This window comes from Pseudomonas sp. R3-56 (assembly GCF_051132075.1).
GTDB lineage: Bacteria > Pseudomonadota > Gammaproteobacteria > Pseudomonadales > Pseudomonadaceae > Aquipseudomonas.
The window spans coordinates 1,759,118-1,874,460 of the sequence record NZ_CP071657.1 but is presented as its reverse complement, the minus strand read 5'-3'; the positions used below and the strand labels follow the sequence as shown (position 1 = coordinate 1,874,460).

The 115,343-nt window shown below is 61.1% G+C and carries 106 protein-coding genes (2 of these 106 running past the window's edge); 18 read left to right on the top strand and 88 right to left on the bottom strand.

From position 1 onward, the window contains the following. The 4 genes from J3P96_RS08610 to J3P96_RS08595 form a co-directional block, all read left to right on the top strand. Positions 1–442, top strand: the 3' end of a protein-coding gene (locus J3P96_RS08610; RefSeq protein WP_434656509.1) for an N-acetylglutaminylglutamine amidotransferase. 1,331 nt of this gene lie to the left of the window's left edge; 442 of the gene's 1,773 nt are visible here — the last part of the coding sequence; its start codon lies beyond the left edge, outside the window; it ends in the stop codon at positions 440–442. Between the two features lie 3 nt (positions 443–445). After that, positions 446–2,191: an N-acetylglutaminylglutamine synthetase gene (ngg, locus tag J3P96_RS08605; protein ID WP_434656507.1), complete on the top strand. Its 1,746-nt coding sequence runs from the start codon at positions 446–448 to the stop codon at positions 2,189–2,191. Between the two features lie 163 nt (positions 2,192–2,354). Then, complete coding sequence (locus J3P96_RS08600) at positions 2,355–3,545, top strand: osmoprotectant NAGGN system M42 family peptidase (protein ID WP_434629286.1); 1,191 nt, start codon at positions 2,355–2,357, stop codon at positions 3,543–3,545. 230 nt (positions 3,546–3,775) lie between these two features. Then, positions 3,776–4,003: a YheU family protein gene (locus J3P96_RS08595; RefSeq protein ID WP_305499664.1), complete on the top strand. Its 228-nt coding sequence runs from the start codon at positions 3,776–3,778 to the stop codon at positions 4,001–4,003. Here the strand turns inward: J3P96_RS08595 and csrA are convergent. From csrA to J3P96_RS08580, 3 genes are all read right to left on the bottom strand, one after another. Further along, positions 4,000–4,191, bottom strand: a complete 192-nt coding sequence (csrA, locus tag J3P96_RS08590) for a carbon storage regulator CsrA (protein ID WP_305499663.1) — start codon at positions 4,189–4,191, stop codon at positions 4,000–4,002. The genes J3P96_RS08595 and csrA overlap by 4 nt on opposite strands. Before the next feature lie 146 nt (positions 4,192–4,337). Next, positions 4,338–4,670, bottom strand: a complete 333-nt coding sequence (locus J3P96_RS08585) for a YnfA family protein (RefSeq protein ID WP_434572686.1) — start codon at positions 4,668–4,670, stop codon at positions 4,338–4,340. Between the two features lie 63 nt (positions 4,671–4,733). After that, positions 4,734–5,543, bottom strand: a complete 810-nt coding sequence (locus tag J3P96_RS08580) for an SDR family oxidoreductase (protein WP_434656505.1) — start codon at positions 5,541–5,543, stop codon at positions 4,734–4,736. A gap of 382 nt (positions 5,544–5,925) precedes the next feature. Between J3P96_RS08580 and J3P96_RS08575 the strand changes: the two genes are divergently transcribed. Next, on the top strand, positions 5,926–6,078 hold the full coding sequence (locus J3P96_RS08575; protein ID WP_018606531.1) for a DUF3309 family protein: 153 nt from the start codon (positions 5,926–5,928) through the stop codon (positions 6,076–6,078). 57 nt (positions 6,079–6,135) lie between these two features. On the opposite strand, the gene J3P96_RS08570 is transcribed toward J3P96_RS08575, so the two are convergent. From J3P96_RS08570 to ccmA, 12 genes are all read right to left on the bottom strand, one after another. Next, the gene (locus J3P96_RS08570) at positions 6,136–8,229 is read right to left on the bottom strand and encodes an LTA synthase family protein (protein WP_434656504.1); all 2,094 of its coding nucleotides are present in this window, start codon (positions 8,227–8,229) and stop codon (positions 6,136–6,138) included. 382 nt (positions 8,230–8,611) lie between these two features. Continuing rightward, on the bottom strand, positions 8,612–9,487 hold the full coding sequence (speE, locus tag J3P96_RS08565; RefSeq protein WP_434656503.1) for a polyamine aminopropyltransferase: 876 nt from the start codon (positions 9,485–9,487) through the stop codon (positions 8,612–8,614). Between the two features lie 262 nt (positions 9,488–9,749). Continuing rightward, on the bottom strand, positions 9,750–10,157 hold the full coding sequence (locus J3P96_RS08560; protein WP_305499657.1) for a hypothetical protein: 408 nt from the start codon (positions 10,155–10,157) through the stop codon (positions 9,750–9,752). Between the two features lie 14 nt (positions 10,158–10,171). After that, the gene (gene ccmI / locus J3P96_RS08555; RefSeq protein ID WP_434656501.1) at positions 10,172–11,374 is read right to left on the bottom strand and encodes a c-type cytochrome biogenesis protein CcmI; all 1,203 of its coding nucleotides are present in this window, start codon (positions 11,372–11,374) and stop codon (positions 10,172–10,174) included. Then, entirely contained in the window at positions 11,367–11,840 is a 474-nt protein-coding gene (locus tag J3P96_RS08550; RefSeq protein WP_434572677.1) for a cytochrome c-type biogenesis protein, read from the bottom strand. Before J3P96_RS08550 ends, ccmI begins: the two co-directional genes overlap by 8 nt. Next, positions 11,837–12,373 carry a DsbE family thiol:disulfide interchange protein gene (locus J3P96_RS08545; protein WP_095963989.1) on the bottom strand — a complete coding sequence of 179 codons (537 nt, stop codon included), beginning with the start codon at positions 12,371–12,373 and terminating at the stop codon, positions 11,837–11,839. Before J3P96_RS08545 ends, J3P96_RS08550 begins: the two co-directional genes overlap by 4 nt. Then, a complete protein-coding gene (locus tag J3P96_RS08540; RefSeq protein WP_434656500.1) occupies positions 12,370–14,358 on the bottom strand; it encodes a heme lyase CcmF/NrfE family subunit in 1,989 nt (662 codons plus the stop codon). The genes J3P96_RS08545 and J3P96_RS08540 overlap by 4 nt, the downstream gene beginning before the upstream one ends. A gap of 3 nt (positions 14,359–14,361) precedes the next feature. Then, on the bottom strand, positions 14,362–14,823 hold the full coding sequence (gene ccmE, locus J3P96_RS08535; RefSeq protein WP_434572675.1) for a cytochrome c maturation protein CcmE: 462 nt from the start codon (positions 14,821–14,823) through the stop codon (positions 14,362–14,364). After that, a complete protein-coding gene (gene ccmD / locus J3P96_RS08530) occupies positions 14,820–14,996 on the bottom strand; it encodes a heme exporter protein CcmD (RefSeq protein ID WP_007939192.1) in 177 nt (58 codons plus the stop codon). The genes ccmE and ccmD overlap by 4 nt, the downstream gene beginning before the upstream one ends. After that, a complete protein-coding gene (locus J3P96_RS08525) occupies positions 14,993–15,748 on the bottom strand; it encodes a heme ABC transporter permease (protein ID WP_434656498.1) in 756 nt (251 codons plus the stop codon). Before J3P96_RS08525 ends, ccmD begins: the two co-directional genes overlap by 4 nt. A 95-nt stretch (positions 15,749–15,843) precedes the next feature. Continuing rightward, positions 15,844–16,512 carry a heme exporter protein CcmB gene (gene ccmB / locus J3P96_RS08520; protein ID WP_434572671.1) on the bottom strand — a complete coding sequence of 223 codons (669 nt, stop codon included), beginning with the start codon at positions 16,510–16,512 and terminating at the stop codon, positions 15,844–15,846. Next, on the bottom strand, positions 16,509–17,144 hold the full coding sequence (ccmA, locus tag J3P96_RS08515; protein WP_434656496.1) for a cytochrome c biogenesis heme-transporting ATPase CcmA: 636 nt from the start codon (positions 17,142–17,144) through the stop codon (positions 16,509–16,511). The genes ccmB and ccmA overlap by 4 nt, the downstream gene beginning before the upstream one ends. A 198-nt stretch (positions 17,145–17,342) precedes the next feature. Here ccmA and J3P96_RS08510 point away from each other — a divergent pair, with 198 nt between their 5' ends. Beyond that, positions 17,343–18,914 carry a flagellar hook-length control protein FliK gene (locus J3P96_RS08510; RefSeq protein ID WP_434656495.1) on the top strand — a complete coding sequence of 524 codons (1,572 nt, stop codon included), beginning with the start codon at positions 17,343–17,345 and terminating at the stop codon, positions 18,912–18,914. Then, entirely contained in the window at positions 18,911–19,240 is a 330-nt protein-coding gene (locus tag J3P96_RS08505; protein ID WP_434572665.1) for an EscU/YscU/HrcU family type III secretion system export apparatus switch protein, read from the top strand. Before J3P96_RS08510 ends, J3P96_RS08505 begins: the two co-directional genes overlap by 4 nt. An 882-nt stretch (positions 19,241–20,122) precedes the next feature. Here the strand turns inward: J3P96_RS08505 and J3P96_RS08500 are convergent. The 65 genes from J3P96_RS08500 to J3P96_RS08180 form a co-directional block, all read right to left on the bottom strand. After that, the gene (locus J3P96_RS08500; protein ID WP_434601459.1) at positions 20,123–20,518 is read right to left on the bottom strand and encodes a DUF2802 domain-containing protein; all 396 of its coding nucleotides are present in this window, start codon (positions 20,516–20,518) and stop codon (positions 20,123–20,125) included. 1 nt (position 20,519) lies between these two features. After that, entirely contained in the window at positions 20,520–21,005 is a 486-nt protein-coding gene (locus J3P96_RS08495; RefSeq protein ID WP_003199144.1) for a chemotaxis protein CheW, read from the bottom strand. A gap of 72 nt (positions 21,006–21,077) precedes the next feature. Continuing rightward, complete coding sequence (locus tag J3P96_RS08490; RefSeq protein WP_434656494.1) at positions 21,078–21,962, bottom strand: chemotaxis protein CheW; 885 nt, start codon at positions 21,960–21,962, stop codon at positions 21,078–21,080. Between the two features lie 96 nt (positions 21,963–22,058). Then, a complete protein-coding gene (locus J3P96_RS08485) occupies positions 22,059–22,850 on the bottom strand; it encodes a ParA family protein (protein ID WP_434656493.1) in 792 nt (263 codons plus the stop codon). 49 nt (positions 22,851–22,899) lie between these two features. Beyond that, positions 22,900–23,784: a flagellar motor protein MotD gene (motD, locus tag J3P96_RS08480; protein ID WP_434572659.1), complete on the bottom strand. Its 885-nt coding sequence runs from the start codon at positions 23,782–23,784 to the stop codon at positions 22,900–22,902. A gap of 15 nt (positions 23,785–23,799) precedes the next feature. Next, positions 23,800–24,540 (bottom strand): flagellar motor protein, encoded by a 741-nt coding sequence (locus J3P96_RS08475; RefSeq protein ID WP_434572657.1) that lies wholly within the window; start codon positions 24,538–24,540, stop codon positions 23,800–23,802. Beyond that, positions 24,540–25,676, bottom strand: coding sequence for a protein-glutamate methylesterase/protein-glutamine glutaminase (locus J3P96_RS08470; protein ID WP_434656492.1), 1,137 nt, complete (start codon positions 25,674–25,676; stop codon positions 24,540–24,542). Before J3P96_RS08470 ends, J3P96_RS08475 begins: the two co-directional genes overlap by 1 nt. 48 nt (positions 25,677–25,724) lie before the next feature. Beyond that, a complete protein-coding gene (locus J3P96_RS08465) occupies positions 25,725–27,983 on the bottom strand; it encodes a chemotaxis protein CheA (RefSeq protein WP_434656491.1) in 2,259 nt (752 codons plus the stop codon). Positions 27,984–28,013: 30 nt separating this feature from the next. Next, positions 28,014–28,799, bottom strand: coding sequence for a protein phosphatase CheZ (locus J3P96_RS08460; RefSeq protein WP_434629252.1), 786 nt, complete (start codon positions 28,797–28,799; stop codon positions 28,014–28,016). Positions 28,800–28,817: 18 nt separating this feature from the next. Next, on the bottom strand, positions 28,818–29,189 hold the full coding sequence (locus J3P96_RS08455; RefSeq protein WP_003183998.1) for a chemotaxis response regulator CheY: 372 nt from the start codon (positions 29,187–29,189) through the stop codon (positions 28,818–28,820). Positions 29,190–29,356: 167 nt separating this feature from the next. Next, positions 29,357–30,100: an RNA polymerase sigma factor FliA gene (gene fliA, locus J3P96_RS08450; RefSeq protein ID WP_014337177.1), complete on the bottom strand. Its 744-nt coding sequence runs from the start codon at positions 30,098–30,100 to the stop codon at positions 29,357–29,359. After that, positions 30,097–30,927, bottom strand: a complete 831-nt coding sequence (gene fleN, locus J3P96_RS08445) for a flagellar synthesis regulator FleN (RefSeq protein ID WP_003184001.1) — start codon at positions 30,925–30,927, stop codon at positions 30,097–30,099. The genes fliA and fleN overlap by 4 nt, the downstream gene beginning before the upstream one ends. 116 nt (positions 30,928–31,043) lie before the next feature. Beyond that, the gene (gene flhF, locus J3P96_RS08440; protein ID WP_434629250.1) at positions 31,044–32,393 is read right to left on the bottom strand and encodes a flagellar biosynthesis protein FlhF; all 1,350 of its coding nucleotides are present in this window, start codon (positions 32,391–32,393) and stop codon (positions 31,044–31,046) included. A gap of 11 nt (positions 32,394–32,404) precedes the next feature. Next, the gene (gene flhA / locus J3P96_RS08435) at positions 32,405–34,534 is read right to left on the bottom strand and encodes a flagellar biosynthesis protein FlhA (RefSeq protein WP_434656490.1); all 2,130 of its coding nucleotides are present in this window, start codon (positions 34,532–34,534) and stop codon (positions 32,405–32,407) included. A gap of 231 nt (positions 34,535–34,765) precedes the next feature. Further along, complete coding sequence (gene flhB / locus J3P96_RS08430; RefSeq protein ID WP_434572644.1) at positions 34,766–35,902, bottom strand: flagellar biosynthesis protein FlhB; 1,137 nt, start codon at positions 35,900–35,902, stop codon at positions 34,766–34,768. A 3-nt stretch (positions 35,903–35,905) separates the two neighbouring features. Then, entirely contained in the window at positions 35,906–36,682 is a 777-nt protein-coding gene (gene fliR, locus J3P96_RS08425) for a flagellar biosynthetic protein FliR (protein WP_370871115.1), read from the bottom strand. A gap of 10 nt (positions 36,683–36,692) precedes the next feature. Further along, positions 36,693–36,962, bottom strand: coding sequence for a flagellar biosynthesis protein FliQ (fliQ, locus tag J3P96_RS08420; RefSeq protein WP_003184009.1), 270 nt, complete (start codon positions 36,960–36,962; stop codon positions 36,693–36,695). A gap of 23 nt (positions 36,963–36,985) precedes the next feature. After that, entirely contained in the window at positions 36,986–37,735 is a 750-nt protein-coding gene (gene fliP, locus J3P96_RS08415) for a flagellar type III secretion system pore protein FliP (protein WP_434572641.1), read from the bottom strand. Then, a complete protein-coding gene (fliO, locus tag J3P96_RS08410; RefSeq protein ID WP_305499621.1) occupies positions 37,735–38,172 on the bottom strand; it encodes a flagellar biosynthetic protein FliO in 438 nt (145 codons plus the stop codon). Before fliO ends, fliP begins: the two co-directional genes overlap by 1 nt. Then, on the bottom strand, positions 38,173–38,631 hold the full coding sequence (gene fliN, locus J3P96_RS08405; protein ID WP_305499620.1) for a flagellar motor switch protein FliN: 459 nt from the start codon (positions 38,629–38,631) through the stop codon (positions 38,173–38,175). It abuts the gene before it with no gap. A gap of 71 nt (positions 38,632–38,702) precedes the next feature. Continuing rightward, complete coding sequence (gene fliM / locus J3P96_RS08400; protein ID WP_053120288.1) at positions 38,703–39,671, bottom strand: flagellar motor switch protein FliM; 969 nt, start codon at positions 39,669–39,671, stop codon at positions 38,703–38,705. A gap of 9 nt (positions 39,672–39,680) precedes the next feature. Continuing rightward, positions 39,681–40,184, bottom strand: a complete 504-nt coding sequence (gene fliL, locus J3P96_RS08395; protein ID WP_434572638.1) for a flagellar basal body-associated protein FliL — start codon at positions 40,182–40,184, stop codon at positions 39,681–39,683. 221 nt (positions 40,185–40,405) lie between these two features. Continuing rightward, positions 40,406–41,767: a flagellar hook-length control protein FliK gene (locus tag J3P96_RS08390; protein WP_434656489.1), complete on the bottom strand. Its 1,362-nt coding sequence runs from the start codon at positions 41,765–41,767 to the stop codon at positions 40,406–40,408. 87 nt (positions 41,768–41,854) lie between these two features. Beyond that, the gene (locus tag J3P96_RS08385; RefSeq protein WP_434572634.1) at positions 41,855–42,199 is read right to left on the bottom strand and encodes an Hpt domain-containing protein; all 345 of its coding nucleotides are present in this window, start codon (positions 42,197–42,199) and stop codon (positions 41,855–41,857) included. Positions 42,200–42,230: 31 nt separating this feature from the next. Next, positions 42,231–43,937: an ATP-binding SpoIIE family protein phosphatase gene (locus J3P96_RS08380; protein WP_434656487.1), complete on the bottom strand. Its 1,707-nt coding sequence runs from the start codon at positions 43,935–43,937 to the stop codon at positions 42,231–42,233. A gap of 5 nt (positions 43,938–43,942) precedes the next feature. Beyond that, positions 43,943–44,248, bottom strand: coding sequence for an STAS domain-containing protein (locus J3P96_RS08375; RefSeq protein ID WP_434656485.1), 306 nt, complete (start codon positions 44,246–44,248; stop codon positions 43,943–43,945). A gap of 102 nt (positions 44,249–44,350) precedes the next feature. Continuing rightward, on the bottom strand, positions 44,351–44,800 hold the full coding sequence (gene fliJ, locus J3P96_RS08370; RefSeq protein ID WP_434629236.1) for a flagellar export protein FliJ: 450 nt from the start codon (positions 44,798–44,800) through the stop codon (positions 44,351–44,353). Positions 44,801–44,806: 6 nt separating this feature from the next. Further along, positions 44,807–46,165, bottom strand: coding sequence for a flagellar protein export ATPase FliI (gene fliI, locus J3P96_RS08365; RefSeq protein WP_434656484.1), 1,359 nt, complete (start codon positions 46,163–46,165; stop codon positions 44,807–44,809). Further along, a complete protein-coding gene (gene fliH / locus J3P96_RS08360; protein WP_434656483.1) occupies positions 46,155–46,985 on the bottom strand; it encodes a flagellar assembly protein FliH in 831 nt (276 codons plus the stop codon). The genes fliI and fliH overlap by 11 nt, the downstream gene beginning before the upstream one ends. 7 nt (positions 46,986–46,992) lie before the next feature. Continuing rightward, the gene (fliG, locus tag J3P96_RS08355) at positions 46,993–48,012 is read right to left on the bottom strand and encodes a flagellar motor switch protein FliG (RefSeq protein WP_007958288.1); all 1,020 of its coding nucleotides are present in this window, start codon (positions 48,010–48,012) and stop codon (positions 46,993–46,995) included. After that, complete coding sequence (gene fliF / locus J3P96_RS08350) at positions 48,005–49,789, bottom strand: flagellar basal-body MS-ring/collar protein FliF (protein WP_305499605.1); 1,785 nt, start codon at positions 49,787–49,789, stop codon at positions 48,005–48,007. Before fliF ends, fliG begins: the two co-directional genes overlap by 8 nt. Positions 49,790–49,804: 15 nt before the next feature. Next, on the bottom strand, positions 49,805–50,131 hold the full coding sequence (gene fliE / locus J3P96_RS08345; protein ID WP_305499603.1) for a flagellar hook-basal body complex protein FliE: 327 nt from the start codon (positions 50,129–50,131) through the stop codon (positions 49,805–49,807). Positions 50,132–50,363: 232 nt separating this feature from the next. Continuing rightward, positions 50,364–51,752 (bottom strand): sigma-54-dependent response regulator transcription factor FleR, encoded by a 1,389-nt coding sequence (gene fleR / locus J3P96_RS08340; RefSeq protein ID WP_305499601.1) that lies wholly within the window; start codon positions 51,750–51,752, stop codon positions 50,364–50,366. 4 nt (positions 51,753–51,756) lie between these two features. Further along, positions 51,757–52,965 carry a sensor histidine kinase gene (locus tag J3P96_RS08335; RefSeq protein ID WP_434656481.1) on the bottom strand — a complete coding sequence of 403 codons (1,209 nt, stop codon included), beginning with the start codon at positions 52,963–52,965 and terminating at the stop codon, positions 51,757–51,759. 110 nt (positions 52,966–53,075) lie between these two features. Then, the gene (locus J3P96_RS08330; protein ID WP_305499600.1) at positions 53,076–54,551 is read right to left on the bottom strand and encodes a sigma-54 dependent transcriptional regulator; all 1,476 of its coding nucleotides are present in this window, start codon (positions 54,549–54,551) and stop codon (positions 53,076–53,078) included. A 174-nt stretch (positions 54,552–54,725) separates the two neighbouring features. Then, positions 54,726–55,022: a flagellar protein FliT gene (locus J3P96_RS08325; protein WP_434629226.1), complete on the bottom strand. Its 297-nt coding sequence runs from the start codon at positions 55,020–55,022 to the stop codon at positions 54,726–54,728. A gap of 11 nt (positions 55,023–55,033) precedes the next feature. Beyond that, on the bottom strand, positions 55,034–55,429 hold the full coding sequence (gene fliS / locus J3P96_RS08320) for a flagellar export chaperone FliS (RefSeq protein WP_434656480.1): 396 nt from the start codon (positions 55,427–55,429) through the stop codon (positions 55,034–55,036). A 131-nt stretch (positions 55,430–55,560) separates the two neighbouring features. After that, a complete protein-coding gene (gene fliD, locus J3P96_RS08315) occupies positions 55,561–56,991 on the bottom strand; it encodes a flagellar filament capping protein FliD (RefSeq protein ID WP_434656479.1) in 1,431 nt (476 codons plus the stop codon). Positions 56,992–57,074: 83 nt separating this feature from the next. After that, entirely contained in the window at positions 57,075–57,440 is a 366-nt protein-coding gene (locus J3P96_RS08310) for a flagellar protein FlaG (RefSeq protein ID WP_434656477.1), read from the bottom strand. 72 nt (positions 57,441–57,512) lie between these two features. Continuing rightward, positions 57,513–58,361 (bottom strand): flagellin domain-containing protein, encoded by an 849-nt coding sequence (locus J3P96_RS08305; protein ID WP_434656476.1) that lies wholly within the window; start codon positions 58,359–58,361, stop codon positions 57,513–57,515. A gap of 276 nt (positions 58,362–58,637) precedes the next feature. Next, on the bottom strand, positions 58,638–59,564 hold the full coding sequence (locus J3P96_RS08300) for a ketoacyl-ACP synthase III (RefSeq protein ID WP_434658129.1): 927 nt from the start codon (positions 59,562–59,564) through the stop codon (positions 58,638–58,640). Between the two features lie 237 nt (positions 59,565–59,801). Next, entirely contained in the window at positions 59,802–63,281 is a 3,480-nt protein-coding gene (locus J3P96_RS08295) for a glycosyltransferase (RefSeq protein ID WP_434656475.1), read from the bottom strand. Between the two features lie 43 nt (positions 63,282–63,324). Next, a complete protein-coding gene (locus tag J3P96_RS08290; RefSeq protein ID WP_434656474.1) occupies positions 63,325–64,395 on the bottom strand; it encodes an NAD-dependent epimerase/dehydratase family protein in 1,071 nt (356 codons plus the stop codon). Between the two features lie 8 nt (positions 64,396–64,403). Next, positions 64,404–65,321, bottom strand: a complete 918-nt coding sequence (locus tag J3P96_RS08285) for a LicD family protein (RefSeq protein ID WP_434656473.1) — start codon at positions 65,319–65,321, stop codon at positions 64,404–64,406. Positions 65,322–65,323: 2 nt separating this feature from the next. After that, the gene (locus J3P96_RS08280; protein ID WP_434656472.1) at positions 65,324–65,965 is read right to left on the bottom strand and encodes a class I SAM-dependent methyltransferase; all 642 of its coding nucleotides are present in this window, start codon (positions 65,963–65,965) and stop codon (positions 65,324–65,326) included. A 62-nt stretch (positions 65,966–66,027) separates the two neighbouring features. After that, on the bottom strand, positions 66,028–67,338 hold the full coding sequence (locus J3P96_RS08275) for an FkbM family methyltransferase (protein WP_434656470.1): 1,311 nt from the start codon (positions 67,336–67,338) through the stop codon (positions 66,028–66,030). Beyond that, positions 67,331–68,419 (bottom strand): FkbM family methyltransferase, encoded by a 1,089-nt coding sequence (locus J3P96_RS08270; RefSeq protein ID WP_434656469.1) that lies wholly within the window; start codon positions 68,417–68,419, stop codon positions 67,331–67,333. The genes J3P96_RS08275 and J3P96_RS08270 overlap by 8 nt, the downstream gene beginning before the upstream one ends. Next, on the bottom strand, positions 68,412–69,173 hold the full coding sequence (locus tag J3P96_RS08265) for a TylF/MycF/NovP-related O-methyltransferase (RefSeq protein WP_434656467.1): 762 nt from the start codon (positions 69,171–69,173) through the stop codon (positions 68,412–68,414). Before J3P96_RS08265 ends, J3P96_RS08270 begins: the two co-directional genes overlap by 8 nt. A 1-nt stretch (position 69,174) precedes the next feature. Next, positions 69,175–70,974, bottom strand: coding sequence for a thiamine pyrophosphate-binding protein (locus J3P96_RS08260; protein WP_434656465.1), 1,800 nt, complete (start codon positions 70,972–70,974; stop codon positions 69,175–69,177). 31 nt (positions 70,975–71,005) lie between these two features. After that, on the bottom strand, positions 71,006–72,907 hold the full coding sequence (locus tag J3P96_RS08255) for an N-acetylneuraminate synthase family protein (RefSeq protein ID WP_434656464.1): 1,902 nt from the start codon (positions 72,905–72,907) through the stop codon (positions 71,006–71,008). Next, positions 72,904–74,271 (bottom strand): GHMP family kinase ATP-binding protein, encoded by a 1,368-nt coding sequence (locus J3P96_RS08250; protein WP_434656463.1) that lies wholly within the window; start codon positions 74,269–74,271, stop codon positions 72,904–72,906. Before J3P96_RS08250 ends, J3P96_RS08255 begins: the two co-directional genes overlap by 4 nt. Beyond that, positions 74,268–74,963, bottom strand: coding sequence for a sugar phosphate nucleotidyltransferase (locus tag J3P96_RS08245; RefSeq protein WP_434656462.1), 696 nt, complete (start codon positions 74,961–74,963; stop codon positions 74,268–74,270). Before J3P96_RS08245 ends, J3P96_RS08250 begins: the two co-directional genes overlap by 4 nt. Then, on the bottom strand, positions 74,963–76,282 hold the full coding sequence (rfbH, locus tag J3P96_RS08240) for a lipopolysaccharide biosynthesis protein RfbH (protein WP_434656461.1): 1,320 nt from the start codon (positions 76,280–76,282) through the stop codon (positions 74,963–74,965). Before rfbH ends, J3P96_RS08245 begins: the two co-directional genes overlap by 1 nt. Further along, positions 76,275–77,333: a CDP-glucose 4,6-dehydratase gene (rfbG, locus tag J3P96_RS08235; protein ID WP_434656460.1), complete on the bottom strand. Its 1,059-nt coding sequence runs from the start codon at positions 77,331–77,333 to the stop codon at positions 76,275–76,277. The genes rfbH and rfbG overlap by 8 nt, the downstream gene beginning before the upstream one ends. Then, positions 77,330–78,100, bottom strand: coding sequence for a glucose-1-phosphate cytidylyltransferase (gene rfbF / locus J3P96_RS08230; protein ID WP_434656459.1), 771 nt, complete (start codon positions 78,098–78,100; stop codon positions 77,330–77,332). Before rfbF ends, rfbG begins: the two co-directional genes overlap by 4 nt. A gap of 237 nt (positions 78,101–78,337) precedes the next feature. Then, positions 78,338–81,259, bottom strand: a complete 2,922-nt coding sequence (locus J3P96_RS08225; protein ID WP_434656458.1) for a TIGR00180 family glycosyltransferase — start codon at positions 81,257–81,259, stop codon at positions 78,338–78,340. Between the two features lie 117 nt (positions 81,260–81,376). Beyond that, entirely contained in the window at positions 81,377–84,955 is a 3,579-nt protein-coding gene (locus J3P96_RS08220; RefSeq protein WP_434656457.1) for a glycosyltransferase, read from the bottom strand. 109 nt (positions 84,956–85,064) lie between these two features. Continuing rightward, complete coding sequence (locus J3P96_RS08215; protein WP_434656456.1) at positions 85,065–86,630, bottom strand: flagellar hook-associated protein 3; 1,566 nt, start codon at positions 86,628–86,630, stop codon at positions 85,065–85,067. 13 nt (positions 86,631–86,643) lie between these two features. Beyond that, the gene (flgK, locus tag J3P96_RS08210; protein WP_434656455.1) at positions 86,644–88,710 is read right to left on the bottom strand and encodes a flagellar hook-associated protein FlgK; all 2,067 of its coding nucleotides are present in this window, start codon (positions 88,708–88,710) and stop codon (positions 86,644–86,646) included. Between the two features lie 10 nt (positions 88,711–88,720). After that, positions 88,721–90,025, bottom strand: coding sequence for a flagellar assembly peptidoglycan hydrolase FlgJ (flgJ, locus tag J3P96_RS08205; RefSeq protein WP_434658126.1), 1,305 nt, complete (start codon positions 90,023–90,025; stop codon positions 88,721–88,723). A 14-nt stretch (positions 90,026–90,039) separates the two neighbouring features. Next, on the bottom strand, positions 90,040–91,110 hold the full coding sequence (locus tag J3P96_RS08200; RefSeq protein WP_434574135.1) for a flagellar basal body P-ring protein FlgI: 1,071 nt from the start codon (positions 91,108–91,110) through the stop codon (positions 90,040–90,042). Between the two features lie 45 nt (positions 91,111–91,155). Then, a complete protein-coding gene (gene flgH, locus J3P96_RS08195; RefSeq protein WP_434656453.1) occupies positions 91,156–91,851 on the bottom strand; it encodes a flagellar basal body L-ring protein FlgH in 696 nt (231 codons plus the stop codon). 71 nt (positions 91,852–91,922) lie between these two features. Beyond that, positions 91,923–92,708 carry a flagellar basal-body rod protein FlgG gene (gene flgG / locus J3P96_RS08190; protein WP_434572605.1) on the bottom strand — a complete coding sequence of 262 codons (786 nt, stop codon included), beginning with the start codon at positions 92,706–92,708 and terminating at the stop codon, positions 91,923–91,925. A 49-nt stretch (positions 92,709–92,757) separates the two neighbouring features. Further along, a complete protein-coding gene (locus J3P96_RS08185; protein ID WP_305499560.1) occupies positions 92,758–93,495 on the bottom strand; it encodes a flagellar basal body rod protein FlgF in 738 nt (245 codons plus the stop codon). A 351-nt stretch (positions 93,496–93,846) separates the two neighbouring features. Next, positions 93,847–95,406 (bottom strand): sigma-54-dependent transcriptional regulator, encoded by a 1,560-nt coding sequence (locus J3P96_RS08180; RefSeq protein ID WP_305499559.1) that lies wholly within the window; start codon positions 95,404–95,406, stop codon positions 93,847–93,849. 331 nt (positions 95,407–95,737) lie between these two features. Here J3P96_RS08180 and phhA point away from each other — a divergent pair, with 331 nt between their 5' ends. The 3 genes from phhA to J3P96_RS08165 all read left to right on the top strand — a co-directional run bounded on the left by phhA (position 95,738) and on the right by J3P96_RS08165 (position 98,172). After that, a complete protein-coding gene (phhA, locus tag J3P96_RS08175) occupies positions 95,738–96,523 on the top strand; it encodes a phenylalanine 4-monooxygenase (protein ID WP_434656452.1) in 786 nt (261 codons plus the stop codon). Between the two features lie 99 nt (positions 96,524–96,622). Beyond that, a complete protein-coding gene (locus J3P96_RS08170) occupies positions 96,623–96,979 on the top strand; it encodes a 4a-hydroxytetrahydrobiopterin dehydratase (protein WP_434656451.1) in 357 nt (118 codons plus the stop codon). After that, positions 96,979–98,172, top strand: a complete 1,194-nt coding sequence (locus tag J3P96_RS08165; protein WP_434656450.1) for an amino acid aminotransferase — start codon at positions 96,979–96,981, stop codon at positions 98,170–98,172. The genes J3P96_RS08170 and J3P96_RS08165 overlap by 1 nt, the downstream gene beginning before the upstream one ends. Before the next feature lie 167 nt (positions 98,173–98,339). Here the strand turns inward: J3P96_RS08165 and J3P96_RS08160 are convergent, their stop codons facing one another. Then, positions 98,340–98,909 (bottom strand): NAD(P)H nitroreductase, encoded by a 570-nt coding sequence (locus tag J3P96_RS08160; RefSeq protein ID WP_434656448.1) that lies wholly within the window; start codon positions 98,907–98,909, stop codon positions 98,340–98,342. 155 nt (positions 98,910–99,064) lie between these two features. Here J3P96_RS08160 and J3P96_RS08155 point away from each other — a divergent pair, with 155 nt between their 5' ends. Next, positions 99,065–100,519, top strand: a complete 1,455-nt coding sequence (locus J3P96_RS08155) for a TrkH family potassium uptake protein (protein ID WP_434601487.1) — start codon at positions 99,065–99,067, stop codon at positions 100,517–100,519. Here the strand turns inward: J3P96_RS08155 and J3P96_RS08150 are convergent. Beyond that, positions 100,476–101,531: an AraC family transcriptional regulator gene (locus J3P96_RS08150; protein WP_434656446.1), complete on the bottom strand. Its 1,056-nt coding sequence runs from the start codon at positions 101,529–101,531 to the stop codon at positions 100,476–100,478. The two genes, J3P96_RS08155 and J3P96_RS08150, sit on opposite strands and share 44 nt — an antisense overlap. Before the next feature lie 297 nt (positions 101,532–101,828). On the opposite strand from J3P96_RS08150, the gene J3P96_RS08145 reads away from it, so the two are divergent. Together J3P96_RS08145 and J3P96_RS08140 are read left to right on the top strand one after the other, a co-directional pair. Next, positions 101,829–102,140, top strand: a complete 312-nt coding sequence (locus tag J3P96_RS08145; RefSeq protein ID WP_434656445.1) for an Mpo1-like protein — start codon at positions 101,829–101,831, stop codon at positions 102,138–102,140. A gap of 11 nt (positions 102,141–102,151) precedes the next feature. Next, complete coding sequence (locus tag J3P96_RS08140) at positions 102,152–102,733, top strand: HD domain-containing protein (protein WP_434656444.1); 582 nt, start codon at positions 102,152–102,154, stop codon at positions 102,731–102,733. A 156-nt stretch (positions 102,734–102,889) separates the two neighbouring features. Here J3P96_RS08140 and J3P96_RS08135 read toward each other — a convergent pair whose 3' ends face one another. After that, on the bottom strand, positions 102,890–103,708 hold the full coding sequence (locus J3P96_RS08135; RefSeq protein WP_434572576.1) for a UDP-2,3-diacylglucosamine diphosphatase: 819 nt from the start codon (positions 103,706–103,708) through the stop codon (positions 102,890–102,892). Positions 103,709–103,843: 135 nt separating this feature from the next. Here J3P96_RS08135 and J3P96_RS08130 point away from each other — a divergent pair, with 135 nt between their 5' ends. Both J3P96_RS08130 and J3P96_RS08125 read left to right on the top strand, forming a co-directional pair. After that, positions 103,844–104,587, top strand: coding sequence for an AraC family transcriptional regulator (locus J3P96_RS08130; RefSeq protein ID WP_434656443.1), 744 nt, complete (start codon positions 103,844–103,846; stop codon positions 104,585–104,587). Positions 104,588–104,679: 92 nt separating this feature from the next. After that, positions 104,680–105,570: a DMT family transporter gene (locus tag J3P96_RS08125; RefSeq protein WP_305499541.1), complete on the top strand. Its 891-nt coding sequence runs from the start codon at positions 104,680–104,682 to the stop codon at positions 105,568–105,570. A gap of 19 nt (positions 105,571–105,589) precedes the next feature. Here the strand turns inward: J3P96_RS08125 and J3P96_RS08120 are convergent, their stop codons facing one another. Continuing rightward, a complete protein-coding gene (locus tag J3P96_RS08120; RefSeq protein ID WP_434572572.1) occupies positions 105,590–105,877 on the bottom strand; it encodes a SelT/SelW/SelH family protein in 288 nt (95 codons plus the stop codon). Positions 105,878–105,947: 70 nt separating this feature from the next. Between J3P96_RS08120 and J3P96_RS08115 the strand changes: the two genes are divergently transcribed. Then, entirely contained in the window at positions 105,948–108,137 is a 2,190-nt protein-coding gene (locus J3P96_RS08115) for a patatin-like phospholipase family protein (RefSeq protein ID WP_434656442.1), read from the top strand. Positions 108,138–108,265: 128 nt separating this feature from the next. Here the strand turns inward: J3P96_RS08115 and J3P96_RS08110 are convergent, their stop codons facing one another. From J3P96_RS08110 to recQ, 3 genes are all read right to left on the bottom strand, one after another. Continuing rightward, complete coding sequence (locus J3P96_RS08110) at positions 108,266–110,266, bottom strand: FimV/HubP family polar landmark protein (protein WP_434656441.1); 2,001 nt, start codon at positions 110,264–110,266, stop codon at positions 108,266–108,268. A 119-nt stretch (positions 110,267–110,385) separates the two neighbouring features. Next, positions 110,386–110,820 carry a MarR family transcriptional regulator gene (locus tag J3P96_RS08105; protein WP_305499533.1) on the bottom strand — a complete coding sequence of 145 codons (435 nt, stop codon included), beginning with the start codon at positions 110,818–110,820 and terminating at the stop codon, positions 110,386–110,388. Between the two features lie 117 nt (positions 110,821–110,937). Beyond that, positions 110,938–113,064 (bottom strand): DNA helicase RecQ, encoded by a 2,127-nt coding sequence (gene recQ, locus J3P96_RS08100; RefSeq protein ID WP_434656440.1) that lies wholly within the window; start codon positions 113,062–113,064, stop codon positions 110,938–110,940. A gap of 445 nt (positions 113,065–113,509) precedes the next feature. Here recQ and J3P96_RS08095 point away from each other — a divergent pair, with 445 nt between their 5' ends. Then, positions 113,510–114,097 carry a UPF0149 family protein gene (locus tag J3P96_RS08095; RefSeq protein WP_434629155.1) on the top strand — a complete coding sequence of 196 codons (588 nt, stop codon included), beginning with the start codon at positions 113,510–113,512 and terminating at the stop codon, positions 114,095–114,097. Positions 114,098–114,105: 8 nt separating this feature from the next. Continuing rightward, a complete protein-coding gene (locus tag J3P96_RS08090; RefSeq protein ID WP_434572566.1) occupies positions 114,106–114,504 on the top strand; it encodes a YbaN family protein in 399 nt (132 codons plus the stop codon). Between the two features lie 241 nt (positions 114,505–114,745). Here J3P96_RS08090 and J3P96_RS08085 read toward each other — a convergent pair whose 3' ends face one another. After that, positions 114,746–115,343 carry the 3' portion of a retention module-containing protein gene (locus J3P96_RS08085; protein WP_434656439.1) on the bottom strand. 6,524 nt of this gene lie beyond the right edge of the window, so the window shows 598 of its 7,122 coding nt (coding positions 6,525–7,122); its start codon lies beyond the right edge, outside the window — the gene reads right to left on this strand; the stop codon is at positions 114,746–114,748.

Here is a 115,343-nt window from a genome sequence, read left to right as displayed (position 1 = left end):
GCGCCTGGACAGCACCGTGATGCTGGTGGACGACCCGGTCAAGCGCGTCGACAACATGACCATGGCCTGGGGCCTGGAAGCGCGCACGCCATTCCTGGACTATCGGCTGGTGGAGCTTTCAGCACGGGTTCCGGCGAAATTCAAGCTGCCCGATGGCGGCAAGCAGGTACTCAAGGAAGCGGCCCGCCGGGTGATCCCGAGCGAGGTCATTGACCGCAAGAAAGGTTATTTCCCGGTCCCGGGCCTCAAGCACCTGGAAGGCAACACCCTGGCCTGGGTTCGCGAACTGCTGCTGGACCCGAGCCAGGATCGCGGCTTGTTCAACCCGACCATGCTCGACCGTTTGCTGACCGACCCCAACGGCCAGCTCACGCCTTTGCGCGGCTCGCGGCTATGGCAATTGGCGGCGCTGAACCTGTGGCTCAGCGAGCAAGGAATCTGACTGATGAAACCCCACCCGACCCTTCACAACCAACGTCTTTTGCGTGGACAACCACCGTCCTACGAACGCTTGCAGGCGCGCCTGGCCGAAGATGGCAGCGAACTGGGCGCCGCTCCGATCGCCGTGCATTGCGGCTGGGGCCGCTTGCTCATCGGCCATACCTTTCCGGACCCGGCGACCCTGGCCCAGGAGCTGCTCAACGAGCAGCCCGGCGAACGTGACATTGCCTTGTATGTCGCCGCGCCCCAGCAAGTGCTGGGGCTGGAACCTGCGCACCTGTTCCTTGACCCATCGGATACCCTGCGCCTGTGGTTCAGCGATTATCGCCAAGCCACGCGAGTGTTTCGTGGCTTCCGGATCCGCCGGGCCCAGAGCGAGAGCGACTGGCAAGCCATCAACCAGCTCTACCAGGCTCGCGGCATGCTGCCCATCGATCCCGAGCGCCTGACCCCGCGTCACCAGGGCGGCCCGGTGTACTGGCTGGCCGAAGACGACGACACCGGCGCGGTGATCGGCAGCGTCATGGGCCTCAACCACCAGAAAGCGTTCAACGACCCGGAAAACGGCAGCAGCCTCTGGTGCCTGGCGGTGGACCCGCAATGTTCGCGGCCCGGCGTCGGCGAAGTGCTGGTGCGCCATCTCATCGAGCATTTCATGAGCCGTGGCTTGAGCTACCTGGACCTGTCGGTGCTGCACAACAATCGCCTGGCGAAAAATCTCTACGCCAAGCTCGGCTTCCGTAACCTCTCGACCTTCGCCATCAAACGCAAGAACGGCATCAACCAGCCGCTGTTCCTCGGGCCGGGGCCCGAGGCGCAATTCAACCCGTACGCGCGGATCATCGTCGAGGAAGCGCACCGGCGTGGCATCGAAGTGCAAGTGGATGACGCCGAGGCCGGGCTGTTCACCCTAGTGCATGGCAGCCGGCGGGTTCGCTGCCGGGAATCGCTGAGCGACTTGACCAGTGCGATCAGCATGACCCTGTGTCAGAACAAGAGCCTGACCCACAAGGTGCTGAAAAATGCCGGTCTGAACCTGCCGGCGCAACAGCTGGCGGGCAATGCCGACGACAACCTGGCGTTTCTCGATGAACACGAGCGCGTGGTGGTCAAGCCGCTGGACGGCGAACAGGGCCAGGGCGTGGCGGTGGACCTGCGGACCATCGAGGAAGTCCAGAACGCCATCGAAACGGCCCGGCGCTTCGACAGCCGCGTGCTGCTGGAGAGCTTCCACGAAGGGCTCGACCTGCGCATCCTGGTGATCGGTTTTGAAGTGGTGGCGGCGGCGATCCGGCGCCCGGCGGAAGTGATCGGCGACGGCCAGCACACCATTGGCGCGCTGATCGAGGCGCAGAGCCGGCGGCGGCAGGCGGCTACCGGGGGTGAAAGCAAGATCCCGATGGATGCCGAGACCGAGCGAACGTTGAGCGCGGCCGGGTATGGCTATGACAGCGTGCTGCCGGCGGGTGAGCATCTGTTTGTTCGACGCACCGCGAACCTGCATACCGGCGGCGTGCTGGAAGACGTCACCGCGATCCTGCATCCGACCCTGGCCGATGCGGCGGTGCGCGCCGCGCGGGCGCTGGACATCCCGATGGTCGGCCTCGACTTGCTGGTACCGGCGGCCGATCAACCGGAATATGTGTTCATCGAAGCCAACGAACGCGCCGGCCTGGCCAACCACGAACCGCAACCCACTGCCGAGCGCTTTGTGGACCTGTTGTTTCCCCATAGCCAGGCAGTGGTCTGACTCAAATCTCTCCGTGGCGAGGGAGCTTGCTCCTGCTCGGCCGCGAAGCGGTCGCTCAGGCCCCGAGGTCTGAAAAGAAGGACCGCTTCGCGGCCCAGCGGGAGCAAGCTCCCTCGCCACAAGGTTCCCCTATGCAAAACTTAACGTTCCGCGAGGAGTTTCCATGATCAGCAAAATTCCCGAACCGGATCTCGCATACCTGCAGAAAGTCCTGTTGGAAATGCTCGCCATTCCCAGCCCGACCGGCTTCACCGATACCATCGTGCGGTACGTTGCCGAGCGACTCGAAGAGCTGGGCATCCCTTTCGAAATGACCCGGCGCGGCACGATCCGCGCCACCCTCAAGGGCCGCAAGAGCAGCCCTGACCGGGCCGTATCGGCTCACCTGGACACCATCGGCGCCTCCGTTCGCGCCATCAAGGACAACGGCCGCCTGACGCTGGCGCCGGTGGGCTGCTGGTCGAGCCGCTTTGCCGAGGGCAGCCGGGTCAGCCTGTTTACCGACACCGGGGTGATCCGTGGCAGCGTGCTGCCGCTGATGGCCTCCGGGCACGCGTTCAACACCGCCGTGGATGAGATGCCCATCAGTTGGGACCACATCGAACTGCGCCTGGACGCCTACTGCGCCACCCGCGCCGATTGCGAAACGTTGGGGGTGGGTATCGGCGACTATGTGGCGTTCGACCCCTTGCCGGAGTTCACCGAAAGCGGCCATATCAGCGCCCGTCACTTGGATGACAAGGCCGGGGTCGCCGCGTTGCTGGCGGCGCTCAAGGCGATTGTCGACAGCGGCGAGGAACTGTTGATCGACTGCCACCCGCTGTTCACCATCACCGAGGAAACCGGCAGCGGCGCGGCGGCCGCGCTGCCTTGGGACGTCAGCGAATTCGTTGGGATAGACATTGCACCGGTCGCGCCAGGCCAGCACTCCAGCGAACATGCGGTGAGCGTGGCCATGCAGGACTCGGGAGGCCCGTACGACTACCATCTGTCGCGACATTTGCTGAAGCTGGCCAAGGAGCACGAACTGCCGGCGCGCCGCGACCTGTTTCGCTATTACTTCAGCGACGCCCATTCGGCGATTACCGCCGGGCACGACATCCGCACCGCCCTGCTCGCCTTTGGCTGCGACGCGACCCATGGCTACGAACGCACCCACATCGACAGCCTGGCCGCGCTGAGCCGCCTGCTCGGTGCCTACATCCTCAGCCCGCCGGTATTTGCCAGCGACGCCCAACCGGCCCAGGGATCACTGGATCGCTTCAGCCATCAGATCGAGCATGATGCGCAGATGGAAAGCGACACCCGGGTGCCGTCGGTGGACAGCCTGATCGGGCACCGTTCGGATAGCTGAACCCGCTCGATGTTGGCTGACAGCATGGCTTTTTGGGAACGAACATAAATCCAATGTGGGAGCGGGCTTGCTCGCGAAGGCGCAGGTACAGTCAACATCAATGCTGGCAGACCCATCGCTTTCGCGAGCAAGCCCGCTCCCACAAGGATATGCAGTCACTGACAAAACCCAAGGCTAGCCGGAAAGGCCCATTGGCCGTAGCATCGCGGCATACTCCAGTCGAGGTCCCCATGCTGATCCCCTACGACCAACTCGAAGTCGATACGCTCACCCGCCTGATCGAGGATTTCGTCACCCGTGACGGTACTGACAATGGCGACGATACCCCGCTGGAAACCCGCGTCCTGCGGGTCAGGCAGGCCCTGACCAAAGGCCAGGCCATGATTGTCTTCGATCCCGAAAGCGAACAGTGCCAATTGATGCTCAAGCACGATGTGCCCAGACATCTGTTCGATTAACCGACCTTGCGGTCGGACCCGGCCTTTTTTCTCTGGATCCTGTCGTAGACCTCGGAACGATGAACCTCCACGTGCCGGGGCGCTTCTACGCCAAAGCGCACGGTGCCACCGCTGATCGACAGCACGCGGACGGAAATCTCATCACCGATGGAAATCAACTCACCTACGGTACGGCTTAATACGAGCATGGTCTTGTCCTTAAGAGTGATTGGACATTGACCATGCACGGCCTGTTTTCCGAGCACAAGATACCGGCGGGAATTCAGTAAACCCCTACAAACAACTGTCCGTTGGCTGAAGGAAACGTCCTGCAAAACCACGCCGAAACGGCAGTTTACGGCCCCGAAAAACGTGGACCGAACAGAATCACGCTGGCCCCCACGACACAGAGGGCCACGCCGACCCAGTCGGAACCCAGCGGCCGCACCCGTTCCACCACGGCCAGCCAGCCGATCGAGGCGATGATATAAATGCCACCGTAGGCGGCGTAGGCGCGACCGGCATAAGTGGCTTCGATGCGCGTCAGCAACAGGGCGAATAACGCAAGGCTGAGCAGCGCCGGCACGATCCACCAGGCACTCTTGCCCTGGCGCAACCACATCCAGAAGGCGTAGCAGCCAGCGATCTCGAACAGCGCGGCGAGAAAAAACCACAGGTAATTGAGCATTGCTATGTCCATCAGGAAGGCACGAATGGCGCCATCCTGAGGACACCGGGCAATCAGGTCAACTCAGGCCTGCCGTGCCTTGGCGCGCATCTTGTCGGCCATTGCGGTCATTTCGTCGTACAGCAGTTGTGGATTTTTCTGTTTGAGGGCCCAGGCCATGCGCCCCTGCTCGTGGGGCAGGATCATGAATTCACCCTGGGCGACATGCTGGTAGATGTAATCGGCAATGTCCGCCGCGCTGATCGGCGAGCTTTCCAGCAGTTTGCCCACCTGGGCCTTCATGGCCGGGGTCGGGCCACGGAACGAGTCCAGCAGGTTGGTCTGGAAGAACGACGGACATACCACATGCACGCCGATTTCCTGCTGGGCCAGCTCGACCAGCAGGCTTTCCGACAGCGCCACGACGCCGGCCTTGGCCACGTTGTAGTTGCTCATGGCAGGCCCCTGCATCAGCGCCGCCATGGAGGCGATGTTGATGATCTTGCCGCGGCTTTTTTCCAGCAGTGGCAGGAACGCCTTGCAGCCCTTGACCACCCCCATCAGGTTGATTGCGATCTGCCAGTCCCAATCCTCCAGCGAGAGCTCGCTGAAGAACCCGCCCGAAGCCACGCCAGCGTTATTGACGATGATATCGATGCCGCCAAGCTTCTCCTCGCAGGCCTGGGCGAATGCGGTGAGCTGGCTGTAGTCGCGCACGTCACAGCGCTGGACGAAACCCTCGCCACCGGCATCGCGCACCAGCCGGAGGGTTTCCTGAAGGCCGGGCTCGCTGACATCGGACAGGGCCAGGTGCCAGCCTTCATGGGCCCAGCGCAGCGCGATTTCGCGGCCCAGGCCGGAGCCGGCACCGGTGATCATCATGCGATTTTGCATAGGGAAACAGCCTTGTTGTTCCGGGAGAGATGCGCCGAGTGTAGCGAAGGACCCGAACAGACCCATGCACCATCAGATTGCTGAATGGCGAGGGCAAACCGTGGAGGGTTTTGATTGCCAACGCTTCCGTGGCGAGGGGATTTGTCCCCGTTGTTTGCATGAGCCAACTGGCCGAAATGGAAGGGGGCCGCTACGCGACCCAACGGGGATAAATCCCCTCGCCACCAAAGGCAGCGTCCGGCACTAATAGACTAACAACAAAAAACATTGAATTTTTTACAGGACGTTACGGTCGGACTTAATAAGCCGCCCGGATTCAACGCACGCGCGCTGGCAGTTGAAAGTTACATCACTCCAGAACTGACCAATAAGGAAATCAACAATGGGCACTATTCTTATCATCATCCTGATCCTCCTGCTGATCGGTGGCCTTCCGGTCTTCCCGCACTCCAGAAGTTGGGGTTATGGCCCGTCCGGTATCATCGGCGTTGTGCTGGTCGTGCTGTTGATCTTGTTGTTACTTGGCAAGATATAAAACACCAAGCATAAAAAAAGAGGCCTTTGAGGCCTCTTTTTTTATACGTCGCGATTATCAGTCCGGCTTGCCGTCAACAACACCGGCGGTGTTATCCAGCAGGCTCTTGGTCGCGGTTTGCAGGAACGCCTCGAGCTTGAGTTTCATCTCTGCGGTGTCAGGTGCATCCGGAATGATCTCCGCATGCGGATTGGCCCCCAGCTGATAGCGGAACAGCTTCGCTGGCATGGCCTTTTCTTCCGGCAGTACCAGGATCGTGTCGTCGCGAATGATCGCGGTGGTCTGGTCGCTGCCCGACGGCTTGATCACGCCAAAGCCGGTGTCGCCTGGCGGCAGGTTCAACAGGTCACGGCCCCAGCACTGGTTACGCACCTGTCCGCCGAGCCGTCCCATGATGGTTGGAACGATATCGACCTGGGTGCCCACGGTGTGGCTGCGCTGGCCGAATTTTTCCTGGATGCCCGGGCCGATCAGCAACATCGGCACGTTGAAGCGGCCAAGGTCCATTTCGGTGATCTGGCGCTCGTTGCCGAAGCCATGGTCGCCAACCACGACAAACAGGGTTTCCTTGAAGTAAGGCTCCTTGCGCGCCTTCTCGAAGAACTGCCCCAGCGCCCAATCGGAGTAACGCATGGCGGTCAAGTGTTCGTTCAGGCGACCACGGTCCGTGACCGGCTCGACCGGCAACGGCGTCGGCAGTGCGTAAGGCGTGTGGTTGGACAGGGTCTGCAACAACGCATAGAACGGCTTGCCGTTTTCCCGCGCCTTGAGCTCGATCAGGCCACGGTCGAACATGTCCTGGTCGGACACGCCCCAGGTCGGGTCGGAGAACACCGGGTTCACATAGTCATTACGACCGATGAAGGTGGTCATGCCCTGGTTGCTGAAGAAACCCGACTGGTTGTCCCAGGCGAAATCGCCGTTGTAGACATACACATCGTCGTAGTCCCGGGCGCTGAGCAGTTGCGGCAGGCCCGAGAGCTTGTGACTGCCTTCCGGTGTCTGCATCAGATATTCAAAACCCGGCAGGTTCGGGAAACACGCCATGGTGGCGAACATGCCCTGGTGGGTGTGGGTGCCGTTGGAGAAGAAGCGGTCGAACAGCAGGCCTTCCTTGGACAGCTTGTCCAGGTATGGCGTGATGTTACCCGGCGCGCCCAGGGCGCCCACCGAGTGACCGGCCATGCTTTCCATCAGGATCACCACCACGTTCTTGATCGGCAGTGTCTTGTCGGCCGGCGGCGTGTAGTCGCGTCTTACCGCGGCAGTCCCGGCGTCGACGAGCTTGTCGTCGGGCATCACCAGCATGTCGCGCACGGTCTGCTGCGCCAGCGACGATTCGAGGGTGGCCTTCCAGACATTGTCACGGTGTTCGGACATCCGGCTCTTGGCCGCCGCCACCAGCGAAAGCGTACCGTTGAGGCCCAACTGGTTGGCGAAGTTCGAATCGGTGGTATAGACGTCGCCCCAACGCAGGGGCGGGCCTTGGCGCAAGGTGCCACGGGCGGCGGCGACGGCCACCACCAGGCAGACCAGGAACACCGCGACGCGGCCATACCACGGGGCGATCTGGCGGGTGCCGATGCTGCCGCCACTGAACGGCCCGCGTGGCCGGGTAGCGCGATCAGCACCCTTGAAGGCCAGGGCCAGGATCAGCGTGCCGCCGGCCCAGGCCAGCAGGTAGCGCACCACCGGGAAACCGTACCAGAGCATGCTCATGACGGTTTTCGGGTCTTCCTGCACATATTGGAAGACCAGGCCGTTGAGGCGCTGGTGGAACTCGCGGTAGAAGTCCATTTCCATCAAGCCGAGAAACAGCGCGATGCTGGACGTGACGGTCAGCCAGAAACGAAAGAATCCACGTGCCGCCATCGCCCGTGCGCTGAACAGGGCCAGCAGCAGCGGGATGCACAGGTAGACCACCAGGCGCAGGTCGAAACGCAGGCCGTTGGCGAACGCTTCGACGAAGGTAGAGGCCGGTGTATCAAGGATCATCTCGCGGTTGTAGACCAGCAGCGCAACGCGCAGCAGGCTCAGCATGACCATCATCACCAACGCACAGAGCAACGTGTAGGCCAGGTGCGATTTGACGGTCGGTTGCAGCAGGCGATGCGTGGTGCGCTGCTGACTCAGGGCGTCCGGGATTGCCATGTCGTTTGAGGACCTATTGGAGTTGGAGTGACGAATAGAACAACGGCGCGCCCTCTGTTGGCCAGATATCAGGCCCGGGGCTTGCGCAAGTGCGCGAATGTCGCACGAACGGCCATGGCATTGCCATTAAATAACCGCTGGCGACAGAGCGCGGGGGATTGTCGACAAGACTTGGTGAAAATTTCGTTCAATGAATATCTGGAAACACAAAAGCACCCCAGCGCCCTTGTGGCGAGGGAGCTTGCTCCCGCTGGGCTGCGAAGCGGCCCCCAACACACGCTGAGGCAACTGGGTGTGTCAGGTAGATCCAGGAGGGCCGCTTCGCGCCCCAGCGGGAGCAAGCTCCCTCGCCACAGAAGGATCTCGCCTCAATTGCGGGGCCTCAGTCGTTGCTCGGCTTGTTGATCGCCTGCAGCACATATTGCGGCATGGCGAACGCGCCCAGGTGAATCTCGGGGTTGTAGTAGCGCGTCACGATACCGCTGCCAATGAAGCGCTCGCGCAGGGTTTCGCGAGAAAGCTTGCGGTGAGCGGTATCAGTCGAGCCCCAGGCGAAGGTCATGGCGCCGCCGATGTACGTCGGCACAGCGGCCTGGTAGAAATGCCAGTCGGCGAACAGGTCATGCAAGCGTCCGGCGGTGGTCTGCACTTCGCCCAGTTGCATGAACGGCGTGCCGTTCTGGGTCACCAGGATCCCGCCTTCGTTCAGGCAGCGATGGCAAGCCTGGTAGAAGTTCTCCGAGAACAGCACTTCGCCCGGGCCGATCGGGTCGGTGGAATCGGAAATGATGACGTCGAATTTCTCCTGGGTGGTGGCGACGAAACGCATGCCATCGTCGATCACCAGGTTCAGCCGCGGGTCGTCGTAGGCACCCTTGGAGTGGTTGGGCAGGAACTCCTTGCACATGTCCACCACCGTGCCATCGATCTCGACCATGGTGATGTGCTCGATACCGACGTGCTTGGTCACTTCACGGAGCATGCCGCCGTCACCGCCACCGATGATCAGCACGCGCTTGACGGCGCCATGAGCGAGGATGGGTACGTGGGTGAGCATCTCGTGATAGATGAATTCATCGGCTTCGGTGGTCTGGATGACACCATCCAGGGCCATGACCCGGCCCATGCGCGGGTTTTCGAAAATCACCAGGTGCTGGTGCTCGGTGCGCACTTCGTGCAGCAGCTTGTCCATGCGAAAACGCTGGCCATAGCCTTCGTAGAGGGTTTCCAGGTAGTCGCCGGTCGGGGTGGTCGTCATGGTCAGGTGCTCCGATCAATACGCGTTGGCCAGTGAAGGCTCGCAAAGGCGCGCATTCTACGACGCTGGGGATGACAGGTCGAACCTTCTACTGTCTGACGCCGCAACGCAACCTTCGTGGCGAGGGAGCTTGCTCCCGCTGGGCTGCGCAGCAGCCCCCGGAAGAACTGGGCAGGCCTGGCTGAAATACCGAGGAAAGCTCAGGGCTACTTCGTAGCCCAGCGGGAGCAAGCTCCCTCGCCACAAGGGCCGGCAATGGGCTTCAGTGAAACTTCTGTCCGAGCCCCGCCGGTACGCCTTCGATAGTGGTTTCTTCCCACGGGCCGTTCGGGCTGACGGAGCGGCTCCAGCCGTTGTTCCAACGATAATAGGTGCGCTGGCGATAGAACGTGTTGGGCTGCTTGTCCAGCACATAGACCCCGAGCTTGGCGTCCCAGTGGCTGTTGCCGCCTGGTGGTGGAGCGAAACTGGCGGAGGTGCGCGGCAGCGGCTTGGCCGGTTTGTTCGGGGTCACGGGTTTGCCGGGCGCGGTCGACGGGCCTGGTTTGGTGGTCGGCGTCGAAGGCGGAATCGGTGGCAATGGCGCCGAAGGCTCCGGTGGGCGCTGGACCGCACAAGCGCTCAGGCCCAGGACGAGGGTGAGCAGGGTCATACGAGCGATGGCGGTCATGGTGCGAATTCCTGTCATTGGTCCGGACTGTCGATAATCAATTGTTGTAGCGCCGTGGTGCTGCTCGCCAGGGGCTGGCTGCGACCGATCCACTCGCCGGCGGTGGGTTGGCCGGCTCGGGAGATGCGCGCCACCAGTTGGACTTCAGGGAAGTTCGACAGTTTCAGCTGCGGCATCATCGCATCAGCGTCACCCAGCTCGACGCTGGCCGGCAGGTCGGCGACGGTCAGGCGCCTGGCCGCTAACGGCGCGGGCGGGCCAGACACGGCGCGAGCGAAAATGAACACGCTGTCGCCCGGCTGCACCTTGGCTTTGAGGGCCGGATCGAGCTCGACACGGACCTTGAGCAGCGCCGTAGCCTTGGCGACTGGCGCCTGGGCAACCTTGCCACCGTTGGCTTGCAGTTTCTCGGTGGCGCGAGTGATGCCCCCCTGCAACGCCTCCCGCGACTTGTCGCCTTCGGGCAACTGCGCCAGCAGGCGGCCCCAGTAATCGATCGCCTCCTGATAGCGCTCGCCTTCGAACGCGGCGATGCCCAACAGGCCGAGGCTGGTGACTTCCTTCGGATCGAGCTTCAGCGCCTCGTCGGTGAGGGCCTGGACCTTGTCCGACCACTTCTTGCCGTCGGCAAAATACTGGGCCTGGGCCCACTGTCCGAGCAGCTCGGGCTGGCGGCCGGCCAGTGCCACGGTGCGCTCGAAGATCTTTGCCGCATCCGCCGGCCGATCCTGCGCCATGTAGGTCCGCCCGAGGAAATACAAACCTTCGGCGGAATCCGGTTGTGCCGCCACCGCGCGCTCCAGGCGCAAAGTCATTTCTTCCATGGACTTGGGCGCCTGGGCGAATTCACGGGTCAGCTCGACCTTGTCGCTTGCGCCGAAATGCAGGTACAGCGCCAGGCCCAATACCGGCACCAATACCGCCGCGAGCAGCGGCAACGGCTTGCCCAGTCGCGATTCGCGCGGCGCCTCGGCGCCCTCGGTGTCGGCGAGCAACTCACGGGCGGCCTCGGCGCGACCGGTGTCCAGTTGCGCGGCGTTGAGCACGCCCTCCTCCCGCTCGGCCTGCAGTTCGGCGACGCGCTCCTGGTACAGCGCCACGTTCAGCGCAGTACGGTCTTCTTCCAATTGGGCGCGGCGGCCACGCAACACGGGGATCAACAGAAAACTCAGGGCAACCAGGAGAAGCAGACCTGCGGCGAGCCAGAAATCAATCATGCTTGGTTTTATCCAACAGTTGGTCGAGGCGCTGGCGCTCTTCGACAGAAAGCGTGTCCGGGGCGGCAGTGCGCTGGACCCGGCGGCGACGCACGATCACTGCGATGACGACGAAACCACCGAGCAGCAGCCCGGCGGGGCCGAACCAGAGCAGCGCGGTCTTGGAAGACAGCGCCGGGTTGTAGCGCACGAACTCACCGTAGCGATCGACCATGAAGTCGATGATCTGCTGGTTGTCCTTGCCCTCGCCGAGCATGCGGAAGATCTCCTTGCGCAGGTCGGCGGCAATCGGCGCGTTGGAGTCGGCGATGTCCTGGTTCTGACACTTGGGGCAGCGCAGTTCCTTGGTCAGTTCGCGAAACCGCTCGCGCTCGGCATCGTTGGCAAATTCGTAAGTGTCGATGGCGGCGTGGGCCACACCCGCCAGGCTCAAGCCGAGGACGGCAGCCGCTAACCAGCGCCTCATGGCTTGGCCTCGTCCACCAGTGCCTGATATTTGCCGGCCAGCTTCTCGCGCCAGACCTGCTCGTCGATCACCCCGATGAACTTGTCCCGGATGATGCCCTTGGCGTCGATAAAGAAGGTTTCCGGCGCACCGTAGACGCCCAGGTTCAGGCCGAGGGTGCCCTCCTCGTCACGGATGTCCAGTTGATACGGGTTGTGGAACTCGGCAAGCCACTTCAAGGCATCGGCATTGACGTCCTTGTAGTTGACGCCGTAGATCACCACGCCGTTCTGGGCCAGTTTGTTCAGCACCGGATGTTCGACCCGGCAGGAAATGCACCAGGTGCCCCACACGTTGACCAGCGCCGGCTTGCCCAGCAGGTCGGCGCGAGTCAGCGTCTTGTCGCCTTGTACCGATGGCAGGGAGAACTCCGGAAACGGTTTGCCGATCATCGCCGAGGGCAATTCGGACGGGTTCAGGTAAAGCCCGCGGTACAAGAACACCGCCATCACCAGAAACAGCGCCAGCGGCAACACCATCAACCAACGTTTCATGCAGTGGCTCCCGTCACGCCCAGGGCTTCGCGCACCCGGGTTTTCACTTTGACCCGATAGCGTCGATCCAGCGCAGCCAATACGCCGCCCAGGCCGGTGAGCAGGCCACCGAACCAGATCCAGCGTACGAACGGCTTGACGTGGACGCGTACCGCCCAGGCGCCATCACCGAGGGGTTCGCCCAGCGCCACGTAGAGGTCGCGGGTGAAACCGGCGTCGATCCCGGCTTCGGTCATCACCGAGTTCTGTACGGTGTAGAGGCGTTTTTCCGGGTGCAGCACGGTGATCTGCTGGCCGTCGCGAATGACCCGTACGGTGCCTTTGTCGGACGTGAAGTTCGGACCTTCGAAATGCCTGGCGCCCTCGAAAACGAACTGATAACCGCCCAGGTCCATGGACTCGCCCGGTGCCAGGCGCAGGTCGCGTTCGGCGCTGTTCTGGCTGGACAGCACCACACCGAGGGCGCAGACGGCGATCCCCAGGTGGGCGAGTTGCATGCCCCAGTAACTGCGGGTCAGGGTCGGCAGGCCTTTGACAAGACCTTTATGGCGGGTCTTGTCGAAAATATCCCGCACGCCCGCCAGCAATACCCACGCCGCCAGCACGAATGTCGCCAGCACCGCCCAGTTGAAATCGCCATAAGCGATGCCCGCCACCACGGCCAGGGCGGCGGTGCCGAGCAGCACCGGCGTGAGCATGCCCAGCAGCCATTTGACCGGCGTGTCCTTCCAGCGCACCAGCATACCGATCGCCATCACCACCATCAGGATCGCCATCAGCGGAATGAACAATGCGTTGAAATACGGCGGGCCGACCGACAGCTTGGCGCCGGACAACGCATCGAGCACCAGCGGATACAGCGTCCCGAGGAGGATCATGGACGCCGCCACCACCAGCACCAGGTTATTGCCCAGCAGCAGGGTTTCCCGGGACCAGAGGTTGAAGCCGACCTGGCTTTTCACCACGGGTGCACGCAGGGCGAACAGCGTCAGCGAACCGCCGACCACGAACAGCAGGAACATCAGGATGAATACGCCACGCTCGGGGTCCGAGGCGAAGGCATGCACCGAGGTCAGCACGCCGGAGCGCACCAGGAAGGTCCCGAGCAGGCTCAGCGAGAAAGCCGCGATCGCCAGCAGCACGGTCCAGCTCTTGAACACGCCGCGTTTTTCGGTGACGGCCAGGGAGTGGATCAGTGCTGTGCCGACCAGCCATGGCATGAAGGAGGCGTTCTCCACCGGGTCCCAGAACCACCAGCCGCCCCAGCCGAGTTCGTAATAGGCCCACCACGACCCGAGTGTGATGCCGATCCCGAGGAAGGCCCAGGCGACAATGGTCCATGGCCGCGACCAGCGCGCCCACGCGGCGTCGAGGCGACCACCGAGCAAAGCGGCGATGGCGAACGCGAAGGCCACGGAAAAGCCGACGTAGCCCATGTAGAGCATCGGCGGATGGACGATCAGACCGATGTCCTGAAGCAACGGGTTGAGGTCGCGGCCGTCCATCGGCACTTGCGGCAGGATGCGCTCGAACGGGTTTGACGTGAGGATCAGGAACAGCAGGAACCCGATGCTGATCATGCCCATCACCGCCAGCACCCGAGCCAGCATCACTTGCGGCAACTGTCGGGAGAACACTGACACCGCGAAGGTCCAGCCGGCAAGAATCAACGCCCAGAGCAGCAACGAACCTTCGTGGGCACCCCACACCGCGCTGAATTTGTAGTACCAGGGCAAGGCGCTGTTGGAGTTGCTGGCGACATAGGCCACGGAAAAATCGTCGGCCATGAACGCGTAGGTCAGGCAACCGAACGCGAACAGCATGAACGCAAACTGCCCCCATGCCGCCGGCTGGGCGAGGCTCATCCACAAGCGGTCGCCACGCCAGGCGCCGAGCAACGGCACAACCGCCTGGACCAGGGAAAAACACAGGGCCAGGATCATCGCCAGATGGCCCAGCTCAGGAATAAACAGACCGGCATTCATCGATCAACCCTCCTTCACGGGAGCGGGAGCGGGCGCCGACTGGCCGCTGTCTTTCAGGGCCTTGGTCACTTCCGGCGGCATGTATTTCTCATCGTGCTTGGCCAGCACCTCGTCGGCCACCACCACGCCATCGGCGTTGAGTTTGCCCAAGGCAACGATGCCCTGCCCTTCGCGGAACAGGTCCGGGAGGATGCCGCGATAGGTGATGGTCACGGTCTTGTTGAAGTCGGTGACGTTGAACTTCACGTCCAGCGAATCACCGGAACGCACCAGCGAGCCCTGCTCCACCATGCCGCCAGCGCGGATGCGCGTATCCTTGGGCGCTTCGCCATTGGCGATCTGGGTCGGGGTGTAGAACAGGTTGATGTTCTGTTGCAAGGCGCTGAGGGCGAGGCCGACCGCCGCACCGACGCCGACCAGGATCGCCAGGATGATGACAAGACGTTTTTTGCGCAGCGGATTCACTGACCGTTCTCCCGACGCAGACGACGCGCCTCTTGTTGCAGATACCGCTTGCGGGCCAGGATCGGCGCCGCCACGTTGAGGGCCAGCACCGCCAGGCAGATGCCATAGGCTGACCAGACATACAGGCCGTGATGGCCCATGGCGAGGAAGTCGCCGAATGACGCAAAACTCATCGAGCGGCCTCCAGGCTGTTCTGCACTTCGGCTTTCACCCAACTGGCCCGGGCTTCGCGCTTGAGTACTTCGAGGCGCATGCGCAGCAGCAGCACCGCGCCGAAGAAGCAGTAGAAACCCAGCACGGTCAGCAGCAGCGGCAGCCACATCTCGACCGGCATCGCCGGTTTTTCGGTGAGGGTAAAGGTCGCGCCCTGGTGCAGGGTGTTCCACCACTCCACCGAGTACTTGATGATCGGGATGTTGATCACGCCGACGATCGCCAGTACCGCGCAGGCCTTGGCCGCGCTGTCACGATTGCTGATGGCGTTGCCCAGCGCAATAAGACCGAAGTACAGGAACAGCAGGATCAGCATCGACGTCAGTCGTGCATCCCAGACCCACCACGAACCCCAGGTCGGCTTGCCCCAGATTGCCCCGGTGACCAGCGCCACGGCGGTCATCCAGGCACCGATGGGCGCTGCGCATTGCAGCGCGACGTCGGCCAGCTTCATCTTCCACACCAGCCCGACCACACCGCAGATCGCCAGCATCACGTAGACCGACTGGGCGAGCATCGCCGCCGGAACATGGATATAGATAATGCGAAAGCTGTTGCCCTGCTGGTAGTCCGGCGGCGCGAAAGCCAGGCCCCAGACCAGGCCGATGCCGATCAGCAACAGGGCGGCGATACTCAACCAGGGCAGCATCTTGCCGCTGATGCCGTAAAACCACTTGGGTGAGCCGAGCTTATGAAACCAGGTCCAGTTCATTGCAGTTTCCATCACGGTTGCGGCTCGTCTTCACGAGCCGCCAGGTCAGCCTTCGCTTCCAGTGGAAGTGGTCAATTCCTGACCAGGCCGCATTATTATTCGCCGACGCTGATCTTCAGGCCAGCGGCTATTGCAAAGGGTGTCAGGGTTATCGCCAGGGCGGTCAGGCTCCCGAGCCACAGCAGATAACCGGTTGCCGGCAGGCCTTGCAGCGCCGCTTGCAAGGCGCCACTGCCGAGGATCAGTACCGGTATGTACAGCGGCAGGATCAGCAGCGCCAGCAACAAGCCGCCACGCTTGAGCCCTACCGTCAGCGCCGCACCCACCGCGCCGAGCAGGCTCAGCACCGGGGTGCCGAGCAACAGTGACAACAGCAGCACCGGCATGCACGCGGCGGGCAAGCCCAGCATCATCGCAAGCAGCGGCGAGAGCAGCACCAGCGCCAGGCCGGAAAAAACCCAGTGTGCCAGTACCTTGGCCAAAACCAGAAGGGCCAGGGGGTGCGACGAAAGGACCCACTGTTCCAGGGAACCGTCTTCGAAATCACTGCGGAAAAGCCCGTCCAGCGAGAGCAGGACCGACAAAAGCGCGGCCACCCAGACCAGTCCCGGCGACAAGGTTTGCAACAATTGAGTCTCCGGACCGACCGCCAGCGGGAACAGCGCGATGACGATCGCAAAAAACACCAGCGGATTGGCCAGTTCAGCCGGACGCCGACATAGCAGGCGTGCTTCACGGGCAAGCAACAGGCCAAAGACGCTCATACCGCCCAGTTCCCCAGGTCAATGCTGCGATAGCCGGCGGGCATCCGGGTCAACGTGTGATGGGTCGTCAACAACACCATGCCGCCGCTCTCGCAATGCCGGGCCAGGTGCTCTTCGAGCTGTGTGACGCCCTGCTTGTCCAGTGCGGTGAAGGGTTCGTCGAGAATCCACAGCGGCGGGCTGTCCAGGTACAACCGGGCCAGGGCCACGCGGCGCTGCTGGCCGGCCGACAGTGTGTGGCTGGGCACATCCTCGAAACCCTTCAGACCTACCGCCGCCAGGGCCTGCCAGATCGCCTCGCGACCGGCCGGCCGGTGCAAGGCGCACAGCCAGCTGAGGTTTTCTTCCGGCGTCAGCAGGTCCTTGATACCGGCGGCATGGCCGATCCAGAGCAGGTTGCGGGCCAGTTCGCTGCGCTGGCTGTCCAGGGGCTGGCCGTTGAGCAGCACCTGGCCTGCGGTGGGTTGCATCAACCCGGCCAGCAGGCGCAACAGGCTGGTCTTGCCGCTGCCGTTGGGGCCACTGACTTGCACCATATCGCCACGCGAGAGTCTCAATTCGAGATTTTCGAAAAGCAGCCGCAGGTCTCGCTCGCAGGCGAGGCCGATGGTTTGCAAGAGAGGACTGGTCAAGGGATCGCGGGCCTTATACGGTTCAAGTCGGCAGTGCAGCGGCCGTTAAAGTGATGCAGCATAGATGCATTGACGGCCCGTTCCACAGAGCTGCGTCAAACAAATGCAAGATTTTCGCCGCTCTCTGGAAGGCGGGCGGCATTATACATGTGAAGCCTCGCTCCAAAGAGCGCTGATTTCCCCAAGGTAAGACCGCAGATGACAGGCGACATGAACATCCCGCCGCTGCCCCAGCCCACGGCAACGACACGTATGCCGGCAGTGACTGGCGAGCTGCTGAAGTTGCTGGCGCCGGCCGAGGGGCTGATCGGCCCGGGCCAGACAGCCAAGGCCGAGGTGTTGTCACTCAAGCAGGCGGACCAGGCCTTCCAGCTGTTGCTCAAGCTGACCCTGGAAAGCGGCCGGCAGGCCACGGTGCAGGCCACCAGCGCCCAGCCGTTGCCGCAAGGCACCAGCCTGGCCGTGACCCAGCCGTCCGCCAGCAACCTGGCGATTGCCGTGCAACAGGCCGTCGCCTCCAGCGTCGCCACCTTGACGCGCATCGACACCGCGCAGCTGCCGGTGGGCACGTTGCTGCAAGGCAAGGTGCTGACCAGCCAGGTGCTGCCGCAGTTGCCAGGGCAAGCGGCGGTATATCGCTCGCTGGTGAGTTTGCTCAACACCGTCCAGGCCGGCAGTACCCTGGACATCGACAGCCCCCAGCCCCTGCGCATCGGCACGTTGTTGAGCGCTCAGGTGCAGGATGTGCAGACCTTGAAGTTCGTCCCCCTGAGCAACCGCCAGGAACAATTGGCGGTCAGCCAGCAGCTGGTTACGCAGGTGAGCCGCCAGGGTTCGCTGGACAGCTTGCTCACCGCCCTGCAAAACCTTCCCGCCAGCGAAGACGCCGGCTCCGAGCTGCGCGCGGCGGTAACGCGCCTGTTGGCCGGTCTGCCGGACGTCCAGCAACTGAGCACACCCAAGGGCCTGGCCCAGGCCATGGTCGCCAGCGGCATGTTCCTGGAGAGCAAACTCCTCGCCGGGCAGCCGCCGAGCCTCGCCCCGGACATGAAAGGCGACCTGCTGAAACTGATCGCCCAACTGACACCGGCCCTGCCCGCTTCCACCAATCTCAGCGCCATCATCGCCGCCAACACCCTGGCCCAGGCGCTGCCCAACTTCGTGCGCAGTGCCTTGGGGATGCTTGGCCAGGTCAGCGCCAAGCCGCAACCCACGAGTTTTCCGCTGCCCTCACGCCTGCTCAAAGGCCAGGACGAAGAAGGCGATCTGGAGCACCTGTTGCGTCTGGCCGCAGCCGCTGTCTCGCGCCTGCAAAGCCACCAGTTATCGAGCCTGGAGCAGACCGGGCTGACCGACGATGGCCGGCTGATGAGCACTTGGCAGTTGGAGATCCCGATGCGCAACCTGCAGGACATCGTGCCATTGCAGGTCAAGTTCCAACGCGAGGAAACCCCTGCCCGGGAGCAGCCGGACGAGCGCCGCGAACCACGCGAAGCGAAACAGCAACTGTGGAAGGTCGAGCTGGCGTTCGACATGGAGCCGCTGGGCCCGTTGCAGATTCAGGCCCAGTTGCTCGGCGGCAGCCTGTCCAGCCAGCTGTGGGCGCAAAGGCCGTACACCGCAAGCCTGATCGAAAGCAACCTGACCGCCCTGCGCGAGCGCCTGGTGACATGCGGGCTGAACGTCGGCGACCTGGATTGCCACCTCGGCACCCCGCCCCAGGGGCCCAAGACCCGACTGGATCAACGCTGGGTGGACGAAACCGCATGACAACCCATACCGAACCCCGCCAGGCCATCGCACTCAAGTACGACGGCCACCACGCCCCCACCCTCACCGCCAAGGGCGACGAAGCCCTGGCCGAGGAAATCCTGCGCATCGCCCGGGAAAGCGAAGTGCCGATCTATGAAAACGCCGAATTGGTGAAATTGCTGGCGCGGCTGGAGTTGGGCGACAGCATCCCCGAGGAGCTGTACCGCACAATCGCCGAGATCATTGCCTTTGCCTGGAACCTGAAGGGCAAATTCCCCCAAGGCTTCGACCCCCACGCGCAGGATGTCGAAAAGGACGTGACGGACCGCGGGGATGATTACTGATCAGCAACGACGCTACCCCCGTGGCGAGGGAGCTTGCTCCCGCTCGGCTGCGCAGCGGCCGCAAAAGCCTGGGGCCGCTGCGCGACCCAGCGGGAGCAAGCTCCCTCGCCACGGGGTCTGGGTTGAAATGACTATTTCTGAACATCAGAAAAACCTGTGGGAGCGAGCTTGCTCGCGAAGGCGTCCGGTCAGTCAGCATCTTTATTGACTATCACGCCGCTTTCGCGAGCAAGCTCGCTCCCACACAGAAGTCGCGGAACACGGGAATGGTTACTGACCAGCAACGGGGGTAGGAATGACTATTTCTAAACGCCAGAAAAACCTGTAGGAGCGAGCCTGCTCGCGAAGGCGTCGGGTCAGTCAGCATCTCCATTGACTGTCACACCGCTTTCGCGAGCAGGCTCGCTCCCACACAGAAATCACGGAACACGGGAATGGTTACTGACCAGCAACGGGGGTAGGAATGACTATTTCTGAACGCCAGAAAAACCTGTAGGAGCGAGCCTGCTCGCGAAGGCGTCCGGTCAGGTCAACATCTCCATTGACTGTCACACCGCTTTCGCGAGCAGGCTCGCTCCCACACGGACGTCGCGGAACACGGGGATGATTACTGACCAGCCACGACGCTACCCCCGTGGCGAGGGAGCTTGCTCCCGCTGGGTCGCGCAGCGGCCCCAGGCTTTTTGCGGCCGCTGCGCAGCCGAGCGGGAGCAAGCTCCCTCGCCACGGGGTCTGGGTAGGAATGACTATTTCTGAACGCCAGAAAAACCTGTGGGAGCGAACTTGCTCGCGAAGGCGTCGGGTCAGTCAACATCTTTATTGACTGTCACACCGCTTTCGCGAGCAGGCTCGCTCCCACAGGGTTCAGGGGGAGAAATAGCTTCAGCCGCCCTTGTGCAACTTGCTCATCAATTCCGCTTCGGCCTGCGTCAGACCACACGCCTGGGTCAGTTCGTCGACGCTGGCGCCCATGCCGACCAGGCGGGCGGCCTGGGCGAAGGACAGGCTGGAGGGGTCGCGCTGTTCCAGCTGCGCCAGTTTGTCCGGCAATGGCCCGACCACGGCACGCAGCTCATGGAGCGCTTCGCCCATGCGCACGGTGCCGTTCTGATAGTCGTCGACGCGCTTGGCCAGGTCGCGGATGCGCTGATCGCGCAGCGCATCGCCCTGGGCCTGCTGAGCGGCGATCTGCCGCTGGCCGCGTATATAGGACACGAACATTGCCAGCGTGCCTGCCCAGAAAAGGAACAGGACAATGACTGCTACCTCAAGAATCAAATCAGATACTCTCCAGTTCCGACCACTCTTCTTCGCTCATCATCTTGTCCAGTTCAACCAGGATCAGCAACTCGTTGTTCTTGTTGCACACGCCCTGAATGAACTTGGCGGACTCTTCGTTACCGACGTTCGGCGCGGTTTCGATTTCCGACTGACGCAGGTAAACCACTTCAGCGACGCTGTCGACCATGATGCCAACCACTTGCTTGTCGGCTTCGATGATGACGATCCGGGTGTTGTCGCTGATCTCGGCGTTCATCAGGCCGAAGCGTTGACGGGTATCGATCACGGTGACCACGTTGCCACGCAGGTTGATGATCCCCAGCACATAGCTTGGCGCACCTGGAACCGGGGCGATCTCGGTGTAGCGCAGCACTTCCTGAACGCGCATCACGTTGATGCCGTAGGTTTCGTTATCGAGCTTGAAGGTCACCCATTGCAGAATCGGATCTTCAGAACCCTTTTGAGACGACGCCTTATCATTCATACCCTGACCCCTCGAAAAACCGCCTGTGGCGGTGTGTGTTCTGTCCGGCGGCGCCCTGCGCCCCCGGTTGTCCTATTTCGGTTTCTGGACCGGCTTGCTGCCGCCCAGGTGTTTTGCCCCGCCGCTGGCGATCAGCTCCGCCAGTTCGGAAACGTCCAGCAAGGCGCACATGTGTTCGATCACCGTACCGGCCAGCCATGGCCGTTGTCCTCGATGGCTGCGCCATTTGATTTCGTTCGGGTCCAGGCGCAGCGAACGGCTGACCTGATGCACCGCCAATCCCCACTCGTAGCCTTGCACTGAAATCACGTATTGCAGGCCCTGGCGAAAATCATCGCGATAACGGTCCGGCATGACCCAGCGCGCGGTGTCCAGCACCTTCAGGTTGCCGGCCTGGCTCGGCAGGATCCCGAGGAACCATTCCGGCTGGCCGAACAACGGCGTCAGTTCCTGCCCCGCCAGGGAATAAATCGATCCCAGGCACACCAGCGGCACCGCCAGGGTCAACCCGGCCACATCGAACAACAGACACTCGAACGGCTCGGCGGCCCAGGCCGGACGGTCGTCGCCCTGCACCGGCGGCGGTGTGTTGCTCGGCGGCGGCAAGTGGATTTCCACTACCGGCCTCACCAGGCCCTGCAACAACGGTGCAACGGTCGAGACCGGCGCCAGGATCGGCGCGGGCGCTTCCATCACGGCCACCTTCGGCTTGACGAGCGGCGCCTCGACCGCTGCGGCAGTCATGGAAATCCGTGCATCACGGGCCTGCTCTTCGAGCACGGCCGCCTGGAACTCGTCCAGTACAGCTTCAGCTTCAGCTTCGACGACGGGCTCGGGCAACGCCTCGGTCGCGCTCGGCGGCGCTGGCAATTCTTCGGTCGCTTCCTGCAAGAGCCCGTCCAGGTAGGACTGCAAGGCCAGTTGCGGACGCGAGGTTGTCTTGATCGGGCGGTTCATGAGAACTGTGCGCCACATGAAAAGGTTATCGGCATGGATACGTCAGGACTTGAGCGCCCGCAAGCAAGCACAACGGCTGTGGAAAACTTCGTCACTTCAAGCCACCTGCTGCGGAACGAGCTGCTGGGCCAGCAAATGTTTGAGAAGCGCGCGATAGGCCAGGACGCCACGGCTCTTGCCATCGAATTGCGAAGGGGTCACGCCGGCGCGGCTGGCATCGCGCAGACGCGTATCGACCGGGATATAACCTTGCCAGATGTCCTCGGGGTACATATCGCGCAACACGCGCAGGGTACCGAGGGACGCCTGGGTGCGACGGTCGAACAGGGTCGGCACGATGTTGAACGCCAGGGATTGCTTGCGCGAGCGGTTGACCATCGCCAGGGTGTTGACCATGCGCTCCAGGCCTTTGACAGCCAGGTGTTCGGTCTGCACCGGTATCACCAGTTGCTGGCTCGCGGCCAGGGCGTTGACCATCAGTAACCCGAGCAATGGCGGGCTGTCGATGATTGCGTAATCGAAATCCTGCCACAGCTGCGCCAGACTCTTGGCGATCACCAGGCCCAGGCCGCCCTGCCCGGGCGACTGGCGCTCCAGGGTGGCCAGGGCCGTGCTCGAGGGCAACAGGGAAATCCGCTCGTCACTGGTAGACAGCAACAACTGGCCCGGCAAGCCCTCGGGCACGCTGCCCTTGTGCAGGAACAAGTCGTAGTTGCTGTGCTCCAGGCTATCGGGATCGTAGCCGAAATAGCTGGTCATCGAGCCGTGGGGGTCCAGATCGACGATGACCACGCGCTTGCCCGCCTCGGCCAGCAAACCGGCTAAAGCGATGGAGGATGTGGTTTTGCCCACACCACCTTTTTGATTGGCGACTGCCCAGACTCTCATTCGGATCGTTCCTCCCGGTCGAAACGGGTTCGACCGAGAAATAGCTCGGTTATAAAGCCGGTGACGGAGAATTGACGGCGTTCTGTCTTTCCGGCGACTTGACCGGGGTCGGTGCAGTTTGTGTGCCAGCCCGCTTCAATGCCGCATCGGGTTTTGCATTGGCGGTGCCGGTACCGGTCAGGCTGCGCCGGACATCAAGGTTACGCGACACCACCAGCACTACCCGCCGGTTGCGCGCGCGCCCTTCGGCGGTGGCATTGTTTGCCACCGGCTGGAACTCGCCATACCCCACCGAGGCCAGGCGTCCGGGATTGACGCCCTGCATGGCAAGCATGCGCACGATGCTCGCCGAACGGGCCGACGACAGCTCCCAGTTGGTCGGGTACTGCGCGGTGCGGATCGGCTGGTCATCGGTGAAACCTTCGACGTGGATCGGGTTGTCGAACGGTTTCAGGATCGCCGCGACCTTATCGATGATATTGAACGCCATGTCGCTGGGCATCGCGTCGCCGCTACCGAACAGCAGGCTGGAATTGAGCTCGATCTCGACCCACAACTCATTGCCGCGCACGGTCATCTGGTTGGAGCTGATAAGGTCGCCGAACGCCGCGCTGATGTCGTCGGCAATGCTTTTCAACGGATCGCTGCCACCGGCAATGCCAGCATCAACCTGCTCGCTGTCCTTGACCAACGGCTTGGCCGGGGTCGTCGTCTTCGGGCGTTCGTCGCCGATGGGAATCGGCTTGAGAGCACGGTCCGAATCAGTGAAAACGCCAATCAACGCTTCGGAAATGACCTTGTACTTGCCCTCGTTGACCGAGGAGATCGAATACATGACCACAAAAAAGGCAAACAGCAACGTGATGAAGTCGGCGTAGGAAACCAGCCAGCGTTCATGGTTGACGTGTTCTTCACGATGTCTGCGACGTGCCATGTTCCATGTCTCCCATCAGTCCATGAAGCCCTGGAGCTTCAATTCGATGGAGCGCGGGTTTTCACCTTCGGCGATCGACAGGATCCCTTCCAGCAGCATTTCCCGATAGCGCGACTGGCGCATGGCGATGGACTTGAGCTTGGCCGCGATCGGCAGCAGCACCAGGTTGGCGCTCGCCACGCCATAGATGGTAGCGACGAAGGCCACGGCAATGCCGCTGCCCAGCTGCGACGGGTCGGCCAGGTTGCCCATCACATGGATCAGGCCCATCACCGCACCGATGATGCCGATGGTCGGCGCATAGCCGCCCATGCTTTCGAAGACTTTCGCCGCTTCGATGTCGCGACTTTCCTGGGTGTAGAAATCCACCTCCAGGATGCTGCGGATCGCTTCCGGCTCGGCGCCGTCGACCAGCAATTGCAGGCCCTTGCGCGAGTAGCTGTCGGGTTCGGCATCAGCCACCCCTTCCAGACCCAGCAGACCTTCCTTGCGGGCGGTCAGGCTCCAGTTCACCACGCGGTCGATGCCGCCGGCCAGGTCGACCCGCGGCGGGAACAGAATCCACACCAATACCTGCATGGCGCGCTTGAAGGCGCTCATCGGCGACTGCAACAGCGCAGCGCCTACGGTGCCACCGATCACGATCAACGCGGCCGGACCGTTGGCCAACGCGCCGAGGTGACCGCCTTCCAGATAATTGCCACCGATGATGGCAACGAACGCCATGATGATGCCGATCAGGCTGAGCACGTCCATTACAGGCACGCCTCGACCAGATGTTTACCCATGTCGTCCAGGCTGTAGACCGCGTCGGCCAGGTCGGCCTTGACGATTGCCATGGGCATGCCATAGATCACGCAACTGGCCTCGTCCTGGGCCCAGATCGCGCTGCCGCCCTGCTTGAGCAGGCGCGCGCCCTCGCGACCATCAGCGCCCATGCCGGTGAGGACCACCGCCAGAACTTTGTCGCCGTAGGATTTCGCCGCAGAACCGAAGGTAATGTCCACGCAAGGCTTGTAGTTCAGACGCTCGTCACCTGGCAAGATTTTCACCGCGCCACGGCCGTCGATCATCATCTGCTTGCCACCCGGCGCCAACAGCGCCAGGCCCGGCCGCAGAATGTCGCCGTCCTCGGCTTCCTTGACGCTGATACGGCAGAGTTTGTCCAGACGCTCGGCAAATGCCTTGGTAAATGCCGCGGGCATGTGCTGGATCAGCACGATGGGCGCCGGGAAATTCGCCGGCAGTTGGGTCAGGACCCGCTGCAGCGCCACCGGACCGCCGGTGGACGTACCGATGGCAACCAGTTTGTAGGCCTTGCGCTTGGGTGCCGGCGACGCCGCGCTGGCCGGTGCCGAGCGCGCCGGTGCAGGTGCCGGAGCACTGCGAACCGGGGCCGGATTGAAGCTGCTTGACGCGGATGCAGACGCGGGCGCGGACATCGGCGCAACAACCGGCGCGGGCGCCGGTGGGCTGTAGGCACTGACCCGGCGATTGCTGCGGGAAATGCTGTGGACTTTCTCGCACAGCAACTGGCGGACCTTGTCCGGGTTGCGCGAGATGTCTTCGAAATTCTTCGGCAGGAAGTCGACCGCCCCGGCGTCCAGCGCATCGAGGGTGACACGGGCGCCTTCATGGGTCAGGGACGAGAACATCAACACCGGGGTCGGGCAGCGCTGCATGATATGCCGCACCGCCGTGATGCCGTCCATCATCGGCATCTCGTAGTCCATGGTGATCACGTCCGGCTTGAGCGCCAGCGCCTGATCGATCGCCTCTTTGCCGTTGGTCGCCGTACCGACGACCTGAATGCTGGTGTCCGCCGAAAGAATTTCCGAGACGCGGCGGCGGAAGAACCCCGAATCGTCCACCACCAGGACTTTAACTACCATAAACACTCCGTTAGACGAGGCGCGGCGCCAGGCCGCACCCCTCCAGAATCAAATACGCCGGGCGGCGTAGCGCTTGAGCATGCTAGGCACATCGAGAATCAACGCGATGCGGCCGTCGCCGGTGATGGTGGCGCCGGACATGCCCGGGGTGCCTTGAAGCATCTTGCCCAACGGCTTGATGACCACTTCTTCCTGGCCCACCAACTGGTCGACGACGAAGCCGATCCGCTGGGTGCCCACCGAAAGGATCACCACGTGGCCCTCGCCCTGCTCGACATGAGCGGCGGAGCTGACCAGCCAGCGCTTGAGGTAGAAAAGCGGCAGCGCCTTGTCCCGCACGATGACCACTTCCTGGCCGTCAACCACGTTGGTGCGAGACAGGTCGAGGTGGAAGATCTCGTTGACGTTGACCAGCGGGAAGGCGAAGGCCTGGTTGCCCAGCATTACCATCAGGGTCGGCATGATCGCCAGGGTCAACGGGACCTTGATGACGATTTTCGAGCCCTGGCCCTTGGTCGAGTAGATGTTGATCGAGCCGTTGAGCTGGGAAATCTTGGTTTTCACCACGTCCATGCCCACGCCACGACCCGACACGTCGGAGATCTCGGTCTTGGTCGAGAAGCCCGGAGCGAAAATCAGGTTGTAGCACTCGGTGTCGCTCAGGCGGTCGGCCGCGTCCTTGTCCATCACGCCACGTTTCACCGCGATCGCGCGGAGTACGTGCGGGTCCATGCCCTTGCCGTCGTCGGAGATCGACAGCAGGATGTGGTCGCCCTCCTGCTCGGCGGCCAGGATCACCTTGCCGCTGCGGACCTTGCCCGAGGCCTCGCGCTCTTCCGGCGACTCGATGCCGTGGTCGACCGCGTTGCGCACCAAGTGGACCAGCGGGTCGGCCAGGGCCTCGACAAGGTTCTTGTCGAGGTCGGTCTCTTCACCCACCAGTTCCAGGTTGATCTCTTTCTTGAGCTGGCGAGCCAGGTCACGAACCAGGCGCGGGAAGCGCCCGAAGACTTTCTTGATCGGCTGCATCCGGGTCTTCATGACCGCGGTCTGCAGGTCAGCCGTGACCACGTCGAGGTTCGACACGGCCTTGGACATCGCTTCGTCCTGGCTGTTGAGGCCCAGGCGCACCAGGCGGTTACGCACCAGCACCAGTTCGCCGACCATGTTCATGATTTCGTCCAGGCGCGCGGTGTCGACCCGAACGGTGGTCTCGGCTTCGCTGGCCGGTTTCTCCGCAGGCGGCGCAGACGGCGCACGGGCTGGTGCCGGCGCTGCGGCGGCGGCAGGCTTGGGTGTCTCGGCCTTCGGCTCCGGTGCCTTGGCAGCGGGCTTGGGCGCGGCCTTGGCGGCCGGCGCAGCAGTGGCGGCGGCAGGCGCGGCGGTGGCCGTGCCGACTTCGCTGAACTTGCCCTTGCCGTGCAATTCGTCGAGCAGGGATTCGAATTCGTGGTCGCTGATCAGGTCGCCACCGGCGGCGGCCGCGGTTGGCTTGGCCGGGGCTGGCGCAGCAGCGATGGCCGAATCCAGCGCATCGACGGCAAAGGTGCCCTTGCCATGCAACTGGTCGAGCAATGCTTCGAATTCGTCGTCGGTGATGTCGGAGTTATCCCCCGCAGCCTTCGGCGCGGCCGGGGCCGCCGGGGCGGCAACGGCATCAGGAGCGAACTGGCCCTTGCCGTGGAGCTGGTCGAGCAACGACTCGAACTCGGCGTCGGTGATTTCATCACTGCCAGGGGCAGCAGCAGCGGCTGGCGCAGCGGTTGCGGCGGGTGCGGCCGGAGCCTCGGCCTGGGCCTTGACGGCACTCAGCGAGTCCAGCAGCGATTCAAATTCGTGGTCGGTAATGTCACCCGATTCCTCGGCAACCGGCTCTTCAGCCACAGCCTCGGCAACCGGCGCGGCTTCGTCAGCCGACTGCGGCTCGGCCAGCCGCGCCAACGCAGCGAGCAGCTCAGGCGTGGCCGGGGTGATCGGCGAACGCTCGCGCACTTCGCTGAACATGCTGTTGACCGCATCCAGCGCTTCGAGCACGACGTCCATCAATTCCGAGTCAACGCGACGCTCCCCCTTGCGCAGGATGTCGAACACGTTTTCGGCAATGTGGCAGCACTCCACCAGCTCATTGAGCTGGAGGAAGCCGGCGCCTCCTTTTACAGTGTGGAAACCGCGAAAAATTGCATTGAGCAGATCCGCATCATCTGGTCGGCTTTCCAGCTCGACCAGCTGTTCGGACAGTTGCTCTAGAATCTCGCCGGCCTCAACCAGGAAATCCTGAAGGATCTCTTCATCGGCGCCGAAGCTCATTAATGGCTGCTCCTAAAATAGGGCTAAAACTCAAAATCCAAGGCTGGACAGCAAATCGTCCACATCGTCCTGACCGGACACAACGTCTTCTCTTTTATCGGCATGAATCTGCGGACCTTCACCCTGAGAGAGATGTTTTTGTGGATCTTTTTCAGCAAGCATCGCCTCGCGGTCGTGTTCGATGCCGGCAAAGCGATCGACCTGGCTGGCCATGAGCACCAGTTTGAGCAAATTGCTTTCCACTTCGGTGACCAACTGGGTCACGCGCTTGATCACCTGGCCTGTCAGGTCCTGGTAGTCCTGGGCCAGCAGGATGTCATTGAGATTGCTCGCCACGGCGCGGTTTTCGCTGCTGCTGCGCGTCAGGAAACCGTCGACCCGACGGGCCAACTCGCGAAACTCCTCGGCACCGACTTCGCGACGCATGAAGCGCCCCCAATCGGTACTCAACGCCTGGGCTTCCTCGCTCAGGCCGTTGACCAGCGGAGTAGCGCTTTCCACCAGGTCCATGGTGCGGTTGGCCGCGGCTTCGGTCAGCTTGACCACATACCCGAGGCGCTCGGTGGCGTCGGTGATCTGCGAGACCTCCTCGGCCTGTGGCATGTTCGGATCGATCTGGAAATTGACGATCGCGCTGTGCAGTTCACGGGTGAGCTTGCCGACTTCCTGGTACAGACCGCGGTCACGGGTCTGGTTGAGCTCATGAATCATTTGAACCGCGTCACCGAAGCGGCCCTTTTCAAGGCTGTCGACCAGTTCGCGGGCATGTTTTTTCAGGGTCGATTCGAAATCGCCCATTGAAGATTCGTTGTCCATAGCTCCCCCGTGGCGCCGTTAACCGATGCGTTCGAAGATTTTTTCGATCTTCTCTTTCAACGCCTGGGCCGTGAAGGGTTTGACCACATAGCCGTTTACACCGGCCTGGGCTGCTTCGATGATCTGCTCGCGCTTGGCTTCGGCGGTGACCATCAGCACCGGCAGGTGCTTGAGTTTTTCATCGGCGCGCACGTGGCGCAGCAAGTCGATACCGGTCATGCCGGGCATGTTCCAGTCAGTCACCAGAAAGTCGATGCTCCCGCTGTTGAGGACTGGAATGGCAGTGGTGCCATCGTCAGCCTCGACCGTGTTGGTGAACCCGAGGTCACGCAACAGGTTTTTTATGATCCGCCGCATCGTTGAGAAGTCATCAACGATGAGGATTTTCATGTTCTTGTCCAATTCGACCTCCAAGCAGTCTTAAACGCGCCCAGCACCTGGACGCGCCATTTCAATCAATCCGGCACAACACTCGACAACGGTATGGAGTCCCACGGATGGAGACTGGCCCGGCACATGCCATGCCAGCCCCGCTCGCAGCGTCCCCACACTGCCTGTCAGCGCGCTCGCCACTCCCCCAAACGCCCCCGCAAGCGGGCCGCGCACTGGCTGTGTAACTGGCTGACCCGCGATTCGCTGACCCCCAGGACCTCACCGATTTCCTTGAGGTTCAGCTCTTCGTCGTAGTACAGCGCCAAGACCAGTCGCTCACGCTCCGGCAAATTGGCAATCGCATCCGCCAGCGCGCTCTGGAAACGTTCGTCTTCCAGGTCACGCGACGGCTCCATGTGAGCACTCGCATTGTCCTCGTGCAGCCCTTCGTGCTCGCCGTCCTGCAAAAGGTCGTCGAAACTGAACAGGCGGCTGCCCAAGGTATCGTTCAAAATCCCGTAATAATCATCGAGACTCAACTGGAGTTCGGCCGCAACTTCGTGATCTTTAGCGTCACGCCCGGTTTTAGCTTCAATCGCACGGATCGCGTCACTGACCATACGGGTATTGCGGTGCACCGAACGCGGCGCCCAGTCGCCCTTGCGGACTTCATCGAGCATCGCTCCGCGAATCCGGATACCGGCATATGTTTCGAAACTGGCGCCCTTGCTCGCGTCGTATTTGTTCGACACTTCGAGCAGGCCGATCATGCCCGCCTGGATCAAGTCTTCGACCTGGACGCTGGCCGGCAAGCGTGCCAGCAAGTGATAGGCGATGCGCTTGACCAACGGCGCATAACGCTCGATCAGTTCGTACTGGGCGTCCCGTGCCGATTTTTTGTAGAGATGGTTGTAACCGCTGGCTGTCATAACACGGGCCCTGCCGTTTGTTGCACGAGACGCTCGACGAAAAATTCCAGATGCCCGCGAGGGTTGGCCGGCAGCGGCCAGGTATCGACCTTCTGGGCGATAGCCTTGAACGCCAGCGCGCATTTGGAACGTGGAAAAGCTTCATAGACGGCACGTTGTTTCTGGACAGCCTTGCGTACGCTTTCGTCGTAAGGCACTGCGCCGACATATTGTAGGGCGACGTCCAGGAAGCGATCCGTGACCTTCGTCAACTTGGCGAACAGGTTGCGTCCTTCCTGCGGGCTCTGGGCCATGTTGGCCAGGACGCGGAAGCGGTTCATGCCATAGTCGCGGTTAAGCAGTTTGATCAGGGCGTAGGCATCGGTGATGGAGGTCGGTTCGTCGCAGACCACCAGCAGGACTTCCTGGGCGGCGCGGACAAAACTGACCACCGAGTCACCGATACCGGCGGCCGTGTCGATCACCAGCACATCGAGGTTGTCGCCGATGTCGCTGAAAGCCTGGATCAGGCCGGCGTGCTGCGCCGGGGTCAGGTGCACCATGCTTTGGGTACCGGAGGCGGCCGGCACGATGCGAATCCCGCCAGGCCCCTGCAGGAGCACGTCGCGCAGTTCGCAGCGGCCTTCGATCACGTCCGCCAGCGTGCGCTTGGGGGTGAGCCCCAGCAGCACGTCGACGTTCGCCAGGCCCAGGTCGGCGTCCAGCAGCATGACCCGTCGGCCAAGCTCTGCCAGAGCCAGGGACAAGTTCACTGACACGTTAGTCTTCCCGACGCCACCTTTGCCGCCGGTCACCGCGATCACCTGTACGGGATGCATGCTGCCCATGTTCGTTCTTTACCTTGTCTTACTTAGACGGAGGCCACATTACTGGCTGCGCGTTCGCATACGGAACAATGCATGGCAGACCATCGATGTAGGTACAAAAAATATTCATGATTACCTCAGCCGACCTGCTTGGTCGGGCTGTGGTAGATGTCAGCGAACATGTCAGCCATGGCTTCGTCGCTGGGTTCTTCCTGCATTTGCACACTCACGGCACGACTGACCAGTTGATGACGGCGCGGCAGATGCAAATCATCCGGGATCCGCGGCCCGTCGGTCAGGTAGGCCACCGGTAGTTCATGACCGATCGCCAGGCTCAACACCTCGCCCAGGCTTGCCGTTTCGTCCAGCTTGGTCAGGATGCAGCCGGCCAGCCCGCAGCGTTTGTAGCTGTGGTATGCGGCGGTTAGAACCTGTTTCTGGCTGGTGGTTGCCAACACGAGATAATTTTTTGACTTGATGCCACGCCCGGCCAGGCTTTCCAACTGCATGCGCAGGGCCGGATCGCTGGCTTGCAGGCCGGCGGTGTCGATCAGCACGACGCGCTTGCGCAGCAGTGGTTCCAGCGCCTGGGCCAGCGATTGGCCCGGATCCACATGGGTCACCGACACATTGAGGATCCGGCCCAGAGTCTTGAGTTGCTCCTGGGCGCCGATGCGGAAACTGTCCATGCTCACCAGGGCGATGCTCTGGGCGCCGTACTTGAGTACATAACGGGCGGCGAGCTTGGCCAGGGTGGTGGTCTTGCCCATGCCGGCCGGGCCGACCATGGCAATCACCCCGCCCTCTTCCAGCGGCTCGACTTCCGGCGTGGCGATCATCCGCGCCAGGTGCGCCAACAGCATGCGCCAGGCCTGGCGAGGCTCTTCGATATCGTTGATCAGTGCCAGCAGGTCGCGGGACAACGGGCCGGACAAGCCGATGCGTTGCAGGCGACGCCACAGGTTGGCCTGGGCCGGACGGCTGCCTTGCAGCTGGTTCCAGGCCAACGAGCCAAGCTGGACTTCCATCAGCTCACGCAGGCTGTTGAGTTCAAAGCGCATCGAGTCCAGGGCACGTGGGTCGACACCCGCGGCTGGCGCGGCTGGCGCCGGTGCCGGACGACGCGGCTCGGCCTGGGCTGGCTCGATCAGCGGTTCGGCAGCGGTCAGCGGCAGGCCGGCCGTCAGTGGCTGGCCGGCGAACAATTGACGATTGGTCCCCGCGCTGCCTTCGCCTTCGCTGCTGCGCAGGCTCAGTTCGGCCTGGGCGCTGGCGATGCGCGACTGGGTCTTGCGCAGCTCATCCTCAAGCTCCATGTTCGGAACCCGCGGGGCCAGCGCCGACAATTTGTAATCCAGGGCAGCCGTCAGCTCGACACCGCCGGCGATCCGGCGATTACCGATGATGGCTGCTTCAGCGCCCAGCTCGTCACGTACCAGCTTCATGGCCTGACGCATATCGGCGGCAAAAAAACGCTTCACTTGCATAAACCACTACCTCAGCCGTTGGGCCCTACTGTCGCAACGATGGTCACTTGCTTGTTGTCCGGTATTTCCTGGTACGCCAGCACATGCAGCCCCGGGACCGCGAGGCGCCCGAACCGCGAGAGCATCGCGCGAATCGGACCGGCCACCAGCAGGATCACCGGTTGGCCTTGCATCTCTTGCCGCTGGGCTGCGTCGATCAACGAACGCTGCAGCTTCTCGGCCATGCTTGGCTCCAGCAGAACACCCTCTTCCGAGCCTTGTCCTGCCTTCTGCAGACTATTGAGCAATATCTGTTCCAACCTTGGCTCCAGCGTGATCACAGGCAGCTCAGACTCAGTGCCTACAATGCTTTGGACGATTGCGCGGGATACGCCGACCCGCACCGCAGCGACCAACGCGGCGGTATCTTGACTCTTCGAAGCGTTGTTGGCGATGGCTTCGGCGATACTGCGAATGTCGCGCACCGGGACCTGTTCGGCCAACAGCGCCTGCAACACCTTGAGCAACTGCGACAGCGACACCACGCCCGGCACCAGCTCCTCGGCCAGTTTTGGCGAGCCTTTGGCCAGTACTTGCAGCAATTGCTGGACTTCCTCGTGGCCGATCAGCTCACTGGAGTGCTTGTACAAAATCTGGTTCAAGTGGGTCGCCACCACGGTGCTGGCGTCTACCACGGTATAACCGAGCGATTGCGCCTGGGCCCGCTGGCTGATTTCGATCCACACCGCTTCCAGGCCGAAAGCCGGATCCTTGGCGGTAATACCGTTGAGCGAACCGTAGACCTGTCCTGGGTTGATCGCCAGCTCGCGGTCGGGATAGATCTCCGCTTCGGCCAGGATCACGCCCATGAGCGTCAGGCGATAGGCGCTCGGGGCCAGATCGAGGTTGTCGCGGATATGCACGGTGGGCATCAGGAAGCCCAGGTCCTGGGACAGCTTCTTGCGCACGCCCTTGATCCGGGCCAGCAGTTGACCACCCTGGTTGCGGTCGACCAGTGGGATGAGGCGGTAGCCGACTTCCAGGCCGATCATGTCGATCGGCGTCACATCGTCCCAACCCAACTCCTTGGTTTCCATGGCCCGCGCCGGCGATGGCAGCAGTTCCTGCTGACGCTTGACCTCTTCCAGCGCCTGGACCTTTTGCCCGTTCTGCTTTTTCCAGAACAGGTAGGCGCCACCAGCAGCCAGGGCAGCCATGCTCAGGAACGACACGTGGGGCATGCCCGGCACGATACCCATCACCGCCATCAGGCCGGCCGCCACGGCCAGGGCCTTGGGCGAAGCGAACATCTGGCGATTGATCTGCTTGCCCATGTCTTCGGAGCCCGAAGCACGGGTCACCATGATCGCGGCAGCTGTGGATAACAACAGTGATGGCAATTGCGCCACCAAACCGTCACCGATGGTCAGCAAGGCGTAAACTCTGCCAGCATCACCGAACGTCATACCGTGCTGGAAGATACCGACGGCCATGCCGCCGATGAGGTTGATGAACAGGATCAGCAGGCCGGCGATGGCGTCGCCACGCACGAACTTGCTCGCACCGTCCATGGAACCGTAGAACTCGGCCTCCTGAGCCACGTCAAGACGACGAGCCTTGGCCTGGTTCTGATCGATCAGGCCGGCGTTGAGGTCGGCGTCGATCGCCATCTGCTTGCCGGGCATCGCATCGAGGGTGAAACGTGCGCTGACCTCGGAAATCCGCCCGGCACCCTTGGTCACCACGACGAAGTTGATGATCATCAGGATGGCGAAGACCACGATACCGACCACGTAGTTACCGCCGATCACCACCTCACCGAAGGCCTGGATCACCTTACCGGCGGCGGCGTGGCCGTCCTGGCCGTGGAGCATGACCACGCGGGTGGACGCCACGTTCAGCGCCAGGCGCATCAGCGTGGCGACCAACAGGATGGTCGGGAACACCGCGAAATCCAGCGGCCGCAGAGCGTATACGCAGACCAGCAGTACCACGATGGACAGCGCAATGTTGAACGTAAAGAACACGTCGAGCAGGAACGGCGGTATCGGCAGCATCATCATGGCGAGCATGACCAGCAGCAACAGCGGCACACCCAGATTCCCCCGGCTGAGGTCGGCTACGTTGCTGCGTGCGGTGCTGAATAACTGAGAGCGATCCACCAATATTCCCCGTTCCTGTGAAGCAAGTTTTTGACGCCCGGAGGGGGCGCAGACGGGGTATTGCAAGAAGCTTTCCAACTTTTGCAAAAGCTTGAAATAGAAGGCTTAGGGAGTAACTAACTGTGGGAGCGAGCTTGCTCGCGATGCGGTAGGTCAGTTGATACAAGCGGTGACTGAAAGACCGCAATCGCGAGCAAGCTCGCTCCCACATTGGACTTTGCGCAACACCATTCAGGAGTCACGCCGCAAATCCGGCGGGATCGGCAGGTCCTTGAGCGGTTCGGGACGCTTGCCCTTGCCGGCGCGGTGCTGGCGGATCTGGTAGACGTAGGCCAGCACCTGGGCCACAGCCAGGTACAGACCTCCGGGAATTTCCTGATCGAGTTCGGTGGAGTAGTAGATCGAGCGCGCCAGCGCCGGCGATTCGAGTAGCATCACTTCGTTGGCAACGGCGATTTCGCGGATTTTCAACGCCAGGAAATCACTACCCTTGGCCAGCAGCACCGGCGCATTGCCTTTTTCAGGATCGTATTTGAGCGCCACCGCATAGTGGGTCGGGTTGGTGATGACCACGTCGGCATCGGGAATCGCCGCCATCATGCGCCGCTGGGAGACCTCGCGCTGCAATTGGCGAATCCGCTGCTTGACCTCCGGCTTGCCCTCCGCGTCCTTGTGCTCGTCGCGCACTTCCTGCTTGGTCATCATCAGCTTCTGCTTGCTCTGATAGAGCTGGATCGGCACATCGATGGCAGCGATCAGGATCAGGCCGCAAGACATCCACAACGTGCTCCATCCCACCAGCTGCACGCTATGAATGATGGCCTGTTCCAGCGGTTGATGGGCGATGCGCAGCAGATCGTCGATGTCGCCCTCCAGCACCACCAACGCGACGGACAGGACCAGCAGGAACTTGCCGAAAGCCTTGAGCAGCTCCACCAGCGCCGTGGTGGAAAACATGCGCTTGATGCCGGCGGCCGGGTTCATCCGGCTGAACTTGGGTGCCAGGCTGCCGGCGGCGAAGAGCCATCCACCCAGGGAAATCGGGCCGATGAATGCCGCCAACAATAAAAAAATCAGCACGGGCTGAATCGCCAGAAGCGCGATCTTGCCCGAATGCAGCAGGTACTGCGTCATGGCGCCAGGGGTCAGCAATACTTCCCGAGGCAAGGAAAAATTCAGGCGCATGATTTCCAGCAGTTCCAGCGCCAGCCCGCCGCCATAGATCAGTAAGCCGCCAGCGCCGGCGAGCATGATCGCCAGGGTGTTGAGCTCCTTGGAGCGGGCGATCTCACCCTTCTCGCGGGACTCCCTGGTGCGTTTCTCCGTGGGGTCTTCTGTCTTGTCCTGACCGCTTTCGCTCTCAGCCATGGTTCAGCGCGCCTGTGCCATGTCGCGTAGCAGCTGCAAGGCCTGGGTGGCCAACGGCTGATACTGGTTGAGAATATCCCCCAGGCTGACCCAGAAGATCACCATGCCCAGCACCAGCGTGAGGGGGAAGCCGATGGAAAAAATGTTCAGTTGCGGCGCCGCGCGGGTCATCACGCCAAAAGCGATGTTGACCACCAGCAGCGCGGTAATGGCTGGCAATACCAGCAGCATCGCCGCCCCCAGGACCCAGCCGAGCTTGCCGGCGATGTCCCAGAAATGATTGACCAGCATCGCACTGCCCACCGGCATCGTGGTGAAGCTCTCGGTGAGCACTTCAAACACCACCAGATGCCCGTTCATGGCGAGGAACAGCAACGTCACCAGCATCGTCAGGAACTGCCCGATGACCGCGGTGTTGACGCCGTTGGTGGGGTCGATCATGGAGGCGAACGCCATGCCCATCTGGATCGAAATGATTTGCCCGGCCACCACGAACGCCTGGAAGAACAGCTGCAGTGAAAACCCCAGCAGGACACCAATGAGGATCTGCTCGGCCACCAGCATCAGCGCACTGAGGTCAAGGGCATTGACCGGTGGCATCGGCGGCAGTCCGGGCGCGATGACCACGGTGATTGCCACGGCCAGGTACAGGCGCACACGGCCTGGCACCAGGGTCGTGCCGAAGACCGGCATGCTCATCAGCACGGCGGTGACGCGAAACAGCGGCAGGATAAACGACGCCACCCAGCTGCTGATCTGAGTGTCCGTCAGTTCGAGCATCGACATCGGGTCAGCCGATCAACTGGGGAATACTGCCGTACAGCTGCAGGATGTATTCCATGAAGGTTTGCACCAGCCACGGACCGGCGACGATCAGCGTCACCAGCATCACCAGCAGGCGCGGCAGGAAGCTCAGGGTCTGTTCGTTGATCTGCGTGGCGGCCTGGAACATCGCCACCAGCAAGCCCACCAGCAGGCTCGGAATCACCAGGATGGCAACCATCATGGTGGTCAGCCAGAGTGCTTCGCGGAACAGGTCTACCGCTACTTCAGGCGTCATATCGTGCTACCCGCGCAAGTGGTCTAAACACCGCCGAAACTGCCCGCCAGCGTACCGATGATCAAGGCCCAGCCATCCACCAGCACGAACAGCATGATCTTGAACGGCAATGAAATGATCAGCGGCGACAGCATCATCATACCCATCGCCATGAGGATACTGGCGACCACCAGGTCAATGATCAGGAACGGGATGAAGATCATGAAACCGATCTGGAACGCCGTTTTCAGCTCGGACGTCACGAACGCTGGCACCAGGATGGTCAATGGGGCCTGGTCGGGGCTGGCGATGTCGGTGCGCTTGGACAGGCGCATGAACAGCTCCAGGTCGCTGCTGCGAGTCTGGGCGAGCATGAAATCCTTGATCGGCACCTGGGCCCTGGCCACCGCGTCCTGGGCGCTGAGGGTTTCGGCCAGGTAGGGTTGCAGCGCATCACGGTTCACCCGGTCGAAGACTGGCGCCATGATGAACATGGTCAGGAACAACGCCATGCCCGTGAGGATCTGGTTCGACGGCGTCTGCTGCAAACCCAGGGCCTGGCGCAGGATCGAAAAGACAATGATGATCCGGGTGAAACTGGTCATCAGCATGACGAACGCCGGGATGAAACTCAGCGCGGTCATGATCAGCAGGATCTGCAGGCTGACCGAATACTCCTGAGCCCCTTCGGCGTTGGTGCCCAACGTGATCGCCGGAATCGACAACGGGTCGGCGGCAAACGCCAACGGTGCAGCCAGCAACAGGGCCAGCGCCAACAGAATGCGCAACGGCATTACTTTTTATCCTTCTGATCTTTACCCAGCAGTTCCATGAGCCGCTGGGCAAATTCGGGGGTGGCCTGCTCGGTGGCGGGCACCTGGACCGGCTCCTTGAGAACGTGCAAAGCGGTGATCGTGCCAGGGCTCAGGCCGAGCAGGATCTGCTCGTTGCCAACTTGCACCAGCACCAGCCGATCCCGCGGGCCGAGCGCGCGGGAACTGATGATGTCGATGACCTGGCCTTTGCCGGCAGGCCCCGCCTGTTGCACGCGCCGCAGCATCCACGCGAGGAAAAAAATCAACCCGAGCACCACGAGCAGGCCCAGCACCAACTGCGCCAATTGCCCGGCCATGCTGCCGCCACTTGCCGGCGCAACCGCCGCCGTGGCCGCGGGCTCGGCCGCCAGCACGCTGAACGGCAGCATCAAGGCTGCGGCGAGAAAGCCTTTCATTCAGCGCAGCTTCTTGATGCGTTCGCTCGGGCTGATCACGTCCGTCAGGCGAATGCCGAACTTCTCGTTGACCACCACCACTTCGCCATGGGCGATCAGGGTACCGTTGACCAGTACGTCCAGCGGTTCACCGGCCAGGCGATCCAGCTCGATCACCGAGCCCTGGTTGAGCTGCAACAGGTTGCGGATGTTGATGTCGGTGCTGCCCACTTCCATGGAAATCGACACCGGGATGTCGAGAATCACGTCCAGGTTCGGCCCGTCGAGGGTGACTTGCTCATTGCTTTTCGGCACGCTGCCAAACTCTTCCATCTGCATGCGATTGGAAGCGTGGTTGCCGGTATCGGCGGCCAGCAGCGCATCGATATCGGCCTGCCCGGCGTCGCCGGTTTCTTCCAGGGCCGCAGCCCATTCGTCGGCCAGCGCCTGGTCATCCTGGGTATTCATATCGTCAGCCATCATGTTTCCTCGGCGGGCAAGAATCGGTAAAAAACTAGAAATCCATTACAAACTTAAGCGATTGACAGCACTCAGCGGCGTTCGATCGGCTCGATCACTTGCAACGCGAGGTTGCCTTTGTGAGAGCCCATCTTGACCTTGAAGGCCGGCACGCCATTGGCGCGCATGATCATGTCTTCCGGCATCTCGACGGGGATGATGTCCCCCGGCTGCATATGCAGGATGTCCCGCAGGCGCAGCTGGCGCCGGGCAACCGTCGCGCCGATCGGCACGTCGACGTCCAGCACGTCCTGGCGCAACGCATTGATCCAGCGCTCGTCCTGGTCGTCGAGGTCCGACTGGAAACCGGCGTCGAGCATTTCGCGCACCGGCTCGATCATCGAGTACGGCATGGTCACGTGCAGGTCGCCGCCGCCACCGTCGAGTTCGATGTGGAAAGTCGACACGACAATGGCTTCGCTCGGACCGACGATGTTGGCCATGGCCGGGTTAACTTCCGAGTTGATGTACTCGAAGTTGACTTCCATGATCGCCTGCCAGGCTTCCTTCAAATCAATGAAAGCCTGCTCCAGCACCATGCGCACGACGCGCAGCTCGGTCGGCGTGAATTCGCGGCCTTCGATCTTGGCGTGACGGCCGTCACCGCCGAAGAAGTTATCCACCAGCTTGAACACCAGCTTGGCGTCGAGGATGAACAGCGCAGTGCCGCGCAACGGCTTGATCTTCACCAGGTTGAGACTGGTGGGCACGTACAGCGAGTGCACGTATTCGCCGAATTTCATCACCTGCACGCCACCGACGGCCACGTCGGCCGAACGGCGCAGCATGTTGAACATGCTGATGCGGGTGTAACGGGCAAAACGCTCATTGATCATTTCCAGGGTCGGCATGCGTCCGCGAACGATGCGATCCTGGCTGGTCAGGTCGTAGCTTTTGACGCTGCCCGGTTCAGCAGCGTTTTCGGTCTGCACCAGGCCGTCGTCGACACCATGCAACAGCGCGTCGATTTCGTCCTGGGACAACAAGTCCTGCACGGCCATGTCGTGTTCCTACTGCAATACGAAGTTAGTGAAGAGCAACTGTTCGATCACCACTTTGCCAAGCTCTTTCTGAGCCACTTCCTGAACGCTGGCCGTGGCTTTCTGACGCAGCATTTCCTGGCCGACCGGAGTGGCCAGGGTGTCGAAACTCTGTCCGGAGAACAGCATCACAAGGTTATTGCGAATCAGCGGCATGTGCACCCGCAGCGCTTCCAGGTCAGCCTGGTTGCGGCCCAGCAGGGTGATGCTCACCTGCATGTAGCGCTGGCGACCGTTCTGGGTGTAGTTGGCCACAAATGCGGGAGCCATCGGCTCGAAAATCGCCGGCTGCTTGCCCACCGGCGCGGTTTCCACCACTTCTGCCGGTTTGCTTTGAGCGCTGTGCATGAAATACCAGGTCGCCCCCACGGAAACACCCATCGCCAGGAGCAAACCCACCACGATCATGATGATCAGCTTGAGTTTGCCTTTGGTTGCGGGGTCTTTTACAGCTGCTGCTTCACTCTTCGCCATGCCAATAATCCGTCGCTAATCGGGGGTTTCACTGTTGCACGGCTTGGCTGGAGCAAGTGTTATGCCAGAAGCGCAAGGAAAGCGTCAGATGCATTCTCCGGAACACCGCAAATGAATGTGGGAGCGGGCTTGCTCGCGAAGGCGATGCATCAGTCACATATCGTTAACTGACACACAGCCTTCGCGAGCAAGCCCGCTCCCACATTGGGTACCGCGTTGGATCAGGCGTAGTAGTCGACCGCGCTGGTGCCGATGACGCTGGTGGTGTTGGCCGCCACTTCGGCAACGCTGGCCGGCAACTCTTCGTCCACCGAATCCACTCGGCCGCCAGAGGAAGAGCTCGTACGACCAGCCTGGGCCTGCTGCTGGGCTTGCTGTTCCTGACCCTGGGAGCCACGCGACTGATCCGACACGCTGACGTCGACCTGGCCCATGCCCTGCTGGGCAAAGCTGTCGCGCAGGCGATGCATCTGGCCTTCGAGGGCTTCACGGACGCCGGAATGGGCGCTCATGAACGTGACCTGGGTCTGCTGGTCGGGGACCATGTTCACGCGAATATCCAGGCGCCCGAGCTCGGCCGGCTGCAGTTGGATATCAGCCGCCTTGAGATTGACGCTCGACAGGTACATCACTCGGTTGACCACTTCTTCGGTCCAGCCGCTCTGGTTCATGGCGATGGGCTGGTTGACCGGGACCGCGTTGGCGGTTTTTGGCGTAGCCGCCTGGGTCAATGCCGCCAGGCGGTTGGCGAAATCATCTACCCGCGTGTCGCTGGAGGCGGCGGTCAGATCCTTGAGGCCTTCGTTGAGCAAGCCACCGAACGCCTTCTCACCGCCCTGGCTGCCGGGACTGGTACTGTCCTGGTCGGCTTGTACATTGAGCATGCTCGCCATGCCGGCCGCGAAGGTCTGGGCCGACGTCGGCTCGCCATCGACGGACGCCGGCGCCGTTGCCTTGGGCTGCGCCTGGCTGGAAGCGGACACATGGCCGCTCTGCTCCATCGCCAGACGCAACGCCGGCAGGGCGTCAAGCGGATCGGCCTGGGGGTCGAATTCCGGATCGGTCACCGGGGCTGGCGTGGCCGAAGCCACCACGGGCGCCGCGACTGCCGCGACGACTGGCGCCTCGGTTGTATCAACCACAGGCGCGGGCAGCGCCTCGGCAACGACTTCAGGCACGATTATCCCGGGCAGCAAGGCCGGGTCGAGTGTCGGATCGACTGGGGCGGCGTCGGCTACAGGCGTCTCGGCCGTATCGCTATCGTCCTGCGTGGGCTTGTCGTCGGCCGTGGCCGGCTTGTCGGCGGGCAAGGGTTTGCCGCTATCGGCAACCGCCGGCTCAGGAGCGGCAGCCGTGTCGCTGCCTGCATCCTTTTTGACGGTGTTGTCGGAAGCCTTGTCGCGCACCGGCTTAATCGCCGGCTCAAGGGCCGTCGAGGGTTTGACGGGGGCCTGCTTGGCGAAGACCTGGGCGAAACTGGAGGCTTTATTCCCGGCGTCCGGGCCAGCTGCCAACGGATTGACGGTGGCCTGCGGCTTGGCCTGGGTAACGGCCTGAAGGAGTGTATTAGGCGTAACGGGCATGAAATGGTCTCCGCTGCACTGGGATCTTTGATGCAGTCGAGACAGGACAATGCAAGGGATGGGCCAACGCGCCGAACAACAACCTTTTTAACAGTGAAAGCCTTCGCGCTCTTCCTTGCAAAGCTTTCGAACGTAGGTAAATTCGCTGTTGATCTCGCTGACCAGTTTCTCGATTCCACCCAGCGAGGGCTGCTTGGCGCGTTGTTCCAGCTCCCCGCACAGTTCAGCCAGGCGGATGGCGCCCATATTGCTGCTACTGCCCTTGAAACTGTGGGCGGTGGCGCTCAATTGCTCCGCGTCCCTGGCCTCAAGCAGCACACGCAGGCGTGCCTCGGAATCGTTGAGGAACGTATCCAGCAATTCCGGATACCCTTCCTCCATGACTTCCTTCAACGTGCTGAGCACGTCCCGATCCAGATGAATCTCGCTCACTTGTTCGCTCCTTGATCAAGAATGGCCCCGATTATGCCAGAGCCTCCCAGAAAAACTCCACGCGCGCACTACGACCATCGTCGGACCAACTGGCCTCGTGGCATAGCTGGCGCACCAGGCTCACACCGCGCCCGGATAACCGGTCACGATCCACAGGCCGGGCCAGCACCCGGCTGACATCGAACCCCTGGCCGCTGTCCTCGACCTCAATGACCAGGCGCCCACCCTCCCCTTGGGGAGTCACGTGCAGATGCACGCGGATATGGCCGCCGTCCAGCTCATCCAGACGGATGCCGCGCTCCGTATAATAGCGGGCAAACCCCGCCGCATCACGCTTGAGACTCGAATCGAGCCCCAGTACGCCGTGTTCCAGCGCATTGGAATAAAGCTCTGTCAGGACACTGTACAAGGCGCCACTCTGGCCCCTGAGCCCATGGACCTCAAGCAATAACTGCAACAGGTAAGGCATCGGGTTGAAGCGCTTGAGCGTCTGCGCACGGAACTCGAAGCTCACCGACCAATCCAGCGGGCTCGACTGGCCGCTATCGGAATAGACCGGTGGTGGCGGGCTGAGTTGCGTCGGCGCGACCAGCCGCACCTCGACCATGCTGAAGTCGTCGCGGGCCTCGCCGCGAAAATCACCGAGGGCCTGCTGGATATCTTCGAACAGTCGATCGGGCTCGCGGTTGGCCGCAAACACCTGCTGCAGCCTTTCCACGCCAAACGGCTGATCATCGCGGTCGCTGGCTTCGATGACGCCGTCAGACAACAGGAATACCCGGTCACCCACCGACATCGGATGCACTTCAGTGCGATCATCAAACAGTTGCGGCGTGAGCACGCCCAACGGCAAGTGCCGCGCCGGCAACGGCGTACGCACGCCACTGAGGCTGTCATGCAGGTAACCATCGGGCATGCCGCCGTTCCAGACTTCGACGGTGCAGCGCTGGAAGCTCAGGCAAAGCAGCGTTGCGCAACAGAACATGTCCACTGGCAGGATGCGCTTGAGCTTGGCATTCATCTCCCGCAGGATCTGCGCCAGGCCGTAGCCTTTAGCGGTCATCCCGTAGAACACTTCAGCCAGCGGCATCGCCCCGACCGCCGCCGGCAAGCCATGGCCGGTAAAATCTCCAAGCAGGATGTGCATGTCACCAGCCGGGTTGAAGGCGGCCAGCAGCAGATCGCCATTGAACAAGGCATAGGGCGATTGCAGGTAACGGATATTCGGCGCGCTCAGGCAACCGGAGTGGGCAATCTTGTCGAACACCGCCTTGGCAACCCGCTGCTCGTTAAGCAGGTAGTCGTGGTGCCGGGCGATCTGGTCACGTTGTTCGACCACCGTGGCCTGCAACCGACGCAAGCGGTCCATGGCCTTGATCTTGGCGGCCAGGATCACTTGGTTATAGGGCTTGGCGAGGAAATCATCACCACCAGCCTCCAGGCAACGGGCCAACCCTTCGCTTTCGGTCAACGAGGTGAGGAAAATGATCGGAACCAGTTGGTCCCCGGCCAGGTGCTTGATCTGCTGCGCGGCTTCGAAGCCATCCATGACGGGCATCATCGCATCCATCAGCACCAGGTGCGGACGCTGCTCCCGGTAGACTTCGACCGCCTCGGCGCCATCCGCTGCGGTGAGCACCTGATGGCCTTGACGGCGGACGATGGTCGACAACAGCAGCCGGTCGGCGGCACTGTCTTCGGCAATCAGGATCGTCAGCGGCTCCGGCGACGATTGCATGGTAATCAACTGATATCGAACAACTTGTCGAAATTGGAAATCGCGAGGATTTTCTTGACGTCGCTGCTGCTGTTGACCACACGGATATCCGACTCGTCGCCACCGGCATGATCGCGCAGCAGCAGGAGCATGCCCAAGGCAGAGCTGTCGAGGTAAGTGGCTTCTTTCAAATCCACCACGATGGACCCAGGTTTCTTGTCGAGCCGCTCATAAGACTCGCGAAACTCCTGATGCCGGCCAAAATCGAATCGACCTTTGATCGAGATCGTCAGCTTTTGTCCATCTGGGGACACTTCAGTTACGACAGACATATTCACTTCCTTGTCGTGGACATATGTGTACAAGGTGTAGCATCAGGTAGAGGTCTGAGCAAGGAATCAAAACCTCCAACCGACAGAATTCCGCTTTCATGATCAATACGGATCATGGCGCGGCAGACGCTGAGACAGTTCATCGAGCAATTTCTGCTCGCGCTTGTCTTCCAGTTGCCGAGCCTCATCGATATAACGCTGTACAAGTTTGCGCAGCCCTTCGACCCGGGCGAAGGCTTCCTGCCAGCTCTGGCGAGCCTTTTCCAGGTTGTTCTGGTGCCAGACGAGGCTTTGGCGCTGCTGATCGATCGCGGTGCCCAGCTGTGCGAGGAACCCCTGGTAGCCCAACAGCCATTGCCCGGAAACGCCATGACTGCCACGGGCAATCCACTGCTCCTGGTATTCGAGGCGAAAATTCTCCAGGTCGGCCAGCTTGCTCTCGGCCACGACCACTTGTCCCTGGAAATAAGCCAGCCGCTGAACGGCGGTCTTCTCGGCTTTTTCCGCCATGTCCACCACCGGCGCCAGGCGCGCCGCACGACTCGTGGCCATGAGCGGTTATCCGCCCGCGACGGGGGCGAAGATGGTTTGCAGGTGCGCTTCGCTGGCGGCCATGCCGATGTTGTCGTTCAAGCCTTGGCGCAGGTAGACCGCCATGGCCGGATAAAGATTGATGGCCATGTCGGTTTCACGATCACCGCCAGGCACATAGGCGCCCACGCTGATCAGGTCGCGACTCTGCTGGTAACGTGACCAGTATTGTTTGAATTGCTGGGCGCGCTTCATGTGCTCGGCACTGATGACCGACGGCATGACCCGGCTTATCGACGCTTCGATATCAATGGCGGGATAATGCCCTTCTTCGGCCAGGCGCCGGGACAGCACGATGTGACCGTCGAGTACACCTCGGGCCGAGTCGGCGATCGGGTCTTGCTGATCGTCACCCTCGGACAGCACGGTATAAAAAGCGGTGATGGAACCGCCGCCCTTCTCCGCGTTACCGGCCCGCTCCACCAGTTTCGGCAACTTGGCAAACACTGAAGGCGGATAACCCTTGGTAGCCGGCGGCTCGCCGATGGCCAGGGCGATTTCCCGCTGGGCCTGGGCAAAACGGGTCAGCGAATCCATCAGCAACAGGACGTTCTTGCCCTTGTCGCGAAAATACTCGGCGATACGCGTGCAATACATCGCGGCCCGCAGGCGCATCAACGGCGCATCGTCCGCCGGCGACGCCACCACCACGGAACGCTTGAGCCCTTCTTCGCCGAGAATGTGCTCGATGAATTCCTTAACCTCGCGGCCCCGCTCGCCGATCAGCCCCACCACGATGATGTCGGCTTCGGTAAAGCGGGTCATCATGCCCAGCAACACACTCTTGCCCACACCGGTACCGGCGAACAGGCCCAGGCGCTGACCGCGGCCGACCGTCAACAACCCGTTGATGCAACGGATGCCCACGTCCAGCGGCACGCTGATCGGATCGCGCTTGAGGGGGTTGATTGTCGGGCCGTCCATCGGCACCCAATCTTCAGCTTTCATTCCGCCCTTGCCGTCCAGGGCCCGCCCGGCCCCGTCCAGCACTCGGCCGAGCATGCTCATGCCCATGGGCAGCCGACCGGTATCGGCCAGCGGAACCACGCGGGCACCGGGCGCGATGCCGGCGACACTGCCCACCGGCATCAGAAATACTTTGCTGCCGGAAAAGCCCATGACTTCGGCTTCGACCTGCACCGGGTGATAACTGTCATCGTTGATCACCATGCACCGGCTGCCCATGGCGGCGCGCAGGCCCTCCGCTTCTAGGGTCAGGCCAACCATGCGCAGCAGGCGCCCTTCCAGGATCGGCTGGCCGGCCAGTTCAGTGGCCTCGGCGTAGCTGCCCAGGCGCTTGCCGAAGCTGGTGCGTTCAAGGCGCATTGCGACCTTCCACTTCGGCAGCAATCAGTTCGGCCGCGTCCGGATCAACGATGGCGGCGGCCTCCGGTTCGTCCGGCAACTCCAGGCTGAGGTCGGCCGGAGCCGGATGCAGGGCCTGCTCGTGCAATTGGTCGAACAGCTTGGCCATGACCTGGCTGATGCGTGTTTCGATTGTCGCATCGATGCGGCTGTGCTCGGTTTCCACCCGGCAACCGCCGGGCAGCAAGGTCTCATCCTCGACGATGCGCCAGCTTTCCTCGTGACGCTCGCGCAAGGCCTTGACCAGCTCGAAGTCCTGCGGATTGATGTACAGCCGCACATTGCCGACGCCCAGGGGCAGAAGCTTGAGGGCCTCGCGCATGACATGCTCGATCTGGCTCGAATCGATGGCCAGCTCGCGCTGGATCACTTGCCGGGTGATGTGCTGCACCAGCCCGACCAGGGACTTCTCGATCTGGGTGTCCTGCTCGGCGATGGGCTCGAACAGATTCAGCATCAGCGATTCCAGCGCCCGCAGCTTGGCCGTCAGCGCCACGTCGGCTTCCTGGCGGACCTTGATCGTGGTGCTGTGGAAGCCTTCCTTTTCGCCGATGGCGAAGCCTTCGTTGTAGGCCTCCTGGCGAATGCTCTCGACTTCTTCGAGGGTCAGCGGCTGGACTTCCTCCAGCGGCACCTCTTCCATCTCCGGCAACTCTTCCACCGGTTCAGGCTCAGGCTCGGGCACGTGAGGATCGAAGCTGGGCAGCGACCAGACGTCAAAACCACCGACGTCGCGGGCGCGGATCAGGTCGCTGGGTGAATCATCGCTCTTGGCAGACATAACGACCTTAGATCATCTCTTCGCCGCCCTTGCCACCGAGCACGATTTCTCCGGCTTCGGCCATACGGCGGGCGATGGTGAGGATTTCCTTCTGTGCGGTTTCCACATCGCTGACGCGCACCGGGCCCTTGGCCTCGAGGTCGTCGCGCAACAGTTCGGCCGCCCGTTTGGACATGTTCTTGAAGATCTTCTCCTTGACGCCTTCGTCCGAACCCTTGAGGGCCAGCACCAGCACATCGGAGGACACTTCGCGCAACAGTGCCTGGATACCGCGGTCGTCGACATCGGCCAGGTTGTTGAACACGAACATGAGGTCTTCGATCTGACCGGACAGGTCTTCGTCGACTTCGCGGATCGAGTCCATCAGTTGACCTTCGATCGAACTGTCGAGGAAGTTCATGATGTCCGCCGCGCGCTTGATACCGCCCAGGGTGGTGCGCGAAGCATTGGAGTTGCCCGAGAACTGCTTCTCGAGAATCTGGTTCAATTCTTTCAGGGCCGCCGGCTGCACGGTGTTCAACGACGAAACCCGCAGGATGATGTCGAGGCGCACTTTGTGGTCGAAGTTGCCGAGCACCTCACCGGCCTGGTCCGGATCGAGGTATGCAACGACGATCGCCTGGATCTGCGGGTGCTCGTAACGGATCACGTCGGCGACCGCGCGCGGCTCCATCCACTTCAGGCTGTCCAGGCCGCTGGTATTGCCACCCAGCAGGATCCGGTCGATCAGGCCGTTGGCCTTGTCCTCGCCCAGGGCCTGGGTGAGCATCTTGCGCACGTAGTCGTCGGAACCGACGCCCAGGCTGGTCTGATCGCCGACGATGTCGACGAACTCGCTCATCACCTGCTCGACCTGCTCGCGGTGCACATTGCCCATCTGCGCCATGGCCACGCCGACGCGCTGGACCTCTTTGGGTCCCATGTGGCGCAGCACCTGGGCGGCGTCCGTCGAACCCAGGGACAGCAGCAAAATCGCGGCTTTGTCGACCCGGGACAATTTGGCAACAGCGGCTCGATTATCACTCATCTGCGTTAATCCACTCTTTCACGACCTGGGCCACACGACCCGGGTCCTCTGCCACCAGACTCTTGATGGCGTTCAACTGAGCGTCATAGCCTTCGCTCGGGCTTGGCAGCAGGATGCTCTGCGGCCCGCCGAGGCTGACGCGATCGTTGGCCAATTCGCCATCCAGGCCGCCCATGCCTCCCAGCTCTACATCGCCCAAGCCTGCCAACTGCTTGTTCTTGCCGCCACCGGTGATGTTGTTGAGCACCGGACGCAGCACACCAAATACCAGTATCAGGATGAACAACACACCCAATACCTGCTTGACCACATCCCAGAACCAGGGTTGCGAATAAAACGGGATGTCGGCGATTTCCTCACCGCGCTCCAGGGAGAACGGTACGTTGATCACGCTGACGCTGTCGCCACGGCTGGCGTCGAAACCGACGGCGTCCTGCACCAGGCGAGTGAAGCGCGCCAATTCGTCGGCGCTCCACGGCGCGCGGCTGGTTTCGCCGTTGGCCGGGTTGACCTTGACCTGATCGTCCACCACCACTGCGACAGACAGCCGATTCAAACGGCCCTGCTGCTGCTTGGTGTGGCTGATGGAACGGTCGAGCTCGAAGTTCTTGGTCGATTGTTGACGCTTGTCGGCCGGGTACGGCGCAAGCATCGGCTGGCCGGTGGCCGGGTCCATGATCTGTTGGCCATTGGCGTCGATCAGCGGCTGGCCTGGCTGCACCATGCCTGCGGCGGCGGTAGCGCCACCGGTGGTTTGCGGCGCGCTGGCCGGCGCGGGTGGCTGGTTGCTCAGGGCACCCGGCACACCTTGCGGGCCATTGCTGGCGGTACGTTGTTCGTTCACCGACTGCTCGCTGCGCAACGCCGGTTGATCCGGGTTGAACTGCTCGGAAGTCGATTCGACGGCGCTGAAGTCCACGTCCGCCGAGACTTCGGCCTTGTAGCGGCCGTTGCCGAGGATCGGTTGCAGGATGTTGTGCACCCGCTGGGTGAACATGCCTTCCATGCGACGGCTGTAATCGTATTGCTTGCCGGCCATGGTCAGTTCGGAGTTTTCCGCCTGGTCGGACAACAGGTTGCCCTTCTGGTCGACCACGGTGATCTGCGACTTGCTCAACTCGGGAACGCTGGTCGCCACCAGGTTGATAATGGCAACGACCTGGCCTGGCTCAAGCGAGCGGCCGGAATACAGTTCGACCAGTACCGAGGCACTCGGCTTGCGCTCATCGCGCACGAAGACCGAGCTTTTCGGAATCGCCAGGTGCACGCGGGCACCCTTGACGTTGTTGAGGCTGGAAATGGTCCGCGCCAATTCGCCTTCCAGGCCGCGACGATAACGAGTCGCTTCCATGAACTGGCTGGTGCCCAGGCCCTGGTCCTTGTCGAGGATCTCGAATCCGATGTTGCCATCGGTCGGTGTCACGCCAGCGGCGGCGAGCTTGAGGCGTGCGCGCGCGACGTCGTCGGCCTTGACCAGCAAGGCGCCGGAATTGGGTTCGACGGTATAAGGGATGTCGGCGGAAGCCAGGGTTTCCATGACTTGTTTGGCATCCATGCCCTCCAGGCTGCCGTACAGCGGACGGTAGTCCGGCTGCTGGGACCAGAGAACCACGGCAAAACCAATCGCCACGCTGGCAGCCAGGCCGACCAACAGGCCAACCTGACGCAGCATGGTCATCTCGGAGAGGTTTTCCAGGAAAGACAGGCCGAACAACGGCGGTTTGCCGTCTACCGGGGTTGCCTTGGCTGGAACGTTATCAACGGCTGCTTCTGCCATGACTCAATAGTTTCCTTAGACCGGCATCTGCATGATGTCTTGATAGGCTTGAACCAGCTTGTTGCGTACCTGGGTCAACGCCTGAAACGAGACACTGGCTTTCTGCGAAGAGATCATTACGTCCGTCAGGTCGACGCCACTTTTGCCAATCTCGAAAGCACTGGCCAACTGGTTCGAAGCCTGCTGGGTATCGTTCACTTTATTGACGGCCTGACCGAGCATGTCGGAAAAGCTGCTGCCGGCCACTTGGGGCACCGCGACCGATTTAGGCTGGGCCATGGCGTCCATCTGCATGGAGCGCATGTCCAGCATCAACCGATTAAATTCAATACCTTGGCTCATGATCTATTCTCTCTGGCGGCCCGCATTTTTTTGACGCTTACTCAGCGGGTACGTAGGTAGTAGCAACAAGGGTGCCAGCTCCGTGGCCGTCGGAAACAAATGCGCGCGCGGATCCTTCCAGGCTTCTGTGAAAGCAAGCCCGCTCGCGATAGCGGTGTGTCAGCCGGCGCCCACGTCGCGAGGACCATTGTCTTCGCGAGCAGGCCCGCTCCCACAGGGTTTGTTTAATGCTTCAACTGGCGAAGAGATAAGCCTCTACATCCATCCCGGCATCACGCATCTGCGCCAGTTTGTAGCGCAGGGTCCGCGGGCTGATACCGAGGCGTTCAGCCGCCTCCTTGCGTCGGCCGCGTTCGGCGCGCAGGGTGTCGATGATCATCTGGAATTCGCGACGGCGCAGGTCATCTTCCAGGGCGCCGGCGGTTTCCCCCATCACTTCCCCGGGAGGAATCTGCGCCGGGGCGGACTGCAACACCGGCAAAGGCGCGCAGGCCACCGGGCCGGCCAGGCAGAAATCTTCCGGCTGGATCAAGCCGCCCTGCTGCAGGATCAGCGCCCGCTGGATAGCGTTGTCCAGTTCGCGGACATTGCCCGGCCAGGGATAGGCGATCAGGCAGGCCTGCGCCTCGGCGGACAACCGCGCCGCCGCGTGCTTCATTTTATTGACGTGTTTGGCCAGCAGGCGCTCGGCCAGCGGCAGGATATCGGCGGTGCGCTCGCGAAGTGGACGCCAGGCCAGCGGGAAAACCGACAGCCGGTAATAAAGGTCTTCACGAAAGCGCCCCGCCGCCACTTCCCCGGCCAGGTCACGGTTGGTCGTCGCCACCACGCGAATGTCCAGGCTGATGGGCTTGCGGGCGCCGACCCGCTCCACTTCCCGCTCCTGCAAGACGCGCAGCAGCTTGGCTTGCAGGCCCAGCGGCATCTCGGAAATTTCATCCAGCAGAATGGTGCCGCCATCAGCCTGCTCGAACTTGCCAGGCTGGGCCGCGATAGCGCCGGTAAACGAACCTTTCTCGTGGCCGAACAGCGTCGCCTCGAGCATGTTGTCGGGAATCGCCGCACAGTTGATGGCAATGAACGGTTCGCTGGCGCGCCGGGATTGCTGATGGATATACCGGGCCAGGACTTCCTTGCCCGTGCCGGACTCGCCGGAAATCAACACGGTTGAATCGCTGCGGGCCACCCGCGCGGCCAACTCCAGCAACTGTGCACTGGCCGGCTCGATGGCCACCGGCCCCTCGCCCTCGACAGCAGGGCTGCCCAAGGCATGGCGAGCCACCAGGTCCAACAGGGCCTTGGGCTCGAACGGCTTGACCAGATAATCCGCCGCCCCTTGGCGCATGGCATCCACCGCCCGCTCGACAGCGCCGTGGGCGGTCATCAACAGGACTGGCAGTTGCGGCTGGCGTGCGCGCAGCAGGCCGAGCAATTGATGGCCGTCCATGCCCGGCATATTGACGTCACTGACTACCAGGCTGAATGGCTCACGGGCCACTGCGAGCAATGCCTCTTCCGCCGAACCGACAGCGGCATAATCATGCCCGGCCAACAGCAGCGTATCGGCGAGCGCTTCGCGTAGCGCGCGATCATCTTCAACCAGTAAAACCTTGGTCGCCATTTGCTCACTCCACCCCTGGCGCGCTGGAAAACAGCGGCAAGCACACCGTCGCGCACGTACCGCGCCCCAGCCGCGAGCGCAGCTGCAACTCGCCCTGATGGGCACGCGCCACGGCCTTGACCACGGTCAGGCCCAGGCCGGTTCCAGTGGTTTTGGTGGTAAAAAATGGCTCGCCCAGACGTGCCAGCACGGACGGCTCGATACCGCTGCCGCTGTCGCTGACACACAGGCGCAGGGTGTTGTCGCGGGTATACAGGTGCACTTTCAGACGGACATCAACGTCACTGGCCTGAATCGCGTTTTCAATAAGATTTAATACCGCGCCCACCAGCGTGTCACGGTTGCACAGCACCTCGCCCGCATGACTGTCGCACTGCCAGCGGATCGACACGCCCTGCACATGAGTCAGTGCTGCGGCCTGCAAAGACTGCAGCAGCACCTTGGGCGCGACGCGGTCGGTCAGCGGCAACTCGCCACGGGCGAACACCAGCATGTCGCGCACCTGGTGTTCCAGCTCATGCAAGCGCTCCTTCAAGCGGCCGGCAAAGCGCTGCTGGGTCTCCATCGGCAGTTGCTGCTCGGTCAGGTGGCTGGCGTACAACAACGCGGCGGACAGCGGCGTACGGATCTGATGGGCCAGCGACGCGACCATCCGCCCAAGGGAAGACAGACGCTCGTGGCGGGCCAATTGATCCTGCAAGTGACGGGTTTCGGTCAGGTCGTTGAGCAGCACCAACTGTCCGGGCTCGGCATCCAGCGAACGGGTCGAAATGGACAACCGTCGACCATCCTTCAGGGAAACTTCGTGGCCGTCGTCATCGCGGGGCGCGAAGCAGCGAGCGATGACGTGCCGCCAGAGCTGGCCTTCCAGAGGCAGGCCAAGCAGCTCGCACGCCGCCGGGTTGGCTTCGCGCACGAAGCCGTGGGCATCGATGACAATGACGCCGCCGGGCAGGAGGTCGAGCAGATTCTGCAGCCGGTTGGCCAGGCGTTCTTTTTCCGCCAGTTCCTGCATGCGTTGGGCACTGACCACCGCCAGCTCACCCTTGAGCTCGGTAACCCGCGCTTCAAGCAGGCTGTAGGAGTCGGTCAACTGGCTGGACATCTGGCTGAACAGCGAAAACGCCTGTTCAAGCCCAAGCCGGCTAGCCTGTTCGGCGGACGGCATATGACCCGGCTCGGGGACAGAAGACATCAGGGCGGCTTGGGTCATCGTGCTCTCTCGCTTGGCTGACCGTCAGTTAAACGGAACGTTGCGAGAGCTGTAGCAATACCCGTGCCGAAAAAAAACCGCCTGAAAATCAGGCGGTTGCAAAACAGGCGTCAATCATCCGCCTGTTCATCTCCTTCACGGCGGCTCATGCCGTACTTGCGCATCTTTTCCACCAGGGTGGTTCGACGAATGCGCAAGCGCTCTGCCGCGCGGGCGACGATGCCATTGGCGTCGTCCAGAGCCTGCTGGATAAGCCCTTGCTCCAGGCCGCCCAGATAATCCTTGAGGTCCAGGCCTTCCGGCGGCAGCAAGGCATTGGTGGTGAAATCCGGCGTATGGCCGTTGATCGCCACCCGCTCTTCCAGGTCGCTGCGCAGGCTGTCGACCATTTGCTCGTCTTCGTCATCGACGTAGCGGAATTTCTTCGGCAGCTCATTCACGCCGATCACACCGTAGGGGTGCATGATCGCCATGCGCTCCACCAGGTTGGCCAATTCGCGGACGTTGCCCGGCCAACCGTGACGGCAGAGGGACATGATCGCCGCCGAGTTGAAGCGGATCGAACCACGCTTCTCATGCTCCATGCGCGAGATCAGCTCGTTCATCAACAGCGGGATGTCTTCGACCCGCTCGCGCAACGGCGCCATTTCGATCGGGAATACATTGAGACGGTAATAAAGGTCTTCGCGGAAGCTGCCGACCTCGATCATGGTCTCGAGGTTCTTGTGGGTCGCGGCGATGATCCGTACGTCGACACTCTGGGTCTTGTTGCTGCCCACGCGCTCGAAGGTGCGCTCCTGCAAGACGCGCAGCAACTTGACCTGCATCGGCAGCGGCATATCGCCGATTTCATCGAGGAACAGCGTGCCACCATTGGCCAGCTCGAAACGTCCGGCGCGGCTGGTGATTGCACCGGTGAACGCGCCCTTCTCGTGACCGAACAATTCGCTTTCGAGCAGCTCGGCGGGAATCGCCCCGCAGTTGACCGGCACGAATGGCGCTTCGCGGCGCTTGGAATGGTAATGCAGGTTGCGCGCGACCACTTCCTTGCCGGTACCGGATTCGCCCAGGATCAGCACGCTGGCGTCGGTGTCGGCCACCTGCTGCATCATCTGGCGCACGTGCTGGATGGCACGGCTGGTGCCGACGAGGCTGCGGAAAAGATTGGGTTCCCGATGCCGGCCGCGCTCACGCGCCTGGTCGTACATTTCGCGATAAACCTGGGCGCGGTGCAACGAATCGAGCAGTTTGCTGTAGCTCGGCGGCATTTCCAGGGTGGAAAGCACCCGGCGGCGCTGGTCTTCCGGCAGGTCGAGGGAAGAATTTTCGCCCATTAGCAAAACTGGAAGGAACTCATCCCAGGTCGAGAGTGTCTTTAGCAAGCCCAAAAGCGACGCGGGGGCATTTACCGTTCCGATAAGGACGCAAATGACTTCACGACTGGACGACAGAGAGCCGACAGCCTGCTGCCAATCATGGCTACCGCAGGGCAAATTTTCTTCGCCAAGAAAATTCAGGATCACCGCCAGGTCGCGGCGGCGGACGCTATCGTCATCGATCAGGAGAATTTTGGTTTCACGCCACATGCAATAGCAACTTCCCTAGTCAACTCAGTGCCCGGAATTTGGGGGCAAGCTAGACGCTTGCAGACTTGTCATGCCTGTAGACGCCTGAAATCTGTAAACAGCCACTAGTTAAGTCAAAAAATCGTGCACAGTCAAATTTATGGCGCACTTTGTTCGGATTAACTGAAAATTAAATCAGCCGAACAAGTGATAAACCTTCGCCGCGTTCTGTGCCTGATGAATCTGCGACATTTCGCTCACGATTGCCTGACGCTCGCCCGTTGCTGCTTCCAGCAATTGGCGATAAACCCCCAGCAGTTCTTCCAGATTATTACGCAACGCCGCCTCGTCCACCTCGGACTCGCTCAAGACGTCCTCCATGCAGGAACGACACGCCAGGTCCAGCTGACCAATAGCTTCCCAGTTACGCTCAGCCAAGGCACCAACCAAGGCATCACGGGTTTGTTCGATTCGCTGCAGGACAAGATTCATGGGAGCACTCCTTAGAATTGCGGGCCAGGCGTGGCGATGGCATCCCAGCCTTCCTTGACCGTGCGAAGCAGATCGGCGACTTCGTCGAGGATCTTCGGATCGGTCTTGGCGTTGGCTTCGGCCAGGCGTTTCATCATGTAGGTGTAGAGCGCATCCAGCTCGGCGACCGACTCGGCCTGGTTTTCCAGGTCCAGGCCTTCACGCAGACCGCCGACGATGCCGATGGCCTTGCTGATGAAGATGCCTTTATTGGCAACGTCCTTGCGCTCCATCGCCCCTTTGGCCTGAGCGATACGATCCAGGCCCCCTTCCATGAGCATTTGCACAAGACGATGGGGACTTGCTTCGGAGGTTTGCGCCTGGGCGCCAATCTTCTGGTATTGGCGAAGGGCTAACATCGGATTCATGTTCTACCTCATCTAAAAATTCGGTTCGTATAAACAGCATATCGACGCTGCGTCAAAAAACTTTAGATCGAAAAAGCCGAAAGCCCGGAGCGCCTTGCGGCGCTTCCGGGCTTTTTTGGGGCCCGCTGGAATCAGCTGTTTCTCTGCTGCGCGTTCATCGCTTCGAACATCGAGGTGATGTTGTTCGCGGTGGCCTTGAGCTTGCCGACCAGGGTATCCATGTCGTTGTACTTCTTGGTCAGCACGGCGGTCAGGGTCTCGACACGGCGATCCAGAGCCGCCTGATCGTTTGCCAACCGAGTCTGGGTCTTGTTCAGCGCCGTGGTCCGCTGATCCAGAATGCCGCCGGTCTGGGTGTAGGGTTCGACAGCCTTTTGCATGCGTTCCAGCAAGCCGTTAGGCCCAGTGAACATCGTCTGGACTTCGCCACTGAGCTTTTTGTCATTCATTGCTGCAGTGAATTTGGTGCTATCGAAGCTCAACGCACCGGTCTTCTGGTCCGTTGTTATACCCAGCTGGGCCAACACCGTGAGCTTGTCGCCCGCGCCTGTTTCGGACAACGGACCACGCATCGCCGCGAGGAGCGAGCGAGGCAACGCATCACCAGTCAACTTGGCCGGTACCGTCGGGTTACCCTCATCGTCGAGCGATGGCTTGGTCAGTGCGGTGATACTGTTGGCAACCGCGTTATAGGCATCGACGAATTTCTGAATCGAGGCTTTCAAGCCGTCATTGTTCGGCGCTACGGTAACGGTAGACGTCGCGTTTTCCCCTCCAGCCACCAGATTCAAAGTCAAGCCGGAAACCGCCTGGTCAACCTTGTTGCTTTTGCTGGTCAGCTCCATGCCATCAATGGAAAACTTGGCATCGACCGCCACGGCACCGATCGCACCGGCCGAAGTAGCCGTCATCGGACTGCCAGGGGTGCCCACGACATTGGTCCCATCGATCTCCAGCCCGGCGATGCCGCTGACCGAAATATCGGAGCCGGCGCCAGTGGTGCTGGACCCAAGCACCAGACGAGAACCGAAGGAGTCGGTCACGATGTTGGCACTGATACCCGCGGCCTTGAGCGCAGAATCGGCGTTGATCGAATCACGAACCGATTGCAGGGTCGAGCCGTCCGGCACCGCGAGGGTACGATCGACGCCGTTCTGCTTGATGGTCATGGTGCCAGAAGGAATGGCGCTGGTGGTGCCGCCGGCAAAGGCTGCACTGGCGACCTTGGACGAAGTGGCAATATTTCCCACTTTGATCGTGTAGGTGCCGGCGACCGCCGAGTTGGTGGCGGTGGCGGTTACAAAATTCGTAGCAGAAGAGGTTGCGGCAAAACCGGAAAACGCCGGATTGGTCTTGCTCGACAGCTCCGTCATCGCGGACCTGAAGGCGGCCAGCAAGGACTTCAGGCTTCCAATCCCGGAGATGTTATTGCTCGTGGTCGTCGTTGCACGGGTGATCTGGCCTTGCTTGGCCGCTTTGTCAGAATCCACCAGTGCCTTGACGATTGCACCGGTATCAAGGCCTGAGCCTAGACCCAGTCCCGGAAGAATTGGACTTGCCATTGTGATACTCCCTTCAGTGTGTCGCCGGCCTTTTGGCCAATACAACGCCCAAAAGAATAGAGCAACAAAATTCGTGCCAGCTGTCAGGCTTCAGCGCTGAACAACAAGCTGTTTGCATCATTTAAGCTGTGGGCCAGTTTCAGAACTTCTTCGTTCGGGATCTGACGAATCACTTCACCGGAACCACTGGCAATCACCTTGACGACTACCTTGCCAGAAGGCTCATCAATAGAGAACTCCAGGTTACGCTTGACCGACTGGACGAACTTCTCGATTTCCTGGACGGCTTTCTTCAGTTTGTCCTGCTCGGCGGCAGCGTCTTTCGGAGTTTCCTTGACCGATGTCAAAATAGCCACGTCAGCCTGAGGCTTCTCCACTGGCTTGTCGACCACTGTAGGCGCCGGCTTCGCCGCTGGATAAGACAAGTTCAGCTTCACGCTCATATCCATGTCCATCACCTCTTGAACGGAAAAAGCGAGAGAGCACGCAAGCGCACTCCCCCGCTAAAACTCATCCGGCTATTACTGAAGCAGCTTCAGTACAGCGGATGGCAGTTGGTTGGCCTGGGCCAGAACCGAAGTAGACGCTTGCTGCAGAGTCTGCTGCTTGGTCAGTTGTGCAGTTTCAGCAGCGAAGTCGGTATCTTGTACGCGACCCAGTGCAGCACTGGCGTTTTCGTTGATGTTCTGCAGGTTGGAGATGGTGCTGGCGAAACGGTTTTGTGCAGCACCGAGGTCAGCACGGGAGCTGTTGATGGTTGCCAGTGCCGCGTCGATCGCAGTGATGGCAGCCGAGAAGTTGGTTTCAGCAATGGCGCTGGTGGAACCAGCGATGGTGATTGCCGAACCTACACCCATGGTGTCAGCGTCGAAGCTGGCGCTCAGGGTCAGCGTGATCTGGTTGGAGGTACCCGCGTTGGAGCCGACCTGGAAGGTCATGGTGCTGGCGGTACCGTCAAGCAGGTTCTTGCCGTTCAAGTTGGTGCTGTTGGCAATACGGGTGAGTTCGTCGCTCATCTGCGAGAACTCTTTGTTCAGAGCGTCACGATCGGTTGCGCTGTTGCTATCGTTACGGGACTGAACGGCCAGTTCACGCATCCGTTGCAGGATGTTGGTTTGTTCCTGCATCGCGCCTTCAGCGGTCTGCGCCATCGAAATACCGTCGTTGGCGTTCTTGATCGCCATGGTCTGACCGCGGATTTGCGAGGTCATACGGGTAGCGATCTGCAGGCCGGCGGCGTCGTCTTTGGCGCTGTTGATTTTCAGGCCGGAAGACAGACGGGTCATCGAAGTGGACAGAGCATCGGAAGCCTTGTTCAGGTTCTTCTGAACGTTCAACGATGTGACGTTAGTGTTTACTGTTAAAGCCATGACGAATTCCTCGTTGGTTGGGTACTGCGGCTTCCGGCCCTGGCAACCGCCGGGTGTGGCCTAGAGAACCTTCGTAATAGTTATCGTCGGGTTGGGAACTTGCTTGAGGGCTTTTTTCAAAAAATTTGCTAGCAGACTGCCACCCCTTGAGAAACAAGGGCTTAGCCGCGGATAGCGGCCTGAAAAATGGCGCCAGAAAAACGCAGATCACGGTCCCGGGCAAAAAAATAGCGCTGCAGGCCAACCTGAAGCGCTATTGGGAACGAAGTTATTCGATCAGTCGCGGTAAAGAATTGCCGAGCCCCACGACAGGCCGACACCGAAACCGCTGATCGCCACGCGCTTCCAGTCAGCATCCAGGACGTGCTTTTCCAACAACAGAGGAATGCTTGACGACACGGTATTGCCGGTCTCGACCATGTCCTTGATGAATTTCTCAGGCTCACCTTCAAAGCGACGCGCCACGGCATCGACAATCGCCGCACTCCCCTGGTGAATACAGAATGCGTCGATCTCGCTGGCCTGCAGGGATGATTCGCTCAGCAGCTCATGCAAATGAGCCGGCACTTTCAGCAAGGCGAAATTGAATACCTGGCGACCATTCATGAAGAACACGCCGTCGCTGACCTTAAGGTGCGGCGCGCCGGAACCATCGGTGCCGAACTTGGCCTTGCCCAGTTGCCAGGTAGCACCCTCGGCCATCCAGGTAGCCGTGGCGGCATCGCCAAACAGCATGGTGGTGTTGCGGTCTTCCGGATCGACGATCTTCGAATAGGGATCGGCTGTCACCAACAGGCCGTTCTTCAGGCCCGCTGCTTCCATGAAGCCTTTCATGGCATAGATGCCGTAGACGTAGCCCGAGCAGCCCAGGGAGATATCAAACGCCGCGACATGAGTCGGCAGGCCCAATTTGTCCTGAACGATAGCCGCGGTATGAGGTAGCCCTTCCTCGTCGCCGTTTTGAGTGACGACGATCAGCGCATCGATGGACTCACGCTTAAGATCCGGATTATTGGCGAACAAAGCGTTCACCGCTTCGACACACAGGTCCGAAGTTTCCTGCTCGGCGCTTTTGCGCGGCAGGAAGGCTGAACCGATCTTTCCAAGGATGAATTCTTCATCCTTCTCGAATTTGGCACCCTGAGCGTAGTTATCCACACCAGCGGTCGGCACGTAACTCGCTATGCTTTTTATGCCAATCATCATGGCTTCCCGATCATAAATAGCTACTGAATATGTACCCCAAAAAAACGCCGTGGGGGTGCTTCCAACGATTGACCCACGGAACCGAATATGACGTTCGATGAGCTGAACGCCTATTCGATCCGGGAGACACAATACATTGAAGATGCACTTTATGACCTATGCGTCACGCTGTTTTCTATCTGAAAACAATTTATCCTCGCGCGGGGCGATGCAGCAACGTCATGTTTTTCATATTCAATCGGGCAGCCAGATATCCCGTGAAGCCAACAACGCGGGGCCTGTCAGTGTCCAATTGCGCCCCACACGTTCGCGCAGGGCATCTCCTACCTGTGCCGCCGCATCAAGATCACCTAGAAAAGCTCGAATGCCATCCATCCAGGCTTCGTAGCTATTGTTGACGCGCATGATTGGCAAATCGATTCGATATGCTTCGACGTCACTGCAAATGACCGGATAACCACAGATCCCATATTCCAGTAACCGCAAGGGAGTCTTGAAGCGGTTGATCGGACTGTCACCCAGAGGCGCCAGTGCCAGATCGAGGTTCAGCGATGCCAGCTTCTTCGGATAGGACGCAATATCGACGCTGCCATGGCATTCATGAACGAAGGGACGCAGATGATCCGGGCACGGGCCAAGCACCACCCATTGCACCTCATCAGCAAGATCTTTCACCACGTTGGCAAGCATATCAAGCTCGCTGACATCGCCGATGCCGCCGGCCCAACCAATTCGCGGTCGATCTGCGCAACGGCGTTTGCTGCCCATTCCTGTCCAGTACTCCGGAGACAGATGGGGAGCAAAGACCCGGATATCGGGATGGAACCCATCGAAAGCTTGCGCCATTGCCTCGCTGTTCACCACCAGCCGATCCATACAGGACAAGCCCTGACGCAATGCCGCCAACGCCTGCTCGGATAATGATGAATATTCACTCACGTCGCATATCTTAAGGGCCTTGGAAAAAGCCCCCATGTGCCGCATCGCCTCAAGATTGCTATCGTTGGCTGGTTGCGCGAGCACAATGACATCTGCGGCATAGCGCTCCAGCTCCACCACCGTAAGCAAACCGGAGGATAGGCGGCCGTCGATCAATCCCGCCTTACGCAGTGCATTGAAACACTGGATGACTCGGCGCCCGCTTTGGTCACCTTGGGTCCCGGGATGGGCTAAAACGGTCGGAATCTTACAGGCTGCCAAGGGACGCCAGGACAGCTTCGAGTCCCCCAGCTTGAACGCAGCACCGGCCGCAAGCGAAAAATTGCGGTTGTACGCAGGATCCCGAGCCAGTTGAGGCAGCCACCGTTCGTATAAACGATATTGCTGCTCCGGCGAAGCCGCAGGGCTTTCCGACTCGCTCACCAGTAATTTCACTCGCGGCGTCCACACGTTCAAATAACCGGCTTGTTGGGCCCTTAGACAAAGATCCACATCCGCCCAAGGCGCGAGCCCCTCATCAAAGCCCTCCAACGCAAGGAACAGCTCCTGACGCAGCATCAGGCACTGGCCACTCACAGCGCTGTAGTTCTGATCCACCTGTCCCCGGAGCATATAGCCTGCCGTGTCGGAGCTCTGGCCTACCAATGGCCTGCCCACGGTACCACCCAACCCGGTCAACAGCCCGGCATGACGCAGCTTACCGTCCGCATCAGTCAACTTCGCCCCGACACACCCCACTTCCGGGCGCATGGCATGGTTAAGCAATTGTTGGAGCCAGCCCTGCTCGATCACACCGATGGCACAGTCGAGGAATAAAAGCACATCGCCCCTTGCCTGAGCAGCGGCCTGGTTGCGAATGGCTTCGGCCGATGCACCGGAGGAGAAACGCAGTACCTGGATATTGTCGATACCCAATTGCTCAATGCCCGACAGCCACTCGCACAGCGTCGACTCTTCATTGCCACGATCCAGCAACAGCAATTCGTAGCGACTGTACTGAGTTTGTGCCAATAGGCTGTCGAGGCATCGTTGTGCATGAGGTAGCTGCCCGTCGATCACGATCACGATACTGACCATCGGCGTATCGGCATGGTTGAAGTTCAGCTCATAACAGCCCGTCAGTTGCGCATCGACCTGCGCCGCCGGGAAGCCCCGTACATGCAGGTGCCGCTCAATGACTGCCCGCTCCTGCGGATTATCTTGCAAAGTCAGGAGATCGCTAACCACCAAGGGTTCGCTGATGTGCCCCAACCCTTCGAGCCCGGCTGTTTCGATCAGGCGCAGAATGAATTCCAGTTCGAAGGCTTCTGGCCAATCGGTCACGAAACCGCCCAGTCCCTGCCAGACATCGCGACGAAACAGCCAATGCCCAACCATGGTGGCAGGCAGGCTGAGCAACAAATCAAGGTTGAAGTCCGGACGCAGCATCAAATCCAGATTGCCGTTGGCGTGGCGCATGACTTCGTCGGCATAAACCGCCCGCAGCCCAGGTGCGTCGATCAGATCCAGAGCGGCGGACAAGAAACCGCTGGCAGTCAACTCATCACCGGCCCTGAGTATCATGAACCAATCGGCACTCGACTCGAATAGCCGTTGGTTGATGAGCTCCAGGCTTTGCGACCCCGTAGCGATCTGAAACACATCCAGGTTGGGCTGGGGGGCAATGCTGGCCACGTCAAGCGTCACCACGGTCACATGAATCGAAGCGTAGAAATCATCGAGGGCGTTAATGCTGCCAAGCGTACGAGCCAAGGCCTGTGGGTCCTTGCCACCAAGCACCAACAACTCGAATGCCGGCACCGTTTTGTCGCTCAGATACGACTGGAGTACGTTTCGTTGCACATCGCTCAGCACTCGCGGAGCCAGCCATCGGCCACCCTCCCCCCCCTGGCTCTGCTCCCGCAGGGTACGCACCGCTTGTTGGGTCACGTCAATAAAATGGTCCAGCGCGGACCAGAATTTCGCTTGATGTTCAAACTGAGCCTGGCGCAACAAGGGCAGGGTTTGCCGGGCGCGTTCAATGGCCTCGGGAGTATTGCCCCAAGCCGTTCCATAATTCTTGTTCTCGAACTCAGACAACTGTCCTTGTGCATATTTGCCCGGCAGCACAATACTGATACACCCACAAAGTGCAGCTTCAGCAGCCAACCCCGAGCGCTCGGCAAGATAAAAATATTCGCACTGCTGGAAAAGATCGGCCAGACCTTCCCAGGAGTCTGGAAACTCAGGCGTGATTTCCGTTGCATCCGGCGGCAATAATCCTGGATCAATTTTCGCCTGCGCTGCCCTCCCCTGGTAGTAACAGACTTTCCCAGGTATCCGTTTGGCTGGATTGACGGGCGGGCAAAAGATACTCAGATCAATTGCCGGCAAATGGAGGATATTTTCCTCCGGCGTCCCAGGCTGCAGCAGTCCCCGCGAATAAGCGAACAACAGGTCATCCGGTTCGTAGATGCCACTGCCTCCCAGATACCCTGGCTGGTTCAGGAGGTAACGCACAACGATCCCCGCCCCGAGTGGATTACCGTCAATGATCTCCGGATAAACCGCAATTGGCTCCAGGCCCTGGGACCGGTGCAATGCGATGACGTCATTGCTCAAGTAGGGTGTAATCAGATTTGGATTGAGCACCCGGGAGACGACATAGGCTTCATGGCCGGAACGGTTGAGTGCATCGCACAGCATGTGCAGCACACGAATGCCAGCGGAACTGCGGCGATAATTCGGCGCGTAAATGTAGTAAGGCTGTGGCCGCTTGGAGAACAGTTTGCGCATCAACACTTATCTCTCGTCGAATAGGGTGAGGTGTCAAGCCCGGTCAGCGGGCATCAGATGTCGATTCGTTATCCAGATCACGGGCCCAATCCACCATGCGGTCGATGGAGGCGTCCAGGGAGGTCCAGATGTCCAGCCCCAAGCCTCTGGCGCGATTGATGTCAGGTACATAGAACGAGCGCCCCGCGTCGTCGGCACGCCCCAGCACTATTACTGGTTTTTCTGGCGCTATCCGGGCAACGACTCGCTGGGCCAGGTCAGCGATGCTGATTGGCTGGTCCGAGCCCACGTTGTAAGCAACACCGGGCTCACCACGCACAAGCAAGGTCAACAGCCAGACCGCGAGGTCCGCGCCATACAAGTAACTACGGATGGCCTGGCCACTGGATTTGAGAACAATCTCATCGCCATAAAGGGCGTCACGAACAAAGTTGCCGATGGCAAAGTGGCCATCCAGCGGCAACCCTGGCCCTGCGAAAGCGAAACAACGAGTCATCACGATCTGGGTTCCGTGACGTTGCGCATATAATGCCCCCAGCGTTTCCTGCGCCCGCTTGCCTTCGGCGTAGGCACTGCTGACGGCATTACTTACGCAGGCTCCGCTATAGGACTCACAAACACCGGTAGTAAAAGGCAGGCTTCCGTACTGGGCACCCGAGCCGGTTAACAACACGCGTGAAGAGGTGTTACGTGCAGCAAGGTCAAATACCCGTCGTGCGCCGTCGACGAGCGTATTGAACAGCTCCAGTGGATGTGCGTTTGCCGCTGCCGACGTATCTGCCGCGGCGTGCAAAATCAAGTCAGGCGCACGTCCCGGCAACTCAACGAGATCACGAATATCGCCCGCAAACCAACTGACCCAAGCGCACTCCCTATATTCAGGATGTGCCGCTAGAAAACGTGAAGGGTTGCGCGAGGTGATTGTCACCGTGATGGCGGCCCCTTGACCGTTGAGCTCGCGTATCAATGCCAGAAGCCAGCGGCCAAAGAACCCCGTTCCGCCGGTCAGCAAAATATGAGCACCGGCCAGTTCATCCAACAGCCCCAGCCCGGTCAGAATCGGTTGCAAATCGTCAGGCAACCTGAATGCGGAAACTGGCTGGCGGATATGCATGTTCTTTTTCAGAAAACTGACCTCGAGGTTTCTTGGTAATCAGACTCTTGCATCGGATAGTCGGCCAACGTGACATCCTGCTTGGGAGCCTGCCAATTACCATAAACGTACGTCAGATAACCGGGTACATCGTATGGAGTGAAGAACTGTCGCCCCAGAAAATTTATTGTATCGGCCGAACGAAAGTGCACTTCAGGGGCAATAAACTCCGGACCGGAGGACTTGGTGACCGATTTCCCATCTTCAAAAATCCGCCGCATGAAACCGAGTTCAAACGGGACGATGACGTCGCAATCAAGCGTGTTCTCGAACGTAACAGACACACCCGTGACGCGATCACCCGACTTGAGGATGATGATCTCAATGCAAACGCCCGCTCGATGCGGAAGGAGCGACTTGAGGTCGGAGAGATGATCCAACAGCAAGGGAAATTCGTCGTCATTGATAGAAAAATCAACATCATCATCCCACGGGATCAGGTCGCCATCGCGTGTGGCCCCCAGAAGCGTGCCGAAATCCATCAGAATGGGGATATTGAACATTTCCGCAAAATCACCGACCCGTTGAATGGCATCCACTGCCAGCGCTTTGGTGAAGTCATGTGAAAAAGGTTTGGCGCCATTATTGACCGCCAGCATGCTTTTCGGAGGAAGCACGACTTTTTCCGCCGGAACACCCAATTCCCCCAGTTGAGCACTAATACTTTCCCACCAACCAGTGCTGATAACGACCAGATCGTACTCCAGGGAATGCAAGGTCGACGGCAGAACGACCGGGACCCGGCCGACAAAGGTTCCTTCCTTGAGCGGATCGTTATCCGCGAACGCAACTACGTTCAGCTCGGGAAACCGGGCAAACATCAGTCGTGCCACTCGCCCGGCACCAAACAGTACCAAACGTTTCTCTCTAAGTTGCTCAGGTATCATGTTCACCCCTTTACAGCAACGCAACGCCCGACCAGAGCATCTTCATCGCGGTACTTTGCAAAGCCTCGCCCCTGTATCTGGTAGGAAATCGAAAATCCCTTGCCCTGCAGCGTATCGATTAAAGCCTCATGGTCGATATAGCGGCGGTAGTGTTGACCAAATCGTTTCGCCCCGTTTTCATCTTCCGTGGTCCTGTATTCCAGGAAAACCAGGCTGCCGGGGGCAAGCGTATTTTCCAACATGTCAAAGAACGCCTTTTCCACCTCTGCGTCGATTGCATGCAAAAAGAAACGCGCATAGACCGCAACCCGACGTTTGCCTTGCAGAAAATCCTGGAGGTGTTCAGTACTGCCCTCGGCGTTGCTCAACAAATACTGGACCTTGGCACTTTTTGTCCGCTGTCGGCATAACGTTATGGCTTCGCTGGAGGCATCGAATGCCAACACCTGGAAACCGTTGAGCGCAAAAAATTCACTGTCGCGCCCATTGCCGCAACCAAACTCAACAACCGCGTCCACGCCAATGAACTCACCAGCCGAGAACACTGAAAACTGAGAAGGCAATTGCGGTACCGATGTATCTTGACGACTGTAAAAGCCGTTCCAGTATTCCAAGCGATCAGCAAGGGTGGGATTGAAACTCATTGACGTACATCCCTTAAAATTCTTTTTTAATCAATCGTGAAGACATATCACGAACCGAGACATCAATAAAAATAGAGTGTGGTGTCGTCGACAATATCCGAATAATGACGAACACCGACTTTGTAATCAGAGCGAATGGACAGAACGGTATCGATCAACTTCCATAAGTCATCACTACGGTGGTAGGCGCACACGCACAACTTCGGTCGTTCCCGTTGTATGACTTGTCGAGCGCCACGCAGCGCGCCTTGTTCGGCGCCTTCGATATCGAGCTTGATCAGGGTCACATCGCCGGACATGATCTCATCCAGAGGGATGCCAGGTACATGCGCCTGCGCTGTCGCGGGCTGCTCGGAAGATAACGCACCGAGTACATCACAACTATTGGATTCGGGCGCTGATAACTGGCAAGCCACTTCGGTCATGGCCGCCTGAAGCACTTTCACTTTGGAGCGCCCATTGAACTTGCTCTGGCACTCCAGGAATGCCAACTGCTCCGGTTCAAAAAGACAAGCACTTTCCACCGGACCGAACCGTGATTCGATTTTGCTCAATGTATCGCCGTTATAGGCACCGGCATCGACATAATGACGAAGGTCTTCGGCCTGGATGAATTCAGGCTCGATATATTCATCCATGTAGTCGGAACGAATCTTCGAGTCAGCATGGCCGAGATCAAGACGCATGGCCATCAAGCCATCGAATACTTGTCGCGAGCGCTCATCATCAAGGCATAAAAATGCGGATATGAAAGCCAGGCGTTGATCGATGACCTTAGTCCTGTAATTCCGAAAACTGGCCTCAGTAATATAAGGCGCATCCATCGCAACAAGAAACTGCTGCATCGTCATGAAATTGCTCCAACCCTTGGCCTCCAGGTCACGTTCAATGACCGCGCTATAACGGCCACTGCCCAAGACAATAAGTGCGTTGCCGGGCAGGCTGGAAAGGTCGAACGCCCGCACCGGGATCCCGTCAAGCGTTGTGTTCTGTTTGTTCACATCGTTATCGAAGAACGCCTGGACGCGACCGCCACGGTCGGCGAACAGGCGTGCCAACAGCACACCCACCTGATGAGCGCCAAAAACATAGACCGGTGCGTCGAGTTGTCTTTCCAGCGTGTCATAAGAAAACTCGGACGCGTCAAGGCGAAGTAACCTGGCCATGGCGGGGTACGTGCCGAGTCGTTTCAGGACATCCAAATGATGACGCGAGCGCAGCACTACTTCCTGTTCGGCAGCAATGCTCGCCTGCGGATCGAAACGAAACTTCAGGATTGAGGATTGCCCGTCAAGGGAGATCGAGCACTGATAGATATGGCCTTCCGTCAGCGCTTCACTTTGCAGTAGATCGGCATTTTCATAGTTACGCATGCGTTGCTACCCCATTGCAGCGTTCAAAGTCATTGGACGCCACCGCATAAAGCACCGTATCGAACGAGCTATGAGCATGGCAGCGCAGAAAAAAGCGATAACCGAGGCCGTATCCGTCTATCTGTTCAAAAATGCTCCACAGATGTTCGGCGCGGTGATAAATGCTGACAGCCAGGTTCGGACGGTACTGACGCAGAAGTTGCAAGGATCCCTCCAGCGCTGCAGGCTCTTCGCCTTCAATGTCCATCTTGATCAGTGTTGGTGAAAAGCGCGGCAGTGCGTCATCCAGTCGAACGCACGTCACGGTTTCACCACCCGACTCGACAAGATGGCCGCCAGCGCCCAATGCACCGTCGAAACCGACCTGCCGATTGCCGTTGGACACCCCGCAAGGAAAGTTGACGGCGTTGAGATCAGCCTGGCTTTTGACGAGCACGGCGTAATTTTCAAGGTTGGGTTCAAAGGTCGCCACGGCCTCGAAGGCTAGTCCGGCAGCACGCATCTCTTCCACGGTGTCGCCGGTATAGGCGCCACAATCAATGAAGCGCAGCGGCTGCGGCCAGGTCGGCAGGTCTTCAGGAAAATACTGTCTGGGCGAAGGCGCGGGCAACCGCGAATAATCACCCGTGATCCGAAAATCAACGATGCGATCCAGCAGTTCCCGGCTTGTCTCATCAGCCAGGTTCTCGCGCAGATGGGCGATCCGATCAGCATTGGCCTCGTAGTAACGCGGATCCACCAACCAGTAACGAAACGGCTGTCCTTCGGGGAAATGACGAACGAATTCAACAAGGCTGACAACACGGCCATAACCCAATTGTTGCAATTGGGTTACGACTTCGCCGACGTCCACATAATTGTTGAACAAGCCGATGATTACGCAGGCGCTGGCGGGATCATGGCTGGCAGCCCACTCCTGGGCACTGGCGACAGGGATGCCATCGACCTGATCCAGAGACGCATCGCGATCCAGGAAAGCGCTGATCCTGACATCTCGATCCGCCAGGTAAGCCTGGACCCGCTGACCGGCCAAACGCGCGCCATAAACCAGCACATGTTTGAAGTTCTGCTCATCAAGCATGGCGGTCTCCTGACGCGATCCTCACCAACACGGCATGCCCGTTGAGGTTGTGCAAGAAGCGGAAATCCTGGTTCGCGGCGGTGAACTCATTCACCAACCGGGTCACACCTTCGCAACCAAAAAAACCATAATCGTCGAACACCACGACAGCGCCGGCCACCAGGCGTGGCAACGCCCATTCCAGCACGCTGCGCGCAGACTCGTACACGTCCACGTCAATGTGCAGGAAGGCTAGCCGTGGACCGACATGCTCGGCGTTATGCTCCGGGAACATGCCTTCCAGCAGGTGGACACTATCGGTCACGCCGCAACGCGCCGCGAGTGCCGCCACCAGTTGAATATCGGTGTCGCTGTGTTCTCCCCCCTCGTAGCGGGTATCAAGACTGCCCGCCTTGACCACGCCGGTGAACGTGTCGGCGAGGAATACCTTGCGTCCTGGGCGCTGGCTGGCCAATGCCAACAGGCAGCCCGAACCGCCACGCCACACACCCACTTCAAGGAAGTCGCCGTCGACACCGTTCAACTGCCGGGCCAGCGACCACAGCTCGTACAGCCGGTATTTATCCACCAGGGTGTTGCTCTCGACCAGCGCCAGCGCCTGCTCAAAGGCGCGGTCGCCACACCACGGCGCATAGCTCGAATACGGCAACAGCCGCTCATGACGAATTTCAGGCGACTTGGCATGCGCCCAGGACACCGTGCCGCGTAGATAACGGTAGCTGAGACCGGTCAACTTTCGCTTCAGCCAGGCCATTTCAGTTGCGCTCCGAAATCGCCATCTGCGCATTAAATTCGTCGCGCGGCAGGAATGGGTAAAGGTCTTCCAGCGCACCGGTCTCCGGCTTGCCCTGCTCGTTGATACGGGTCATCACACGCGGCACCCGCGCTTCTTCGATCTGGACGAGCACCTCGCAGATTACCGGTCCACTGCGTCCGAGTACTTCGCTCAAGGCAGCGTCCAGTCCTTCATGCGCGTCGATGCGTGCATAGCCCACGCCATAGGCGGCGGACAATTGCTGCAGGTCGGGCAGTTTCAGGCCGCTGGTGTCATCGGCGCCGACCAGCAACTTGAAATGCATGTTCTGCGACGTACGGATCGAGGCGTAGCCCTGGTTGTTGATCACGAAGCACTTGATCGGCAGGTTCTGCGCGGCCAGCGTGGCCAGTTCCTGGATATTGAGCTGCACGCCGCCATCGCCCTCCACACAGATCGTCTGCTTGCGACCCGAGGCCAGGCAGGCACCGATAGCCGACGGTACACCGAAGCCCATCGAGCCGGTCCCGCGGTTGTGGAAGCAGCGCTGATCTTTCTTCAGCCGCAGATTGAGCAGGAACAGTTCCGAGGCGAAACCGGAACTGCCCGGGGCGATCACATCGCCTTCGCTCAACAGGTCCGAGAGGCGATCGGTGAAGTGATACATGCTCACGCCTTCGCTGTCGTCGGCGTGCTCAGGTTGCAGCAATGGATACCGCTCACGCCAGGCGGCGATCTGCGAACGCCAGGCGGAGTAATCCGGCAGCGAAGCGGCCTTGATACCGGCAACAAGCCCTTCGATGAAGGGCTTGACGTCAGCCACGACTTTGACTTCGAGCGGCATTTGCAGCTTGGCGATTTCCGCCGGATCGATATCGACCACGACCTTCTTGGCATACGGTGCGAAATGCGCATGGTTGTAAGCCGTCAGTGCCATGTCCAGGCGCGAGCCCAGCACAATCAATAGATCGCAGTTCTGCAGGGTAAAGTTCGCCCAGCGCGGCGCGATCGAACCTGGACGACCGCCGAAGAGCGGATGATCATCCTCGATCAGATCCATGGACATCCACGTCGGCATGACGGGGACGCCCGCACTCTCAACCAACGCATTGAAGGCCTCGACAGCACCGGCCATGCGAATACCGCTGCCGGCGATGATGCCCGGACGCTTAGCGGTCTTGAGCAACTCAAGCGTGCGGCTCACCGACTCGCTGACGTCGACGGCCGTGGCAACCGGCGGCAACTTCGCACGGCGCAACTGAGCCGGATCGATCTGTACCGCCTGTACATCCAGCGGCACGTCCAGCCAGACCGGGCCGCGACGACCGGTCAGCGCGGCATGCTCCAGTTCATCGAACACTTCGGCGACCGCCAGCGGGTCGGTCAGGGTCACGGCGCCCTTGGTAATCGAGGAAACGATGGAGACGATATCGGCCTCCTGCACGCCCAACATGCGCAAACCGGTGCCGGCTTTCAAGTCGGCGGTCTTGACCTGGCCGGAAATGAAAAATACCGGCGTGGAATCGAGCCAGGCACCCAGGGTCGCGGTGACCGCGTTGGTGGCGCCCGGGCCGCACGTGGTCATGCAGGCACTCGGCCCCCCGCTCAGCTTGCCCGCCGCTTCGGCTGCGATACCGGCGGCCTGTTCATGCAGGCACAGGATCGGCTCCAGGTCGGGATGACGTCCCAGGGCATCGTTCAAATGCATGGCGCCGCCACCTGGCAGGAAATACACCTGTTTGATGCCCAGTCCCGCCAGTCGATTCATGATGTAGTCAGCTACACGCATTTTGGTACTCATCGTCAAAACCTCAGTTCGCCGAGCGCTCGGCTCAATTCAATTTGTTCAGGAATTCAAGCGCCGACCAGAATCCGGCACCGTGATCCTTGTGGCCTTGCCACACTTCGGGAATGAAACTCACCTGTGGATAATCCTTGAGTTGCGCCCAGGTAGCCGGCCAGTCCACATCACCTGTGCCCATCAGGACACCCTCGCCGTTACTGCCCTTGGCGTCCGCCACATGCAGGTGCGCCGAATGCGGCAGCAACAGGGCCAGCGCCGCCTGGAAGTCCAGGCCGAAATGGAAGCAGGCCATTTGCAGATGCGAGAGGTCCAGGCACAGGCGCATGTCCATGGCCTTGGCCTGCTCGGCCAGTTCCTGCGGCATCATGAAAATATTCTGGTGGCGCTGCCCGCCGAAGTGCCACGGGAACGGCGCCATGTTCTGCGGGATCAATTCGGTACGACCAAAATCGATCTGGGCGCAGGACTCGCGAAAGCGTCGATACAGCTCGGCCCGGTGACTCACCGGGAAAGGCTCGTCAGCCGAGAAGCCACCGATGTTCGCCACGATCAGCAGCGAATCGGCGTTGGGGAAAAACTCGGCGATCTGCAAAGTCGCATCCACCACCCGTTGCAGGTTGGCGATGGAGCGCTGACGGTATTCCAGGTCATCGGCCACCAGGTCCAGCAGTTCGCTGTTTTCGAACAACTCGGGCGCATGGACCACCAGGCGCGAGCAGTCCACGGTGCGAAGGTACGCCTGAGGCGCCACACTGAGGTCGCGGTAGGACAAGTGGAATTCGAACAGGTCGGGCTTGATCCACTGGTCGTATTGCAGGAAGTCGTGATAACGAACCGGCACGCCCCAGAGAATCGGCATGGCGTATTCGCGACGAATCACTTGCTGGGCAACCAGATCGCTGTCGAACAGGAAATCGCCCTGGGCGATGACCCGTCCGGCCTGCTTGCCCAGCAGATCGGCCAGTCGGTAAGGCGGTAGACCCTGGCCCGGACTCGCGACGCGCAACATGTCCTGGGTGAACGTTTCGCCAGGCTCGATTGCACGGGCCGCGATCACGCTTTTGCCGAGGTTTTCACGATTGAGCAATTCGCCCTGGCTGGCGTGGCGCCCCGGTCCGGTCCACGGCAACGCTTTCTCGACCTGGCGGATGCCTTCGACCAGTTGACGGAACTCTTCCGGTTCCAGACTGGCAAGGTGATCCGGGCCTTCCATGCCGCGATCAAGGGTGATGTGGCGCTCGATCAGCTTGGCGCCCAGCGCCACGGCGGCGATGCTGATGGCAGTGCCACGTTCGTGGCCGGAATAACCGATCAAGCCGTGCAGCTCACGGAGGCGCGCCAGGTAACCGAGCTGGATATCGGTTTCCGGCGCTGGGTAGGTGCTGTTGCAATGCAGCAATGCGAACGGTACGCCCAAGCCGTTCAATTGCTCGATGGCGCGCTCGATCTCATGCTCCAGCGACATGCCGGTCGACAGGATCAACGGCTTGCCCAGGGACGCGGCCTTGGCAATCAGGTAAGGGTTGCAGAGGTCGGCGGAGGCGATTTTCAGCGCTGGCACGTCGAAACCGGCCAGCACGTCCACACTCGGTTCGTCCCAAGGGGTGCAGATGTAGCTGATGCCCTGTTGCGCGCAATAGTCGCGAATAAGCCGATGTTCATCCACACTCAGTTCAACTTTATCCAACAGGTCTTGAATGTATTCCACTCCCAGGTCTTCAGCGCGCGAGCCATCGGCCTTGCGCCGATACAGGGCTTCGCGGTTGCGCAGTTGGAACTTCACGCAGTCGGCGCCCGCAGCGATGGAGGCGTCCACCAGTTGCCGGGCCAGCTCCACCGAGCCGTTATGGTTGTTGCCCACTTCCGCGATGACAAAAGTGTGGCCCTCACCAATGGTGATCCCATCGATGCTGAATATCTGCTTGCTCATTGAATTTTGGTCCGCCAGGAAGTGACACCGCTGGATTCAAAACGGAAATCGGTGGTTCGGCAGCCAAGCATTCTGACCTTTTCGGTCACGGCTTGACGGTGCTGGGGTTGTACGAAAAACAGGAAGAAGCCACCGCCACCGGCGCCCAGCAACTTGCCACCCAGGGCGCCCGCGTCCAGGGCACATTCGTAAATCTGGTCGAGCACGCCGTCGCTTACGGCTTGTGAAAACTGCTTCTTGAGCATCCAGCCGTCGTGCAGGCAGCGACCGAAATCATGCAACTCACCCCGAATCAAATGGTGGTGCATGCGCCGGCACAGCGACACGCTTTCCGTCAGCAACAGGCTTTGCTCGCCCCTGCTGCTCATTTCTTCGCGCTGCTGGACGTGGAGCTTGCCGGAGTCATGGGAGATGCGGGTGTCACAAAGCACCAGGCACTCTTCCAGCTCGTTGCAGATCGAGTCTTCGAGGCGGATCGGGTGCACCAGGTTGCGGCCTTCCCTGAACTCGATCAGGTTGAAGCCGCCGAATGCCGAAGCGTACTGGTCTTGCCAACCACCGGCGATTCCGAAGCACAGGCGCTCGGCCTGGAACGCCAGCTCCGCGACTTCATAGGTGCTCCAGCGATCGCGGCGCAGTTCATTGAACGCGGCAATGACCGCCGTGGCGACCGCCGACGAACCACCCAGCCCGGAACCAACGGGGAAGTCGGAACGCATGTACAGATCTAACCCGTAGTTGGGCTGAATGACCGAGACGATAGTTGCCAGCAGTCCTTTGTCGGCGTGGTCCATGAGGTCGTCCAGCGAGGCATAGGATTCGCGGGTGCCCAAGTCTTCGGAGAAGATCCGAATCACGTTGTCGGTACGCGGGATCAGCGTCGCGTGGGAATACAGCCCGACCGTGCAACTGAGTACCGCAGCCGGGTTTTCCACGAAGTAATAAGTCAGGTCCGAACCACCGCCACTGAAGCTCATGCGCACCGGCGCCCTCGCCCGGGCCAGCACCGGCACTTCCTGGTTGGCCGCGAGCCGTGCGGGTGTGACCACATCCACCAGGCAGCCGGACGCGTCCACCACCGGAATGGCGTTGTAGCTCAGGTCGAAGATCTTGAGCATTTCCTCGCGCGATGCACCCACCTTTACCGAACGGTAGGCGGTGTTCATGCACTCGGTGACAGGCACGTTCGTCGCCCCGCCCTGGAGCAGGTAACGACGCAAGTCGCCGTTGGTCAGCACGCCTTCCAGGCGCCACTGCTCATTGACCACGAAGACGATTTGCAGATCGCCCGTCTCGATGCACTCGACGGCATCGAGAATGGTCTGGTTCAGGTAGACCGTTTGTGTTCTGGCCAATTGATTCATGAGCTGACGGCCTCCTTGAACCCCGACTTGAATGCGTTCAAGGCGTCAGGCGTTCCAATGTCGATAAAGGGTCCGGTGTAGGCACAGACCTTGAGTGACTGACGGCGGATAAGCATCGGCAGGATGTCCTGCTCCATCGAGCAGGCCTGAACGGTGCATGCCCGCAGGGCGTCGGCGGCGAAGGCATAGACGCCAGCATTGACCCGGCCTGGTCCGCTCAGCCCTTTTTCGTTGAGCGCCAGCAACTGCAGGTCCTCGGAGCAGTCCAGGCTGCCGTAGCGGGAACGATCCTCCACCTGCACCCCCACCAGCACGTCGCCGGTGGCGGCCATGGCCAACCGATAGGCCTGGCGGTCGAGCCAGGTATCGGCGTTGAGTACCAGGAAGCGACCTTCGGGTGGTATTTGATGCAAGGCGTGCAGGATCGCGCCGCCGGTGCCCATGGGTTGTTCCTCCACCACAATCCGCAGGTCCAGCCCGGTTTCGGCCGTCAGCGATGGCAGCAGCTCGGCCAATTGATCGGCCCGATAATGTGCGCACAAGACCGCCTGCGCGATGCCCGCCTGCTTGAGCTCAGCCAGCACCAACGCCAGGAATGGCCGGCCGTGAATATCCACGACGGCTTTCTGCGAGCCTTGGAGCACGGTACTCAGGCGAGTACCAAAGCCGCCGCAGAGGACATAAGCGCGCATCAGCGATCCAGCCCGAAGAAGTGTTCAAGGCAACGTGCCGCGTGGCCCAGGTGCTCCTCACCCAGGCCCGGCCAGACGCCGATCCAGAAAGTGTCGTTCATGATTTTGTCGGTGACCGTCAACTCGCCACTGATACGGAAGTTGCGGCCAAGCATGTAGGGTTGACGCACCAGGTTGCCGGCGAACAGCAAGCGCGTGCCAACGTTCTGGCTATCCAGGTAACGCAACAGCTCGACACGCTGGATACCGCAGCCATCGCGCAGGGTCACGGGAAAACCGAACCACGACGGGTCGCTGTCCGGGGTGGCCTCGGGCAGGATGAGGAAGTCGGCACAATTGGCCAGACGCTGGCTGAGCCATTGGAAGTTGCGCTTGCGCGCAATCGTGAAGTCTTCTACACGGTCCATCTGCGCCAAGGCACAGGCAGCCTGCATGTCGGTAATCTTCAGGTTATAGCCCAGGTGCGAATAGGTGTACTTGTGGTCGTAGCCTTCTGGCAGTTCGCCCATCTGCTTGCAAAAGCGCTGCTTGCAGGTGTTGTCCTGGCCCGGCTCGCAGTAGCAGTCGCGGCCCCAGTCCCGAAAGGACTCCATGATGCGCTTGAGCAACGGGCTGTCGGTAAACACCGCACCGCCCTCGCCCATAGTGATGTGGTGCGCCGGGTAAAAGCTCAAGGTGCCGATGTCGCCGAACGTGCCGACCATCTGCCCCTTGTAGGTGGAGCCCAGGGCATCGCAGCAGTCTTCGATCAGCCACAGCTTGTATTTGTCGCACAGAGCCCGCACGACACCCAGGTCATAGGGATTGCCCAGGGTGTGCGCCAGCATGATGGCCTTGGTCTTCGGCCCGATGGCTGCTTCGATCTTGGCCGGGTCGATATTGTAGGTACCCATCTGGACATCGACGAATACCGGGACCGCGCCAAACTGCAGGATCGGGTTGACGGTGGTGGGGAAGCCGGCGGCCACACCGATCACTTCATCGCCCGGCTTGATCGCGCGGTCGCCCAGGCGCGGCGAGGTCAGGGCGGAAAATGCCAGCAAGTTAGCCGACGATCCAGAATTGGTGGTCAGCACGCACCGACGCCCCAGGTATTTACCCAAGCGTTTTTCGAACGCCTCGTTGAAGCGCCCCGTCGTCAGCCAGCCGTCCAGCACCGCTTCGGTCATGGATTGCAGCTCGGCAGCGCCGATGACCTTGCCGGCCGGCGGTACGCTGCTCTGGCCGGCAACGAAAACTTGCGGAGCGAGCGCCGACTGCGCGTAACGCCCCACCAGCTCGACAATTTGTTGGCGCAATTGCGCAATACTTTCACTCATGGGTATCGCCTTGGTAATCCGCGATCTGCTTGCGGGTAAAATTGTGCATGTCCTGTCCGTTCTGCCAGGCCAGATGCCAGGCCAGCGTGCGTTCAAGGCTGGTCGCCAGCGACCAGCGCGGCCTCCAGCCAAGCTCTTCACGTGCCTTGTTGGAATCGAGAGCCAATAAACCGGCCTCGTGGGGTTGCGCTTGGGGATCCACCGACCAGCGCACCGGCACCGGCCATTGCTCGGCAAGCAAGCCGACGATGGTTTCGACCGAAGCGACGTTGCCGCTCTCAGGGCCGAAGTTCCAGGCGCCGACGTGACGTTCACCCTTTTCCACCAGCGCCCTGGCCAGCATCAGGTAGCCCATCAACGGCTCGAGCGCGTGCTGCCATGGACGGGTCGCCTGGGGATAACGCAGGACCACTTCTTCGTTGTTTTGCCAGGCGCGAAAAATATCCGGCACAAGGCGCTCCGGCGACCAGTCGCCGCCACCGATGACATTGCCCGCCCGAGCGGTCGCCAATGCCACGCCAGACTCGTTCAGGAACGAGTTGCGGTAAGAGGCACAAAGCAGCTCGACACACGCCTTGCTGTTGCTATAGGGATCGAAGCCGCCCAGGGCGTCGTACTCGCGATAAGGCAGGATCCACTCACGGTTCTCGTAGCATTTATCGGTCGTTACCACGACCACGGCGCGCACGCTGGGGCAATGCCGAACGGCTTCCAGCAGATTGACGCTACCCATGACGTTGGTGGCGTAGGTCTGGACGGGGTTGCGATAGGCTTCGCGCACCAGCGGTTGCGCGGCCAGGTGCAAGACCACCTCGGGTTGGAACCCCTGGAGCGCCGAAGAGAGGGCCGCCCCATCGCAAATGTCCGCCAGGTCTCCAGGGACCAGGCCTTCAAGGCCCGCGACAGACCACAGAGCCGGCGTGGTGTCGGCAGGCAGGGCAAAGCCGCGGACTTCGGCGCCCATTTCCCGTAGCCATAGCGCCAGCCAGCCGCCCTTGAAGCCCGTGTGGCCGGTCAGGAAAACCTTTTTGCCCATCCAGAACGCGTTCATGGCCAGAGCTTCCACTCGGCCTGGCCACTGTTCCAGCGCTCTTCGAGGAAAACACGGTCACGCAGCGTGTCCATTGGCTGCCAGAAACCGCGATGAAGATGACTCATCAGTTGACCTTGACGTGCCAGGTTGCGCATCGGCTCGTATTCCCAGGTGGTGGTATCGTCCTCGATGCCATCGAGCGCGGCGGGCTCAAGTACAAAAAAGCCGCCGTTGATCCATCCACCGTCGCCTTGGGGTTTTTCCTGGAAGCCCCTGACACATGCGCCTTCAAGTTCCATCGCGCCAAATCGCCCCGGCGGCTGGACAGTCGTGACCGTCGCCAGCTTGCCGTGCTGCTGGTGGAACTCGACCAAGTCGCGAATATTGACGTTGGAAACTCCGTCACCATAGGTGAAGCAGAACGTCTCTTCGCCCAGATAATCGCGCACGCGCTTGAGGCGCCCTCCGGTCCCGGTGACTTCGCCGGTGTCCACCAGCGTGACGCGCCATGGCTCGGCTTTGCCCTGGTGGATGTGCATGCTGTTCTGCGCCATGTCGAACGTCACGTCCGACATGTGCAGGAAATAATTCGCGAAGTACTCTTTGATGACGTAGCCCTTGTAGCCCAGGCAAACCACAAAATCATTGATGCCGTAGTGAGAGTAGATCTTCATGATGTGCCAGATGATTGGCTTGCCACCAATTTCAATCATCGGCTTGGGCTTGAGATGCGACTCCTCACTGATGCGAGTGCCTAATCCTCCAGCCAGAATTACTGCCTTCATATGTCTCTCTCAAAAGGTGAACCGCATCAGCGTCAAAACGCCGGGAGTACTGACAAGAGACGCCAATTATTCGGCGCCCTTGCCGCTTAATACCGGCGTCAATACCTTCAAAGCAATTATGGTGCCACTGGCTGGAGCCCCGTATTTGCGGGGTTTTAGGCAAAAAAAAGCTCACCATGAGGTGAGCTTTCTGTGTCGCCCGGCGGGCGCCGGTGCTGATGCAGAAATAACCAAGGCCTACCTGCCGGTGTGGCCAATGAGCGTGGCCCAAGGCACCTGGGTCACCGGCCCGAGGGTAAAACCCTGGCCGGTCGAGGCCAGGTTGGCGTTGTAGCTCTGGTCATGAGACAACGCAGCCTGCCACTTCCCGGCCAAGGCCTGGCGGGCTTTATCGGATTGCGGCAAGTGGCCCGGGCTGACGACCTGAACGTAAGGCGTCCACACGGTAAGGTAGCCGGACTGCGCGATTTGCAGACAAAGATCCACATCCCCCAGACCTTCGGCGAATACCGTGTCATCGATGCCATCGACCGCCTGGAATAGTTGGGTGGAGATCATCAGGCAGGCAAAGGACACCGCTGTACAGTCCTGCTCTGCCACCAGGCGGTTCATGTAGCCCCGCGCATCTGCTGGTTCACCAACGAAGGCTGAACCGACCACACCGTTGAAACCCAGCATCAAGCCAGCCTGGGTGGTACGTCCCTGCCGGTCGATCAACCTGGCGCCGACCACGCCGACTTCCGGACGCTGGGCATGATTGAGCAGGATTTCGATCCAGTTCACGTTCACTACTTCGCTGTCCACCGCCAGAGCGAGCAGGTAATCGCCCTTGGCTTGCTGGCTGGCCTGATTGATCAGGGTTGCCGTGGCAAGCCCCGGTTCGACATCAATGAATCGTACACGGCTGGCCTGGTGCCCCTGGCTGGCGAGCCACTCTTTCAGTGTCGAACCGTGGACCGGGTGTTCGCCTACCAACAGCTCGAAGCGCTGATAGCGGGTACGTTGCAACACGTTGATGATGCAACGCTGCAAGGTCACGAGGTCGCTGTCGCCATGCAACACAATCGATACCAGCGGTCGCTCGATGAACCGATAATCGATCTTGTAGACACCCGGCACCGTCGAGCTGACATCGGCTTTGTAGCCTCGCGCGACGAGGTGGCGGAGCAAGGCTTTGCGCTCGTCGGCATTGTCCTCTTCCTGCGGCGCCTTGCAGATCAACAATGGTTCGTCCAGATGAGCCAGGCCACCCATGCCATCCTGTTCGATCAGGCGCAAGAGCAGCTCGAATTCCAGGGCATTCTTGAAGTCGCGTGAGTACCCGCCGACAGCTACCAGCACCTCGCGACGGACCAGCCAGTGCCGCGCCATCAGCGAAGGCACACTCAGCAGCAGATCGAGGTTGAAGCCGGGGCGGAACACATCGGCCAGGGTTTCGTCGGGCTGACGCTGGAACTCGTCCATCGCCACCGCACGGCATTGCGGCGCATCGAGCAATTCCAGGCTGGCGTGCAGCAGGCCGGACGGCGTCAATTCATCTCCAGCCTCGGCGAGGACCATCCAGTCACAATCGCTCTGGCTGACGACCTGATTGATCTTGTCCACGTAGTTGCTTTCGTTGACTTTGACGAAATGCAGGGTGTTCTGCAGGGTAGTTTCGGCCGGCAGGTCACCCGTTGTGAAGACGATGATTTTGAACGCCCTGCAGGCACCATTGATCACGCTGTCGAACGTCGTCTGCAAACGGGTGAAATCCGCTTCGAGATCCAGCAACAGAATGCCGAACGTCGGCCCGCCCTTATGGCGCGCCAGGTAACGGGTGATGTCCTTGAGCTGATCTTCGCTCGGCTCACGACCCTCCAGCCAACGCAACAACTGCCCGGACCGCATGCTCTCGAAAAGACTGGCGTGGTCCTGCAGCATCACCTCTTGGATACGACGCGCCCAATCCTTCAACTTCTGGCTGACGATCTCGGCCCCCCCTTCCTCGAGCATGGTTGCCAACTTCTGCACCACATCCAGATTGAAAGCGTTGAGCTCGAAGGCCTTGAGCAAACGTTCGTTGAGCGGCTCGGCGCCGGTGTTACGCTGCGGTCGCGCCAGTTCTCGCTGCTTGAGCAGCACCGCCTCCAACTCCTGTAGTTGCACATGCCCGGCAGGCATCGCATGCATCAGGAACTCGAGCCGGGACAAGCATTCGAAGAACGCCTGATTATAGAACGGCAACTCGACAAACTGCGTCGGTTCGAAACGGCAGATCGGCCCTTCCAACTGCGAATTCCAGGCCGACTCGAACAGTTTTGCTCGAGCGAAAGCGGCTCGCTGGCTCAAGTAATCGCCGATGCCCACCAGGCTCTCGATGATCCGCGATGGATCACCCTGCCCCAGCTGGAAAGCCGAACCCAGCATCACCGCCAGGCGCTCACGAACCGCTGCCGTGTTCGCATCTCTGTAGCTCAACACGGCAGCCAGCTGACCGGCTTCTAGCGTTGAAGGGGTATCCAAGGCGTGCACCGCGTAAGGAATCGGCAGGATACGCACCTTCCCCGCTGCCACCAGCGCACAGCCATGGCCAACTTCCTGCCAGGCCAGGTCGAAATCCGCAAGCAACGTGCGGTACCAGCGCTGAACGCTCTCGGTACGGGCAACTGCGTTGATCAACGATGGGCAGTGGTTGGCATACGTAGCGAAACGCTCCTGGGCATCAGGATCGTCGAAGTCCTCGATGCCCTTGCGGTCACGACGGTAATAATCAACACGGGCGGCATGGGCCTCGCAGGTCAGGGCATAACCTTGGCACGCGGAATAATCGCTATGGCCGGCCAGGAAATCCAGCGACTGGTCGATCGCCTCCGGCAACAGGAAAGCGTCGACGTCGGCCATCGCCAGATAAGGTGTCGCAACGAACTCCATTGCTTGACGCAGCTTGCTGGCGAAATGAGCGCCTCCAGGCTGATGCACATAACGCGCGCCAGCCAATGCAGCCACATCGGCGGCGTCCGGTTCGGCAGACGAATCGAGAACCAGCAAGGCGCATGGATAAGTCGAGTAGTAACGCAACGCCCGGCGCAAGGCTCCAGGTTGCTCGTGAACGCAAAGCACCAGGGTGAAACGCTCGTTCAACGGAGCGGATGAGTCATTGGCAATACTGCGCTGCATATCGATTCCTATAACGAGCGGGTCGCCTGATTGGCGGCGTCATGTTCATGGCTTCCAGCCCATCAACATCGGTTATTGTTCTGTCGGTCAGACTAGGCTGTACCAGGTCGCTGTCAATCAATCCGGCAACCAGCCATCGGCCCAATAGCGCAGGTTATCGCCGCGCAACATGAAATCACGAAACACCATTTCACGAAGCTGATCACCCATCTGATAGCTGGTCTGCGGGTCCGACAGGTGCATGCGAATTGCTTCCAGCCACTCCTGCGTACTGTTGGTCTTTACCCGTGTACAGGGCAGATGACCGCGATAGGCTTCGGTTTCGGTGCAAATGACCGGGTAGCCGCAAGCCCCGTACTCCAACAGCCTGAGGTTACTTTTACAGTCGTTGAAAATATGCTGTTCCAACGGCGCAAGCGCCAGGTCAAGGTTCAGGCTCGCCAGTCTGGCCGGATAAGACGAAAGTGCGACGCCAGCATGGTATTCATGCACGTAAGGCTTGAGTGCCTCTGGGCACATGCCGAAAAACACCCATTCGACTTCATCAGCCAGCTCGCGCACCACCTCGGCAATGACTTCCAGGTCGCCTCGATGGCTGGTGCCGCCGCCCCAACCTACCCGTGGCTTGATCGAGGTACGGCGTTTGCTGGAGATTCGGCTCCAAAGATGCGGCGCCAGCATGTTGGGCACGACACGGATATCGTGGTGCAGCTTCGACAGCGCGTCAGCCAAGGGAAACGTCGATACAACCACCCGATCACACAGAGCGATACCCCGCTCCAGCAGATCCTGGATGTTGTCAGGCATGTTGCGAGTGTGATCGTTCTTCACCGGAATCCGCGCAACGTAATCATCGAGTTCATAGATGCGCATGGCTTTCGAATAGGTTTTCACCTGGACCAGGTCATTGAATTTGCCAGTGTTATAGCGCCCCTGGAAAACAATCACGTCTGGCGCCTCGCGCTCGATCTCGATGATCGAAGGCATCTCATAAGACACCCGCCCCACGATGCGCCCGGCGGCCTGCAGTTCAAGCAGCGGTTGACTGACGCGGTAATGGCCGATGGCTGAACTGTTGAGGGCCAGCCCCAGTACCGACGGCAATGGCTGGCTGCATAACGGATTCCATCCCGTGCGCTGGCCTGGCACCAGGCTGAAGCTGTTGCCCGTCAGGCTCAGGTTGCGGTTATAGGCAGGGTCATTGGCTATCCTGGGCAGCCAGCGCTGGTAAAACGCTTCCTGCTCCAGCTCCAGGCGCTGCTTCCAGGACGCCTCGCGGGCAACCCCGGCAGACGGCATCAGGATTACGTTGGCATAGGGCGTCGTTACCAGCAGATAACCTTGCTTGCCGATTTCCAGGCACAGCTCAAGGAAGTTGATGCCTGGCGTATCGATGGCTGGGGACAAGCCTCCAATGCTATCGAACACTGCCCTGCGCACCAGCAGGCAATGGCCACTCACCGCGCTCCAGTTCTGCACGACCTGCAGGCGCTGCATGTAGCCGCCGGCAGTAGGCGGCGAATTCGCAAACAGCCGACCAGCCAGGCCATCGAGCCCGAGTACCAGGCCGGAATCGACCACCTGCCCCTGCATGTCCAGTGTTCGCGGACCGACAACGGCCACCTCGGGACGCTGGGCATGATTCAATAATTCGGCCAGCCACGCCGCATCGTTGAAGACACAGGATGGGCTGAGCAACAGCAGGTATTCGCCGCGAGCCTGACCCGCAGCAAAATTGCGCGCCTGGGCTTCGTTGCCCTGCTCGTCGGACATCACTATTCGTAGCTTCTCGCTGCCCAACTCGGCCATGGCTGCCAGCCAATTACGCATATCGGCGGTTTCGCTGGCATTGTCGACAATGACAACTTCGTAATGCCCATAATCGGTGGTAGTCAGCAAACTGTTGACGCACCTTTCGAGCGCCGACAATTGATCCTTGACGCAAATGATGATCGAGACCAGTGGACGCTCGGGGTGCAGATACTCAATGCGCGGGATCAAAGGCAACGGCCCGGTGTGCAGTCGGTGATCCACGCCGATGCGCTGCAAGTGAGTCGCCAACAGCCGCGGGCTTTGCTCGATGACCTGCGACAGGGAAAGCCAATGAGCAAAGGTCAGGGTCGATTCCACCTGGATCTCTGCCAGATGTGCAATGGTCTGCGGACCATCGCTCTCCACCAGACGCCAGATCAGGTCATGTGGCGCCAGCTCGCCCAGATCCGCATCGAAACCACCCAGCTCAAGCACGCGCTGGCGTGAAAAGGCGAGGGTTCGCCCTACGTAGGGGTAGGCGCGCAGCAAGTCGAGATTGAAATCAGGCTTGAAGATCGGCTCCAGCGACCTACCATCTTCCAACGCACCCTCGTCACTGTAGACACAGGCAATGCCGGGCATGGCGTTGATCCGCTCGGCCAACACCAGCAACGCCGACTCCCTCAGCCGGTCACCGGCGCGCAGCAGGTAGAACCACTGAGCACCGTCCAGGTGCGGCAGCAACTCGTTAAGCGCAGCCACCCAGTCAGGTTGCAGGGCCATGCGCAGGACATTGCCTTCGATTGCACCCCGGCCATTGGAGAACAGCACGATGGGTTCACTGGCGTAGATCTGCGAGGCGATGCTTTCCAGCGTCAGGGCCACTCCTTCGGCGTCAGCGTCGAAGTCGAATACTACGGGGACGATGCCCGGGCGTTGCGTCCAGAGCTCGATCTGTCCCAGGATCACCCGCTGACGTGCGTTCTCGAACTTCCGGTATTCCAGCCACTGCCGATAGACTTCTTCGTAACTCTCGGCATCGGTACCGACCTGATACGCAACGATCGCCTGCCGACTGGCCATCAACGAATACAGGTTCAGTTCTTCCCACTCGTGGGGCTGGTTCGGCTTGACCTGATCCAGATTCAAATAACGCACCCACCCCGAAGCGGGGGCTGGCTCGCCACTGCGCTGAGCCAGCATCTGGGCCAGCCATGTCCATTCGACAATCGAGGCATCGACCGTATCGGGACGACGAGACAACCGCTGCGGGTACAAGCGCTCAAGGCTACCGAGGCTGCACAATTCCACCAGATTGCCGCGCCTCAACAGGCAAATGAATAATGCAAGATCAAGCAGCGCCATAAAACCTTGGCCGACCTGGGCCAAGGCGGGCAACAAGGACGCAATGTCCGCACGCCGCATCAGCGCACCGCTGAAACCACCAAAGATATTGCGCGGCGTATCCTCGACGGACGCCAACAAGTCGTCGCCCTTGTATAGCCCTTCGAACAACGCGATGCCGACGTTCTCCAGCCGAATCGGCAGCACATAACCGTCCGCATCGATAAAGTGGCGCTTGCTGATGACCAACTGAACGTCGTCATGCGCTGCGAGGACTTGTGCCTGTTGATGCACGCAGGGCTGGAGCAACTGATCGTCATCGCAGAGAAACTTGATGAACTCGCCCCGGGACTCTTCGAGACAGCGCAACAGGTTCTGCTGGAATCCCAGCCGGGCAGGGTTGCGCAGGTAGCGCAACGCAACCTTCGAATCGACGCCAAGTTCCGCGACGATCCGCTCGATTTCATCGGTGCGGCAATCGTCGCAGATGACAATTTCAAGGTTTTCGTAGGTCTGCTCGAGCGCGCTTTGCAAGGCGAGGCGGAAAAAGCGTGGGTTGAACGCGGGGATGGCAATACTGACAAGAGGTGCTGATTTCACACGCAAGGCTCTCAACCGGCGGGCGTCAACTCAGGCGAGAGCAGGACGTCCTGAATCGTACAGAGGAACGGGCCAGGGACCGCGTGGCGCTACGGTCCCGGCCCTTGGATCAGACTTTGTTGAACAGACCCAATTGAGCGATTTTGCTGAACGCCAATTGCGACGCTTGCAGCATCGTCTGCTGCATGGTCAGGCGCACCAGTACTTCAGCCGAGTCGGAATCACGGATGGCCGACTGGGTCTGAGTGTTGGCCAGGACGAAGCTCTGGTTGGTCTCGTTCTGGGTATCCAGCGCCTGCCCACGCCCACCGACCGAACTTCGCGCGCTGGTCAGTTGGTCCGTACCGCTGGCCAGGTTGCCAATACCCGCGGCCACCGCCGCGTTGAGCTTTTGCAGGCCAATGCTATCGCCGTCAACCGGTGTGTTCAACGCAGCCCGCAGTTGGCCTATGGTATCCAGGATGTTCTGGTTCTCGTGGGTATTGACCGCAATGTTGAACTGGTCGTTGGCGCCGGGTGTACCGTTGAGGGTAAAACTCACGCCCGAAGCGGTGGCGACGTTGCCAGCCAGGGTCCCGCTGGAAACAGGCTGGCTGTTTGGAGTCAATGGCGCGGCGTATAGCTCGAAATCGGTAGCGCTGGTGAACTTCAGCACGGCCGAGCCGGACGGGAAACTGGCGTGGTAGGCCACCGGATCAGTGATCGAGCTGCCAGTGATTTCCGTTGCGTTGGAATTGCTCGGGCTGCGACCCGCGACGAAGGTATCGGGTTTGGCCGCCAAGGTGAACGTGTGGCCGGGCAATACCGCAGCAGGATCGTCGCCGGTCTTGAGGTTGACGTTCAAGGTCAGGTCTATGCCGCGAAACTTCACGCTCTGCCCGGCCTGGGAGTTCGGATCGATCGCGCCCCCCTGACTGGCCTCGGCAGTCACGTCGTTACCCGACGAGTCGGTGATCTTCAGCTGGGTACCGCTGACGAACTCCACCGTGTACGGCTCACCACTGCGGAACTGGTTGTTATAGGCGACGCTGGAATTTACCTGGCCGTCGGAAAACACCACGCGCCCGTCGTCCACCGCAGGGGCGGTCATCGTCATCTGGCTGCGGCTGGTGTTGATCGCCTGCTGGAAAACTTCCCACCCGGTGCTGTTGGTCGCCATGGACATGGTGTCGCCAATTGGCAGGTCGAGGGTGGTCTGGTCGCCGTTGTAGCTGTAGGTGCCATCGGTGTTGCGGGTGAACGGTACGACATCGCCCTTGGAGCCGGCGAAGATGTACTTGCCGTTTTCGTCCTTGGTGTTCATCAGGCTCAGCAACTGCTCTTCGATCTGGCCCAGCTCCGAAGCATTGGCTTGACGGTCGGCGTCGGTGAGGCCGGCGTTACCGGAGCTCACGGCCAGTTCCCTGGCACGCTGCAGCACGTTACCGATGCTCTCCATGACCGCCTCGGTGGTGCCCAGGGTCGCCTTGATGGTCTTGGTGTTGGTCTCGTACTGGTCGAGCATCGCCGCCTGGGTACCCAACTGCAGCAGACGCGAAGCGCCCACCGGATCATCGGCCGCAGTGTTCACGCGCACACCGCTGGAGCTCTCGTCCATGGTCTTGAGGACTTTTGCGAAGTTCCTCTGGTAGTTCGCAGCCGAGGTGTCATAAAACTGGGTGGTGGAAATTCGCATGGGCTACGACTCCTTAAAGACTGTTGATCAAAGTGCTGAAGATTTGCTGCGCCGCCTTGATGATCTGCGAGGACGCGGTGTAGTACTGCTGGAACTTCACCAGGTTCCCGGTTTCTTCATCCAGGTCGACGCCGGACAGCGAGTCGCGTGCGTCCGAGGCGTTTTTCAGGATCGCGCCAGTGGCGGCGCTGTCGAGCTTACCTTGGGAGGCCTTGGCACCGACGCCCTCCACCAGCTTGCCGTAGGCATCGGTCAGGGAAATACCTTTGCTGTTGCTGCTGGTGTCGACGGTCTTGCCGGTCTGCAGGTTGGCCAGCTCGGTGCCGTTACGGTTGTCCAGGCTGCCGGCCTGGGTGAGCGTGACGTTGATGCCGGCACCTTTGGTCGGCGCGCCGGCGATCGACATTTCAAAGGCGACCGTGCGTTGTACCGGCGGGGTCGCGCCGTCCGTGATCGGGTTGCCATTGGCATCCTTGAGCGGGATGGTCAGGTTCAAGGTGTTGCTTTCGCCGGGCTTGATCGAACCGGTGCTGATCTCGTTGCCCTGGGCATCGAGCAACTGATACGGCTGGCTGGTGCCGTCGGCGGACGGATCACCGAACACCACCTTGACCGGCGTGGACGTCTTTATGCCATTCTGAATAATGGTAGTGGTGGCGGCGTCGTAGATGTCCAGCTTGGTCGTCAGGGTCGGCTGGCCGCTGGCCGGAATGCTCAGCGTACCGCTGCCGCCGGGTGCGATGGCAGCGCCCAGCGGCGCGGCGATCGCCAGCCGCTTGGAGTCGGTCATCTCGGTCTTGATGCTGGCCGCCGCGTTGCGGGTCGGGGTCAGCTTGAACGAGTCGCCGGTTGCCGCCGTGCCGTTGACGAATTTCATCGAGAAACCGTCGATTTCCGGCGGTGGATTAGTCGTGGTGCTGAAACTGCCCATCGACGTACCGTCGGGCAGGCGCTGCACGGTGTAGTCGGTGCCGCTGGTGAAGGTGACCTTGTAGTCATTGGTGCTCAGCTTGCCGGTGTCCTTGATGGCCACTTCGAAGTTGCCGGACCCGGTGCTGTTGTTCAGCGACGCCACGCTGCGCTGGCTTACCTGCGCGGCGCTGTTGATATTGGAGAACAGGTTGGAGCCAAAATCACCGTTGCGGTCGATGCCCGAGGCCTGGATGGCGTTCATCTGGTCGGCAACGACCAGGGCCACGCGCCCCAGCTCGTTCATGGCCGGGTCGAGCACGGTGCTGCGGTAGCGCATCAGGCCACCGATCTCGCCGCCAGTCAGGACCGAAGTGAGGTCCATGACGCTGGAACCGCTGTTGAGCTGGATGCCCAGGCGTCCCGGATCGTTCTTGTCCGGCGAGGTTTCCAGTTTGTTGACCGTGGTGCCCAGCACCAAGGGCTGGCCGGAGCCCAGGTAGATGTCCAGGCTGCTGCCGTTTTCCACGACCTGGGTGCCGGTCAGGCTGGACATCTGCCGAATGACTTCGCCGCGAGCATCGAGCAAGTCGTTGGGTGCGCCACCGCTGTTGGAAACCTCGGCGATTTTCTTGTTCAACTGAGCCACGGTATTAGCCAGGCTGTTGACCTGCTCGACCATGGTCTTGAGGTTGCCGTTGATGGTCTCGCTCTGTTTGTTCAGCTCGCTGGCGACGGAATTGAACCGGGCGCTCATGGCCTGCGCATCGCTGAGCAGCAGCTGGCGGGACGCATCGTCGCCCGGCTTGGCGTTGACGTTCTGCACCGAGGCGAAGAACTTGGTCAGGGCGCCATTGAGGCCGGTGCCGGTGTCCGACAACAGCGCATCGAGCGGGGAAATCTGCGACTGGTAGGCCGCCGCGTCGCTGTTGAGCGAGGTGGTGGTCTTCAACTGCGCTTCGAGATAGGCGTTGTACACCCGCCGCACGTCGGCCAGGGTGGTGCCGGAACCGATGAACACGTTGCCGTATTGATTGGAAGCCTTGGTGCCCTGCACGGTCTGCTGGCGCGAATACCCATCGGTATCGACGTTGGCAATGTTGTTACCCGTGGTTAACAGGGCGAACTGACTGGCCGACAGGCCCGACATCCCTATGTTGAGCAGACTCATGGTTCAATCCTTATAAAATCGTGGTAGCGCTTGCCGAAGCGAAGTTTTGTGGACTCGTCATCTGCCGAGCTATCTGCGAAATCTTGCTGGCGTAGTTCGGGTCGGTGGCGTAACCGGCCTTCTGCAACTCGCGTACAAACTGTTCCGGGTTATCGGCCGACTTCAGCACAGCTTGATAGCGACTGTTGCTTTGCAGCAGATTGACCAGGTCATGGAAGCTGTCGCGGTACGATGCGTAGGAGCGGAACTCGGCGGTTTCCTTGACCATCTCACCGTTGCGGAATTCGCTGGTGATTGCCCGCGCCGAATCGCCCGTCCAGTTCTTGCTGGCCTTGATGCCGAACAGGTTGTGACTGCTGCTGCCATCAGGCTGACGCATGACCGATTTACCCCAACCGGTTTCCAGGGCGGCCTGGGCCACCAGGTAACGCGGATCGACACCGATGCGCTCGGCGGCTTCCTTGGCCATCGGCAACATCGCATTGACGAATTCATCGGCATCGCGGAACGCTTTGCGGGCCGGCGCCAATGGCGGTTGTGCCACGGCGCGCCCATAAACCTGTACCTGCCCTTTGGCCTCGGAATCCTTGAGCGCGGCCAGCCAGTCACCATTGGCCAATTCGCCGGTGGCCGGCTTGACGGCGGCAACGGCGCGGTCAGGCAGGATGTTCTGTGCGGGCGCCTCGGTCGAGGCCGCAGCCGCAGGCACCAGCCCGGCGAGCAGGCGGTCGGCCAATTTCGGCGGCAGCGCCAGGCGACGCTGGTTGAGCAATTCCATATCGTTGCGGTGCACGCCCTCGCCTGCACCTTGCGGCGCGTTCACGGCCCGCGAAGCCCACAGCGGGCGCTGGCCATTGGTGCGCGACAAAGGCCCGTCGGTGGGCAGCGTTCCGGCGGCCACCGGCGTTACAACCGGCTTGGTCACCTTGTCCAGCGCCTCTTGCTGCTTGGCGGCGGACAACGTGGCCGCCTCACCTGGCGCCGTCGGTTTGTTCTTCGACATCTGGCGCAGCAGCACGTCTGCCAGGCCGATACCACCGCCCTCGCGGGACATCGAAACGGCCAGCTGCTGGTCGTACATTTCCTGATACTGCTTGGCTTCGGCAGTATTCATCGGATTGTCCTTGCCCATCGCTTCGGTGGCCGAACGCATGGACTTGAGCATCTCGCCAAGGAACAGCGACTCGAACTCCTGCGCCACCTTGCGCAGGTTGCCTTCGCTGTTCTTGTCGCCGACCTTGAGCTGGTTCAGGCGGTTGAGGTCCGAGTAGGACCCCGAATCGCCGCTGATCAAGGCGCCTTTGCGCATATCCACCATGACCGCTTTCCTTAAATCACGATCAGGTCGGCTTGCAACGCGCCGGCCTGCTTCAGGGCTTCAAGAATGGCCATCAAGTCGCCCGGCGCCGCGCCGACCTGGTTCACCGCCCGGACGATCTCATCCAGGGTGGTGCCCGGGCCGAACTTGAACATCGGCTTGGCTTCCTGTTCGGCATTGACCCGCGAGCGCGGAACCACGGCGGTCTGGCCGTTGGACAATGGCCCCGGCTGGCTGACGATCGGGTCTTCGGTGATGGTCACGGTCAGGCTGCCGTGGGTCACGGCGGCCGGCGAAACCTTGACGTTCTGGCCGATCACGATGGTGCCGGTACGCGAATTGATGATGACTTTCGCCACCGCCTGGCCCGGATCGACCTCGAGGTTTTCGAGGATCGACAGGTAGTCGACACGCTGGCTCGGATCCAGTGGCGCGGTGACGCGAATCGAGCCACCGTCGATGGCCTGGGCGACGCCTGGGCCGAGCATGTCGTTGATCTTGTCGACGATGCGCTTGGCCGTGGTGAAGTCGGAACGGTTGAGGTTCAAGGTCAGGCTGTTGCCCTGGTTGAAGCCGCTCGGCACGGCACGTTCAACCGACGCACCACCGGGAATACGGCCGGCCGACGGAACGTTGACGGTGATCTTCGATCCGTCGCGACCTTCGGCATCGAAACCGCCCACCACCAGGTTGCCCTGGGCGATGGCGTAGACGTTACCGTCGATACCCTTGAGCGGGGTCAGCAACAAGGTGCCGCCACGCAGGCTCTTGGAGTTACCGATGGACGAGACAGTGATATCCACCTGCTGGCCGGGCTTGGCGAACGGCGGCAGGTCGGCACTGATCGACACCGCCGCGACGTTCTTCAACTGCACGTTGCCGGAGCCGGCCGGCACCTTGATGCCGAACTGCGACAGCATGTTGTTGAAGGTCTGCAGGGTGAACGGAGTCTGGGTGGTCTGGTCACCGGTACCGTTCAGGCCCACGACCAGGCCGTAACCGATCAACTGGTTGGAACGCACGCCGGAAATGCTGGCGATGTCCTTCAGGCGCTCGGCTTGAGCGGTGAAGGCTGCCGACATCACCAGGGCACCGATCAACAGCTGTTTAAGATTCAACTTGATCACCTAGAAAGGGAACTTCGGGCTGAGGAAGAAACGGTCGAACCAACCTGGCTGACTCGCATCGGCAAAGGCACCAGTGCCCGAATAGGTGATGCGCGCATCGGCCACGCGGGTCGACGGAACAGTGTTGTCGGTGGAGATGTCATCGGCGCGGACCATGCCAGCGATGCGCACCAGTTCGTCACCGGTATTGAGCGTCAGCCATTTCTCGCCGCGCACGGCGATGATGCCGTTGGGCAGTACATCGGCGACGGTCACGGTGATCGAACCGGTCAGGCTGTTGCTCTGGCCAGACTGGCTGTCGCCCTTGGAGGCGCGGTCGGAACCGTAGCCAGCGTTAAGGCTCAGGTCGCCGCCACCGATCGGGTTGTTGGTGGTCAGGCTGGAGCCGAACAACGACGTCAAGCCGACGCTGGTCTGGCTGGTCTTGTCGATCTGCGAGTTGGCGTTCTTGCTCGCCTGGGTCCGCTCGTTCAAGGTGATGGTGATGATGTCACCGACCCGGAAAGCCTTGCGGTCGCTGTACAGGTTCTGTTCGAAGCCAGCCTGGTAGATCGAGCCGTTATTGGCGGCAGCCGGCAACGGCGTGCGTGGCAACACCGGAGCGTAATACGGGTCATTGGGCTTGGGCGTTGGCGCGACACAGCCCGCCAGCGCGGTAACCCCACTCAATGCCAGAACAGATACAAAGCGATTCATGACCCTACCTCTTGGTGTTGCAGGCGACCCTGGGGCCACCCTATCTACCTAATGACGGATTTAGCGACGTATTACAGGTTCTGCGTGACGAACGAGAGCATCTGGTCGGCGGTGGAGATCACCTTGGAGTTCATCTCGTAGGCGCGCTGAGTGGTGATCATGTTGACCATTTCCTCGACGGTGCTCACGTTGGAGGTTTCCAAGGTGTTCTGCAGCGTAGTGCCGAAACCGTTCAGGCCTGGGGTGCCGACTTGCGGCGCGCCGCTGGCGGCGGTTTCCAGGAACAGGTTGTTACCCACCGCCTGCAGGCCGGCCGGGTTGATGAAGTCAGCGGTCTGCAGGTTACCGATCACCTGCGCAGCCGGATTGCCCGCGATGGTGATGGACACGGTGCCGTCACGGCCCACGGTGAATGTCTGCGCATCGTTCGGGATGACGATGGCCGGCTCCAGGGCGAAACCGCTGGCGTTGACGATCTGGCCGTTGGAGTCGAGGTGGAAGGTACCGTCACGGGTATAGGACGTGGTGCCGTCCGGCTGCAGGATCTGGAAAAAACCGCGACCGTCGATGGCCATGTCCAGCGGCTGCTCGGTGGTTTGCAGGCTACCGGCGTTGAAGTTTTTCTGGGTGCCGACAATGCGCACACCGGTACCCACTTGCAGGCCCGACGGCAATTCGCTGTCCTGGGTCGACTGGGCGCCTGGCTGGCGTTTTACCTGGTAGAGCAGGTCCTGGAACTCGGCGCGATCACGTTTGAAACCCGTGGTCGAAACGTTCGCCAGGTTGTTGGAAATAGTGGAAAGGTTGGTGTCCTGGGCGGACAGACCTGTTTTGGCAACCCAAAGAGCCGGAAGCATTCGATTCTCCTCATACGCCTGTTTTTCGGCGCAGCGCTGTAATTAATGATTAGATCTGCAAGACCCGAGCCATGGCCTCATCGCCTTCTTTGGCGGTGGTCATCATCTTGACGTGGAGCTCGAACTGCTTGGCCAGGGCCAGCACCGAAGTCATCTCATCCACGGCATTGACGTTGCTCGCTTCCTGGAACCCCGATACCAACTGCACGTTGCCATCGATGGGCGCCGGCTGGCCGTCCTTGGAACGGATCGAACCGTCCAGGCCTTTGGTCATGGTCTTGAGGTCCGGGTTGACCAGCTTGATGCGGTCCACTTCAGCCATCACCCGTGGGCCTTCGCCCATGGCGCGGATGCTGATGGTGCCGTCCTGGCCGATTTCAATTTTCTGCTCTGGCGGCACGGCGATCGGACCGCCGTTGCCCATCACCGGCATGCCGTTGCCGGCGCGCAGCACGCCAAGGGCGTCGACGTTGAGGCTGCCGGTGCGCACGTAGCTTTCGCCACCGTCGGGGTTCTGCACGGCCATCCAGCCCGGCCCGCTGACCGCCACGTCCAGTTCACGGCCGGTTTCAATCAGCGCACCCGGGGTGAAATCGGTAGCAGGCCGTTCGGACATGGCAAACGCCCGCGCCGGAAAGCTGTCGCCAAACACCGGCATCGAACGTGCCTGCTCCAGGTCTTTCTGAAAACCGTTGGTGGAGATGTTCGCCAGGTTGTTGGCATGGGCCCGCTGCGCCAGTGCGTTCTGGCTGGCGCCGGTCATTGCCACATAAAGGTACTTGTCCACTGTCGTTCCTCTGCATGCCGGACGTTTGCCGCCCACTGCTGTGTTGCAGAGCCTTAAGCAATTAGCAGACCAACTTTTTTCTGGCGCCGATGAGCACGGTAAACAAAGGACTTGGGGAGACAGGAAGGGATTATGGCAATGTATCGAAGACGAAAAACCGGCGGTGTCATGCCGGTGGGTGGCAATGCTTGTCCCCGGGTGATGGCCACTGCCGCCATCGTCGGATCGCCGCCCGGAGCAAGCTCGCTCCCACATTGGATCTTCAGCGCCCTTCGGGTTGGGGTGCATTGGAAAACCCTGTGGAGCGAGCTTGCTCGCGATGAGGCCGGTACAAACACAATAGATAAATAGCTATGACTCGGTTTTACCGACCTCATACTCACGCAACTTGTTGGCAATAGTCGTATGGGAAACCCCTAGCCGCTTGCCCAGTTGCCGGCTGCTGGGATGTTCGGAGTACAGGCGCTCCAGCACCGCTTTCTCGAAACGCCCGACGATCTCGTCCAGCCCGCCCTCCAGGGAAAAGTCCCCAAGGGGTTGGCGCACGCCGTAGTCCGGCAGGCGGATGTGCTCGGCCTTGACCTTTCCGCCGTCGCACAGGGAAACGGCCTGGAACAGCACGTTTTCCAACTGCCGGACGTTGCCTGGCCAATGGTAGTGGCTGAGACGTTCCATCGCCGCCGGGGCAAGCCTTGGCAGCGGACAGCCGATCTGACGGCTGGCCTGGTCGAGAAAATGTTCCACCAATGGCTCCAGCCCATCGAGGCATTCGCGCAGCGGTGGGATGTGCAACGAAAGCACGTTCAAGCGGTGGTACAGATCCTGACGGAATTCCCCTCGGGCGCAGAGTTCGGACAAGTCGACCTGGGTCGCGCAGATCACCCTGACATCCAGGTAGACCTCTTCGTCACTGCCGACGCGACGAAAGCAACCGTCCTGCAAAAAGCGCAGCAACTTCACTTGCAGCCGCGGGCTCATTTCCCCAACGCCGTCGAGGAACAGCGTGCCTCCCGCAGTCAATTCCAACAGGCCGAGCTTGCCTTCGGCCCGGGCGCCTTCAAAGGCCCCGGGGCCGTAGCCGAACAACTCGGTCTCGGCCATGGACTCCGGCAGCCCGGCGCAGTTGAGCGCCATCAGCGGTGACTGCCCACGCGGACTGGCCAGGTGACAGGCGCGGGCCAGCAGTTCCTTGCCGGTGCCGGTTTCGCCTTCTATCAGCAGCGGCGCGTCCAGCGGGGCCATGCGCCGCGCCTCGCGGACCACTGCCGCCATCACTTTCGAACTCTGGAAAATGCTGTCGAAGCCGCGCAGCTCCTGCTTGCGCACATTGTAGATACGCTCGCCCACCCGGTCGGCGCGGTGCAGGGTCAGCACCGCGCCGGCCATGGCTTCGCTGTCGTCGTGCTCCGACTGCAGCGGGGCGATGTCCGCCAGGAACACATCGCCCTTGACCTTGACCCGCAGCCCGTTGATACGCGACTGGTTGGCGCGCACCAGCTCCGGCAAGTCGAAGTCCTCGGCGTAGCGGGACAGCGGGATGCCCGGCACTTCGTCGACCCGCACCCCGAGCAACTGCGCCGCCGCCCGGTTGGCCGCGACAATAGAGCCGCCCATGTCGATGGACAGCACCGGAAACTCGAGGGCGCCGAGCAAGGCGTTGAGCTCCATGTGCCGACGCTCGCTGGGCATCAGCCCTACCCGTTTGACGCCGAATACCCCGGCGATCCCTTCGAACTTCGGACGCAACGCCTGGAACTGGATATTGATCAGGTTCGGACAGTGCAGGTAGATCGCATTGCCGTGCTCGCCCCCCACTTCGCCACGGGCGACGTTGATGCCGTATTCCACCAGCAGGTTGAGGATGTCCCGCAGGATGCCGATGCGATTCTGGCAATGGACTTTGATGCGCATAAGAGGCCCGATGTGTGTAGGCAAGCGTTTGGGATAGAGGACTGCTGCGCAGTCCGGCGGGAGCAAGCTCCCTCGCCACGAGGTTTTTGCCTGGCAGCGCAAATAGTCGTCAAGATTATGTGACAGTTGTAGGGCGTTTTACAACCTGTTATCCCTTCAAAGCGGCTTCACGCCTCGATACGTAACGAAAAATTTACAGATTCTCTACCAACAAGCCCTTCAGCCTCGAATTGACCTGCTGCACGCGCGCCTGCTTCGAGTTATCTCTAATGCATCGCTGGACATAACAAAAAACAAGTCTTCCCTTGAGGGATAACAGCAGGAGAGCAGCATGAAGCAGACGCAATACGTGGCCCGCGAGCCCGATGCGCAAGGTTTTATCGACTACCCCGCCGAGGAACACGCGGTGTGGAATACGCTGATCACCCGCCAGTTGAAAGTCATTGAAGGCCGTGCGTGCCAGGAATACCTGGACGGCATCGACAAGCTTGGCCTGCCCCACGACCGCATTCCGCAACTGGGGGAAATCAACAAGGTGCTCGGCGCGACCACGGGCTGGCAAGTCGCCCGGGTACCGGCGCTGATTCCGTTCCAGACGTTCTTCGAACTGCTCGCCAGCAAACAGTTTCCGGTCGCGACGTTCATTCGTACCCGTGAAGAACTCGATTACCTGCAAGAGCCGGATATTTTCCACGAGATCTTCGGCCACTGCCCGTTGCTGACCAACCCATGGTTCGCTGAATTTACCCACACCTACGGCAAACTTGGCCTACAGGCTTCCAAGGAAGAACGCGTTTACCTGGCGCGCCTCTATTGGATGACCATCGAGTTCGGCCTGGTGGACACCCCGCACGGTCGGCGCATCTACGGCGGCGGCATCCTGTCTTCCCCCAAGGAAACCGTTTATTGCCTGTCGGACGAGCCGGAGCATCAAGACTTCGACCCGCTGGAGGCCATGCGCACGCCGTATCGCATCGACATCCTGCAGCCGGTGTATTTCGTCCTGCCCGAGCTCAAGCGCCTGTTCGACCTGGCCCACGAGGACATCATGGGCATGGTCGGGCGCGGTCGGGAACTGGGCCTGCACGCGCCGAAATTTCCACCGAAAGCGGCGTGAACCGCTACTTTTGCTTTCAATTGAGTCTGTTGCGCCACGCGGCTTTGCTTTAGCGTGGACGCATCGACGTTTTCCAAATATTCGATCCGGGAACACACCATGAACACTCTGAACCAAGCCCATTGCGAAGCCTGCCGCGCCGATGCCCCGCAAGTCAGCGACGAAGAACTGCCGATCCTGATCAAGCAGATCCCCGACTGGAACATCGAAGTGCGCGACGGCGTGATGCAGCTGGAAAAGGTTTTCCTGTTCAAGAACTTCAAGCACGCCCTGGCGTTCACCAACGCGGTCGGTGAAATCTCCGAGGCCGAAGGGCATCACCCCGGCCTGCTCACCGAGTGGGGCAAAGTCACCGTGACCTGGTGGAGCCACTCCATCAAGGGCCTGCACCGCAACGACTTCATCATGGCCGCCCGTACCGACAACGTTGCCAAGACCGCCGAGGGCCGCAAGTAATGCATTTCGATGCCATCGGCCGCGTGCCCGGCGACCCGATCCTCGGCCTGATGGAGGCCTACGGGGCGGACAGCAATCCTGGCAAGTTCGACCTGGGCGTGGGCGTCTACAAGGATGCCCAGGGCCTGACGCCGATTCTCCAGTCAGTGAAACAGGCCGAGCAGCAACTGGTGGACCGCCAGTTCACCAAGACCTACATCGGTGGCCATGGTGACGCCGCGTTCGGCCGGTTGATCAATGAACTGGTGCTCGGCGCCGACTCGCCGCTGCTCGCCGATAAACGCGCCGGCGCCACCCAGACGCCGGGCGGTACCGGCGCCCTGCGCTTGAGCGCCGACTTCATCGCCCAGTGCCTGCCGGGCCGCGGCGTCTGGCTGAGCAACCCGACCTGGCCAATCCACGAGACCATTTTCGCCGCCGCCGGCGTCAAGGCCAGCCACTACCCCTACGTCGGTGCCGGCAACCGCCTGGATTTCGAGGCAATGCTGGCAACCCTCAGCCAGGTGCCAAAGGGTGACGTGGTGCTGCTGCACGCCTGCTGCCACAACCCCACCGGTTTCGACCTGACCCATGAGCAATGGCGCCAGGTGCTCGAGGTGGTGCGCAGCCGCAGTTTGCTGCCGCTGATCGATTTCGCCTACCAGGGCTTTGGCGACGGACTGGAGCAGGACGCCTGGGCTGTGCGGTTGTTCGCCGAAGCGCTGCCCGAAGTACTGATCACCAGCTCATGCTCGAAGAACTTCGGTCTTTATCGCGACCGCACCGGTGCGCTGATCGTCTGCGCCCACGATGGCGAGAAACTGGTCGACATCCGCAGTCAACTGGCGAACATCGCCCGTAACCTGTGGTCGACGCCGCCGGATCATGGCGCGGCGGTGGTGGCGACGATTCTTGGCAATCCGGAACTCAAGGGCTTGTGGGCCGACGAAGTGGAAGCCATGCGCCTGCGCATCGCTCAGTTGCGCAGCGGCCTGCTGGAAGCGCTCGAACCCCACGGTCTGCGCGAGCGCTTCGCCCATATGGGGGTGCAACGCGGTATGTTTTCCTACACTGGACTCTCGCCGGAACAGGTCGGGCAACTGCGCGAGCGCCATAGCGTCTACATGGTCGGCACCGGCCGGGCCAACGTGGCCGGCATCGACGCGACGCGCCTGGATGCGCTGGCGCTGGCGATTGCGGATGTTTGCCGTTAACCCAGCGGGCTATTGCCGTTGTGGCGAGGGAGCTTGCTCCCGCTCGGCGGCGCAGCCGTCGTAAACAGGCTAACGCGTTCCGTCTGAAGGAGTGCGTTGGCGCCTTCTGGGGCTGCTGCGCAGCCCAGCGGGAGCAAGCTCCCTCGCCACGAAAGCGACGCCAGGGTTTATGCCTGTGGCCCGGTCCATTCCTGCACAAACTGCCCGATATCTTCCTGCGGCGCCGCGCGCGCCTCTTTCTGCGGTGTACCCAGGTAAAGGAAGCCGATCACCTCCTCCCCTTCTTCCAGGCCCAGCCCCCGCGCAACGTGGGGCGAATAGGCCAATTCCCCGGTACGCCACACCCCGCCAACGCCTTGGGCATAAGCGGCCAGCAAAATCCCATGGGCCGCGCAGCCGGCTGCCAGCAATTGCTCAGGCTTGGGAATCTTGAAATGGTCCTGCAATCGCGCGATCACCACCACGACCAAGGGCGCGCGCAATGGGCCGTTGAGGGCCTTCTCCACCACGGCTTCCGGCACCAGCGGATCATTGAAGCGTGCCGCCTCGGCCAGCAGCTCACCCATGCGGTGACGTGCTTCGCCTTCGACGGTCAGGAAACGCCACGGGCGCAGTTGGCCATGATCCGGCGCACGCATCGCTGCGGCGAACATGACCTGGAGTTGTTCGGGCGTGGGCGCAGGGTCCACCAGACGCGGAACGGAAACACGGTTGAGCAAAGCGTCGAGAGCCTGCATCGGCGACCTCCTGGAAAAATGTTCGGCTATTCTAGTGGCTTGTGCCGCCAGTTCGTTAGTGCAAATTCCGTTGCAAGCAGCGCCGGGCGCCGGTTTACATGCCGCTTGTCACAGGTAGAATGGCGCCCTTTCCCCTATCAGCCCGAGCGGACTTCATGGCGTTGCCGACCCTGCGGATCATTGGTTTCATCATCGGCATCTTCCTGATCACCCTGGCGATCTTCATGATCGTGCCGATGGCCACGTTGCTGATCTACGAACGCACCAGCGACCTGCCATCATTCCTCTGGTCGAGCATGATTACCTTTGTCGCCGGCCTCGCGTTGATTCTTCCCGGACGCCCCGAGCACATCCATCTGCGCCCCCGGGACATGTACCTGCTGACGGTCAGCAGTTGGCTGGTGGTGTGTGTCTTTGCCGCGCTGCCGTTCTTGCTGACCCAGCACATCAGCTACACCGATTCTTTTTTCGAAAGCATGTCGGGCATCACCGCCACCGGTGCAACGGTCCTCAGCGGCCTGGACACGATGTCGCCGGGGATCCTGATGTGGCGCTCGCTGCTGCACTGGCTCGGCGGTATTGGCTTCATCGGCATGGCGGTGGCGATTCTCCCGCTGTTGCGCATCGGCGGCATGCGGCTGTTCCAGACCGAATCGTCCGATCGCTCGGAAAAAGTCATGCCGCGCTCACACATGGTGGCGCGACTGATCGTGGCCTCCTACGTCGGCATCACCATACTCGGCACGCTGGCACTGTGGTGGGCCGGGATGAGTCTGTTCGATGCGATCAACCATTCGATGTCGGCCATTTCCACCGGCGGTTTTTCCACCTCAGACCTGTCCCTGGCCAAATGGACGCAACCGGCCGTGCATTGGGTCGCCATTGTCATCATGATCCTCGGCAGCCTGCCGTTCGCCCTCTACGTCTCGACCCTGCGCGGCAATCGTCGGGCACTGATCAAGGACCAGCAAGTCCAGGGGCTGATCGGCGTGCTGCTGGTCACCTGGCTGGTGCTCGGCACTTGGTACTGGGCCACCACCGACCTGCATTGGCTCGACGCCCTGCGGCACGTGGCGCTGAACGTGACGTCCATCGTCACCACCACCGGTTTTGCCCTGGGCGACTACAGCCTGTGGGGCAATTTCTCGCTGATGTTGTTCTTCTACCTGGGTTTCGTCGGCGGCTGCTCGGGTTCGACCGCCGGCGGGATCAAGATTTTCCGCTTCCAGGTCGCCTACATCCTGCTTCGGGCCAACCTTAACCAACTGATTCACCCGCGCGCGGTGATCAAGCAGAAATACAACGGCCACCGCCTCGACGAAGAAATCGTCCGGTCGATCCTGACTTTCTCGTTCTTCTTCGCCATCACCATCTGCGTCATCGCGCTGCTGCTGTCGCTGCTGGGCGTGGAATGGATGACGGCACTGACCGGCGCGGCCAGTACCGTGTCCGGTGTCGGCCCGGGGCTTGGCGAGACCATCGGCCCGGCCGGCAACTTCGCCCCGCTGCCGGATGCCGCCAAGTGGATTCTTTCCGGCGGCATGCTGCTCGGCCGGCTGGAGATCATCACGGTGTTCGTGCTATGTATTCCGGCGTTCTGGCGTCACTGACCGGCGTCGCTACAGCCCGCGCCCGGTACTCGCCGGGCGTGGTCCCGAACCAACGACGAAAGGCCCGGAAAAAATTGCTCGGGTCGGCAAACCCCAACAGATAAGCCACTTCCAGCAGCGTCATGGTCGGCTGCGCCAGGTACTGCTCGGCCAGTTCGCGGCGCGTATCGTCCAGCAAGTTCTGGAAACTCGTGCCTTCATCCTGCAAGCGCCGCTGCAAGGTACGTTGCGACAAGTGCAGGGTCTGCGCGACCACGTCCCGCTTGGGCTCGCCCCGGGGCAGCAGCCGGCAGAGCACCTGCCGCGCCTGGTGGGTCACGCGGCTTTCGGAAAAGCGTGCGAGGTATTCGCCGGCAAACCGATCGTGGAGCTGCGCCATGGCCTCGTTGGCCGTGGGCAGCGGCGCCTCCATGTCCTCCTGCTGGAAAATCAGCGCGTCATAGGGAGCATCGAACACCAGTGGCGCGCCAAAAGCCCGTTGATAAGGTGCCAGGTCAACGGGTTCGGAACCCTGGAACAGTACCTTTACCGGATGCAAGGTGCGTCCGGTCAACCAACTGCACAAGGACAGCGCGCAGGCCAGGGAGGCTTCGGCACTTTGCCGGGTCGGCGGAAGGTGATCGCCATGCACGGTGAGAATCAGCCCATAGCTCTCCTCCAGATGACGAAAACTCAAGTCGGCGCTTTCTGCAATGATCCGCTGGTAGCGCACCAGCCGCTGGAAGCCTTCGACCAGCGTGCGACTGGACATCAATGCGTAACCGACCACATGGAACGATGCCGGGCGCACCACCTTGCCCATGTTCAGGCCGATGGCCAGATTGCCGGAACGAGCCACCGCCAATTGCCAGAGCCGCGTCATCGAGTCCTGGGTAAAGCGCGCGTCGGGATCCTCCAGCGCAGCAAAATCCAGCGCCAGTTGCTTGAACAGCGCCCGACAGTCCAGACCGTCCATTTCCAACGCCTTGACAATCCCCATCGCCCAGCTTGAAGAAGTCGTTCGTTCGCTCATGGCATTTGCTTGCATGACGAGCCGCAGGGTACGGCTGGATTGGCGAAGGATATCAGTGTCCTGTCTTGCAAATACGTTCCTTTTTGACGAGTGGCTGTTGTCGTCAGGCAAGGCGCCGCGACGAGTCATAGCCCGCTATGGCGAGGAGCGGCAACGCAGCATGACGGCAACAGACGCCGTCCAAAAGGAACAGTATTTGTAAGACAGGACACTAGAGTGGCGCTGATTGTCACTGGCTGTTGCGTTTGGTAGCTCTAGACTTCAAATATCAGAACAATAACCAAAGAGCCTGCATTCTTGGAAAACACCAAACCATTCAACACCTTCGCCGAGTTCTACCCGTATTACCTCAGCGAACACAGCAACAGCACCTGCCGACGCCTGCACTTCATCGGCACCTCCCTGGTCATCCTGGTTTTCGCCCTGGCCCTCGCCGTCGGCGCCTGGTGGCTGTGGGTCGCGCTGCCGGTGGCCGGCTACGGCTTCGCCTGGGTCGGCCACTTCTTCTTCGAAAAAAACCGCCCTGCGACTTTCCAACACCCTCTCTACAGTCTGCTCGGCGACTTCGTCATGTACCGCGACATGCTGCTGGGCAAGGTGGCGTTCTAAGGAGATTGCCGATGACGTCTCACGCGCGCTTCACCCACATGCAGGACGGCAGCCGGGAAGACTGGGCGATCATCGCCGCCGACTTCAGCGCTTACGCGCGGCAGTTGCCGGGCCGGATTCTGAGCCACCTGAGATTGCTCGATGGCGACTTCGGCGGTTTCCCCGTGGATCGCCTGACCCACTCCCTGCAAACCGCCACCCGTGCCTACCGCGACGGGCGAGACGAGGAGTACGTGGTCTGCGCCCTGCTCCACGATATTGGCGACACACTGGGTTCGTACAACCATCCGGACATCGCGGCGGCGATCCTCAAGCCGTTCGTCAGCGCCGAGAACCTGTGGATGGTGGAGAAGCACGGAATCTTCCAGGGCTACTACTTCTTCCATCACCTGGGCATGGACCGGCACCTGCGGGAGCAGTTTAGGGAGCACCCGCAGTACCAGGCGACGATCGATTTCTGTGCAAAATACGACGCCGCGGCGTTCAATCCCGAGTACGACACGCTGCCGCTGAGTTTCTTCGAGCCAATGCTGGAAAGGCTGTTTGCGGCACCGAAGCAATCGATCTACAAGGCGGCGATGGCCGAAACCTGAGAGCCCCTGTGGCGAGGGAGCTTGCTCCCGCTGGGCTGCGCAGCAGCCCCCCGTTCGGGCGCCTGCATTTATCCAGACACATCGCGCGGTTCAATTGACGACTGCTGCGCAGCCGAGCGGGAGCAAGCTCCCTCGCCACGGGGGTTTATGTGAGCTTCAGGCAGGCTCAGTCACTTTCAACTCAGCCTTGACCAGCGCTTCGCGCGCCTGGGCGTCCGCCAGGCGATAGAGCTCGATCGAGCCATCCCAATGCTCGATCAGCGCCGTGCACGACTCGACCCAATCACCGCAGTTGAGGTACTCCACCCCGCCCACCGTGCGAATCTCGGCATGGTGGATGTGCCCGCACACCACGCCATGCAGTTCACGCTTCACGCACTCATGGGCGATGGCTTCTTCAAAGTCGCTGATGAAGCTGACAGCGGTCTTGACCTTGTGCTTGAGGTACGCCGACAGCGACCAGTAACCGTAGCCGTAACGGGCCCGCCAATGATTGAGCCAGCGATTGAGCGTCAGGGTGAATTCGTAGGCCGAATCCCCAAGAAAGGCCAACCAACGGTGATAACGGGTGATCACATCGAACTGGTCGCCATGGATCACCAGCAGGTGCCGACCATCGGCGGTGACATGCACCGCTTCGTCCACCAGTTGAATGTTGCCCAGGATCAGCTTCGAATAGCGGCGCAGGAATTCGTCATGGTTGCCGGTGACATAGATCACCTCGGTGCCGCGCTTGCTCATGGTCAGCAAGCGACGAATGACGTTGGTATGGGCCTGTGGCCAATACATGCCACTGCGCAGTTTCCAGCCGTCGATGATATCGCCCACCAGGTAGACCTTGTCGGCGTGATAGCCCTTGAGAAAGTGCGACAGGTGCTCGGCCTGGCAATCTCGCGTACCCAGGTGAACGTCGGAAATCCACAGGGTGCGGACACGCTGTTTGCGGCTGGGCCTGGCGAGCTCGGCGCTGGTCATTGGGCAACCCTCTGATCGTTTTCACCACAGTGCACCCCAGCGGTTAATGCCCCATGACAATAATGCGTCGGTTGCATGACAGCGCAAGGCGCCGCGCCCTCCGTGTAGACTGGCCGCCTGCCACGGGAGACCGCGATGAGACCGATCCTCACGCTACGCCACTACAGCCACGATCTGATTGTCCACAGCCACGACCATGCGCAGCTGGTGTTCGGCTTGTCCGGCGCGCTGGACTTCGAAGTCGAAGGGCGTGGCAGCCAGGTGGTGCAGCAGAGTTTCGTGGTGGTACCCGCTGGCGCCCATCACGCCTGCGGCAGCCCCCAGGGCAGCCGTTGCCTGGTGCTGGATGTGCCTGATGATGACTGGGTCGGGCAGTGCCTGGGCGATCACGCCGATGCCAGCCGGCGCTTGCTCGACCGCAATATCCGCCTGCCCCTGGATACGGGGCAGAGCCAGTTGGTGAGTTGGCTCGCGGGCAGTCCGGTGGACGATCCGCTGATCGCCCAGCAAGGCGCGGTGCTGCTGTTGGCCAGCCTCAACGGCACCCGCCAGCAAACGAGCGGCAGCCGGCGCCTGCCCTATGCCGCGCTGGACGCTCATATCGACCAGCACGCGGCCTATCCGCTGCAAGTGGCGGACCTGGCGCGGGTCGCCGGGCTTTCCAGCGCGCGCCTGCATGCGCGCTTCGTCGCCGAACGCGGGCAGACGCCAATGGAATACATCCGCAGCCGCCGCCTGCACAAGGCCGTGGGACTGTTGCGAGACTCAAACCTGCCCATCGGCGAAATCGCCCATCAGGTTGGCTACAGTTCGCAAAGTGCCTTCGCGGCGGCGGTGCTGCGCGAGTTCGGTGTTTCGCCGGGCAAGCTTCGGCGCTAGATCCGCGCTAAAAATCGCTAGGTTCGCGACAGACAGAAGCGGCTGGCAAAGGGTTCAATAGCCGGACGCTCAACCGCTCAACAAGGATTGCAATGACTCCCCGTACCGCCCTCGGCGCCTTGCACATCGGCGCGCTCATGTTTGGCCTGACCGGCGTGTTCGGCAAACTGGCCGCCGCCTCGCCAGCGGTCATTGTGTTTGGCCGTGCGGTGTTCGCCGTGCTGGCCCTGGCGGTGTTTGCCCGGTTCGCCAGCCGCACCCGCTGGCAAAAACTGCGCGGCCGCGACGCTCGCCGGTTGCTGCTCGGCGGGCTGTTGCTGGCCGGACACTGGGTCAGCTTTTTCATCTCGGTAAAAGTCGCCGGGGTGGCCATCGCCACGCTGGGGTTCGCCAGTTTCCCTGCCTTCACCGTATTGCTCGAAGGGCTGATTTTCCGCGAGCGGATCCGTGCCAACGAAATTCTCCTGGTGGTGCTGGTGAGCGTCGGCCTGGTGCTGGTCACACCGGACTTTGACCTGGCCAGCGGCGCCACCACCGGTTTGCTCTGGGCCGTGGCTTCGGGACTGTTGTTCTCGCTGTTGTCGCTGACCAATCGCGCCGGCTCCGCGCACGTACCGCCGGTGCAGGCCGCGCTGTGCCAGAACGTAGTCGTGGGCTTATGCCTGTTGCCGATGGCCGCGCCACAACTGAGCGACGTGCGCCCCATCGACTGGTTGTGGATCGGCCTGCTCGGGGTGTTCTGCACGGGCCTGGCCCACAGCCTGTTCGTCGCCAGCCTCGCGGTGATCAAGGCGCGCACCGCGGCGGTAGTGTTCGCCATGGAACCGGTCTACGGCATCACCATTGCCTGGCTGCTGTTCGATGAAAACCCGACGCTGCGCATGCTGCTCGGTGGCGTGCTGATCATCGTTGCGATTGTGGTGTCGAGCCAGCTCGACGGCACGAAAAAATCCAGCGCCGGCGCCCAGGCCTCGTCTCACTGAGCCAGGTGACTGAAACGAGTCACTGAACCCGGTCGTTGTGCCCCAGGTCGCGCTCCGGGTCGATCCGGTCGCGGACCCGCTGTTTGAGGACCTTGGCCTCGGGAAAACCGCCGTCAGCCTTGCGCTCCCAGACCTGCGTACCGTCACAGCTGATATGGAACACCCCGCCGGTGCCCGGCACCAGGGACACCTTGCCCAAATCGTCGCCAAACGTGCTGAGCAACTCCTGGGCCAGCCAAGCGGCGCGCAGCAACCATTGGCACTGCGTGCAGTAAGTGATGACGACTTCCGGTTTGTGAGCGGTCATTGCTGGTGAACTCCTGCGGTCAAAGGCCTCGTTATACTACCGCCTTTGACCGCCTGCCCCGAGATTGACGATGCGCCGCCTGCTGCCATGCCTGCTCCTGCTACTGCTGCCCCTGTTCGCCAACGCGGTCGAAGCGACGCGACCGAAGATCGGCCTGGTACTTTCCGGCGGCGCGGCCCGTGGGCTGGCGCATATTGGCGTGCTCAAAGCCCTGGAAGAACAAGGCATCAAGATCGACGCGATCGCCGGCACCAGCATGGGCGCGGTGATCGGCGGCCTATACGCCTCCGGGTACAAGATCGACGAGCTGGAGAAGCTCGCCCTGGGCATCGACTGGCAGCAAGCGCTGTCCGACGCCCCGCCGCGCAAGGACGTGCCCTTCCGGCGCAAGCAGGACGATCGGGATTTCCTGGTCAAGCAGAAGCTGAGCTTTCGCGACGACGGCAGCCTCGGCCTGCCGCTGGGCGTGATCCAGGGACAGAACCTGGCCCTGCTCCTGGAAAGCCTGCTGGCCCACGCCAGCGATACCCGGGATTTCGACAAGCTGCCGATTCCCTTCCGCGCCGTGGCGACCGACATCGCCACTGGCGAAAAAGTCGTGTTCCGCAAGGGCCACCTGCCCAAGGTGATCCGTGCCAGCATGTCGATCCCGGCGGTGTTCGCCCCGGTGGAACTGGACGGGCGGCTGCTGGTGGACGGCGGCATGAGCGACAACATTCCCTTGGACGTGGCCCGGGAAATGGGCGTGGACATGGCCATCGTCGTCGATATCGGCACGCCGCTGCGCAACCGCAAGCAATTGGTCACGGTGGTGGATGTGCTGAATCAGTCGACCACCCTGATGACCCGCCGCAACTCGGAGGAACAACTGGCGACGCTGAAAAACAACGACGTGCTGATCCAGCCCGCCCTGGCGAGCTTTGGCTCCACCGATTTCGGCCGCGCCACGGAAATAATCGACGCCGGTTACCGCGCCACCCGGATACTCGAGGCGCGCCTGGCGCACCTGCGTCGCCCTGAACCGGCCGACGCCGAGCTGATGGCGGCGCGCACCCCCAGCGAACGCACGCCGGTCATCACCGCGATACGGGTGGAAAACGATTCGAAAGTCGGCGACGACGTGATCCGCTATTACATTCGCCAACAGATCGGCGAGCCGTTGGACCTGGGTCGCCTGCAAACCGACATGGGCACCTTGTACGGCCTGGATTATTTCGAGCAGGTGCAATACCGCGTAGTACACAAGGGCGCGGACAACACCCTGGTGATCAGCGCCCGGGGCCGACGCACCGGCACGGACTACCTGCGCCTGGGCCTGAGCCTGTCGGACGACATGCGCGGCGACAGCGCTTTCAACCTCGGTGCCAGCTACCGGGTCAACGGTATCAATCGCCTCGGCGCCGAATGGCTGACACGGGCGCAGATCGGCGACAAGCAGGAGCTGTACAGCGAGTTCTACCAGCCGCTGGACGTCGGCTCGCGCTACTTCATCGCGCCCTACGGACAGTTCGAATCGCGCAACGTCGAATCGATCCTCGATAACGACCCGGTCGCCCAGTATCGGGTCGAGCGCTATGGCTTCGGCTTGAACCTGGGCCGACAGATCGGTAACAGCGGGGAAATCCGCTTCGGTGTCGGCCAGGCCTGGGGCAAGGCGGACGTGCGCATCGGCGATCACGACCAGCCCAGCGAAAACTTCAACGAAGGCTTCTACGAGCTCAAGTATTCATTCGACTCGCTGGACAACGTCTACTTCCCCCACGAAGGGGAAGACATCGGTTTGTCCTGGCGCCAGTACGAACCCGGATTAGGTTCCGACCAGCGTTATCGCCAGTGGGAATTCAGGTTGGACAAGGCCCTGAGCAGCGGCCCGGATACCTTCATCCTCGGCGGTCGTTATGGCCGGACCCTGGACACCGCCGAGGTCGTGACGTCGAGTTTCGTCCTCGGCGGCGCCCGACAGCTGTCGGGTTTTCGTGAAGACGGGATATCCGGCCAGAACATGAGCCTGATGCGCGCCGTGTACTACCGCAGGCTCACGCCGCGCGCCTACCTGCCGCTGGATTTCCCGTTGTATGTTGGCGGTTCGCTGGAGCGCGGCCGGGCCTGGAACAACGACAATGAATTCGACAGCGGCTACATCAACGCCGCCAGTATTTTCCTCGGGTTCGACACGCCGCTGGGGCCACTCAACTTCAGTTACGGCTTCAACGACGATGATGAGCAGGCGGTGTATCTGAATCTGGGGCAGACGTTCTAGCGCTGTTCAAACTGTGGGAGCGAGCCTGCTCGCGAAAGCGGTCACTCAGTCAAAGATGATGTTGACCGGGGCTCCGTCATCGCGAGCAAGCTCGCTCCCACAAGATTCTCTCCAGCCTATGGATCATCTCAACGAATCCCGGCCAGCAGCACCCGGGCCGTTTCCTTGAGCGGCTCGTCGCCCTCTTCCACCAGTTCCTCCAGCAGCGTGATGGCGCTCTTGAGGTCACCCTCATCGATACGATTCTGGGCTTCTTCGAGCTTTTCCGAATGCTGCGAGGGTTGCGCCTCAAAGGACACCGGTTCGAGCGACAGGGAGTCGAATTCCGGTTCGGCGGTCAGCGGCTCCAACTCCAGCGACTGCTCTTCGTCGGCAAACCCGTCGAGAAAATCATCGTCCAACGACTCGGTTTCCAGAGGCGCGCCCCATTGCAGGTCGGGCTCATCGAACCCCGAGAGCGACAAGGTGCCGGTTTCGAAGGTTTCCAGGGGTTTCGGTTCAGCGGCTGCCTGCGGGGTGTCGGTCAGGTCCCAGCTGTTCTCCATGGACAAGCTATCGAGCTTCAGCTCGAATTCGTCGCTGGGGGGACTGGGCGGTTCGGGCTCTGGAATGCGTGCCAGGGGTTCTGTCGGCGCAGGCGCATCAAGTGGCGTATCACGCGGCGTATCAAGGGAGGTCTCAACGGGCGCGGTAACCATGGAGATCCTCGGGTAGCGCCCGCGGACTTCTTCCAGCGCCTGGCGATCGATACCCTGGGCCAGCAGGTGGTTCTCCTGGGCCTGGAAACCGATGACATCGCCCTGCTTGCCCAGCACGTCGAGCAACTTGAGGCCCAGGTCGGTACGCTCCGGCTCCGCCAGCAACGCGGCGCGCAACAAGCCCGCCGCTTCGGTGAAGCGGCCATAGGTCAGGTAGATTCCCACCCCTTCGAGCACATCGCCGAGGGGCGCATCGCCGTTATTGAACGACGCGGCGACTTCAGGGCGTTCGGCGTCCGATTGCCCGTAGGTTTCGGGTTCGTCATCGTCCAGGATCAATTCGCGAGGCTCGGACATCGGCTGCGGATCCGTCAGCTCCTGCTGTTGCCGACGGCGAAGGAACAGCAACACGACGAGCAACCCCAGCAGCCCCACCAGCCCCGCCACCCACACCCAATCGATGCCCTCTGCCTCGTCGGCCGGCGCCGCCTCGACCACCGGAGTGGGCTCGACGTTTTCCGCTGGCGCCGCTGTCGCGGCAACGGCACCCGGCGGCTCCTGGGCCAGTTGCGCCTGCAACTCGCTGATCTGCTGGCGCTGGCCGGCAATTTCCGCGTCCTGGGCCTGAAGCCGGGCTTGAAGTTCGTCGATGGTTTTCTGTTGTTGCTGGTTTTGCAGCACCGAGGCGGCGAGTTGCTCGGCATTGCTGTCGGGGGCGCCAGAGGCCGGCGTTGGAGGGGTTGCGGCGGGAGGCGGCAATATGGCCGAGTCGGGCAGCAACAGGCGCTGACCGATGGAAAGCCGCTCGCTGCCAGGGTTCAGCGCCTGGATGCCCTGCATGAGCTCATTGACAGAGGCATTGCTGCCGGCGTCATGCAGGCGCTTGGCGATGGTCCAGGGGTTGTCGCCCTGCACGACGGTGTAGCGCTTGCCTTGTGTGGCCGGTGGCGGCTTGATCGCGGGTGTCGCTTCGGCCGCAGCGGAAGGCTCGTCCACGGCCGGCACAATCCCTGGCGTGCCCGGCGGATCGATCAGCACGGTGTATTCGCGCAGCACCCGGCCGTTAGGCTGGTTGAGCTGTACCAGGAAATTGAGGAAGGGTTCTTCCACCGGCTTGCTGGAAGTCACCCGGATGAAGCTGCGCTCGCCGCGCAACACCGGCGTGAAACGCAAGCTGTTGAGAAAAAAAACGCGCTCCACCCCGGCGCGACTGAAATCGTCCGGACTCGCCAGGCTGGCCGACAAATCCCCCTCGCCCAGGCCGGCCGCATCGACCAGGGCGATGTCGGCACGCAACGGCTGGTTCAGCGCGGAATGAAGCGTGATCTCTCCCAGCCCCAGCGCCGACGCCAGGGCCGGAAAGCCCAGGGCACCCACGACTATCAACACGTTGACCCAGTTGCGCAACGTGGACTGCAGACTTTCAAGCATGGGCATCCCTTTCGATTACCAGAACCAACCTCGGCGCAAACGCTTCCATTAGGAACGCTTACTACTGGTTATAGTTCGCTAACCGACGAATCTCAAAAACCTGGCGCGAGGTATATGCCTCAGGATTTTTCCAGGTTGGCCAGGATTCTGCCGTGAACCCGCATGCACACCCGCATATCCTCTTCGTCAACGCCTTCAAACAACTCCCGACGCAGCTGCGTGGCAATGGTTTCGATCTGTTCAATCAGCGGTAAGGCCGGCGCGCAGAGCACGATTTTCTTGGCGCGGCGGTCCTCGGCCACGGCCTGGCGCTGCACCAGTCCCTGGGTTTCCAGGCTATCGAGCAAGCGGGCCAGGGTCGGGCCTTCAACGGCGACGCTCTGGGCCAGCTCACGCTGGGTCGGCGCCTGTTCGAAGCGGGCCAGGTGCAGCAGCACCAGCCAACGCGCCTGGGACAGGCCCAGCCCGGCGAGGCGACGGTCCAGCTCGGCTCGCCAGCCCCGGGACATTTGCGCCAACTGCATGCCAAAGCGGTGTTGATCGGTTAGAGGCATAAAAAACTCATCAGAATCTAAATAGAGAAATACTAATTATTAGTCAGCTAAGCATGAGCTTCGGATTCAAGCAAGGCTGGCGCTGTAGTGAATCGTTAAAGGAGCGTAACCATTTGATCAGACTTCAAATTCCGATTGCAGTGCAGCCCTGACGCAATACAGGACGCCTTCCGGAACGCGGCCTGCAAACAGCGCGGCAACGTCAGATACCGCAGGCAATTCACCCTCGCCGTCGAGAAACGCGTCCTGGATTTCGCCCATCAGTTCTTCGGGCAAATCCAGCGCCTGCTCCAGGGATAGCTGCTGTTGGCCGATCGCCTCGGCCAGCATCGTGTAGACATTCTTTTCCGAACACTGCAGTTGCCCGGCGATCTGTAGCGGGGTCATGCCGGCACGAGCCAGCGTGATGAGTTCGTGGCGTACATCGGCCACGGCTTTCGGCGCTTCGGCTTCACCGCCGAGCACCTGGAGGAAAGCCTCGCCGTAACGCTCCAGCTTGCGCGCGCCAACGCCACTGACCCGGGCCATTTCCGCCAGGGAAGTCGGTTGGCTGCGGAGCATTTCCAGCAACGTCGAGTCGGGGAAAATGACATAGGGCGGCACGCCATGCTCCTCCGCCAGCTTGCGCCGCAAGGCGCGCAAGGCCTCCCACTGATCGCGCTCCTCGCCACGCACCAGTTGGCTGGCCTGGCTCTTGCTGCTCTTGATCGCTGTTGCGGGCTTGAGGTCGCGACGCAGTTCCAGGCTGACCTCGCCTTTGAGCAAGGGCCGGCAGGTCGCGCTCAGGCGCAGGCCGCCATAACCTTCCAGGTCGATGTCGGCCAGGCCGCGCGCCACCAGTTGCCGGAACAGCGAGCGCCATTCGCTCTCGGTGCGGGCCTTGCCCACGCCGAACACCGAAAGGTGCTGATGGCCAAAGCTGCGGACCTTTTCGTTGTCCTTGCCCAGCAGCACGTCCACCAGATGCCCCACGCCATAACGCTGGCCCGTGCGATAGATGGCCGACAGCGCCTGGCGGGCCGGCTCGGTGGCGTCCCAGGTCTCCACGCCGTCGACGCAGTTGTCGCAGTGCCCGCAAGGCTCGGGCATGTCCTCATCGAAATAGGCCAGCAAGGTCTGGCGGCGGCAACGGGTTTCCTCGCAGAGCGACAGCATCGCGTCGAGCTTGTGTTGTTCCAGGCGTTTGTGGCGCTCATCGCCCTCGGAGTTCTGCAACATCTGCTTGAGCATCACCACGTCCTGCAGGCCGTAGGCCATCCAGGCATCGGCCGGCAAACCGTCACGACCGGCACGGCCGGTTTCCTGGTAATAGGCCTCCAGGGACTTGGGCAGGTCCAAATGCGCGACGAACCGTACGTTGGGCTTGTCGATACCCATGCCGAACGCCACGGTGGCGACCATGATCAGGCCTTCCTCGTTGAGAAAGCGCTTCTGGTGATAGGCCCGCAGATCGTTGGGCAGGCCGGCATGGTAGGGCAATGCCGGGAAACCTTGCTCGCTGAGAAACGCCGCCACCTCCTCGACTTTCTTGCGCGACAGGCAGTAGACGATACCCGCGTCGCTGCGGCGCTCGGCGAGGAACGCCAGCAATTGCTTGCGCGGCTGTTCCTTGGGCACGATGCGGTAAAAAATGTTCGGGCGGTCGAAGCTGGAGAGGAACCGCTCGGCGTCCTGCAGGTGCAGGCGCTCGACGATTTCTTCGCGGGTACGTTTGTCGGCGGTGGCGGTCAGGGCGATGCGCGGCACGTCGGGAAACAGCTCGGCCAATTGCCCCAGTTGCAGATATTCACGACGGAAGTCATGGCCCCATTGGGATACGCAATGGGCTTCGTCGATGGCAAATAGGGCGATTTCCAGGCTCTTGAGAAAAGCCAGCATGCGCGGCTGCACGAGACGTTCAGGCGCCAGGTAAAGCATTTTCACTTCACCGCGCTTGATGCGTTCCGCCAGGTCCCGCTGCTGCTCGGCGCTCAGCGTGGAGTTCAACGCGGCGGCGGCAACGCCCAGTTCTTCGAGGGTCGCGACCTGGTCGTCCATCAAGGCGATCAGCGGCGACACCACCACCGCGAGGCCGTTGCGCAGCAGCGCGGGTACCTGGAAGCACAAGGACTTGCCGCCGCCGGTAGGCATGAGCACCAAGGCATCGCCACCGCTGGCCACGCGCTCAATGATGGCACCCTGGCGGCCACGAAAACTGTCGTAGCCGAAGATGTCCTTGAGGACGCGTTGAGCCTGTTCGAGCATAAAAACTCCAAAAATCACCGAAACATCCCTGCAAGGCTGGTCCAGAAACACAAACGCTGCACCGGCGAATCGTAAGTGCGCGTTTCGAACCGCCGGGATGCCGCAGGGCATCACAAAACGCGGCAGTATACCCGAGGGCTTCGTTGCGAAGGGGGTTGCTGACGGGAGGTTTGAGGGAGTGCGCAAATGAATGCGACGCAGCCGTTGTGGCGAGGGGATTTATCCCCGCTGGGTTGCGTAGCAGCCCCTCATGTTGCTTGAGTCGCGCTAATCCCTAGTAACGAGTCGGCTGCGTTGGGGCTGCGTTGCAGCCCAGCGGGGATAAATCCCCTCGCCACAATGTACGAGTACAGCCCGGCAAGAAAGCAAATCCACCACGCGGCTGGCCTGAGCGCTCAAGAAAGCCTAGAATTCCCGCATTGTTTATTCCCCAAGGTAGCCTGTAATGTCCTTCGCTGAGCAACTGACCCGCCTGCAAGTCTTCCTCGACGCCGATGAGCTGCACGAAGAAGCGCTGGATTACGTGGCCGCTCATGGCTACCTGACCGCCCTGTCGATCTGCTCCGAGCAGGTGCCGGAGCGTGAATGGATCGACGCCCTGTTCGCCGAAGAACCGCACTACAGCGACGAAGCCCAACGCGCCGAAATCGAAGCGACGCTGGTCGGCCTCAAGGCTCACATCGCCCGCCAACTGGCTTCCGATGAAGAATTCGAGCTGCCGTGCGAGCTGGACCTGGGCGACGATCCGGACGATTCGGAACTGCGCGGCTGGTGCATCGGCTTCATGGAAGGCGTGTTCCTGCGCGAAGCGGCCTGGTTCGAAACCGCCGAAGAGGAAGTCAGCGAAATGCTGTTGCCGATCATGGTCGGTTCCGGTCTGTTCGACGAGCAACCGGAGTTTTCCGACATTGCCGCCGACGCGAACCTGATGGACGACATGATCGTGCAGATCCCGGAAGCCCTCACCGCCCTGTACCTGCTGTGCAACGCCCCGGACGAGAAACCGGCGATCCTCAAGCCGCGCCACCACTGAGTCAGCGGGTGCCCGCGCCCCTCGGCAATCGCCCGCTGATCCTGCGCTACGCTCTGCTCGCCATCGGCTGGCTGAGCGTGGTGCTGGGGGTCATCGGCATCTTTATTCCCGTCCTTCCCACCACCCCCTTCCTGTTATTGGCCGCGGCCTGCTTCGCCCGCAGTTCGCCACGCTTCTACCGCTGGCTGGTGGAGCATCCGCGCCTCGGCCCCTGGATCGGCGACTACCTCAGCGGCAACGGCATCCCGCTCAAGGGCAAGGTCTACGCCATCGGGTTGATGTGGGCGAGCATCCTGCTGTCGTGCTACCTGGTGCCCCTGCCATGGGCGCGGGTGTTCATGCTGACCAGCGCGGTGCTGGTGACGGTGTATATCCTCAGGCAGAAGACGCTGCGCAAACCTGATTGAAGGCCCTTGTGGCGAGGGAGCTTGCTCCCGCTGGGAGGCGAAGCCGCCCTGAAATCAGCTGATGCGATTCCCCAGGCAGACCGCGCCTGCCGATTTTACGACTGCTGCGCAGCCGAGCGGGAGCAAGCTCCCTCGCCACGGGAACAGCGGTGCCTGGGTCCGGGAAAATTTTGTGCGGGCCAAAATGAAAAACCCGCCATCTCCAGAGCAGAGATGGCGGGTTTTGTCGTTTCAGCTCATCTCACACTGTGTCGACCTTCAACGAATGGTCGTTCAGCATGCCGTTGATGATGGTCGCGGTGTCCGCGCCGCCGATCATTCCGCCTGCGCCCGGCGTGACGCCGTAGTGGCTGGCGAGGTTGACGCCGGCCAGGTCGATGGTCTGGTTCGGCGTGGCGCCGGCGGTGCTGCTGACGTCGATGCTGGTGATCAACGAGGCTCCACTGCCGGTCACGCTGAAGTGCAGATAGTCATCAAGCGACGCCGCGCTGCTGTTCTCGCCCAGCAGCAGTTGCGACAGGTCGAGTTTGTCGAGGCCCGGGGTGAAATCCGTGATGACGTCGTGACCGCTGTTGCCCGCCTGCCATTGGAACGTGTCGGCGCCGTTGCCACCGGTGAGGGTGTTGTTGCCCAGGCCGCCGATCAGCAGGTCATCGCCGTCACCGCCGTTGAGCACGTCATGGCCGAGGCCGCCGTCGATGCGATTGCTCAGGCTGTCGCCGGTCAGGTGGTCGTTGAAGTTCGAGCCGACCAGGTTCTCGATGCCAGCCAGGGTGTCGGTGCCGGCCCCCAGGGTGTTCTGTCCGGCCAGCAGGCCGAGATTTACCGTGACGCCGCCG

Bases quoted from the DNA above. Each gene is read 5' to 3' on its own strand.
- recQ (WP_434656440.1), bottom strand. From the start codon at position 113,064: ATGCTCGAACAGGCTCAACGCGTCCTCAAGGACATCTTCGGCTACGAC.
- flgK (WP_434656455.1), bottom strand. From the start codon at position 88,710: ATGAGTCTGCTCAACATAGGGATGTCGGGCCTGTCGGCCAGTCAGTTC.
- J3P96_RS08460 (WP_434629252.1), bottom strand. From the start codon at position 28,799: ATGGACAACGAATCTTCAATGGGCGATTTCGAATCGACCCTGAAAAAA.
- J3P96_RS08180 (WP_305499559.1), bottom strand. From the start codon at position 95,406: ATGCGCATCAAAGTCCATTGCCAGAATCGCATCGGCATCCTGCGGGAC.
- fliI (WP_434656484.1), bottom strand. From the start codon at position 46,165: ATGCGCCTTGAACGCACCAGCTTCGGCAAGCGCCTGGGCAGCTACGCC.
- J3P96_RS08510 (WP_434656495.1), top strand. From the start codon at position 17,343: ATGACAGGCGACATGAACATCCCGCCGCTGCCCCAGCCCACGGCAACG.
- J3P96_RS08465 (WP_434656491.1), bottom strand. From the start codon at position 27,983: ATGAGCTTCGGCGCCGATGAAGAGATCCTTCAGGATTTCCTGGTTGAG.
- fliH (WP_434656483.1), bottom strand. From the start codon at position 46,985: ATGTCTGCCAAGAGCGATGATTCACCCAGCGACCTGATCCGCGCCCGC.
- J3P96_RS08600 (WP_434629286.1), top strand. From the start codon at position 2,355: ATGATCAGCAAAATTCCCGAACCGGATCTCGCATACCTGCAGAAAGTC.
- J3P96_RS08485 (WP_434656493.1), bottom strand. From the start codon at position 22,850: ATGAGAGTCTGGGCAGTCGCCAATCAAAAAGGTGGTGTGGGCAAAACC.
- J3P96_RS08285 (WP_434656473.1), bottom strand. From the start codon at position 65,321: ATGATACCTGAGCAACTTAGAGAGAAACGTTTGGTACTGTTTGGTGCC.
- J3P96_RS08295 (WP_434656475.1), bottom strand. From the start codon at position 63,281: ATGCGCAAACTGTTCTCCAAGCGGCCACAGCCTTACTACATTTACGCG.
- J3P96_RS08330 (WP_305499600.1), bottom strand. From the start codon at position 54,551: ATGTGGCGTGAAACCAAAATTCTCCTGATCGATGACGATAGCGTCCGC.
- J3P96_RS08310 (WP_434656477.1), bottom strand. From the start codon at position 57,440: ATGGATATGAGCGTGAAGCTGAACTTGTCTTATCCAGCGGCGAAGCCG.
- phhA (WP_434656452.1), top strand. From the start codon at position 95,738: ATGAAGCAGACGCAATACGTGGCCCGCGAGCCCGATGCGCAAGGTTTT.
- J3P96_RS08550 (WP_434572677.1), bottom strand. From the start codon at position 11,840: ATGAGGCGCTGGTTAGCGGCTGCCGTCCTCGGCTTGAGCCTGGCGGGT.
- fliS (WP_434656480.1), bottom strand. From the start codon at position 55,429: ATGAATCCGATGTTAGCCCTTCGCCAATACCAGAAGATTGGCGCCCAG.
- J3P96_RS08095 (WP_434629155.1), top strand. From the start codon at position 113,510: ATGTCCTTCGCTGAGCAACTGACCCGCCTGCAAGTCTTCCTCGACGCC.
- J3P96_RS08150 (WP_434656446.1), bottom strand. From the start codon at position 101,531: ATGAGCGAACGAACGACTTCTTCAAGCTGGGCGATGGGGATTGTCAAG.
- ccmD (WP_007939192.1), bottom strand. From the start codon at position 14,996: ATGAGTTTTGCGTCATTCGGCGACTTCCTCGCCATGGGCCATCACGGC.
- J3P96_RS08290 (WP_434656474.1), bottom strand. From the start codon at position 64,395: ATGCATATCCGCCAGCCAGTTTCCGCATTCAGGTTGCCTGACGATTTG.
- fliL (WP_434572638.1), bottom strand. From the start codon at position 40,184: ATGGCGAAGAGTGAAGCAGCAGCTGTAAAAGACCCCGCAACCAAAGGC.
- J3P96_RS08200 (WP_434574135.1), bottom strand. From the start codon at position 91,110: ATGTCGGCAGCCTTCACCGCTCAAGCCGAGCGCCTGAAGGACATCGCC.
- J3P96_RS08335 (WP_434656481.1), bottom strand. From the start codon at position 52,965: ATGACCCAAGCCGCCCTGATGTCTTCTGTCCCCGAGCCGGGTCATATG.
- J3P96_RS08125 (WP_305499541.1), top strand. From the start codon at position 104,680: ATGACTCCCCGTACCGCCCTCGGCGCCTTGCACATCGGCGCGCTCATG.
- ccmI (WP_434656501.1), bottom strand. From the start codon at position 11,374: ATGATTGATTTCTGGCTCGCCGCAGGTCTGCTTCTCCTGGTTGCCCTG.
- J3P96_RS08575 (WP_018606531.1), top strand. From the start codon at position 5,926: ATGGGCACTATTCTTATCATCATCCTGATCCTCCTGCTGATCGGTGGC.
- J3P96_RS08595 (WP_305499664.1), top strand. From the start codon at position 3,776: ATGCTGATCCCCTACGACCAACTCGAAGTCGATACGCTCACCCGCCTG.
- flgG (WP_434572605.1), bottom strand. From the start codon at position 92,708: ATGCTTCCGGCTCTTTGGGTTGCCAAAACAGGTCTGTCCGCCCAGGAC.
- J3P96_RS08265 (WP_434656467.1), bottom strand. From the start codon at position 69,173: ATGGCCTGGCTGAAGCGAAAGTTGACCGGTCTCAGCTACCGTTATCTA.
- J3P96_RS08505 (WP_434572665.1), top strand. From the start codon at position 18,911: ATGACAACCCATACCGAACCCCGCCAGGCCATCGCACTCAAGTACGAC.
- J3P96_RS08545 (WP_095963989.1), bottom strand. From the start codon at position 12,373: ATGAAACGTTGGTTGATGGTGTTGCCGCTGGCGCTGTTTCTGGTGATG.
- fliQ (WP_003184009.1), bottom strand. From the start codon at position 36,962: ATGACGCCTGAAGTAGCGGTAGACCTGTTCCGCGAAGCACTCTGGCTG.
- J3P96_RS08140 (WP_434656444.1), top strand. From the start codon at position 102,152: ATGACGTCTCACGCGCGCTTCACCCACATGCAGGACGGCAGCCGGGAA.
- J3P96_RS08250 (WP_434656463.1), bottom strand. From the start codon at position 74,271: ATGAATCAATTGGCCAGAACACAAACGGTCTACCTGAACCAGACCATT.
- fliO (WP_305499621.1), bottom strand. From the start codon at position 38,172: ATGAAAGGCTTTCTCGCCGCAGCCTTGATGCTGCCGTTCAGCGTGCTG.
- fliG (WP_007958288.1), bottom strand. From the start codon at position 48,012: ATGAGTGATAATCGAGCCGCTGTTGCCAAATTGTCCCGGGTCGACAAA.
- fliF (WP_305499605.1), bottom strand. From the start codon at position 49,789: ATGGCAGAAGCAGCCGTTGATAACGTTCCAGCCAAGGCAACCCCGGTA.
- J3P96_RS08300 (WP_434658129.1), bottom strand. From the start codon at position 59,564: ATGATTGGCATAAAAAGCATAGCGAGTTACGTGCCGACCGCTGGTGTG.
- fliJ (WP_434629236.1), bottom strand. From the start codon at position 44,800: ATGGCCACGAGTCGTGCGGCGCGCCTGGCGCCGGTGGTGGACATGGCG.
- J3P96_RS08255 (WP_434656464.1), bottom strand. From the start codon at position 72,907: ATGAGCAAGCAGATATTCAGCATCGATGGGATCACCATTGGTGAGGGC.
- J3P96_RS08110 (WP_434656441.1), bottom strand. From the start codon at position 110,266: ATGCTTGAAAGTCTGCAGTCCACGTTGCGCAACTGGGTCAACGTGTTG.
- ngg (WP_434656507.1), top strand. From the start codon at position 446: ATGAAACCCCACCCGACCCTTCACAACCAACGTCTTTTGCGTGGACAA.
- J3P96_RS08215 (WP_434656456.1), bottom strand. From the start codon at position 86,630: ATGCGAATTTCCACCACCCAGTTTTATGACACCTCGGCTGCGAACTAC.
- J3P96_RS08245 (WP_434656462.1), bottom strand. From the start codon at position 74,963: ATGCGCGCTTATGTCCTCTGCGGCGGCTTTGGTACTCGCCTGAGTACC.
- J3P96_RS08390 (WP_434656489.1), bottom strand. From the start codon at position 41,767: ATGCCCGTTACGCCTAATACACTCCTTCAGGCCGTTACCCAGGCCAAG.
- fleN (WP_003184001.1), bottom strand. From the start codon at position 30,927: ATGGGCAGCATGCATCCCGTACAGGTGATCGCGGTGACCGGCGGCAAA.
- rfbG (WP_434656460.1), bottom strand. From the start codon at position 77,333: ATGAACGCGTTCTGGATGGGCAAAAAGGTTTTCCTGACCGGCCACACG.
- flhF (WP_434629250.1), bottom strand. From the start codon at position 32,393: ATGCAAGTGAAGCGTTTTTTTGCCGCCGATATGCGTCAGGCCATGAAG.
- J3P96_RS08475 (WP_434572657.1), bottom strand. From the start codon at position 24,540: ATGGACGTGCTCAGCCTGATCGGCATCATCATGGCGTTCGTTGCCATC.
- J3P96_RS08225 (WP_434656458.1), bottom strand. From the start codon at position 81,259: ATGCAGCGCAGTATTGCCAATGACTCATCCGCTCCGTTGAACGAGCGT.
- J3P96_RS08160 (WP_434656448.1), bottom strand. From the start codon at position 98,909: ATGCAGGCTCTCGACGCTTTGCTCAACCGTGTTTCCGTTCCGCGTCTG.
- J3P96_RS08170 (WP_434656451.1), top strand. From the start codon at position 96,623: ATGAACACTCTGAACCAAGCCCATTGCGAAGCCTGCCGCGCCGATGCC.
- flgH (WP_434656453.1), bottom strand. From the start codon at position 91,851: ATGAATCGCTTTGTATCTGTTCTGGCATTGAGTGGGGTTACCGCGCTG.
- J3P96_RS08135 (WP_434572576.1), bottom strand. From the start codon at position 103,708: ATGACCAGCGCCGAGCTCGCCAGGCCCAGCCGCAAACAGCGTGTCCGC.
- fliM (WP_053120288.1), bottom strand. From the start codon at position 39,671: ATGGCCGTGCAGGACTTGTTGTCCCAGGACGAAATCGACGCGCTGTTG.
- J3P96_RS08325 (WP_434629226.1), bottom strand. From the start codon at position 55,022: ATGAATCTTGTCCTGCAGCGAATCGAACAAACCCGTGATGCCTTGGTT.
- J3P96_RS08380 (WP_434656487.1), bottom strand. From the start codon at position 43,937: ATGCAATCGTCGCCGGAGCCGCTGACGATCCTGATTGCCGAAGACAGT.
- fliN (WP_305499620.1), bottom strand. From the start codon at position 38,631: ATGGCTGACGATATGAATACCCAGGATGACCAGGCGCTGGCCGACGAA.
- J3P96_RS08260 (WP_434656465.1), bottom strand. From the start codon at position 70,974: ATGAGTACCAAAATGCGTGTAGCTGACTACATCATGAATCGACTGGCG.
- fliD (WP_434656479.1), bottom strand. From the start codon at position 56,991: ATGGCAAGTCCAATTCTTCCGGGACTGGGTCTAGGCTCAGGCCTTGAT.
- fliR (WP_370871115.1), bottom strand. From the start codon at position 36,682: ATGCTCGAACTGACGGACACTCAGATCAGCAGCTGGGTGGCGTCGTTT.
- J3P96_RS08540 (WP_434656500.1), bottom strand. From the start codon at position 14,358: ATGAATGCCGGTCTGTTTATTCCTGAGCTGGGCCATCTGGCGATGATC.
- speE (WP_434656503.1), bottom strand. From the start codon at position 9,487: ATGACGACCACCCCGACCGGCGACTACCTGGAAACCCTCTACGAAGGC.
- J3P96_RS08570 (WP_434656504.1), bottom strand. From the start codon at position 8,229: ATGGCAATCCCGGACGCCCTGAGTCAGCAGCGCACCACGCATCGCCTG.
- J3P96_RS08120 (WP_434572572.1), bottom strand. From the start codon at position 105,877: ATGACCGCTCACAAACCGGAAGTCGTCATCACTTACTGCACGCAGTGC.
- J3P96_RS08455 (WP_003183998.1), bottom strand. From the start codon at position 29,189: ATGAAAATCCTCATCGTTGATGACTTCTCAACGATGCGGCGGATCATA.
- J3P96_RS08270 (WP_434656469.1), bottom strand. From the start codon at position 68,419: ATGCTTGATGAGCAGAACTTCAAACATGTGCTGGTTTATGGCGCGCGT.
- J3P96_RS08155 (WP_434601487.1), top strand. From the start codon at position 99,065: ATGGCGTTGCCGACCCTGCGGATCATTGGTTTCATCATCGGCATCTTC.
- J3P96_RS08470 (WP_434656492.1), bottom strand. From the start codon at position 25,676: ATGGTAGTTAAAGTCCTGGTGGTGGACGATTCGGGGTTCTTCCGCCGC.
- fliE (WP_305499603.1), bottom strand. From the start codon at position 50,131: ATGAGCCAAGGTATTGAATTTAATCGGTTGATGCTGGACATGCGCTCC.
- flhB (WP_434572644.1), bottom strand. From the start codon at position 35,902: ATGGCTGAGAGCGAAAGCGGTCAGGACAAGACAGAAGACCCCACGGAG.
- fleR (WP_305499601.1), bottom strand. From the start codon at position 51,752: ATGGCGACCAAGGTTTTACTGGTTGAAGATGATCGCGCGCTACGCGAA.
- ccmB (WP_434572671.1), bottom strand. From the start codon at position 16,512: ATGAGCGTCTTTGGCCTGTTGCTTGCCCGTGAAGCACGCCTGCTATGT.
- J3P96_RS08375 (WP_434656485.1), bottom strand. From the start codon at position 44,248: ATGTCTGTCGTAACTGAAGTGTCCCCAGATGGACAAAAGCTGACGATC.
- J3P96_RS08130 (WP_434656443.1), top strand. From the start codon at position 103,844: ATGAGACCGATCCTCACGCTACGCCACTACAGCCACGATCTGATTGTC.
- J3P96_RS08525 (WP_434656498.1), bottom strand. From the start codon at position 15,748: ATGAACTGGACCTGGTTTCATAAGCTCGGCTCACCCAAGTGGTTTTAC.
- J3P96_RS08580 (WP_434656505.1), bottom strand. From the start codon at position 5,543: ATGCAAAATCGCATGATGATCACCGGTGCCGGCTCCGGCCTGGGCCGC.
- rfbF (WP_434656459.1), bottom strand. From the start codon at position 78,100: ATGAAGGCAGTAATTCTGGCTGGAGGATTAGGCACTCGCATCAGTGAG.
- J3P96_RS08560 (WP_305499657.1), bottom strand. From the start codon at position 10,157: ATGACCGCCATCGCTCGTATGACCCTGCTCACCCTCGTCCTGGGCCTG.
- J3P96_RS08280 (WP_434656472.1), bottom strand. From the start codon at position 65,965: ATGAGTTTCAATCCCACCCTTGCTGATCGCTTGGAATACTGGAACGGC.
- J3P96_RS08585 (WP_434572686.1), bottom strand. From the start codon at position 4,670: ATGCTCAATTACCTGTGGTTTTTTCTCGCCGCGCTGTTCGAGATCGCT.
- rfbH (WP_434656461.1), bottom strand. From the start codon at position 76,282: ATGAGTGAAAGTATTGCGCAATTGCGCCAACAAATTGTCGAGCTGGTG.
- J3P96_RS08165 (WP_434656450.1), top strand. From the start codon at position 96,979: ATGCATTTCGATGCCATCGGCCGCGTGCCCGGCGACCCGATCCTCGGC.
- motD (WP_434572659.1), bottom strand. From the start codon at position 23,784: ATGGCACGTCGCAGACATCGTGAAGAACACGTCAACCATGAACGCTGG.
- J3P96_RS08115 (WP_434656442.1), top strand. From the start codon at position 105,948: ATGCGCCGCCTGCTGCCATGCCTGCTCCTGCTACTGCTGCCCCTGTTC.
- J3P96_RS08495 (WP_003199144.1), bottom strand. From the start codon at position 21,005: ATGAATGATAAGGCGTCGTCTCAAAAGGGTTCTGAAGATCCGATTCTG.
- csrA (WP_305499663.1), bottom strand. From the start codon at position 4,191: ATGCTCGTATTAAGCCGTACCGTAGGTGAGTTGATTTCCATCGGTGAT.
- J3P96_RS08305 (WP_434656476.1), bottom strand. From the start codon at position 58,361: ATGGCTTTAACAGTAAACACTAACGTCACATCGTTGAACGTTCAGAAG.
- J3P96_RS08490 (WP_434656494.1), bottom strand. From the start codon at position 21,962: ATGAACCGCCCGATCAAGACAACCTCGCGTCCGCAACTGGCCTTGCAG.
- fliP (WP_434572641.1), bottom strand. From the start codon at position 37,735: ATGCCGTTGCGCATTCTGTTGGCGCTGGCCCTGTTGCTGGCTGCACCG.
- fliA (WP_014337177.1), bottom strand. From the start codon at position 30,100: ATGACAGCCAGCGGTTACAACCATCTCTACAAAAAATCGGCACGGGAC.
- J3P96_RS08275 (WP_434656470.1), bottom strand. From the start codon at position 67,338: ATGCGTAACTATGAAAATGCCGATCTACTGCAAAGTGAAGCGCTGACG.
- J3P96_RS08105 (WP_305499533.1), bottom strand. From the start codon at position 110,820: ATGCCTCTAACCGATCAACACCGCTTTGGCATGCAGTTGGCGCAAATG.